Source organism: Mediterraneibacter flintii (genome assembly GCF_055387595.1).
On the sequence record NZ_AP031405.1, the window covers coordinates 2,880,855 to 2,996,197 of the forward strand.

Here is a 115,343-nt window from a genome sequence, read left to right on the forward strand (position 1 = left end):
CATATTACATGGCATTTTTAATTTTATAGAAAGAAGGAAAATAAAATGAGTACAATATCTTCTAAATACAATCCTTATGATAATGTGATTTCCACCGTAAACCATGCTGCATCCATCCTGGGATATACTCCCAGTGATTATGAAGCCGTCCTACATCCAGAACGGGAGTTAAAGGTTTCTATACCTGTCCGCATGGACGATGGCAGTGTACGTGTTTTTGAAGGCTATCGCATACAGCACTCTACTTCCAGAGGCCCCGCGAAAGGCGGAATCCGTTATCATCAAGATGTAAATATTGATGAAGTCAAGGCGCTGGCGGCATGGATGACCTTCAAATGTGCAGTCGTAAATATACCATACGGCGGAGGAAAAGGCGGAATTATTTGCAATCCCTCCGAATTATCCGATGCAGAAATCCGTCGCCTTACCCGTCGTTTCACAGCCATGATCGCTCCCATTATCGGCCCTGAGCAAGATATTCCCGCCCCAGATGTCGGCACAAACGCAAATGTCATGGGTTGGATAATGGATACATATAGCATGCTCAAAGGGCACTGCGTTCCCGGAGTTGTCACAGGAAAGCCTCTGGAACTAGGCGGAGCTTTGGGAAGAAGTGAGGCAACCGGCCGAGGGGTTATGATAACTTCCCTTAATGTCCTGCGCGCTTTACATATTCCGATAAATGGAACAACGGCAGTTGTGCAGGGAATGGGAAATGTAGGAAGTGTATCGGCAAAGCTCTTACATATGGCAGGTATGAAAATCATCGGCGTAAGCGATGTTTCCGGTGGCCTTTTCTGTGAAAGCGGTCTGGACATTCCAGAGATAATCCGTTATCTGTCTGCCGACAGAGGAAACCTTCTAAAAGACTATGAGAAAGAAAACGTAAAACATATCACAAATAAAGAGCTGCTGGAGCTTAACACCACCCTTCTTGTCCCCGCAGCTTTGGAAAACCAAATTAATGCTGACAATGCAGACAGAATCCATGCCAAAGTAATCGTAGAAGGCGCCAATGGCCCGACTTCAATAGAAGCGGATGAAATCCTGAAAAAGAGGGGAATTGTACTGGTTCCCGACATTCTGGCAAACGCTGGCGGTGTTGTTGTTTCTTACTTTGAGTGGGTACAAAATATCCAGTCCGTAAGCTGGAGCGAAGAGCATGTCAATGAACAGTTAAAAGCAATTATGGATCAAGCTTTTAAATCTGTATGGGATATATCTGAAGAAAAGCATACCACCTTACGTACTGGGGCTTATCTTATTGCCGTAAAACGGGTAGTAGACGCTAAAAACCTGCGTGGCATCTGGCCGTAAAAACCTACAGGAAGAGTCTCTTTATTCATTCGTAGTGATTTACCGGATTTCCTTTTACGTCCTCCCTGTAATGTGCTATACTTATAATTAAGCCAGTCGGCTTCACATATCTGAATGAACGCACCCTGGGAGGTTTTCCATGATTGCACTAAAGCTGAATCACACAAAAGAATTTATGAGCCAGCTGCTTTTATCTGATACATTTGATAATTTTCTTTTTATAGAAGGCAGAATTGTAACTTTCAATACATTTACCATTGATGGATACATTCAAAAAGCTTTTTTTGAATCTGCAGAAGAACTTCCGCAGTACTCTTCCTGGAAGCATGTACGTGAATATTGTTTTTCTCTCATTAAAGGGAAACGTACTCCACTTTCCTTCCACTTTATCCTCTGCCTGTCTCCGAAAAACACTGCCCTCCTGATTGAACAGAATCACCTGGACTTTCAGCCGGAATCGGTACAAGGACTGTATTTAAATTTAAAATACGACGGAAGTGCCCTGACCTGCATTACAGGTACGTCCCTTCATATTTTTACTATGGATAAATCTCTGGAACATGCCTGGGACTGCTATTTACAAAAATTTTTTTCGCAGAAGAATATTTCTTTTGACCTTGCCTGAAAAAGCAGTACCTTTTCTATGATATGCCTTCTTTTAGGTAGATAAGTAAACGAATAAACGTCTTGAATATTATCCATTTATTACAATACTTTATCGTTGAATAATTGAATGAGATGCGGTTACATGTCAATGAACCGCACCTTGTTCATATTAGTATAAAATTAGAAAATTGAAGCAAGAAATTTTTATGTCTGAAGCGAACAGTATACTTTTTGATTCACTGTATAATCTTATATTATATGTAATTTTGTCAGCATATACTTCTAATGATATTCACAATTTCTTCATCGAATTCGTCTTTATTGAACTCGGAAATTATTTTTGTTATAGTCAAATTTTCTCCATATATCGCTTTAAACCATTTAGATAATTCCTTTATAAATTTTTTCCCGCCAACCATACTTAATTTGCTCTTTAAATCCGTCCACTCCTTTTTCATATACTCTCTTGCCTGATTATTTGCAGTACTAACATCTATTTTTCTATATTTTAAAATGTGCTCCGCATATTGATCAAATACATTATCTTTAAATGTATCAACAAATGTTTCCAATTTTTGCATAAAAATATCATGTTTTTCTTCGTCTTGTTTTGATAAACGAAATAGCACCTCCGACTCTAATAAATAATTTTCGATTTCTTTACGATTCCAAATATGTAAATTTAAATGATTAGCTGATGCTTCATCATTCTTCTCTTCTATCATATCTTTAGGAAAATAATCACTATCCAACAAACATATACATTGAATCATTCCTCTTGTCTCTTCATAAAAAAGTTTTGATGCGCCAAAAGCTTCTTTTAAATTATTAAATCCATTCAATGAAACATGTGGTAATGTCTCTAAAGAAGGGATTTTTTCTTCTAAAACCACTTCAGCAATTTTAGTCAAAATTTTCAAATCTTTTCCTTCAACAAAAATACATTTTCTTGCATCTCCTAATCTCATTAAGCTTAAATTGCTTACAGTCCCTATTTCATCAATTACTTTTTGTACTGCTCGTAAATCTGTCGTATAATGCATCTTTCTACTTCTTTTATCTATAGTAACAATATTACCCGGATTAACTTCTGATATTATTTCTATAGAATGAGTAGCAATAATAATTTGTGAATATCTACTTTGTACTAATCTAATCAGTTTTCTCTGAAGATCCGGATGCATATATACATCTGGTTCATCTAGTATAATAGTTTCATCATTTTTTGTACGTGCTAAAAACCAGATAATCTGCAACCACATTTGTAAGCCACTTCCCATCAAGCCTATTTCCGCATAAAAATCGGTGTCTGTTATATATAAAGATAATATATCTGATATTGGATCGTAATCTATTTCATTAAGACGTAGTCCCTGCCAGGTACTTTCAGCCAGCAGGACAAAATCTTTCCAAAACATTTGTTTATAATTATAAATTTCATTTCTGAAATGTCTTGAAGATAAATATGTTTCTTTGTCTTTTTCAACAGTTTCTTCTGTAAGTCTTTTCTCATTCTCTTTTATTAATCCTATCTGAGGAAGAATAGAAATTTTAAAAGAAAACACTTCCATCGCTTTTGCTTTACTTTTAATGCATTTTCCACTCTTGTCGTATAATACGGCATAGACATACAATCCATTTGCAAAAATGCATATTTCCGCATCATTTACAAATTTCACTGAAACCCTTGCAATTAAATCTTCATATCTGTAAACAATACCTCTCAAGTCGATTTTTAATTTTTCAGATTCCAAACGAAATCCTTTATCTCGTATTGGAAGTTTAAACTCTTTAGGTAAATCTTTATATGTAGTACATTTACATTTTCTTACCGATAATGCTATCAATCTTAAGGCCTCAAGTAACGAAGATTTCCCCGCATTGTTTTTTCCTACAATAACAGATATATCTTTAAAATTTATTTTTGTATTTTCAAAGCAACGATAATTACTTAAATGTATGCTTTTTATCATTTGGGTACCTATTAATTCCTTTCATTTTTTTGTCTTATCTAAAAGCTGTTAATCCACTTATATCTACCACAACTTTTTCCTTATAGGATTTCTATGTTCTATATTTCTCTGCAATAATTTACTATTCTTATAATTATTTATAATACTTTGTGGGATTTCCCTATAAAACTACAAAAGACCCTTGAAAGCACCCGTTTTACGAGGTTTTCAAGGGTCTCAATACCTTCTAAGTTATAAGCTTATTTTCCCATCTGTGCAGCTACTTCTTCTGCAAAATTCTCCTGTTTCTTTTCCAGTCCTTCGCCTGTCTCAAAACGTACAAACTTCTTCACTGTCACATTCGCATTGTTTTCTTTTGCAACTTTCTCCACATATTTCGCAACAGTCAGATCACTATCCTGAACATATACCTGATCTAACAGGCAGATTTCCTTTAACTCTTTGTTCAGACGTCCAATGATCATTTTCTCAATGATATTGTCCGGCTTTGGTTTGCTGCTCTCTTCGTTTTCTTTCTTAGCAGCCGCAAGAAGAATCTCTTTCTCATGATCCATATATTCCTGAGATACTTCATCACGAGATACATATTTCGGATACATAGCCGCTACCTGCATAGCTACATTTTTCAGACAATTCTTGATTTCATCGTTCACAACATCTGTATCCGCCTCTACCAGAACACCGATGCGTCCGCCTCCATGAATGTAGGAAACCACACATCCATTATCCGCAACTACCTTTTCGAATCTTCTAATATTTAAGTTTTCACCGATTACGGCTACTTTTTCTACCAGTGCATCTTTTACCGTCTTAGATGGTTCTGCTGCCCATGCCTCTGCCATAAACGCATCCATATCGGCCGCATCAGAATCTGCCGCCTGATTGACAACTGCTTCTACAAAATTCTGGAATTCTTCATTTTTTGCAACAAAGTCTGTCTCTGAATTTACTTCTACAATTGCAGCTACTTTATCTTCTTTCACAACTGCTTTAACAATGCCTTCCGCTGCAATTCTTCCAGCTTTTTTCTCAGCCTTTGCCTGTCCGTTTTTTCTTAAGAATTCAACTGCCGCATCCATATCACCATTCGTTTCTGTAAGAGCTTTCTTACAGTCCATCATTCCTGCACCAGTCATTTCCCTTAATTCTTTTACCATTCCTGCTGTAATTGCCATTCTTATTTCCTCCGTTTCATCATTTTCTTGTCTCTTCAAAAAATGCTTCAACCTGTCTTCTCAGGCTGAAGCATCCCCGTTCAAAATTATTAAGCTTCCACAGTTTCTTCAGCTTCTTCTGTTTCTACTGCTACTTCTTCAGCTTCTTCGTAATACTCTTCTTCTGCACCGGCTTCTCCCTGGTTTGCCTCGATTACTGCATCTGCCATCTTAGAAACAATCAATTTCACGGCTCTGATAGCATCATCATTTCCAGGAATTACATAGTCCAGCTCTTCCGGATCGCAGTTTGTATCACAGATTCCAATCAACGGAATTCCCAGTGTGTGCGCTTCCTGAACACAGATTCTTTCTTTCTTCGGATCTACGATAAAGATAGCATCTGGAATTCTCTTCATCTCTTTGATTCCGCCGAGGTTTTTCTCAAGCTTCGCCCATTCTTTTTTCAGTGCAATAACTTCCTTCTTAGGAAGAACATCAAATGTTCCGTCCTCTGACATTCTCTCAATTTCTTTCAAACGCATCACTCTGCTCTGAATAGTTTTGAAGTTTGTCAGCATACCGCCTAACCATCTCTCATTTACATAGAACATTCCACAGCGCTCTGCTTCTGTTTTAATTGCATCCTGCGCCTGTTTCTTTGTTCCTACGAAAAGGATGGTTCCGCCTTCTGCCGCGATATCTGCTACCGCTTTATATGCGTCATCTACCATTCCCACAGATTTCTGCAGATCAATGATATAGATACCATTTCTTTCTGTGTAAATATATGGAGCCATCTTAGGGTTCCATCTTCTTGTCTGATGTCCAAAATGTACACCAGCTTCCAAAAGTTGTTTCATTGAAATAACGCTCATGTTTCTTTCCTCCATTGGTTTTTTACTTCCGCATGTTTTTTCACTTCTGAGACCGTACCATATCTATGCAAAAAGATTACTTTATTCTATAATCTCTTTTCATGTGTATGGTCTTAGGCACCTTCAAAAAGTATCCACACGCGTGTTTTTTTGCAACATTGGTAGTATATCATAGAAAAATAGCGAATGCAAGGGATTTTCCTTCATTTCTCCTCCTACTTTCGTTTTTCAATTATTTGTGTTATCCTGTAAGGGCAGCAATATTAATTCAACAATATGTATTGATTAAAACTCAAACAAATACATGTTAGAATTATAAAGTTTAGGATATATTCTTTGCCCCTTCACTGGATTTGCTGTAGAAATTATATGGAGGTAAAAAATGAAATTTACATTTGCACACAATAATTTGAATGTCTATGATCTTCAGAAATCTCTGGATTTTTACAAGGAAGCACTGGGACTTACCGTAACACATGAAAAAGAGGCAGATGACAACAGTTTTAAGCTCGTATACTTAGGAGATGGTGAAACACCGCATCTTCTCGAGCTTACCTGGCTTAGAGATATGAATCGCGCATATAATCTGGGAGATAATGAAATTCATCTTGCTTTTCGTACAGATGATTTTGATGCTGCATATAAAAAGCATAAAGAGATGGGCTGTATCTGCTTTGAAAACCCCAAGATGGGAATTTATTTTATATCCGATCCAGATGGATATTGGCTCGAAATCATTCCTTCCAATGAATAGCAGCATAAAAATTAATATAACAGGAACGTTAGCGTCAGTGTACAAGGGGCAATACGCCTCAAACCGCGTAATTTCGGCGATTTTCAGCGTTATCCTCAATCGGCGTACGTCCAGTACGCCTCAATCGTCTGCCTTGAAAAGCGCCGAAATTTCTGCGGTTGAGGTCTGAGAGTCGTGAAGAGACAAATTTAAGCCTCTTTTAGGCACTTGAACGACGCGTACAAAGACGTACGCGGAGTGAAAGTAACGACAAAGCGGCTTAAATTTGTCCTTCATCGACCGTATTGCCCCTTGTACACTGACGCTATATATGTTAAAAACCTCTGCGATACTTTCATATCACAGAGGTTCTTTCTTTTGTATTCTATATAAATTTATCTTTAGTACCGCACATAAATCATACCGCTTTGAACCGGTCCGATAATAACGCCAACTCCTTCAGTGGCTGCATGAATCATCTGTCCACCGCCTATGTATATTCCACAGTGATCTGCGTTTACACATACATCTCCTGGCTGCGGGTCGCTCACCTGCGGCCATCCCAAAAATGTATACGTAGTTCCCAGTCTCGTATAGCTTCCTGTCAAACAGTAACTTACAAATCCCGAACAGTCAAATGCACCCGGACGACATGCTCCCCATTCATAAGCTGCTCCAAGCTGGCTATAGGCACGATCTACAATAGCATTTCCAGTACTTGAGTCATACGATGGCGGCGTCCAACTGCTGTCACCGCCTCCGCCATTGTCTGTCGGCGTGTTCTGGCTTCCATTATTTCCGCCACCGTTATTATTTGCCGCTTCTTCCGCTGCCTGCTTTGCCGCTGCTTCTTCCGCTGCTTTCTTTGCCGCCTCCTGAATCATGGCATCTATGTTTTCTACTTCTGCACTTTTAGAAGAAATTGTTGTATTCAGTGCTTCCTGCTGCGCTTGGTAATCGCTTTCCATACTCTGCAGGTTCTCCATCTCTGTCTCTAATGTATCCTGCAATGTTTCTACTTCCTGTACTGTAGCCGCATACTCTTCGAGCTGATCTCGGTCATAAGAATGTACTTTTTCTGCATATTCTGCCTGTGTCAACAGCTCAGAAATACTTCCTGAAGAAAGTACCCTTTCAGCCGCCTGTCCGTCACCGGATTCATACATATATTTAATCCGGAGCTTCATGGCATCATACTGTTCCTGCTCTTTCTCCTGGGCAACCTCCAAGTCCTGCTCTGCCTGTGCAATCTCCTGCCCTTTTGAAATCAGATCTAACTCTAAATCATTCGCTTTTTGTATCAAAGTATTCAACTGTGACTGTAAATCACTTAATTCGCTTTCTGCCGCTGCTTTCTGGTTTTCTAAGCTCTCTGTGCTCTCAGGTTCTGCAAATACCGGCGTTACGACCAAAGAACAAGTCAAAGCTGTGGCAAGCGCCGCGCTATGTATCTTCTTCAATTTCATTCCTCACACCAATCCTTATATAGTATTATCTATGTCCCCACATATATGTTTCATCATACAACATTCAACAGCGTTTTTCAACATAGTTTGCGAAAAAAACATATTTTACCACATGAATCTTTTCTTGCTCTACTTTTTTATTATAGTTACTCTGTAGATTTTGTGGGAATATGGAAAAATAGTATATTACATACTATGCATTATAATAAACCCTGCTTATAATTGCAACACCTTTTTAACATTTTTGTAATATTTCGCGTATCAGTTCAGCCATACGATAAGCACGCAGTGCGGTTTTACGAATGGCACAGGCTGTTACTATTTCACCACACAGTTATTTCTTATAGACAGTTTCCTTCGCCGTATTCTACCGGAACATGTCCGGTGTAATTTTATTTTCTGTCGGAGGTTCCTTGGGTTCTGGTTTCTCTTCTATTTTCTGAATCAACACATATACAACAGATGCAAAGAATGCGCTGAGTATAACCGCACACGCCATGCTAAACGGCTCTGCTGCCAGCCAGTTGAACACCCCTGCCTCTGTAAAAATAAGCGATGCCGTATTCATAATAATGTGGAGAAATACCGGTGCTAATATAGAACCATATTTTTCACAGACATACGCAAGAAACATACCCGTCACAAATCCATATATTATTTGTATCGTATTATTGTGAATCAGTGCAAACAAAAGCGCTGAATAGATCGCTGCCCTCGAAAAGCTATTGTTCTCTCTATACCGTTTAAATAATACGCCTCTAAACATCATTTCTTCCGCAAGAGGCGCTAAGATGCCCAAACAAAGAATCTGTACCGGAAATCCCACCGCATACGCGATGGTCTGTGCTTCCTGATACTGCTCGCTGTAAAATGCAATCTCTGCCATTGCAGACAGGCAAGTAAATCCCACACTAAATGCTGCTCCAAGAATAAGCAATTGAGGGTATTTACTCATTCCGGCCTTTTTATTTACAGGTACCTGACAGGTCTGTTCTAATTTTCTGTCTTTTCGGAATAAAAAAATAGTCATCGGCAGCGTACACAACGCACATAAAGCTGCAATTTCTACCTGATGTTCTGCCATCACCGTAAGAACCTGATTTAACACTTCCGCGGCATCTTCTGTGGGAATAGACTGACTCCCCTCTTTCATACTGCTCGCCAGCAACTGCGCCATATATGGAATCATCACAATCATTTCCACAATTGTCTGTACGGCCATCTCAATACCCATAAAGATCAAAAATGGACCGCATACACTCCAAAACGGACTTTTCCTATAAACACGGTTCATGCTTTTACGTTCCTCGCTTTCTCTTGGATCCATTGCCGAAGTTCTGATGCTGTTCCTAAAACAGTACCCTGCACCATTTCTGGTCTGCCCCCGCCTTTTCCATCAAATTCTTCATGCATCTCTTTTGCAAGCTTACGAATATCAGAACACCTGCTTCCCATCACATAACGATAACCATCCCTGTCATTTCCCGTAAAAATCGCGCAGCATATTCTGTCCTGTTTTAGAATTAAATTCATCAAAAATCGAAGCGCATCTTGGTTTAAATCCTCTTCAAACAGACACACAACTTTTTCCTCTTCAGGAATCTCTTTTGCGCGATAAGCCAGCAGTTTTCTTTCAAGCCCCGCACATTTTAATTTTTCCAGTGCATACTCTTCCTTTAAACGCTCAACCGCCTCTACGATTGTATTCTCTTTTGCGCAGAGCGCCGCAGAAATTTCTCTTGCATATGATTCTTTCCTTCCATAATCTGCAAGTGCTCGAAATCCACACAACATTCTTACACGGACGCCGCCTTTATATCTCTGCACATTTGTTAGTTTTATCATCCCGATTTCTCCGGTTTTTTTCACGTGCGGAGCACAACAGGCACATACGTCATATCCAGGTACAGTCACAATTCTGACCTGTCCTTCAATCTCTATTTTGCTTCTATATGCAAGACTTTCCAGAGCCTCTTTCGACGGATAGCTTACTTCTATATTCAGATTCTGTACAACCGCACGATTTGCTTCTTTTTCAATCTCACACAGCTCTTCTCTTGTAATTGCTCCGTCAAAATCCATTGTGCAATCTTCACTGCCCAAATGGAACCCCACATTGTTATAACCAAATTTTGTATGAACCAGCCCCGATACAATATGTTCCCCCGTATGCTGCTGCATTTTTACAAACCGTTCTTCCCAGTCAATTTCTCCAAGTACACTGCTTCCTTTTAAAAGAGGGGTTTTTGTTATATGAAATATCTTTCCGTCCTTTTCCTTTACGTCCAACACAGTCACACCGTCCAATGTTCCGGTATCCGCATATTGGCCCCCACCCTCAGGAAAAAATGCCGTTCTGTCCAAGACGATCTTATACATTTCCCCGTCTTGTATACATTCTTGCACCTCTGCTGTAAATTCTTTTATATGGCTGTCGGTATAGAATAACTTTTCTGTCATTTTCTGTTTACATCCTTTCCGGCGCCTCAAACCCAAGCAGATCAATACTGGTTTCCAATATTTTTCTAGTAAGCATCAAAAGAGCGATATAACTTTCTCTAAGCTTTTCATTCTCCTCTGTCAAAATCTTCGTCTCATGGTAGAACTTGTTAAAAGCATTTGCCAGATCATAAATATAGGCACATATTTTATGTGGAGCTATCTCTTCATATACGGTTTCAATCACATCATTAAATTTTGCCGCTTCCAGCATCAAGCTCTTTTCGCACTCACTCTGTGCCGCGCTAATACTGATTCCTTCCAGTGTCTTTCCAGACTCTACATATTTATTCAAAATAGATTTGATACGTACGATCGTATATAAAATATAAGGTCCTGTATTTCCCTCAAAAGAAGTAAAGCGGTCTACGTCAAAGATATAATCTTTCCCGGCCTGATTTGATAAATCTCCATATTTAATTGCCGCCAGTCCTACTATCTGTGCGGTACGCTTTGCTTCCTCCTCCGGAACAGTACGATTATCCATGATCTTTTTATACATCTCCTCCTGGATCTCTCGTATCAGATTTTCCAGACGCATAACGCCGCCTTCTCTTGTCTTAAATGGCTTTCCGTCCTTACCATTCATTGTTCCAAAGCCTAAGAATTTGAGTTCTGTTTCTTCTCTTACAATTCCGGTCTTTTTTGCACAGCGGAATACCTGAACAAAATGCATTTCCTGTCGTTTGTCCACCACATAAATAACCTCGTCCGGCTGATAGAGCTTTTCTCGTTCCACTAAAGTCGCAAGATCGGTTGTGTCATAAAGTGCAGCTCCGTCTGATTTTAAAATCATGCAGGGAGGAATTTCCTTTTTATCACTCTCCTCCTGTACGTCTACCACAAGCGCTCCCTGATCATAGTGCGCATATCCGCCGTCTTTGAGCATTTCCACCATAGAAGGTATATATTTCTGAACGTCTGCCTCTCCTTTCCAGAGTTCAAATTCTACATTCAGATTCTTGTAATTCTTCTTCAGATCTGCCACTGATATGCGCATAATGTGTTCCCATATTGCGCGGTACCCTCTGTGCCCGTTCTGTAAAAGATATGTCGCCTTCAATGCTTCCTCGCGGTATGCTTCATGTTCTTTCGCATACGCACTTGCAAAAGGATAAATTTCCTCCAGCTCCGCGATCGTAAATGGTGCTTCTTTGGGATATTCCCCTTCATAAGATGTATCAAAATACGGAAGCTTAGGCTGCCGTTTTTTTAACTCTGTAATGATCAGGCCCATCTGATAGCCCCAGTCACCCAGATGAATATCTCCGATCACTTCATTTCCCTTGTACCTTATAATTCTTTTGATACTTTCTCCTATGATTGCAGAACGCAAATGTCCCACATGCAGCGGTTTTGCGACATTCGGGCCGCCATAATCAATCATTACCGTCCTCGCTTCTGCACACTTACTGACGCCAAGCATTTCATCCGAGGCCATTTTATTTAAGTAATCTGCTGCAAATCTCTTTTCAATTTTCAAATTGATAAACCCGGGATTTACCGCCTCCGCCATCTCAAAGCAGGTACTGTCTTTTAGAAACTCCACTACTTCTCCTGCTATCATTGCAGGAGCCTTTTTATAGGTTTTTGCCGCCGCCATCGCTCCATTGCACTGATATTCACACAAATCCGGACGATTGGACAGGGTGACTTTTGCAAATTTCTCATCATATCCTGCACGTTTAAATGCTTCCTGCATCTCTATCGTAATACATTCTAACAACGTTTTCACTTTTCTTCCACGCTCCGTTCTCTCTTACTTCCCGCAGGCGGTACTCATTTTTTGCCGCTGCTTATACCATGTTATTCTACCATGTCTCATTTGCAACGGCAAGACACAATCATTTTCAATATTGCCAATTTCATTTCTGCATTTTATAATGACATTATTATTTATAGAAGAAAGGATATACATTTATGAAAATAGGTTCTCATGTCGGAATGAGTGGAAAGGAAATGCTGCTTGGTTCTGCCAAGGAAGCCGTCTCCTACGGTGCAAACACCTTTATGTTCTATACCGGAGCCCCTCAAAATACGAGAAGAAAGGAAATCAGTGAATTAAATATAGAGCCTGCATGGGAGTATATGAAGGCTCACGGGATCGATGAAATCATCGTCCATGCTCCCTATATCATCAATCTCGGAAATGCTGTAAAACCAGAGACCTTTGAACTCGCAGTAGAATTTCTGGATAAGGAGATACAGCGAACTATCGCCTGTAAAAGTCATCTTCTCATCCTCCACCCCGGCGCTCATGTAGGAGAAGGTACTACTGTCGGAACAGCCCAGATCATCAAAGGACTCAATGAAGTATTAACCAGAGAAACCAACTGTTATATCGCACTGGAGACGATGGCAGGAAAGGGCTCTGAAATCGGGCGTTCTTTTGAAGAGCTTGCGGCGATTTACGAGGGAGTTACTTATAATGAAAAGCTCCGCGTCTGCTTCGACACCTGTCATACAAGCGACAGCGGTTATGATATTATTCATCATTTTGACGATGTGATTGCTGATTTCGATCGCATAATCGGAAAAGAACAGATTGCTGTCTTTCATATAAATGATAGTAAGAATATTCCGGGTGCCAAAAAAGACCGCCACGAAAATATTGGCTTCGGAGAAATTGGCTTTTCTGCTTTACATTATATCGTACACCATGAAGATTTCATGGAGGTTCCTAAAATTTTAGAAACTCCCTATATTCCATCAGAGGTAAATCCCAAAAAGTCTTACGCTCCTTATAAATACGAAATAGAAATGTTAAAAAGCGGTATTTTTGACCCACAGCTTAAGCAGCATATTTTATGCGACAATGAAAAGCCTTAAGAACATCCAAAAAATTTTGCAAATAATTGTTGACAGCCCCCCCCCTTCCATTGTATGATTGTATTATATAGATAGTACAAATATCGCACTGCCAAATATCTTATATTCTAAAAGGTACGCCGTAATTCATTCCTTTCGGGATGGCGGGTTTTTCCGATAAGATATACCTCAAAGGTTATACCGCAATGCATCCCCTGAGACAGCGGGTTTCACCCGCTAAGGTAATCCCTAAGATATTTGCTTCACACGGTTACTGCCGGATTCATGTTTTCTCTATATATCCGGTCTGTTGTCCACAGCAATTAAAGAAAACGAGGTGACTTAGATGCCATGGGATTTAGATAATGATCGCCCCATTTATCTACAACTGATGGAACGTATCCAACAGGATATTATCGCCGGAGTCTACAAGCCCGGAGATAAAATCCCTTCTGTCCGTGATTTAGCTTTAGATGCCGCTGTCAATCCCAATACAATGCAAAAAGCGCTGGCGGAGCTGGAACGGAATGGACTTGTATATTCTCAGCGAACAAGCGGAAGATTTATTACAGAGGACGAGGTTATGCTTAAAAAAATGAAAATGCAGCTGGCCAAAGAACATATCCAGCAATTTTTTGAAAAGATGCACCAGCTGGGATTCCGCGATGAGGAGACACTCGAAATGATACAGGATGCGTTAAAGGGGGAGAGACAATGAAACCGATTTTAGAGTGCCAGGGCCTGACAAAAAAATATGGAAATTTTTTCGCCCTTTCTAATCTGAATCTAACATTGGAAAGAGGACAGATTATAGGTTTGCTTGGTCCAAATGGAAGTGGAAAAACAACACTTATTAAACTAGCCAATGGGCTTTTGACTCCAACTGATGGACATATCATAATCAATAGTATGTCGCCGGGAGTAGAAACAAAGAAGATTATCTCTTATCTTCCGGAAAGAAGTTATCTGAACACCCACATGAGAGTAGAGGATATTCTGAAGTATTATGTCGATTTCTATGAAAATTTTAATCTTCCGCGTGCAACCGCCATGCTGAAAGACTTGGAAATCGACACACACGCAAGGCTGCGTTCCCTTTCAAAAGGTACGAAAGAAAAAGTGCAGCTTGTCCTGGTAATGAGCCGAGATGCTGATTTATATATACTGGACGAACCGATTGGAGGTGTAGATCCCGCTGCAAGGGATTATATCCTTCAAACTATTTTAACCAACTACACTGAAAATGCCACTGTACTTATTTCCACTCATCTTATTTCTGACATCGAGAATGTATTAGACAGCGTTGTCTTTTTGCAGTACGGCCAGCTTGTCTTAAACGCTACTGTTGATGAAATACGTTCACAGCGCGGCAAATCGGTCGATGCATTATTCAGGGAGGTATTTAGATGTTAGGGAAGCTTATAAAATATGATTTAAAATACGGCTATAAAATAATCCTCATTGTCCACGCTGTCCTTATGGTCGCCTGTATCATGGGGCGTTTTGTGCTGAATAAGGTAGACTTTCGCGCCCCCTCCGAAGCTCTGGGCGCCATGCTTGCTATCTTCATTGCACTTTTTGCCCTTTTAATCGCTGGGGTTTCTTTTGCTACCTGCGCAGTAATTGCTGTTCGTTTTTATAGGAATTTGTTTACAGATGAAGGGTATCTTACATGGACTTTGCCGGCAACCCCACTTGAACATCTGTGGAGCAAAATCATTTCTGGCGTCATCTGGTACACCTTCGATATTTTGCTGTGTTATCTAGGTCTTCTTATTCTTGTAACCGGCGATAACGTCGTGTCCCTTTATACACAGATTGCCCCTGAGATGACAGAAGCTCTCGGTATGTCACTTTCTTCATTTACCTTATACATTGTACTTTTTTCCTTATTCAGTACGCTCGCTTCTGTCATAATGATTTATGCATCGATTACAATCGGACAGCTTTTTCCAGGTCACAGAATTCTGGGTGCTATTATCTCCTATTTTGCACTTTCCTTTATCATACAGATATTTACACTTGTCTGCATGTTGCTGTTTAATCTCTTTCCATATGTTGGAGATACAATGACGGGAAGTACAGCATCCCATTACCTTTTCTCAAGCCTCGGACTTGGTGTCCTGCTTGTAACAATTACCGCTATACCAGAATACTTCATAACCCACTACATTATGAAAAAGAAAATCAACCTAATATAAATTTAACGAAGCAACAAGCAGTGCGAAAAGAACAGGCAAACCCTGTGTCATGCTTGCATGTAAACAGAAGTTTGTCTGCTTCTTTTCATTCGGCGACTACCGCTAGCGAAATGAAGCATATGCGGAATTGAGCTGGCACTGCGGAAAGCGACAAAAGCGACGTGTGAAAGAGATGCTTTGCATCGTTCGTCAGGGCTTCGCCGAAATTCCTCACTCACGCAAAGCATCTCTTTCACACTCATACTTTCGCCAGCTTAAGTTTATAATTCGTAACGGAAAAAATCGACTTCACGTTGTTATGGCCCTCCAATTAGAAGTATCTATACTACTTCTGATTGGAAATGCATAGCAGCGTGAAGCCGGTTCTGTTCTGTCTGAAATTGTAAATTTAATTGGGGAAGAACGTAAGCAGAAAGAGAAGACAGTGCATAAGCAGGGAATTTTAAGCGGAGCGTGGTAGATACAGATTGTTCTGTTTGTTAAGTGAGAAGCATGGAGTTCCAATGGACGATATGCTTCTTCACTGTTACAAACATTCAATCGGATTTACCACAGTGAAGCCCTGACCTGCGTTGCACTGCCTTCTCTTTTTGCGTACCATTCTTTCGTCAATTAATTTTATAATTCTGCTATTATTTTTTGAATGGTTTCTATATCTTCTTCCAGCATTTCTGCTATCTCTTCTGCTGCATAGCCTTTTTGTACTTTCTTTTCTACCTGTTCTTTTAATTTTTGTATTAAGCCTTCTCTTAATCCAGAAGCATGTCCTTCTTCACGTGCTTTCTCCTGCTCTAATATCTTTTCTTCCCATGCCTGCATGTACTTCACTCCAATCTTTTCACTGGATTTGATGGCGTGGATCCGTTTCTGGATATTATGTATCCTTTCACTGGTACAGGAGGCGCTTACCTCCTCTGTGGTATGCTCCATATACCTTAACAGTTCTATCAGTTCTTGTGGTACTCCTTCTGCGTGCTGTCCGCGGGTATTTAAAAATATCCGAACAGCACCGTCCTGTAATGACAATCCAGGAACTTCCTTACACTGCATCTGGAAGGTATATCGGTATAACCCATAGCCGAACAGATCAAAGGGACAGATAAGAATAATGTAGACGGGATTCAGCCTTTGGAATCCCACTTCTCCTGGCTTTAAAAGGTTGGAATCGATTAACGCCTGGTAAAACCGGCTCCGCTTCGGCAGATTTCCGGTGTCTTCTTTCTGCACCTCTGTATTGTATATGCGCTCCTCTTCGTCCATTGCCCAGACATCCAGACGGACATACCGGTTCAGCGGATGGGTGCGCTGCTCTTTTTCTGTCTGGGGCAGGAGTTTTAAGACAACCTCCCTTCCTAGAATAATCTCCAGCATGTCCCGCATTGTATCCGGGTCATCAGCAGCCTGTGAGAATAAAAAACGATCCAGCAGATTCAAATCCTTCAATGTTTTTTGTTTTTGTTCCATATTTACTTTTCCTCCTTTTATTATAGGGAAAAGCCTTACACTTTACAACACTTTCCCCTTAAGTCATGCAGCATTTACGGTAACTTGTCTGGTGTTTTTCGTAAATTCGACGCCAAACATAAAAATGTATAAATCACCGGTAACACACATAATAGAATAGCTGCTATTTACAATATTTTTTTTGCTTCATTGGGTAAAGATTCAGAATATCCAGGCAGCTAACTGCCGGAAAAACGATTGTCCATCAGATGGACATAATAGAATACCTGATTTATTTAAATTTTTAGACAGATAAAAACCGACGCACTCCTGCTGCAAACCTCTGACAGCAGTACCCATCTCTTTTCAATTGGGACATTACAGCAGGATAAGCCCGATCTTTTTTCTTCGAATTATAAGATTCATTCTTTAGAATATATATTTATCTCAAAAAACTGTCTGTATAAGTACCATATACAAGACAGTTCCTGCCCCTATACTCAGCAGATTATTTCTTTTCCATATATGCAGTACTGCCACAGTCAGTACCGCTATGCCTTCTGGAATACCATGCGGCGCTGTCAATACCCGGGTGTCTTTTAAACAGTACACAACCAGCATCCCAATCACAGCGGGAGTCAACACCTTTCCAAGGTACTCAATCACCGGCGGAATCTTCTTTCCTTTCGGAAATACAAGAAATGGAACAACTCTTGTACAGAATGTCGTCAACGCCACGACTAGAATAATCAAAAAAGAGAGTCCTGCATTTACCGGCATATGTCCACCTCCTCCGAGATCCGCTTTCTAGATGCAAAGAGCACCAGTACACAGAGTATCATTGTGGGAAATACGAAATTTGCACTCCCAAATATCTGCAGACATAGAAATGCCACCCCCACTCCGACCGCTGCCGGAATCCGGTTCTTCTTTTCCAGCCACTGTTCTATAAAAATAACAACAAACAGGGCAGTCATTGCGAATTCAATACCTTCAGCATTAAAAGGCAGTACATTTTTTAAGATTCCTCCAATCGCTGATCCAATAATCCAGTAGCATTGATCTAAAAGAGCAATTGCAAATAAAAATTTTTCCTCTTCGACATCCTTTGGTACCTTAACCGTACACAGAAGAGAATACGTCTCGTCTGTCAGAGAAAAAATCATATACCACCGCTTCTTCCCCATGCGGTGAAATTTATCCAGCAGAGATATGCCATAAAATACATGCCGTATATTTACCATCAAAGTCATAAATGCGACATGCAAAAATGAAACGCCCGGCACAAAAAAATTCACCGCCAGATACTGCCCTGATCCTGCATACACCATCACGCTCATCAGTACTGCCCACAAAGCTGAATAGCCTTTTTCCGCATACATAACGCCAAACGCAATCCCAATAAACAAATATCCTGTCAACACTGGAATTGTATAAGGAAATGCCCTTCGAAATGCCTTTTTATATCCTCTCATTCTCCTGCCCCTTTCCCCTGGCACATGCTTTTTTCCTTGTTTAAGGAGTCTCTCTTTTACAGGCATAAAAAATACACGTCTGGGCGGGATCGAACCGCCGCACATGCCTCCGGAGGGCATTGCTCTATCCACTGAGCTACAGACGTATAAATTCAGGCCCCGCCGAAATACGATTTTTCTATCTTCTTTCCAACGGAGTAACCTTAATTATCCTAGCATAATTCCAGCAGATTGTAAAGAGCAACCTTTTAGCTTTTTCTTTGTACGCTCGTAAATGTATGCGTGATTGCTTAATACTTCTTCATCCAAAACCTGTGTTTCATTAATTTCTTTTACCATTCTGTTCATTTCTTCTGGAACCAGGCCTTTAGATACAGGTACAATTATCACTTCATGTATGCTGCTTGGTAATATGTAATAATCCTCCTGCAAAATATCTCCTACCATCTCCAGTATTTGGGGATATATAATGCACGCAGCTCCCAGATTTCTTATCGTATTCGACAGTACATACATCGAATCATATTCTATATATCCACCCTGCAGCAGGTTCTTCTCCTCTCTGTCTCCCATACAAATTTCATCCGTCGTATCCGTTTCCAGGATGCTGCGCATAGTATAAAACTGCGCTGGAAGCAGCTGCATTACATTCCTCTGTGCATCTTTCCATATACGCTCCATGTTTACATTCCATCTGGTAAGATGCTCATTATATATGAGCATTGTTGCACTGCCGTCCCTGGTAACTCCTAAGAGCACATAAAATACAAGCGACAAATCCAATATGTCAATATGAGGTACTAGCGACAAAAGTTCTCTATTTTTTTCTGTGTTAATCAGTTTAAATACAACTTTTCTTCCTATACTCGCATAGTTTTCAATCTCCTTTGGATTCCAAGGCTTTTTACATTTTACTTTTTCATAAAAGTTTACTATCTCTATAATAATTTCCTTCAAGGGTTTCCCTGTTCTATACGCTTCATAAAATTCCTCCAGATAAATTGTCGGAGAAATGTTTATTCCCGATGTCTCTATAATAATCCCCTGTTTTTCTTTTCCATTATTTTTTACCGCTTTATAAATGCTTGCTTTTGCCCCTCCTCTTAGTTCTCTATTCATTTCTTCCTTCACTACGCGCACAAACTCCTGATATAGCATACTACTCCTTTCTATTTTGCGCGTTCATCTTTCCATGAGAAAACCGGCACGATCTGTGCCATCTGATAAATATGATATGTATTTATTGAATTGAATCTATTTGGGTAACTTTGATTATAGAAGAATATGACCCAAAACACAATCCCGTACCAGGCAATATTTTGTTGCTTTTATATCCTTTCTGAATATTATAAAAACGCCTTACAGACTTTCATCTATAAGACGTTCTTGCTCCTACTCCCACGTATGTTATACTCTGGACAAGTATTCTCCTGTACGCGTATCAATCTTCAGTATATCACCTGTCTCACAGAACAGCGGAACCATAACGGTTGCTCCTGTTTCCACTACAGCCGGCTTGGTAGCTCCCTGTGCTGTATCTCCTTTAAATCCTGGCTCCGTCTCTGTAATTGCCAGTTCTACAAACAACGGCGGTTCTACAGAGAATACATTTCCATTATGTGAACAAATTTTTACTGTTTCATTTTCCTTTACGAATTTCAGTGCATCTCCTACTACTTCTGAGTTCAGTGCAATCTGATCATAGGTCTCAACGTCCATGAAATTATACAGATCACCATCACTATATAAATACTGCATATCTTTTCTGTCAATATGCGCTTTCGGGAATTTTTCTGTTGGTCTGAATGTCTTCTCAACAACTCCGCCACTGATAATATTTTTTAATTTTGTTCTAACAAATGCTGCACCTTTGCCAGGTTTTACATGCTGGAATTCCAAAATCTGATAAATATTTCCGTCTATCTCAACGGTTACACCATTCTTAAATTCTCCTGCTGCAATCATTCGTAATCCTCCTTCAACCACGCATTATACGTGTTTTCCTAATATCGACTGTTTATAATTCTATAATAGTTTGCTTCTTTTTTCAAGCCTTTTTTATCTCCTAAACATTCTTCTTATTATAAAAATGCAACACTAATTTTTCAAGATACCTTTTTAAAACAATCTGTATCTCTTCCTTGGGATGAATTGGTTTTACTAGAATATTACGGATTCCCGCACGTTTCGCTCCCCATACATCGGTAAACAGTTGATCTCCGATAAATACTGTATTCGTCCGATCTGTTCCCATTATTCTCATCGCCTTTATATAATTCTTTACAGAAGGCTTGTGCGCATTGTAAATATAATTTGTTCCAATATCCTGGTTAAACAGCTTCACACGTGCCTCCTGATTATTCGATATCAGACAAGAGGAAAACCCTATCTGTTCCAAGCGCTTAAATAATACCTTGGCACGTTTGTCTGCAGGAGCCCCATGTGGAACCAGCGTATTGTCTATATCGAATATAACCCCTCTTACACCCTCTTCATACAATTTTTCAAATGGGATGACATATGTAGACTCCATATATGCATCCGGAAAAAAACGTTCAAACATTATTTTCCATTCAACTCCATCAATTTTGTAATTAACTCTTCACATATCTGCAATACTGTTTTATGATCTGTCTGAATTACCACATCTGCGGCCGCCTCATATTTCTCCCGCCGTTTTTCCATCATCTCTGCAATGACTTCTACATTATTGCGTCCATCCAGTATTGGACGGTCATCACAGTCTTTCACCCGTTCATACACCGTCTGAGGGCTTGCTGTGAGTAAAACTACACGCCCGTTTTTCTTCATCTCTTTTACATTCTCTTCCTTAAGAGCAGCCCCTCCGCCGCAGGAAATGACGCAATTATTTGTATTCTGCAGTTCTTTTAAAAGCTTTGTCTCCAAGTTACGAAAATATTCTTCTCCATAAGTCGCAAATATATCCGAAATACTCATTTCTTCGCGCTCTTCTATTACCTGATCCATCTCTATAAGCCGCATAGCAAACATCGTACTTAAATAATCGGATATGGTAGACTTCCCTGCTCCCATAAAACCAATTAATACAATGTTATAATGAAATAGCTTGCGTGCCTGGATCCTCTTGCTATTGCGCATAATTCTTTTAAAGACATCCTGTATCTCTTCCTGATATTTGTTTCCTGCAAGCTTTTCTTTTCTTCGCTTCTCCTGCTTTTCTTCCTGTGCCGGCTGTAGGACGGGCATCCCGTATGTTTCTTTATATGCCATAATTTTTTCAATTACAGCATTTCTTTCCATCAGAGCATCTATAATCTTGTCATCGCATATCGCAAGTTGCTCCCGGTACATCTCCAAATCGTTCATTTTCCTCTTCCTTTTCTATCACGGCAAATAAAAATATGCCTATTTCAAGCCATATTCGCCAGTGCTTCATAATCTACCATATTATAACAACTTTCCCGCGCGATAGCAAGAAAATATTCGACCGCTATTTTGCCTCCTCTTCTGACCTTTCCATAGCAGCTTTTACATCCCCTTTGAATAGTTCCCACTCCTTCTCATTTTCCACAAAATACTTGGGACAATCTTTTCCAGTCACATCATAGTGCCGAATCACTTCATTTTCTGTAAGTCCGAATTTCTCACACAGCCATGCCGTAAGCTGCACCAATGAACGATACGTCTTTTTTGTGAATTTTCCACTCTTATCTGGATGGCAGCATTCAATAGACACCGTATCATAATTTCTTTCATTTGATGCATATGCCACCTCCCATGTAGGAACGCACTGGATAATCTCTCCTTCCAATCCGATTACAAAATTGCTGCTTACAGAAGTTTCTCCGCTATCCTTCAGTCCATTAAAGTAATCTCTGTTCTCCTGCGCTGTTGACCCGGGATTTGCCGTATAGTGAATTACGATTCCCGTTATTCCATTCGTCTCTATGCCTGGCCTGGAATATTCATTGACCTCTAAAAGCTGCACGTCAATCTCTGGTTTTGACGCATCTACTCTGATGCCGGTATTCTCCCCATTCCTCTTGCACACACAAGAATAGAACAGAAAAACTATGGTCAGAATGAAAAGTATGACAAATCCTATTTTAATATACAGACGCTTTTTTTCTGCTCTTCCTTTATATCTTTTTCTATTGTATTTTTTTCTCTTCATTTGTACGCTCCGCAGTCACTTAATCTCCCCTTATTTTAGCATACTTTACTGCCCGCAATTTATAAGAATTTCTTAAAATCACTTTGCTTTTACGAGGCGTATGATATGGTAAATCAACGAACCAAACACAACCACCAAAAAGACAGGGAGAAAAAAGCCTGGAAGATTTTTCCCATTGACAGAATAAATCGTAAGAAATGAAAAGACACCTGCCATCTCAAGCTTCACTGTCCCCAATAAATCTTTTAAAATGCGATATACTCTTTCCTTATTTTCCTCCGTCACTTCTACCCCCGTATTCCAAATTTGAGGAAATTGCTCTATTACAGATATTCCAATATACAGCACCCATCCTACCAACAGCAGCACAAACAAGGAGCCCTTTCCTGTCATACTATCTATTTCTCCGGCAGCATTATAATGTCCCGGGATTTCCTGCGGAATCTTTCCCCATTTAGCAAACAAAAAAAATGTTGTCCCCGCCAGACACACAATACTTAAAATATTTATCACCTTGTCAAATTTACTTTTTGTCGGCCTCATCACTTATCCCTCCGTTGCTTCTGTCCAAATATGCTTACTTTATACCACAATTTTGCCTCAATTCCAAATCTATTTTCATATATGAGCTGTAGTAATTCAAATTTTTTTATTCTGCCAACCTCCTTTACATCTTAGAATTTTGATGTACTATCTCTTTAAAATGCGGTTTATCTGCATTTTGATTAAAAGGAGGGATTCTGTAAACATATATCATTCACAGAATCCCTCCTTTTATAATGTTTCTTATCCTTTTATTCTACTCATCTACGCTGTAATTCGGAGCCTCTTTTGTAATGTGTATATCATGCGGATGGCTTTCTTTCAGTGATGCTGCTGAAATCTTTATAAAGCTTCCATTCTCTTTGAGTTCTTCGATGGTATGCGCTCCGCAATAGCCCATACCAGAACGAATTCCTCCCATAAGCTGGAACACCGTATCTTCTACAGTTCCTTTATATGCCACACGGCCTTCTACACCTTCTGGCACTAATTTCTTTGCATTCTCCTGGAAATAACGATCTTTGCTTCCGTTCTCCATTGCTGCAATGGAGCCCATTCCGCGGTATACTTTATACTTTCTTCCCTGGAAAAGTTCAAAAGTTCCCGGACTTTCGTCACAGCCTGCGAAAATACTTCCCATCATGCAGACATTTGCCCCTGCGGCAATCGCCTTTGTCATGTCTCCTGAATATTTGATGCCCCCGTCTGCAATAATCGGAACTCCATATTCTTTCGCTGCTTCATAGCAATTCATAACCGCTGTAATCTGTGGTACACCGATCCCCGCCACTACACGGGTTGTACAAATAGAGCCAGGTCCGATTCCAACCTTCACTGCGTCTGCTCCTGCCTCAATCAATGCCTTCGTCGCTTCTCCTGTCGCCACATTTCCTGCAATCACCTGTAAATCTGGATATTTTTCTTTTACCATATGAACTGCGCGCAATACATTTGCAGAATGTCCATGTGCGGAATCCATAACGACAACGTCCACCTTTGCCTTTACCAGCTCTCCTACACGTTCCAGGCAATTCGCAGTAATACCAATCGCGGCACCGCAGAACAAACGCCCCTGAGAGTCTTTGGCGGACAGAGGATATTTTATTTGCTTCTCAATATCCTTTATTGTAATCAATCCTTTTAAATTTCCCTCTGCATCTACGATCGGAAGCTTTTCTTTCCTTGCCTTAGCCAGGATTTTTTTTGCCTCATCCAGAGTGATTCCTTCAGGCGCTGTAATCAGTCCTTCTGATGTCATGGATTCTTTGATTTTTTTAGAAAAATCTTCCTCAAACTTTAAATCACGGTTTGTAATAATTCCGACTAGTTTTCTTCCTTCTGTAATCGGAACTCCAGAAATTCTGAATTTTGCCATTAAGTTGTTCGCATCTTCTAATGTATGTTCCGGAGAAAGGAAAAATGGGTCTGTAATAACACCGTTTTCCGAACGTTTTACTTTATCTACTTCTTCTGCCTGCTGCTCTATACTCATATTTTTATGGATAATCCCGATTCCTCCCTGTCGTGCCATCGCGATTGCCATACGGTGCTCTGTAACTGTATCCATACCGGCACTCATCATCGGGATATTTAATCTTATTTTTTTTGTCAGGTTCGTAGATAAATCTACCTCGTTTGGAATTACTTCTGAGTATGCCGGTACCAGGAGCACATCATCAAATGTAATACCTTCTCCGATAATTTTTCCCATGTTTTCAATTCCTCTCTTTCTCATATATGTATACCAACGGTTTATCTGATATGGTACAAAAATTCAAGGTAATTGTCAATAGATTGTACAGCCGTATCTGTATTTGATATTGATAATTTTTAAATTCTATTATGAAGCTCTGCTTATAGAACTCCAAAACAGACATCATCGACCAGAGCTCTTTCACTCGGGAAAATCATTTTTTAAAAGAGCGAAGTTTCCTATACAAGAACAAAGTGGGCAGGCCCACTTCAACTCCCCTGCCCCTCAATCGAGGGGCTTGTCCACTTTGCGCGCCGCCGCAATACCGCAAAGCGGTAAAATTTCCTTATTGCGGCGTGTGCATCCCGCCCGGAGGGCTTTTTGTATAATAGGAAATTTATCGAAATTTCCTATTATATAAAAAGAGAAGCCCATCGGACTTCTCTTTTTATTTTCTATCGTTTTTAAGGAATGGATTACATCATTCCCATTCCGCCTGCACCGCCAGCCGGCATAGCAGGTGTCTCTTCTTTAATATTAGAAACTACAGATTCTGTTGTCAACAGTGTGGACGCAACGCTTGTCGCATTCTGCAGTGCGCTTCTTGTAACCTTAGCAGGATCCAGGATTCCTTCTTTTACCATATCTACATATTCTTCTTTATATGCGTCGAATCCTATTCCTGGCTCTTCCTCTCTAACCTTGTTGATAATTACAGAGCCTTCCAGTCCTGCATTTGTAACAATGTGATACAGAGGAGCTTCCAGAGCTTTCAGAATGATATTTGCTCCTGTCTTTTCATCTCCTTCAAGTTCTTCTGCCAGCTTTGCAACTTCTTTTGCCGCATGGATATAAGCAGAACCGCCTCCTGCAATAATTCCTTCTTCCACTGCTGCTCTTGTCGCATTCAGTGCATCTTCCATACGCAGCTTTGCCTCTTTCATCTCTGTCTCAGTAGCCGCACCTACACGGATAACAGCAACGCCGCCAGCCAGTTTCGCAAGTCTTTCCTGCAATTTTTCTTTATCAAAATCAGATGTTGTCTCTTCGATTGCCTTTTTAATCTGTGCAACACGATCTTCAATTGCCTGCTTGTCACCACATCCGTCTACAATTACAGTATTTTCTTTCTGTACCTTTACGGATTTTGCACGTCCAAGCTGATCCATTGTCGTCTCTTTCAAATCCAGTCCAAGTTCTTCTGAAATTACCTGTCCGCCTGTCAGGATTGCAATATCCTGCAGCATTTCTTTTCTTCTGTCTCCGTATCCGGGAGCTTTTACAGCTACTACGTTGAATGTTCCACGCAATTTATTTACAATCAGTGTAGTCAGCGCTTCTCCTTCGATATCCTCTGCAATAATCAGAAGTTTTGCACCAGATTGTACAACCTGTTCTAACAGCGGAAGCAAATCCTGGATGCTTGTAATCTTCTTATCTGTAATCAGGATATATGGATCTTCTAAGTTTGCTTCCATTTTTTCCATGTCTGTCGCCATATATGCGGAAATATATCCGCGGTCGAACTGCATACCTTCTACCAGATCCAGCTCTGTATGCATTGTCTTAGACTCTTCAATTGTGATAACTCCGTCGTTGGAAACCTTTTCCATCGCATCTGCTACCATCTGCCCTACAGAATCATCACCAGAAGAAACTGCCGCAACTCTTGCAATCTGTTCTTTATCTTTTACTTTGCTGCTCATTGCTGCGATTGCATCTACCGCTTTGTCAGTCGCTTTCTTCATACCTTTGCGCAGTACAATCGGATTGGCGCCTGCCGCCAGGTTTTTCATTCCCTCATTTACCATAGCCTGTGCCAGCACAGTCGCTGTTGTTGTACCGTCTCCGGCTACATCATTTGTCTTAGAAGCAACTTCTCTGATTAATTGTGCTCCCATATTTTCAAATCCATCTTCCAGCTCAATTTCCTTTGCAATTGTTACACCGTCATTTGTGATAAGCGGTGCACCAAAAGATTTGTCCAGTACGACGTTTCTTCCTTTTGGTCCCAATGTTACTCTAACTGTATCTGCCAGCTGATTTACACCTTTTTCTAACGCTGCTCTAGCTTCAGCTCCATATTTAATTTCCTTTGCCATTTCTAAGCATCTCCTTTTTCCTATATTCTTTGATTATAATGTTTATGCATTTATTCTACAATTGCGAGAATATCATTCTGTTTTACAATGATATATTCTTCTCCTTCAAGCTCTACTTCTGTCCCTGCATATTTGGAATAAATTACTTTATCCCCTTCTTTTACCTGCATTTTCACTTCTTTTCCATCTATAATTCCACCAGGTCCAACCGCAATAACTTCTGCTTCCTGTGGCTTTTCTTTCGCCTGGCCAGGTAAAACGATGCCTGATTTTGTTGTTTCTTCTGCTTCTAACTGCTTTAACACAATTTTGTCACCCAATGGTACTAACTTCATGGTAATTCCTCCTTAATTTTAGCTTTATAACTTTTTATTAGCACTCATTTATCTTGAGTGCTAACCCCATGAATATAAAATAGCACTCTGCCGACTATTTGTCAACAGAGTTTCTAAATTTTATAATTAGTTTATATTCCATCAACTTATTCCTGTTTCCCGTACATTATAGAATCCGTTTTCAATCCTGAATCTTAGTACATTCCTGTCTTCAGACTGATACCGTTCTTTTATTACCCCTGTACAGTAAAGTAATTCTGTCCTCGTCGAAATATAACATCTGTATTTTGCATCTAATGAAATCTTGGTCAGATCTTTTTCCCTGAGCTCCAACACTACTTCATCTTCTTCCAAATCATACCGTAAAACTCGGCACTGGTGAGTTACCTCATCAAATATCCCGTCCGCTGATATGACTTTCTCCATCTTTAAATCCACCGGATTGCCTTCGTACATCCCTGTTCCTCCTTCTGTCAGATAAGGGGTATCAGCTTACTGATACCCCTTCCTTCTCTTTATTACAAACGTTCTTTTTTTATTCTTTCTAATTCTGTAAATACATAATCATTGAGAACTTTAATATAAGTTCCTTTCATTCCTGAGGATCGGGACTCTATTACCCCTGCACTCTCGAATTTACGCAGTGCATTGACAATTACAGAACGAGTAATTCCTACGCGGTCAGCAACCTTACTTGCAACTAAAATCCCTTCTGTTCCATCTAATTCTTCAAAAATGTGTATAATCGCTTCCAATTCAGAGAATGACAAGGTACTGATTGCAGACTGGACAATGTGCTCCTTTCTAGTCTCCTCCGCACTTTCCTCGTTGACAGAGCGCAGCATCTCGAGTCCTACGACAGCCGTTCCATACTCACTTAAAATAATATCATCTATCGAATACATATCTGTCTGCTTGTAAATAAATAACGTTCCAAGACGCTCTCCGGCAATATCGATCGGAGTGACAATCGCCTGATATCCGGCAGATGCCTCCGGAGAGAAGCCCAGTGTTTCCAGATTCACATTTTCCTTTGTGGAAAGGATATTCAGCAGTCGTTCGTTGAGCATACCGTCAATATGCGCACCAACTGTCTCTGTAATCAATTCGTGGATTCCATCCACTGTGCTGCACTTACTTACACCGAGTATCTTCCCTTTCTTGCTCACAACAAGTACATTGGAATCCAAAATCTCTGTAAGGACGGCACATATATCATTAAACACGACCTTACTGGAATTATTGTTGTGTAATAGCTTATTAATTTTTCTCGTCTTATCTAATAACTGTACGCTCATCATTTCCTCCAAACTAATTGTATATACAAATCTTATCAATTCACCAGATAATCTTATGCTATCATATAGTTTCTGAATTTTCAACACAATTCATCAACTCTTTTTCAAATTTCGGACATATCCACATTTCTCATCTGAACAAACTAATTTATTTCCTTTTTCTACCATGTATTTCCCACATTCCGGACACTTCTCTTTAGATGGTTTCTGCCATGACATAAATTCACATTCTGGATTATTCTCGCAGCCAAAATACTTTCTTCCTTTCTTCGTCTTGCGGATAACCACTTCCTTCCCGCACACCGGACACGGCACTCCGATTTTTTCAAGATATGGCTTTGTATTGCGACATTCCGGAAAGCCAGGGCAGGCCAGGAATTTACCGTGAGGGCCATATTTAATTACCATATTTCTTCCACATTCCTCACAGATAACATCCGTCACTTCATCTTCAATTTTTACACTTTCCAACTCTTTTTCTGCCGTATTTACCGCTTCATTTAAATCTGGATAGAAATTGCGTATGACTTCTTTCCATTCCACCTTACCTTCTTCCACCATGTCCAAAAGCCCTTCCATATTTGCCGTAAAATTTACATCTACAATGCTCGGGAAGGAATGCTTCATAATGTTGTTTACAACTTCGCCAATTTCTGTAATATACAGATTTTTCGCTTCTTTTATGATGTACCGTCTACCCAAAATTGTAGAAATTGTCGGCGCATACGTACTCGGCCGTCCAATTCCAAGCTCCTCTAATGTTTTTACAAGCGTCGCCTCGGTATAATGTGCAGGCGGCTGTGTAAAATGCTGCTTGGAATCAAAGCTTTCTTTTTCAAGAACCGAATCTTCTTTTAATCCACCTACCAATACATTGCTCTCTTCTTTTTCCTCATCAGCTTCTGTATAAACCAGACGGAATCCCTGAAAGACAATTTTAGAAGTCGCTACTGTAAATATATATTCTCCGGCTCCGATTCGTACCGATGTTGTTTCATAACGCGCCGGCTGCATTCTGCTGGCCGCAAACCGCTTCCATATCAACTGATACAGCCGAAACTGGTCTCTTGTAAGAGAATCTTTCAAGGAGGCCGGTGTCCTTGCAATATCTGTAGGACGAATTGCCTCATGGGCATCCTGAATCTTTTTCTCTGCTTTTTTTGCTGACGCCTGTTCCGTTACATATTCTTTTCCATAGGTTTCTGCTATATATTCTCTTGCCGCTGCGTCTGCCTCTTCTGAAATTCTCGTAGAGTCTGTACGCAGGTACGTAATCACACCGACTGTTCCATTTCCTTTGATGTCGATTCCCTCATATAACTGCTGGGCAATCCGCATGGTCTTTTGCGTTCCAAAATTCAGTACCTTCGCTGCCTCCTGCTGCAATGTACTTGTGGTAAACGGAAGAGGTGCTTTTCTGATCCTTTCCCCTCTTTTAATATTTTTCACAGCAAATTTTTCTTTTTCTAACTGTGCAAGTATTTTATCCAGCTCTTCTTTCGATCCGATCGTGATTTTCTCTTTTTCTGTTCCGTAGAACTTTGCCGTCAACGGACGTTTCTCTCCCTCTATCTTTAAAATTACGTCCAGACTCCAGTATTCTTCTGGAATAAAGGCATTGATTTCTTCTTCCCTGTCCGCAATCAGACGAAGCGCTACAGACTGTACTCTTCCGGCGCTCAAGCCTCTTTTTACCTTTGCCCAAAGCAAAGGGCTTATCCGGTATCCTACCATCCGGTCTAATACACGGCGTGCCTGCTGTGCATCTACCAGGTTCATATCAATGTCACGCGGATGTTTCAAGGATGCTTTCACTGCGTTTTTTGTAATTTCATTAAATGTAATTCTGCGCATTTTCTTGGAATCTAACTTTAAAGCTGCCGCTAAATGCCATGAAATCGCCTCTCCTTCTCGATCAGGGTCAGTCGCCAGATATACTTTGTCTGCCTTCTTCGCTTCTTTCCTTAGTTTGGCCAGAATATCTCCCTTTCCTCTTATCGTAATGTACTTCGGTTCATAGTCCTGCTCCACATCCACGCCCAACTGGCTTTTCGGCAGATCCCGAACATGTCCCTGAGAAGCGTCCACCGTATAGCTTCCCCCTAAAAATTTTTTAATTGTTTTCACCTTCGCGGGCGACTCCACGATTACAAGATAATGTGCCATAAAACAATTTTCCTCCATCGGCAATTATGTCTACTTGATTTTTATATAATAATTCTTTGATATTTCTCTGATAAATCCCTGTAACTCCAAAGATACTAACCTCTGTAAAAGTTCTTCGCTCTCCAGTCTGGTTTCTTCCAGCAACTGACTGATACTCTTGGGATACAGACCGACACAACTATACACCATATTTTCGGGACTTTCAAGCATTTTTTTATTTTTGTCTGAATTTTTATTGCCTGGTACCGCATGAATCCCTATCTCTTCCAACAGTATTTCCGGTGACAGTAAAATCCCTGCACCCTGCCTGATAAGCTGGTTACACCCTTCGCTTAGCCCGCTATTTACAGGGCCTGGAAGGGCATAGATATCTCTGCCTTGTTCCAACGCCATATCTGCAGTAATCAAGGAGCCACTTCGCTTCCGCGCCTCTATCACAAGTACTGTGTCTGACATTCCACTGATGATCCGGTTACGCATAGGAAAATGAATGGACAGAGGTGGTGTCCCCGGAGGCTGTTCCGACAAAATCCCGCCTCCCTGTTCCAAAATATCCACATACAGCCCCATATGTTCTTTCGGATAGCAGACGTCTACGCCTGATCCAAGCACAGCAAATGTTTTTCCCTTCCCCAGCAGTGCGCCTCTTTGTCCCATTCCGTCGATTCCCCTCGCAAGTCCGCTTATAATTTCTACTCCGTATTCTGCCAGCATTTTTCCAAATTCCAGGGCGTATTTCTCACCATATGGTGTACACCTCCTGGCCCCTACGATTGCCGCATGCTTCTTCGTTTCATCCGGCAGGCTCCCCTTCACGTACAATGCATATGGAAAATCTGCTATTTCTTTCAATTTCGAAGGGTACGCATCCATAAAACAGGTTATAAAGTGAATCCCTTTTTCTTCCAGTTTTTCATAGGCAATTTTTATATTTTTCTCTTTTTGTGCCTGCATAATTGTATTTCGTTCCTTCTCATTTAAGAACGTCAGTTTTCTCATTTCTGTTTCTTCTATATAATAAACTCTCTCCGCGGATTTCATGTGCGTATGAAGAAGATATTTTTTCTGATTCGGCAAATGCCGGATGCGTGCCAGCCAATATTCATATTCCTTTTTTGTCTCTGTCATTTTCCATCACCTTCCCCAATATTTTTTATCCAGTGTCCTGTATCCTATTGCCTCTCTTAAATGCTTCGCATGGATATTCTCACTTTCATCCATGTCAGCTATCGTACGCGCGACTTTTAATATCTTGTGATAAGAGCGTGCTGTCAGCTTCATTGTCTCAAATGCCTGCTGCAAAATATGCTTCCCCTCATTGTCGAGGGGACAAAATCTCTCTGTCTCTTTGATTCCCATCATACTATTTGTGTAGATTTCCATACCACTTTCCAAAAATCTGTTTTTTTGTATCTTCCTTGTCCTTACAATTCTCTCTCTGATGTCTGCCGAACTTTCTGTTTTCTTTTTTGTTGTCAGTTCTTCATACGTCACTCTGGGAGCCTCCACACAAATATCTATGCGATCCAAAAAAGGCTGGCTGATTTTTCTAAGATAATTTTGAATCTGTGCCGGAGAACACACGCATCGCTCCATATCTGGATAGCAGCCGCAGGGGCATGGGTTCATCGCGGCTACTAAAATAAAATTTGCCGGAAAAATGTAACTGCCATGTACCCGATTGATCTCAATTTTCTTTTCCTCCAACGGCTGCCTGAGTACTTCAAGTACCGTTTTACGAAACTCCGGCAGTTCATCCAGAAACAAAACTCCGCTGTGCGCAAGGCTGATTTCTCCCGGCGACGGAACCAGGCCGCCTCCTGTAAGAGCTGCTTTTGTCGCTGTATGGTGCACACTGCGAAACGGACGTCGCTCAATCAACGGCTGTTTGGGGTCCACAAGTCCGGCTATACTGTATATTTTTGTCACCTCCATACTTTCTTCAAATGACATGGGCGGAAGTATCGTCGCCATTCTCTTTGCCGTCATAGATTTTCCACTGCCAGGCGGCCCTACCAGCAAAAAATTATGGCCGCCTGATACGGCAATCTCTGCCGCGCGCTTCACTGCCTCCTGTCCCTGTATATCCGCAAAGTCCAATGTTTCTTTCATTTGGTGCTTTTTTCTGTTTCTCCCGCTACATAGAGATGTGCTGCATATACTTTCTCCATTTAGATACATGCATACCTCCTTTAAGCTTTCTGCACCGATAATTTCCATCCCGCCTGCCAGCAAGCCTTCCGCCGCATTTTCTTTCGGCAGAATGCAGGTTTTCACCTGCATTTCTTTCGCTTCTATTACAATTGGCAGAATGCCTGGCACTTTCAATAGTCTCCCATCCAGCCCCAGCTCTCCGATAAAAAGCTTATCCTTTATTGCCTTCTTCGGTATTTTTCCAAGAGCAGTTAAGATTGCCACTGCAATGGGCAGATCAAAGGATGCTCCTTTCTTCTTTATCGTTGCAGGTGAAAGGTTTACAACGGTTCTCTTAGGGGGATATTCCAGACCCGTATTCTTGATTGCCGTTCGTACCCTTTCAGCCGCTTCTTTTACTTCCGACGAAAGGTATCCCACCATGTGAAATACCGGAAGACCATTGCTGATATCCGCTTCTACACGGATAAATTCCACTCCAATCCCACGCACTGCTGCCGTAAATACTGTACTTGTACTCATAAACTGCTCCTCTTGGCAGAAAACCTGACACATCAAAACACCACAAAATAAAAAACATGAAAAACTGAAAATTGACCGAATCGGTCAGATACCTTGTAAAAAGGCAAGACTGCCGGAAAGGATTCTCTCCGGAAATGTATACCCAAAAGGGCATACCGTAATACATTCCCTTCGGGAGGGCGGGCTTCGCCCTATAAGGTATGTATATGATAGCTTATGCAGCCAGAAGCTGTCAAGTAAATGCTCTGATTTTGTCCTTCTTTTCGTTGGAAAAGCACAAATTCTGCCACTTCCTCATAAACTATATCAAATGCGCTTAGAGGTGCTTCTCTTGAAATCATTTCCCAATCCCCTCACTCCTTCCGAAGAAAAATATTACATCCAGAAATATACAGAAGGAGACCTTCAGGCAAAGCACATCTTAATCGAACGAAACTTGCGCCTCGTCGCACATGTCATAAAAAAATACCAGTATCTGGATGAAGACCCTGAAGATCTCATCTCTATCGGAACGATCGGTCTTATCAAGGCTGTAGTCACCTTCAATCCCGACAAAGGAAACCGTCTCGCCGCTTACGCCTCCCGCTGTGTGGAAAATGAAATCTTAATGTATCTGCGGGCGAAAAAGAAAACAAACAAAGAAATCTCCCTCTATGAACCAATCGGCACTGACCGGGAGGGGAATGAAATTAAGCTATATGATATTATTGAGACTGGAGAATTTGATGTCCCCGAAAAAGTCTATCTCAAAGAAAATATTCAAAAGCTCTATGAGAAGGTAGAAAGTGAATTGTCAAATAGAGAAAAGCTTGTGTTAAAAATGAGATATGGACTCTACAATGGAGAAGAATATACACAGCGGGAAATTGCCAGACAACTCGGCATTTCCCGTTCCTACGTTTCCAGAATCGAAAAAAGCGCAATCGAAAAACTACGAAAATTCTTCACATAAAACAGAATCCTTCCTGTTATAAAAACAGAGTCCTCCTTTTGTGTTCAATATATACAAAAAGGTTTATATATACTGCATAACACAAAAAGGAACTCTGTTTTTCTGTCACTATTCTCTTTCAAGATTCACTGCTGTTTTCGATACAGACAGGCTTTATTTCTCGGCTCTTCTTAAAATATCATACTTTTCTGCTTCCCCGTCTAATTCTACGAACAGCGTCTGTTTCGGATGGGGAGCACTGTTTTGTTCTTCTCCGTCCACATTTATAATCCTCTTTACTGTCGTTTCTATGTTTCTCCCGTCAGGCTTCATAATTTCTATTTTTTCTCCGACAGAAAATTTGTTGCGCTGTTCAATCCGGACACGGCCCTCTCTTATTTCTTCTACAATCCCCAGATACGTATATTCTTTTACATACGTATTGCTGTCATAAATCTGTGTATTTTCATCCGGCTTTCCAAAGAAAAAGCCTGTTGTAAACTGCCGGTACGTACAGTTTGAGATCTGCTCTAAATACCAAGGCATATTTTGCTCATACAGCTTTGGATCCCTCTGGTAATCGTCAATCGCCTTCCGGTATGTCCTCGCCACCGTCGCTACATACAAGGCTGTTTTCATCCTTCCTTCCACCTTCAGACTGTCAATACCTGCACCAAGCAGTTCCGGAATATATTCTATCATACACAAATCTTTTGAATTAAAAATATACGTTCCCCGTTCATTTTCATAAACCGGCATGTATTCTCCCGGCCGCGTCTCCTCCACAACGGCATACTTCCAGCGGCACGGATGCGTGCAGGCGCCGCGGTTTGCATCCCTGCCTGTAAAATAATTACTCAAAAGACAGCGTCCGGAGTAGGATATGCACATCGCCCCGTGTACAAATGCTTCTATCTCTAAATCCTCCGGGATATTTTCTCTCAATTCTTTTATCTCTTTTAATGACAGTTCCCGCGCCGCAACGACACGGCTTGCACCTTGTTTATGCCAGAACTGATATGTCCTGTAATTTGTATTATTTGCCTGTGTACTGACATGCCGTTCGATTTCAGGACAGACTTCTTTTGCAATCTCAAAAACGCCTGGATCTGCGATAATCAAACCATCTGGCTTTATCGCCTTTAACTCTTCAAAATATGCTTTTACTCCAGGCAAATCCTCATTGTGGGCCAAAATATTCGCTGTCACATATACCTTTACGTCATGTGCATGTGCAAAAGCAATTCCCTCCTGCATCTCTTGCATCGTGAAATTCTTTGCCTTTGCCCGAAGTCCAAATGCCTCCCCTCCGATATACACTGCATCTGCTCCAAATACTACCGCGGTCTTCAGCACTTCTAAGCTGCTCGCGGGAATCAGTAATTCAGGATGTCTGCTCATACTTTTTTTCCTTTCTCTTTGATGTAACATCTCTTTAACAGAAGTAGGGCTTTTACTCAACCTGTCCTGCCAGAATTTTTCACACTGACTGCCACGCCGTCTCCTAGTGGAAGGATCGACGTAACCAGTTCTTTTGTATGTTTCAGTTCGTACAGATATTCTCTCATTCTGGCATGAATCGTACGATTTCGGCGTTCTACCGCAAATCTAGACTCGATAACTTCCCCGCCTTGCATAACATTATCCGATACCAAAACCCCGCCCTTGTCAAGAAGGCGAAGTACCTCCGGAAGATAATGAATGTACTGCCCCTTAGCCGCATCCATAAAAATAAAATCATACGATCCGTTTAACTCCTTTAAAACCCGGGCGGCATCTCCCTCTATTAAAACAATCTGCTCTTCCTTTCCGGCCCGCCGGAAATTTTCCCTTGCCAGAGGAATCCGTTTTTCATAGTTTTCAATTGTCGTTATCCGACAGTCTGCCGGAACACATTCACTCATCAGCAACGCAGAAAATCCTACCGCTGTCCCAACCTCTAAAATGTTCTCTGGTTCTTTCAGCGCCAGAAGCATTTTAAGGAAGCTCTGCATCTCCTTCCTTATGATTGGCACGTGAGACGCCAGAGCTTCCTTTTCTATTTTTTCTAATATTTCGCTATTCTGCGTTTCGAAAGAATTGATGAATGTAACGATACGTTCATCTACTATCATCCCTTACACATCCACATCCATAATAATCGGAATAACCATTGGTTTTCTCTTTGTCTTTTTCCAGATAAAGTCATTCATAGTATCCCGAATCACCAGTTTAATTTTATTCCAGTCTGTATTTCGTCCGGAAAGACATTTATCCAGGGCATCTGACACGACTTTTCTTGCCTCTTCCATAAGACCTTCTGACTCTCTTACATAGACAAAGCCTCTGGACACAATATCCGGCCCAGCCAAAAGACGATTCGTCCTGCGCTCCAGTGTCAGCACTACGATCATGATGCCGTCCTCCGCAAGGTGCTGTCTGTCACGCAGTACAATATTTCCTACATCTCCGACTCCAAGTCCGTCTACAAGAATTGCACCCGTATGCACCTTATCTACGACCTTCGCCTCTTCCTCACTGACCTCCAAAACATCTCCTGACTGTATAATAAACGTATTCTCTTTCGGAATTCCAAGTGACTTTGCAATCTCTGCATTTGCCTTTAAATGTCTGTATTCTCCATGCACCGGTATCGCATACTTAGGTTTTACAAGGGAATAAATCAATTTCAGCTCCTCCTGGCATGCGTGACCGGAGACATGCGCATCCTGGAAAATAACCTCCGCGCCTTTTGCTGACAGTTCATTGATCACGCGAGATACAGACTTTTCATTCCCTGGAATCGGATTGGAGCTAAAAATAATGGTGTCATTCGGCTGAATTGTCACCTTGCGGTGTACATCTGCCGCCATTCTCGACAATGCTGCCATAGATTCTCCCTGGCTTCCCGTTGTGATAAGCACCATCTTCTCCGGCGGGTAATTCTTCATCTGATCGATCTCAATCAGTGTATTGTCCGGCACATTTAAGTACCCTAATTCCGACGCCGTAGAAATAATATTCACCATGCTGCGCCCTTCCACAACGACCTTCCGCCCATATTTATATGCGGAGTTAATAATCTGCTGTACACGATCTACATTGGATGCAAAAGTAGCAATAATCAGGCGTGTATTCTGATGCTCCGCAAAAATGTGGTCAAACGTAATCCCCACCGTCCTCTCGGACTGTGTAAATCCCTTGCGCTCCGCGTTCGTACTGTCAGACATCAGCGCCAGCACACCCTTCTTTCCAAGCTCCGCGAAACGCTGTAAATCGATCGCGTCTCCAAATACCGGAGTATAGTCCACCTTAAAGTCTCCCGTATGCACTACAATGCCGGCAGGAGAATAAATTGCCAGAGCAGACGCATCCTGTATGCTGTGATTTGTCTTGATAAACTCAATCCTGAATTTCCCCAGATTAATCGACTGCCCGTGGCGTACCACCTTACGCTTTGTCCCTCTTACCAGGTTATGTTCTTTTAGTTTATTCTCAATGATTCCCATTGTCAGCTTTGTCGTATAAATCGGCAGATTGATCTCTTTTAATACATAAGGCAGCGCTCCTATATGGTCCTCATGTCCGTGAGTAATCACAAACCCTTTTACTTTCTCCGCATTATCCTTTAAATAGGTGACATCTGGTATTACCAAATCAATCCCCAGCATATCATCCTCCGGAAACGCAAGCCCGCAGTCTACCACAATAATGCTATCCTCAAATTCAAATGCCGTAATATTCATACCTATCTGCTCAAGACCGCCCAATGGTATAATACGCAATTTCCCTTTATTTTCTTTTTTCAAAAATTCAACACCTCCATCAGTTTTATGTAATCCCTTACATTTTCATAAAAAGGAGTGTCCATACTTTCTTGCACACGAAAAAAACAGCAGTTTATGTAAGCTGCTCATAAGCTTCGGCGTACAGAAGGATTATTTTTCCTTTTTCAAACACTCTTTACACTGTCCGTAAAACTTCAGCTCATGGTCCAGTACATGAAATCCGGTTGCCTCTTCAATGTGACTCTCCAACTCATCTAGGAGGTCGTCTCCAAAAGGAATTACCTTCTTACATGTCCGGCATATTAGATGATGGTGATTATGTTTCATCTCTCCTTCGAAGAGATGACCAATCTCATAACGCACACACCCATCATCCAGATTAATCCGATCCACCAGCTGCATATCCCACAGAAGCTGCAAAGCACGGTAAACTGTTGCCAGTCCAATCTCCGGATAGTTCTCTGACACCAGCTCATAAATATCTTCCGCAGTCATATGTCTGCCACTGTTTTCTGCCAGCACTGACAAAACGAGCAGCCTCTGATGTGTTACCTTCAGTCCTTTTTCTTTTAATTTCGCTTTCAGCAGTTCCTGCACCTTTTTTTGTTCCATCAGTGATACTCCATTTTATGCTGTAAGTAAATCTATTGTAAATATCCAAAAAGGATTTTACATTTCAATGTTTACGTCTTCTAACAGCTCCTCAAAAACTTTGGATACTGCCAGAAGCTCTGTATCTTCTTCCACAATCTCATAGACGCTTTCCGCCGTCCTGCCTTCCGTTACTTCCTTTAAAATCAGACATTCCGCGTCGTCCTTTTGTGAATCCGTTACGAGTATGTAGACAAAGCCTCCTATTTTCGTCTGTTCCAGCACGAAAAATTCAGCCTCCCCACTTCCATCTGCGAACGCAAACTTAATTTTTTCCATTTAAGAGCCCCTTATCTGGTTTTCACTTCTGCCCCGTCCTATGATTCCTTGTTTTTCATGTGCAAAGAATCTAAGTATCCCTGCAGAATGAATACCGCCGCAATCTTATCAATATATTTTTTACGATTTTCCCGCCTTACTTTACTCTCCATCAACACACGCTCTGCTGCTACTGTAGTCAGTCTTTCATCCCATAGTTCAACTTCCAAACCTGTCCTGCGCAAGAGCATATCACGAAATTCCATTGTCTTTTCTGCGCGTTCTCCGATATCATTATTCATGTGTTTTGGAAAACCAAGCACAATTTTCTCTACCCCGTATTCTTTCACCAGTTCTTCTATACGTGCCAGAGTACGGCGCAGCTTGTTCTCCTCTTTCCGTTCGATTGTCTCTACTCCCTGGGCAGTCAGACTAAGTCCGTCACTTACTGCGACTCCTACTGTCTTTGTGCCATAATCCAGTCCCATAATTCTCATATCCGATTATTCCCAAGAATGGTGCTCAATATACGCTTTTAATAATTCTTCTACCAGTTCATCCCTCTCTACTTTCATAATGAGGCTTCGCGCTCCATTATAACTGGTAATGTAAGTCGGGTCACCCGACATAATATATCCTACGATCTGGTTTACCGGATTATACCCCTTCTCTTTGAGCGCCTTGAACACAATTTCCAGTATATCTTTTGCTGAAATCTGCGGCCCTGGCTCTACCTGAAAAAACTGGGTATTGCTTAAATCGCTCATGTTTTCTCCTCCTTTTCATCTGCAAATCATTCTGACCGAAATGCCAAATATCCTATTTACAATTCTAATATAACCCTTTTTAAAATTCAATGAATAATTTGCAAATCGTTGTCAATTTGAACTTTTATGATACAATTTTGCAAATTTCTGTCGTCTTCTAGTGCAATTTTCATATATTCCTTTGTATGTCCCGTCCAGACTTTTTTTCCATTATATATTACCTGCTCTTCAATCAGCACTTCTGCTTCCCTGCCCTTGTATTCCTGGATATACTTTCTCCGGTTTTCTTCTCCTAAAGCTATCAGGACACTGCTCCTTTCGGCTTTTATGTGTTCCGGCACCTGGTTGTCCATTTCTGCCGCCTTCGTCCCTTCCCGCCTGGAATATTTAAAAATGTGGGTTTCATAAAATCCGACTTTTTCAATAAATTTCTTTGTTGTTTCAAACTCTTCTTCTGTCTCCTGCGGAAATCCAACGATAACGTCCGTAGTCAACGCGGGATTCTGAAAATACTTTCTTAGAATATTACATTTTTCGTAGTATTCTGCGCTTGTATATCTGCGGTTCATCCGCTTTAATGTCGCGTCACAGCCGCTTTGCATAGACAAGTGAAAATGCGGACAGATTTTAGGAAGCTTAGACAGTGTCTCTGCAAATTCTTCCGTCACAATCCGCGGTTCTAAAGAGCCGAGCCGGATTCGTTTGACTCCGTCTATCTCATGCACCGATAGAATCAGGGAAAGAAGATCTTCTTTTTTTTCTTTAAAATCGATCCCATAAGAGCTTAAATGAATCCCCGTCAACACGATTTCCTGATAACCGTTTCGCGAAAGTGTTTCTACTTCTCTTAACACATCTTCCTTGTCTCTGCTGCGCACTCTGCCTCTGGCATAGGGAATAATGCAATAGGAACAGAACTGATTACAGCCGTCTTGAACCTTGATATAAGCGCGGGTGTGCTCCTGGGGATTCGTAAGATACATTCTTTCATATTCCTGTGTATGCTGTATATCAGCCAACTCTTCTATTCCCGCACCTGTTCCTGTCTCTTGTTTTTCAAAAAATTCTTCGAGAACTGAAACCAAATCTTTTTTTCTGTTATTCCCAAGTACAATATCAATACAGGAATCCTTTTCGTCTTTCTTGTCCTGTGCCTGCACATAACACCCCGCTGCCACCACAACCGCATTTGGGTTCATTTTTCTGGCCCGGTGAAGCATCTGGCGCGATTTTCTGTCTGCTATATTTGTGACCGTACAGGTATTAATGACGTAAACGTCTGCCCCCTCCTGGAACGGAACGATTTCATATCCCGCCTTTTCCAGCATCTCCTGCATGGCTTCCGTTTCATAAGCGTTTACTTTACATCCTAAATTATGCAATGCTGCTTTTTTCATTGTTTATTTTCCTTCTTTGTTTCTTGACTTTTAAACTGTCATCCCGTAGAATATATGTAAGGTTCGTAAGAACCAGCAGTATGTATATCAAGGAGGGATGGTAACATGAAAACTGTACAGATTTCTTTAAATTCTATCGACAAAGTAAAGTCATTCGTCAACGAGATTACAAAGTATGACAACGACTTTGATTTAGTATCCGGAAGATATGTAATAGATGCCAAATCAATCATGGGTATTTTCAGCCTGGATCTTTCTAAGCCGATTGATTTAAATATCCATGCAGATGGAGATTTAGATAATATTATGAAAGCTCTGGAACCTTACATCATTAAATAAGAAAGCCAAAAGCTGTCTCCTTCGTGAGACAGCTTTTAACTGTCTTTCGTATTATTTCACCTGTACGATTTCCGCAGTTTCAACTGCCTCTCTAAAAAGACTTTCCATCTTCTCGTTTAAGTTTTCTTCTGATTTCTCTATTCGTTCTAAATTCGGCTTTGTCACCGGATGCTTTGCCACAAAAATCGTACAGCAGTCCTCATAAGGCTGAATGGACGTCTCATACGTGTCTATCTTCTCTGAAATTTCTACAATTTCTTTCTTGTCAAATCCGATTAAAGGGCGATACACCGGCATGGTACATACCGCATTTGTCACAGCCAGACTTTGCATTGTCTGACTTGCCACCTGTCCGATACTTTCTCCCGTTACCAGCCCCAGACATCCGTCCTTTTTTGCAAAATACTCTGCTATCTTCATCATATACCGCCGCATAATAATCGTCAGCTCTTCATGCGGGCACTGCTCATAAATGTATAGCTGTATATCTGTAAAATTCACCACATGCAGCTTTATCGGGCCGGCATATTTTGAGACAATTCTGGCAAGATCCACCACTTTTTCTTTTGCCCGTTCACTTGTGTACGGCGGTGCATGAAAATAAACTGCTTCCAGTTCCACTCCACGTTTCGCCACCATATAGCCGGCAACCGGACTGTCAATCCCGCCGGAAAGCAAAAGCATTGCACTTCCATTTGTTCCCACCGGCATTCCGCCTGGCCCCGGAATAATCTCTGAATACAGATAGATCTCTTCTCTGATTTCTACATTCAGACGAATATCTGGATGATGCACATCTACCTTCATCTCTGGGAAAGCATCTAAAATCGCGCCGCCCAGCTCGCAGTTTATCTCCATAGAGTTCATTGGATACTGTTTCTTTGCTCTTCGTGCCTCCACCTTGAACGTTTTCTTTTTATCCGGATACATTTCTTCAATAAAATGAATCACATCCTTTTGAAGCTCTTCAAATCCTTTATCCTCTATACGCACAACGGGACAAATTCCCACAATTCCAAATACACTTTTTAAACGCTCTACCGTCTCTTCATAATCATATCTGCCCTCACAGTCTACATAGACTCTCCCATGACACTTGTGGACAAAAAATTTCCCGTCCACTTCTTTTAAGGCAAATTTAATCTGGCGCATCAAAGCATCCTCAAATAAATATCTGTTTTTTCCTTTGATTCCTATCTCACCGTATTTTATTAAAAATGAATGAAATTCCATTTCGCTCTCCTTTGAAAACCTACCTTCACAAAACGCTCCTTTATCTTATTTAGTGTCGTATATATTTCCGAAGCACTGGTATACAATTATATAGTGTTTCCAGTGTATAGTCAATTTCTTCTTTTGTTGTAAACTCTGACATGCTGAACCGAAGGGTTGCGTCCAGGTACTCTCTTGCTGCTCCGATCCCCTTAAGCACTCCGCTGACGGATGGGTGATTGGAAGAACAGGCAGAACCAGACGAAACATAGATCCCTTTTTCCTCCAATGCATGGAGGAGCACTTCGCTTCGGATCCCTGCTACTCCTAAACTGATAATATGAGGTGCACTATTCTCGTCTGTCAGCCCGTGTACTGTTGTATCTTTTATTTTAGAAATTCCTTTAAGAAAATATTCTTTTAACTCTCTCATCAGAGCTACCTTCATATCCAAATCCTGGTATATCATCCAAGAGGCAAGTCCCAGCCCCGCGATTCCAGGAACATTTTCTGTACCGGAACGAATATTTTTCTGTTGTTCTCCTCCAAATACAATAGGCTGTATCTTTACCTTCTCGTTAATATAGAGAAACCCGATTCCTTTTGGCCCGTGTATCTTATGGCCGCTTGCCGTCAGAAGATCAATTCCTGTTCGTTTTGGATAAATGTGATATTTTCCAAACCCCTGCACAGCATCCGAATGAAAAAGAATCTTTGAATTATACTGCTTTACAATTTTCGCCGCCTCTTCGATGGGCTGTACAGAACCCACCTCATTGTTTACATACATGATGGAAACCAGTATCGTCTCTTCGCACAACTCCTCTTTTAATACATTCAGCTTAATTTTCCCATTTTCATCTACTGGCAGATACGTGACGCGAAACCCTTCTTCTTCCAGGTAATGCATTGTATTTAAGATCGCGGGATGCTCAATAGAAGAAGTAATCAAATGATTTCCTGCTCTTCTGTTCGCCCGCGCACAGCCAATCAACGCAAGATTATCACTCTCTGTACCACCGGAGGTGAAGAAAATCTCCTTCGGTGCAGCCTTCAAAATTTTGGCAATTCTTTCTTTTGCCTCTTTCACATAATGCTCTGCCTCTATTCCTTTTTTATGCATGGAGGATGGATTCCCATAATCCTGGCACATCACTTTATATACCAGCTCTCCTACTTCCGGATAGCATCTGGTTGTAGCAGAGTTATCTAAATAAACTTCCATGATATTGCTTCCTTTACTTTTTCTTACTATTAAATTATGACATCATCCTTCCAGATGATACATCAATATGGACAATACCGCAAGCCCTGCCGTCTCTGTGCGCAGAATACGCCTGCCTAGGGTTATCACAGATGCGCCTGCCTCCTCTGCCTGTTCTATCTCCCATTTTTCAAATCCGCCCTCCGGACCTATGAAGATTCCTACAGACTGTTCCGGCTGGATTCTTGAGAAGATTTCTTTTGTCTTTTCCATTCCTTCTGCCAGTTCGTAAGGAATCACAAGCATGTCCAACTCCTTTGCACAGGAAAGCGCTTCTTCCCATGATAAAACCTCTCTTACTTCTGGTATCCTGCCTCTGCCCGATTGCTCTGCCGCCCCCTTCGCGATCAAATTCCACCTTTCTTCCTTTCGCCGGCTTTTTTTCTCATCCAGTTTGACAACGCTTCGTTTTGTCTGTACGGGAATGATCTGATATGCTCCCAGTTCTACCGCTTTTTGCACAATCATCTCCATCTTGTCTCCTTTGGGAAGCCCTTGAAAGAGATACAGCTTTGCCGGCAGCTCTGTATCGTTTTCCTGTTTTTTTAATATGTCTAAAACCGCCTGATCCGTCTCGAATTTTTCCAGACAGCACAGATAGGTATTTCCTGCACTGTCGCTGATCGTTACATCCTCTCCGGCTTTCATGCGCAGGACATTTTTCATATGCTTGACGTCCCCGCCCTCTATATACACTTTATTTTCCCTGACGCAGGAAGGTTCTACAAAAAAATGATGCATAATAACTCCTTTAACTTTTTCTTGCAGTGACGCAGACCCATTCTCCCTGGTATGTCACATCCAGCACTTCCAGCCCTGCTTTTTTTACCGCCTCTACAACTGTCTGCTCTTTGTCATCTATAATTCCACTCGTAATGTAAATACCACCCGACTTTAACTGATGCACCACTACCGGAGTCAGCTGCGTCAACACATCTGCGAGAATATTCGCCACTACTATATCATAGCACTCGTAGCCTACCTTATCTTGGATTTCCTTATCATCAATGATATTTCCTATCATAACTTCATACTGATTTTTCGAAATTCCGTTTTCTTTCATATTTTCATATGTTGCTTCGATCGCACAGGGATCCAGATCTGTTCCTACACTGTAGGCAGCCCCGAATTTAAGCGCCAGCATTCCGAGGATTCCACTTCCGCAGCCTACATCCAGAATTTTTGTCTGCTCCTTTACGTACTTTCGGATCTGTCGGATACACAACTGTGTTGTCTCATGCATGCCTGTTCCAAACGCCGTGCCCGGATCGATGTGGATCACCAGTTTGTCGTTATCTTCCGGCTTTACTTTTTCCCAGGACGGAATAATCAATATATCATCCACATAAAACTGGTGAAAATATTGTTTCCAATTATTCACCCAGTCTACATCTTCTGTCTGGGACTCCTCAATCGTCAGTTCTCCTGCATCTACATACGTTCTGATTTCTTCCAGCTCTCTTGTGACCTGTGCAAGAATCGTTTCCTTTTCTTCTCCCTCCTCCAGATAGAAGCTTAAATATGCAACTCCGTCATCTTCCTGGGACTCTGGCAAAATGTCCACAAACATCTGCTCCTTGTCTGACTGGCTAAGCGGTATTTTATCTTCGATTTCCACTCCTTGAATCCCCAAATCCATCAACATACTGCTGACAATATCCTCTGCCTCTGTGGTTGTCTTTAACCGGAATTTATTCCATTTCATTTTTCTTCCTCCTGAAACCATACATTCAAATCTACCGCCCCTTCAATCCCCGGCACACTTCCTGACTCCGAATACTGCCATACAGAAAAATCATACGGACACTGGGGCGTATTTTCATAATCTGCATACCATATATCGTACCCGGTCAGCTCCTCCATGTAAAGTGTAAACGCCATCCATTTCATATTGGCATAAATCATTGTCTCATATCCTGCTTCCTCGATTCTATCGCAGAATATAATACAGTTATCCGTAAATTGTTCTCTGGTATTCTCGTCTGTACGCGCCGTATCTCCTTTTATTTCTTCTGTATCAAATACAACTGGCAGTTCTAGTTTGCGCCCTTCCAAAGTCTGGAGCACAAACTCTGCTTCTTCCTTTGCCTCTTTATCAGAGACAGCCTGCGAAAAGAAGTACACGCCTGTTTTTAATCCGGCAGCCTGTGCTCCCTTTATGTTCTGCTCGAACCTTTCATCTAAAACCAGCCTTCCTTCAGCTCCGTATCCGCGGTATCCCAGACGGATAATCGCAAATTCTATGCCGCTTTCTTTTACGACATTCCAGTCAATCTCCCCTTGAAATTCTGACACGTCGATTCCGATTGCAGAAGAAACGCCCTCCTCTTTTTCCTCATAGTATTTATAGCCATTCTCCTCTTTTAAATACCGGTAATCATAGGTACACTTCGGCACATCTGCAAGCAGCGCAGCCTCGTATTTCTGTCCATATACATCCACAAATGTATAGACCTGATTTTCTCTGTCTGGCTGCTTTTCTTTCTCCACCGCCTGCTCTGCCAATGTTTCCTTTCCTTTTTCCTGGCAAGAAGGAATCACAGCCATGCACAAACATATACCGCACAAAAAATAAATTTTCCTTTTCATTCTCCTCTTTTCCCGACATATATGGTATCCCCTGCTTCCATTCTGCCTCCGCAAAGCACCTTTGCAAAAATTCCTTCTCTTGGCATAATGCAGTCTCCCATTTTCTGATAAATTTCACATCCATGATGACATTCTTTTCCAATCTGCGTTATCTCAAGCACTACATCATTACAGACCAAACGCGTCCCTACCGGCAGTGTTCTAAGATCTATCCCCTGGACAATCAGATTTTCTCCAAATGCCCCCTCTGATACATCTGCTCCCTTTTTTCTGAATTCTTCTATCTTTTCATGGGACAAAAGGCTCACCTGCCTGTGCCACTTTCCGGCATGAGCATCTCCTTCAATTCCATAATCTTCAATAAACACCGCGCTTTTTATCTCTTTTTTCTGCGTCCCTTTCTGAGCGCTAATACAGATGGCCAGCACTTTTCCTATCTTATCCTCCAATTTCAGACATTCCCTTCCTTTCAATATTTTCTTCTTTCTTTGTAGATACATTTTTTCCAGTCTCTGTAAACTGGTGACAATACGGCTTTTTGGACACTGCTTTTCTAAATGCGTCTCTTACTTCCTCCTTAGAGGCGCCTGTCCGAAGAAGGTGTTTCAAATCCACTCCGGTGTCGTACTGCAGACAGGTCTTTAAATATCCTGCTGCCGTCAATCTAATCCGATTGCAGCTCGTACAGAAGGAATGTGACATCGCACTGATAAAACCAATTTCTCCGTTTCTTTTCTCAAACTGGTAATATACGGCAGGGCCATTTCCAAAGCACCCCTCCGCAATTCTGCTTCTCCCATATTCTTTTTCTAAAATCTTACGTATTTCCTCCTGGCTTCTTCCCTTATATTTTTTTCCAAGTCCCACCGGCATCATCTCAATGAAACGCACACGTATACCCTGCTCATACGCAAACTGTGCCAGCTTTAAATACTGTGCTTCCTTCACCTCCATAAGAGGAACACAGTTTATTTTCACTGTAAGTCCAGGACAGGAACACGCTCTTTTCATCCCTTCTATGACCTGTTTTAGATTGCCGCAGCGGGTAATCTTTTCATATTCTGTTTCGTCTAGTGTGTCGAGACTTATGTTGACTGCATCCAATCCGTTTTTTGCCAGCTCTTCCATCTGATGGGACAAAAGCACGCCGTTCGTTGTCATTGTCACCTGCTCAATACCCGGCACCGCTTTTAACATCCCTATAAGCGCGGCAATCCCTTTCCTTACAAGCGGTTCCCCTCCGGTGATCTTAATCCGGCTGATGCCTTCCTCAGCCCCTATCCCGACGATCTGCACAATCTCATCAAAGGTAAGAATTTCCCTATGTGCTGTCTGTGCGATCCCCTCTTGCGGCATACAGTACACACAACGCAGATTACAGCGATCTGTGACCGAAACACGCATGTATGTGATCTCTCTGCCATACCCGTCTTTAAGCATCCTTTCCACATTCTCCTTCACTGTCTGACAAAATGCCAATCCCATGGCTCAAGGCAGGCAGAATATACTCCAGATTTTCTCGGACTGCCTTTGGGCTTCCTGGAAGATTGATAATCAGTGTCCTCTTTCGTATTACAGATACGCCGCGGCTTAGCATCGCCCGAGGGGTAATCTGAAGAGATGCAAAGCGCATCGCCTCCGCAATCCCAGGGACATTCCGATCCGCTATAGCTAAGGTGGCCTCTGGTGTCCTGTCCCTCATTGAAAATCCTGTACCACCTGTTGTAAGAATCAAATCCACACTATATGCATCACACAGTCTACACAGGCACTTTTCTATTTCTTCTTGTTCATCTGGAAGCAGTATCTGCTCTGTCACTTTATACTCTTTTGCCTCCAGCATCTCCTTTATCAGCGGCCCGCTTCTGTCTTCTCTTTTCCCTGCATATCCTTTATCGCTCAAGGTAATAACCGCCGCTTTCCATCTTTTTTCCATTCTCTGCCTTCCCTTTCCTACATGATATCCAGTTCTCTTTTCTCTTCGCGTCTATTGATAATCTCTCCACTCTTTCCGCCGGATTTTCTCACCATGTAAATCTCTGTGATTTCCATGGTCTTATCCAACGCTTTACACATGTCATAAATCGTCAGCAGAGCGACACTTACCCCTGTCAGCGCTTCCATTTCCACCCCTGTCTTTTCTTCTGCCTTCACAGTACAGGTACAGTATACCGCGCATTCCTGATGTTCCAACTCAAACTGTATCTTACAGTTCGTAAGAGGAAGAATATGACACATCGGAATCAGTTCTGATGTCTTTTTTGCTCCCATAATTCCGGCAGTTGCCGCCACAGAAAGGACATCCCCTTTGCCGATAGTTCCCGCCTGAATCGCTGTAAAGACTTCACGGCTTACAAGAATTTTCCCCTGCGCCTGTGCCTCTCTTTGCGTTACAGTCTTTTCCGTCACATCAACCATAACTGCCCGTCCCTTCTCATCAAAATGTGTCAGTCCCACTTTTTTCTCCTTTTCCTGTTCTGATTCATTAATCTATCTGCTTCTTTTTCCAATACAAGCTTATGAGAGGTGTCTGCAGCACCTCATACCATCCATACAGGCATGGAACATTCTGTAAATGGATGATAGCGTCAGTAAACACTGACGCTATCTCTTATTATAGAGGAAACGATTTATAAAGTAAACATTCCCCTCCTTATTTCACATATCACTTCAACAAGCACGAGATACGGTTTTACGAATGGCGCGGGCTAAACTGCTTCTTACGCGACTTCCGTCGTTTTTTCAAACTGAGAATTATACAGCTCTGCATAGAAGCCTTTCTTTGCAATCAGCTCCTCATGCGTTCCCTGCTCTACAATGTCCCCCTCTTTCATAACAAGAATCAAATCCGCATCCCGAATAGTAGACAGCCTATGTGCTATGACAAAGCTTGTTCTGCCTTTCATCAGATTATCCATCGCCTTTTGAATCAGTACCTCTGTCCTCGTATCAACAGAGCTGGTCGCCTCGTCTAAGATAAGAATCTTCGGGTCTGCAAGAATCGCTCTGGCGATTGTCAAAAGCTGCTTCTGTCCCTGAGACACATTGCTTGCCTCTTCATTTAATTCCATATCATATCCGCCTGGAAGCGTCTGTACAAACCGATGGACATGCGCTGCCTTTGCCGCCTGGATAATTTCCTCCTCCGTCGCGTCCAGCTTTCCATACCGGATATTGTCCCGTATAGTACCGTGAAACAGCCATGTATCCTGGAGTACCATTCCAAACATCTCTCTAAGCTCATTTCTGTTAAAGTCCCGTATATCATGTCCGTCCACTTTAATTGCTCCGCTGTTTACATCATAAAACCGCATCAGCAGCTTAATCATCGTTGTCTTTCCTGCGCCGGTCGGCCCTACAATTGCTATTTTCTGTCCTTCTTTTATCTTTGCCGAAAAGTCGTTGATAATAATTTTCTCTGGATTATATCCAAAGTGCACATGCTCAAACTCCACATTTCCTTTCAGTCCCTCTACACTGACCGGATTTGGCACCGTCTGATCCTCTTCTTTTTCTTCCAGAAATTCAAATACTCTCTCTGAGGCTGCCGTCGTCATCTGCAGCATGTTTGATACCTGTGCAATCTGCTGGATAGGCTGTGTAAAATTCCTTACATACTGTATAAAGGACTGAATATCCCCAACCTCTATCGTCTTCTTAATCGTCAGGTATCCTCCTAAAATCGCAACAGCCACATACCCCAGATTTCCGATAAACTGCATAATCGGCATCATCATTCCGGAGAAGAACTGTGATTTCCATGCAGAATTATAAAGCTTTCCGTTTGTATCATTAAATGTGCGTATTACATCCTCTTCTTTATTAAATGCCTTTATGATATTGTGCCCACTGTATATCTCCTCTACCTGTCCGTTTACATTTCCAAGATATGCCTGCTGATCTCGGAAATATCTCTGGGAATGTTTCATAACAAATGACAAAAGCCCTGCGGAAATTGGAAGTATCAGCAATGCCACCACCGTCATCAAAGGACTGATAGACAGCATCATTACGAGTACTCCGATCATGGTTGTCACCGAAGTGATAAGTTGTGTTGCACTCTGGTTTAAGCTCTGTCCTAGTGTATCAATATCGTTTGTCACGCGGGAAAGAACTTCTCCTACCGGTTTTGTATCAAAATAATTCATCGGCATACGGTTGATCTTTTCCGAAATTTCCTTTCGCAGACGATATGTTGTCTTCTGGGAAACTCCCGTCATAATAATTCCCTGGATAAAGGTACACAGAGCGCTGATCATATACAGCCCCAAGGTCATGAAAAGAATCTGCCCGATCTTTCCAAAATCCATGCCGCTTCCGCCGGACACCTTACTGACAAGGCCGTTAAAAATCTCTGTGGTTGCCTTACCGAGTATCTTTGGGCCTACAATATTAAACATCGTTCCGCATATGGCAAAAATGAGGACAAACAGTACTTGTATTTTATATACGCTCATGTATTTTATCAGCTTTTTTAATGTACCTTTGAAGTCTTTTGCCTTTTCTCCCGGCATACCGCCTCGCATTTTTCCTGGTCCCATACCTTTACTCATAACTGTCCGCCTCCTTTCCTTGTGTTCCTGCCTTCAGTTCTTCTTCTGAAAGCTGTGAAGCCGCTATCTGCCTATATACTTCGCAGTTTTTCAGCAATTCTTGGTGGGTTCCCATTCCTGCGACTTTCCCTTCATCCAGAACAAGAATTTGTTCTGCATTTAAAATGGTACTGATACGCTGTGCGACAAGGATTACCGTACTTCCGGCCGTTTTCTGTTTCAGCGCCCTTCTAAGTGCTACATCTGTTTTATAGTCCAGAGCTGAAAAGCTGTCGTCAAAAATGAAAACCTCCGGATGCTTCGCAACCGCCCGCGCAATAGAAAGCCGCTGCTTCTGACCGCCGGAAACATTTCCTCCGCCCTGGGAAATTGGACTTTCATATTTGTCCGGCTTTTCTTCTATAAATTCCACCGCCTGGGCAATCTGCGCCGCCTCTTCCATCTCTTCCTTATTTCCGTCTGGATTTCCAAACAGAATGTTAGATGCGATATCCCCAGAGAACAATACGCCTTTCTGCGGTACATATCCAAGCCGTTCTCTTAGTTCATGCTGCTTTACCGTACGGATATCCTCTCCGTCCAGACGAATCGTCCCTTCCGTCACATCATAAAATCTGGGAATCAAATTAACCAGCGTCGATTTTCCGCTTCCGGTACTTCCGATAATCGCCGTCGTCTCGCCTGGTTTCGCCGTAAATGTAATATCATGCAGCACTTCCTCATCTGCTCCCGGATAGCAGAAGGATACATGCTCAAATTCCAGAACTCCCTTTTTCTTTCCAGAAAATGCTTTCGGCTGTTTTGGATCATGGATGACTGTCTTACTTGTCAGCACCTCTTCTACACGATCCGCTGCCACCGCTGCCCTTGGCAGCATAATGGAGAGCATACACAGCATTAAGAATCCCATAATAATCTGCATTGTATATTGGATAAATGCCATCATATCTCCAACCTGCATCTGCCCTTCATTGATGCCATGTGAACCTGCCCACATAATTAAAACAGAAATTCCATTCATAATCAGCATCATAACCGGCATCATAAACGTCATAGCGCGGTTTACAAACAGATTTGTTTTCGTCAGATCTATATTCGCCGCGTCAAACCGCTTTTCTTCATGTTTCTGTGTACTGAATGCCCGTATAACCGGAAGTCCTGTAAGAATCTCCCTCGTCACAAGATTCAGCTTATCTACAAGGCTTTGCAGCATTTTAAATTTGGGCATTGCGACAATAAATAAAACCAAAATAACCACCGCAATCAATACAACGGCAAGAGCGATAATCCATGACATGGACACATTTGTCTGAAACACCTGGTAAATTCCTCCTATTGCGAGGATTGGGGCGTAGAGCACAATACGCAGCAGCATGACTGTAAGAAGCTGGATCTGCTGTATATCATTAGTGCTTCTTGTAATCAACGACGCCGTAGAAAAATGATCAAATTCATTATTGGAGAATCCAACTACCTTCTGAAATACCTTGCTTCTCAGATCCCGTCCTGTGGACGCTCCTACCCGCGATGCCATAAACCCTACCAGGACACTCGCCGCCATTCCAAGGAATGCAAGTGCAATCATTTTTTCGCCTGTGGCAAGCAGATAATGGATCTGCATGGAATCTGTATCCATCCCTAACTTTTCATAGGCCGTCTTTGCAAAGCTGATTGCCGCCTGCTCTAAAATCGTATCCGGCATATCCTCCATCTGCTTAGCAGCTTCTTCAACAAACGCCTCTCTCTGTTCGGCAGGCATCACTTTCAGCATGTCAAAAATATCCATTTCTTCCGGCAATATTCCCTGTGCAGAATTTGCTTTCATCTGCTCTTCTAGTTCTTTTGTCATATCGCTGCCAGATTCTAATCCTGTCGTCATCATCATAGGAAGCGCCATTACATCCGAAAGCTCTTCTTTCTTTTCTTCGTCTTCCTTCACAGTATCCTTGAGTACATATGCTTCTACATCATAAGAGACATCGTCTTTCTCATAGGAATTGACAATTCTCTCCTGATCTTTGTCTGAAACAAACAGAAGTATTTTTTCCATATCCTCTGCTCCCACTGCTACAGGAACTTTATCCTCTATTCCGCCCTGCTGGATTCCCACATTTACAATATCGGAAGTATATGCGGGAAGCGACAAGTCGCAATATGCCTGAAGTATCAGTACAGCTATAATTACCAGCATTGCCTTCCAGTATGTACCTGCATACTTAAACAAATTTTTCATAATTATTGATCCTTTCTGCCTCCATTTTCAGTTACGAATCCATTAGTCCGCCCATCGGCTGAATTTCTCTTCCTCTGTTTTCAGATTCTCACATATCTGAAACATCATCCTTCTCATCAGAAGCTTCTCTTCCACACTCATTCCCTGGAATATCAGCTCATCTAACTGCTGTGCAACCATCTTTACATCCTCAATACAAGATTTCCCTTTTTCCGCCAGCTCTAGACGCATAATTCTCTGATCCTTTTCATCTGTTTTTCTGCTGATATATCCTGCTTTCTCCATCTTCTGTATTGCTGAAGTAATAGAAGGGGGGGTAACATCCATGCGCTTCGCCAGTTCCTTCTGTGAAAGAGAGCCACTCTGATGCAGAGAAAACAGAATCCCTGCATGAGTTTTGTTTAAATCATACTTTCCAAACATTTCCTTTGCCCTCTGTTCACATCTGTGCATCAACATTCCAATCAGCCCGATAGTGGGTATATGATTCATATCACACCTCATACCGTTCACCTCCCAAACAATCAATTAATTAGATAACTAACTGTTATATTAGTATTATCATACAAAAAAGTCAAGTTATTGATAATAAATTCACATTTATTTCATAATTTTAAACAATTTTTAATTAAACATCTAACTATTTTCCAAGTATCTATACGCTTCTTCACACAACGTTCTATTAAAATACATCTTTATATGAATATAATTTGTGGGGAAAATTCAAAGCCCCCGCTACAAACAACGGGGCATCAAATTTGACGCGTCCCAAGGGGCGGGGTATTTGACCCTCGCGTCGGTCGCCAAATGTGCGTGCAGACACGCCCGCATGGCTCGTCGCTCGCGGGAATAAAAGAAATCGGCCTTGGGCTGCTCTTTGCTCAGAAGTAAAAAATACTTCTGCCTAAAAGTGCACAGCAGCACAAAGCCGATTTTTCATTGAAATACTACTTACAATAAATACATGTACCTGTGAATTACAGATACAGGCTTCTTACCTTATCTCTTACAGGAAGTACAAAGGTTGGAGATACAGAAAGTTCATCCACTCCCATTTTCAAAAATGTCTCTGTCAGCTCTATATCTGCACCGAGCTCTCCACAGATTCCTACCCATGCACCACCTTTGTGTCCATTCTCGATCGTTTTCTGAATCATACGCAGCACTGCCGGATGATGCGGATCATAGAATGTGTCCAAATTTGGATTTTGTCTGTCAATTGCCAGTGTGTACTGAGTCAAATCATTCGTACCTATACTAAAGAAATCCACTTCTTCCGCCAGTTCTTCACTAATCATTACAGAAGCAGGCGTCTCAATCATAACACCGATTTCAATATCCTTATACGCAATCCCATCTGTTCTTAATTCTGCCTTTACCTCTTCCAGAATAGCTTTTGCGCGTTTTACTTCTTCCACAGAAATAATCATTGGGAACATTACAGAAATATTTCCAAATGCACTCGCCCTTAAAATCGCGCGCAGCTGTGTCTTAAATATTTCTTCTCTTGTAAGGCATATGCGGATTGCCCGGTATCCAAGAGCCGGATTTTCTTCCTTCTCTAAATTGAAGTATCCCACCTGTTTGTCCGCCCCAATATCCAGTGTACGAATAATTACCTTTTTCCCTGCCATATTTTCTGCCACTGTCTTATATGCAAGGAACTGTTCATTCTCTGTCGGATAATCTTCTGACTCCAGATATAAAAACTCGCTGCGGAACAGACCAATTCCTTCTGCGTCATTCATCAGTGCAGCCGCTGTATCAGAGACACTTCCTATATTCGCATAAAGATGGATCTTTCTTCCATCCTTAGTCACAGTCTCTTTTCCCTTCATTTCCTTGAGAAGCTCCTGTTTTTTCAGTTCCTCCTGCTGAACTGCCTTCGCCTGGTTTAAGTATGCTTCGTCTGGATCGATTGTCACAGTCCCTTCATATCCATCTATCACCGCCATTTTTCCGTTCCACTCTTTTTGAATGTCTACTTCAATCAGAGCTGGTATATTCATTGTTCTGGCTAAAATGGCTGTATGAGAGTTCGCAGACCCATATCTTGTGACAAATCCGAGCAGCTTCGACTTGTCCATCTGCACCGTTTCACTTGGAGCCAGATCGTCTGCCACCAAGATAACCGGCTCTTCCATCTCTGCCATATTCTGTCCGTTACCGCTAAGTACATTCACAATCCGTTCTGAAATATCCTTTACATCTGCGGCCCTTGCTTTCATATATTCATCATCCATAGCTGCAAACATAGCTGCAAAATTGTCCCCTGTAACAGCCGTCGCATATTCTGCACAGGTTTCCTGTGTCCGGATAATATTGTATACGGAATCCAAGTAATCCCCATCATCCAACATCATCATATGCACTTCAAAAATCGCTGCCTCTGTTTCCCCCACCTCGCGCTGTGCCTTTTCAAACAAATGCTGAAGTTGTTCTTTTGCTTTCTCACGCGCACTGTCAAAACGGGCTGCTTCTGCCTCTACATCTTCTACCTTTTCTCTTTTCACAGCAGTCTGATTCTTTTCATAATAAAAAATCTTACCGATTGCCATCTTCTTAAAAATTGATTTGCCTTTATACTGTTCCATAATCTTTTCCTCCCTTCAGGCTGTAAACTTTGTCGTTGATTGTCTGCATTCAATCCATCTCAAACGGCTTTTTCCTCTGTCCGCCGCTTTCATATCAAACCAATGCTGCCTCCTTTCTCTCTTTAACAAATAGGAATTTTCCTGTTTGATCTCTCTTTTATACAATTCGTATATCCCCGATTCTGATTTCTTCTCCACAGATACACTTTTCATATGAATCAAAACAAACCATTTCTTCTCTTTGCTCAGGCACAGAATATCTGATATAACATGCAGTGTACATTCCAGCCTTTTTTGCCCCGCTTATGTCTTTTTGCGGGTTATCCCCGACAAATAAACATTCATTCGGCCTCACTCCTGCCTTCTCTATACAAAGTTCAAACAGCTTTTGTCCTGGTTTGTCTTGTCCAACCTCCTCACTCGTTATAAAACAATCGAAATAAGCAGCAAGTCCTATCTTTTCCACTTTTTTATTTTGGATATAGGATGTCATATCTGAGCCTATTCCTGTATAAATATTCTTTTTCTTCAACAGAATCAGAAGTTTTTCTATTCCTGGCTCTGCACAAGCATTTTTCAATACATCTTCCCAATATATCTTATACATTTCATTTGCATAAGGATATACCGGCTTTTTTAATATCTCCAAGGTGTTTTGAAAACGTATCTGCCGGTTGTGAAAAGATGGATGGGAGAATCCAATCCTGCCGCCTATTCTCTCCTGTGCCTTTAAGATTGCTTCTCTTAAAGCCTCCGGTGATATTCCAAGCTGCTCCTCTATATAGTTCTCTACTTTTCGCATTGCATGGCTGCTGCACTTTGTAAACGCAAACAATGTGTCGTCTACATCGAAAAACACTGCTTTTATCATACTCTTCTTTTCCTTTATTCATACATCGCATCCATATAACACGGACTATATTTATTCTATCATATTTTTTTCTTCCTTTGTACAGAAATTTCTGAATATGAATGTAACAATTCAGCCATACAGTGTGCGGGAAGCATAAAACATGCTTGCATGTTTTTGCGAGCGTACATCTGTATGAGCTTAAGCGCCCATCAATGAGTAAAACGGTGGCGACAGCCATGATAAGCACGCAATGCGGTTTTCCACTTCAACTCCGTTGTCCTTCACTCTTGAAGGGCTTATACACTTTACGCGCCGCCGCAATACCACAAAGCAGTAAAATTTCCTTATTGCGGCGTGCGCATACTGCCCGAAGGGCTTTTCTATCATAGGTCAGTCCGAAGTACCTTCCTATGATAGAAAAAACATCAACGCCGCCTCTAAATCCTTGAACGGCATTGATGCTTCAACGTTTTAAAATTTTCCCAAAATTCCTCCCGGGGCCAGAAGAGTAAACGGAAATATTGGTATATTACGTACTACACCGTAGAGTAATACTGCAATCAAAATAATCACCAGCAGCCGTACAGATATTTTGGAATCTATGTGGTTTTTGCCCGTTATCATCCAATCCACACATCTAGCTGCAAGGTATAGCCCTAAAAATGGCAGCAAAAGGATCAAAAAAGGATTATAAGCAAACGCCTCATAAAGCCTTCCGTGAAGCAGAGCATAGCACGCCCTTCCGGCTCCACATCCCGGGCAATATATTCCTGTCAGAGTATGTATCACACACGGAACTGGATAAATCTTTGGATTATGATAAAACAGATATATGCATCCTGCAAGGAATACTGCAGCAATCGCTAAAACTGTCAGTACGCGATCCCGCCTGGATTTTCTAAACCTCTCTTTTATCGCAGTCACTATTCCTCTCCCGCCCTGCATTTTCCTCTGAAATTCTGCCATATAATTTTTCATCCTATTGCATTATTTTAGTAATAGTACACTGCGCTTACACCAATCATTACAATATAAATAATGAGTAAAATCCACATCAGAACGCCTACAGCCGCAGACACAATAATCCAGATCTTTGCTTTCTTTGCGGAATCCTTCGCTTCTGCCATATTTCCTGCTGTTACCGCGCTGTTGATTTTAGCCGCAAATACGATCGCAACAATACCAAATGGTGTACAGCATAAAATTGTGCTAAGAATAGACAATACCAGATACGGTACCCAATTCACCGGCGGCTCCTGACTGTATCCTGGCTGTACCGGCGGTATATCATAAACCGGCGGTGGAGTCTGCTGTGTAGGAGGTACCTGATACATATCATTTGGCTGGACTGGTTCTTGATAATAACCTGGATTTGGCTGCTGTGTTCCTTCCGGCTGTACATTTAACTGCTGTGCTTCCTCTGCCTGTACATTCGGCTGCTGTGCTTCCTCCGGCTGTGTATCCATCTGCTGCGTCTCCTCCGATACCGGATTTTCTGCCGGCGCCTCTGCCTGGACAGGTTTTGCCTGCTGTGCACCGCAGTATGGACAGAATTTTGTGTCGTCCGGTATCTCCTTATAACAATTAATGCAATTCATAACTTCTACCTCGCTCTCTCGTTTTTTAGAATTATATGTTTTTATCAATAATACCATTCTATCAAGAAAATGGTTACAAGGGAACCTCCATTTTGTGAAAATTCTTTTATATTTCTTTTTACTTCCAGCATTGTGTATTTTTTATTCCCAGCTTCTCAGCTTTAAAAATCGGGTCTTTACCTTCTCTTTTTTGCTTCTCATAATCTTTGAGTACCAATAGTGCCTTCCTTCCAAGTATCAGAATCGCTACAATATTCACCGACGCCATACAGCCCATTGTTATATCTGCAAAATTCCATACCACAGAAAAATCTGCCTGCGCTCCCAGAAATACTGCCAGAAGACAAGTGCACCGAAATATAAAAAGCGCTTTCTTATTATTTTTAATAAACAGTAAATTTGCTTCTGTATAATAATAGTTACCGACCAGGCTGCTGAATGCAAAAGCAAAAATAGAGATCGTAATAAAATGAATCCCCCAGCTTCCCACATTTGCAGAAATTGCTTTCTGCACAAACGGAATTCCATCCAGAACGCCTGGCACTCCCTCTATTCCAGAAAGCAAAAGCATCATCGCCGTTGCCGAACAAATCAAAAGCGTATCAATAAACACCGATAATACCTGCACCATACCTTGTTTGGCAGGGTGGCTGACAGAGGCGGCCGCAGCCGCATTCGGCGCGCTTCCCATACCTGCTTCATTGGAAAACAGCCCTCTTTTTATTCCAATCACGACTGCGCTTCCCGCCATACCTCCCAAAATTGCCTGCACATCAAACGCCTGTGAAAGTATCATGCTAATTACCTTAGGCAAAGCCGAGAGGTTCATACAAATTGTAAACAGTCCTATCAATAAATAAATGCCCGCCATTATCGGTACCATAACGGATGTAATAAACCCGATTCTATGTACACCTCCGAAAATTACAAAAGCGGTAGCCAGCGCTAAAAGAATACCTACAATCACTGGATATATCGATTCACTGTAGTTTGGAATATAATATTCTAGTGCAGACGACATGTTAAAAGACTGCAGTCCGTTAAATCCATAGGCAAAGCAGATAATCATAAGAATAGAAAATACAATACCAAGCCAGCGTTTTCCAAGTCCCTGTTCCATATAGTACGCCGGACCGCCTCTGTAGTCCGCGCCATCTTTTACTTTATAGACCTGTGCCAGTGTGCTTTCGATAAATGCAGAAGCACCTCCTATCACTGCCATCAGCCACATCCAAAACACCGCCCCTGCGCCTCCGGCTGCAATTGCCGTTGCGATTCCCGCGATATTTCCTGTCCCCACACGAGATGCCGTAGATATCATTAACGCCTGAAAAGAAGAAACTTGTTTCTTTCCATCTTCTTCTTTTCCTTTCTCTTTCAATATATGAATTGCTTCTCTTATCATTCTTACCTGTACAAATTTTGTACGTATAGTAAAGTAAAGCCCTGTCCCTATAAGCAGAAACAAAAGCAGATAGGTATACATAAAGTCATTGATTGTTCCTAAAATCTCATTTAGCATTGCTACTTTCCTCACTTCCTCCCAGTCTTATTTTTTCCACCGCTTCTGCAGCATCTTCTTTCAGAGCATGAAACAAATAGTTCCTCTCCACAGTATTTTTTCCCAGATACTCCTCTCTTATCTCTTTTTCTGCCAAGCTTATTTCTTCCTTAAGTCCTTCTGCTGACATTCTCTGCGCTCCCTCTCCCAAAATGATCACTTGTTCCAACGCATCCGATGTAGCGACCGTAACATCATGGTGCCTTCCCATACGCCGTACCGTTTTTTCAATGTACTGATCGGCGGTCTCCGCTTCTTTCGTATAAACTACATGGATATTATGATACTTTATTGTCTCTCCCTTATTTCCTTCCACTTTATAAGCATCAAATACAAGAATCAATGTACACTTCCTATAGCCTTGGTAATTACACAAAATATCCATCAGTTTATTGCGCGCTGCCTCCATACTAATTTCTGAAAGTTCTTTTAAATCCTTCCATGCGAAAATGATATTATAACCGTCAACCAAAAGATATTCTTCTCTATTTTGTTCTCTTTTGCGAAACTTCCTTCTTCCTTCGTTTTCCTGTTTTTCCTGCGCGCGAACAGTGACAGAGGTGGCATTATAGTTTCTTTTTATCGGATCTGGTGTTTTTACATAAATTGCATCCAGTTCCTCCTGTGTCAGTTCAATTCTGGAAACTGGCGGCGGACAAAATGTTCGTCTTTGTGCTTCTCTCTCTTCTTTCTTTGCAGTATAACAGCTCCCAATGTGCGCATATTCCTCCACCTGATACCAGGGAACTACAAATCCAGCACCATGGGAACAAAATACCGATCCAGTTGGATTTTCTATATCTGCTTCTGCATCATACCCCATGGCTTCTACTACTTCTTCCTGGTTCTGGCAGGCTCTATATCCCTTCGGTTCACAGAACAAGCGTCCTCTTCCCTTTGTGTAAGAGATAAATTCTCTCTGATACCCCCGCATCTGGGATACCGGAGCACTTCCCGTAAGGATGACAGACTCTTCTGACGTCAGCGGGGGCGCAAAGTCCCCTTTCATTTTCTGAATGTCCGTCATAGCTCTTCCAACCATTTCTGCCGGAAGCTCCATTTTAAACTCATAGTATGGTTCTAACAGTATACATTCTGCTTTTTTTAATCCCTGGCGCACCGCCCGATAAGTCGCCTGCCTGAAATCCCCGCCTTCTGTATGTTTTTGATGAGCCCGTCCCGCAAGCAAAGTAATTTTTATGTCTGTAACCCCAGCTCCAACCAGTACCCCTTTATGTTCTTTTTCCTCCAGATGTGTCAGAATCAGCCTCTGCCAATTTCTGTCCAGCACATCCTCGCTGCAGACAGACGAAAATTGCAGACCGCTTCCTCTCTCCCCCGGCTCTAATAAGAGGTGAACTTCCGCATAGTGCCGGAGAGGTTCAAAATGTCCAACTCCTTCTACAGGAAATTTTATTGTTTCTTTATACACAATATTCCCTTCTACAAATTCCACCCACACTCCAAACCGTTCTCGAATAATATGTCTTAGAACTTCTGTCTGTACTTCTCCCATCAACTGCGCATGAATTTCTCCCACTGCTTCTTCCCATACAATATGAAGCGCAGGCTCTTCCTCCTCCAATGCCCTTAAGTTCTCCAGCATTTTATGTATATCACATGCATCCGGAAGAGCGATACGGTAGGTCAGTACAGGTTCCAATACAGGTAAGTCTGATTCTGGTTCTGCGCCAATCCCTTCCCCTGGATATGTGTCTGAAAGTCCTGTCACTGTACACACTCGCCCTGCTGCCACCGCAGGAACTGCCGTATATTTTTCTCCGGAATAGATACGGATTTCATTGATTTTTTCCTCAGAATTTCCAATGCTGTCCCTGACCCTTAGCTCTCCGCCGGTTACTTTTAAATAGGTCAACCGGTTTCCCTGGGAATCTCTCCCGATTTTATATACCTTTGCCCCAAATTCTTCAGGGTACTTTAATGACTCTGTAAAATCTGCAATCCCATTTAAGAGCTCATCAACCCCGTCCATATAAAGTGCAGAGCCAAAATAGCAGGGGAACACATTTCTCTCTTTTACTGCTTTTTGAATCAGTTTCTTGTCTATTTTCCCAGATTCCAGATAAGACTCCATCATTTCTTCATCGCATAGCGCAAGGTTCTCCATGGCCATTTCATCTAAATAACTGAAATCAATACAATTTTCTCCAAACTGTCTTTCCAGCTCTGCCATAATTTTCCTTCGTTCTGTTCCCTCTTGATCCATCTTATTTACAAAGAGAAAAGTTGGGATGTTATATCTTTTCAAGAGCTTCCACAAGGTCATCGTATGTCCCTGTACACCATCTGATCCACTAATCACAAGCACCGCATAGTCCAGCACCTGCAGCGTTCGTTCCATTTCCGCCGAAAAATCCACATGGCCAGGTGTATCCAAAAGCGTAATCTTCATATCTTTCCATTCGAATACTGCCTGTTTAGAAAATATAGTAATTCCCCGTTCCCTCTCTAACTCATAGGTATCCAAAAATGCATCCTTGTGATCTACACGTCCGGCCTGGCGGATTTTTCCACTCAAAAATAAAAAGCTCTCTGACAGAGTCGTTTTTCCTGCATCGACATGGGCGAGAATTCCCAGACAGACATGCTTTTGAGACTTTTTCACTTCTCTGTTTTTCTTATTCCCGGATGTATTTTCCATGAAAATACTCCTTTCTAATCTAAAATTGCATATTTATAATCATATCATAAAACAGAAGGTTCCGTCGATAATAAATAATACCAATGCATGAATCGAAAGAATCTGTTATAATTTAAAAGAAACGCTTTAAAAACATAAAAAAGTAAGGAGACAACATATGGATTATAAAATCAGTGGATATAAGCCTGCACAATTATTTCACTTTTTTGAAGAAATCAGCGCAATTCCAAGAGGTTCAGGCAATGAGATGCAAATCAGCAATTATCTTGTAAGCTTTGCTAAAGAAAGAAATTTATGGTTTCATCAGGATTCCAGCTACAATGTCATCATTAAAAAAGAAGGAAGCAAAAATGCCGAATCTCTTCCCTCTGTCATGCTTCAAGGACACATTGACATGGTGTGTGAAAAACATAAAAGTATAGACCATGATTTCACACAGGACGGCCTGGAGCTTTTCATAAGAGATGGGGTTCTATTCGCAAACGGTACCACACTGGGGGCAGATAATGGAGTTGCTGTGGCACTTATGCTGATGGTATTAGATGACAAAGATATTGTCCATCCCCCATTAGAATGTGTATTTACCACCGCAGAAGAAGTCGGACTCTTAGGCGCAAAGGCTCTCGATAAGTCCCTTCTTACAGCACGTACAATGATTAATCTGGATTCCGAAGAAGAAGGAATCGCTACAGTAAGCTGTGCCGGCGGTGTTCGAATCGAATTGACCAAAGAAGTAAAACGGCAGTCTGTATCTGGTACACTGCTCCATATAAGTATAAAAGGACTCTTAGGCGGACACTCTGGAAGTGATATTCATAAAGAGCGCCACAACGCAAATCTTCTTATGGCACGAATGTGCTGCCGCCTGATGGAAGAAACAAACGGACAGCTGGTCAGTTTCATAGGCGGAAACAAGGATAATGCCATTCCTCGGGAATGTGAGGCGGCACTTGTTTATACAAATGCAGACGAAGCACATAAGGCAGAAGAAACTGCCCGTCAGCTTATCTGTCAATTCCAGGAAGAAATCTTATCAGAGGAACCGGACTTTTCCTGCACACTCACAGCCGAAAAAAACTGTCTTGTCTCTGCTTTAGATAAAAAGGATTCCCGTTCATTCCTTCTGGCTATGTATCTGGCTCCAAACGGAGTACAGAAACGAAATCTGAAAATGAATGGCTTTGTTGTCGCTTCTTCAAATCTAGGCGTAGTCAAAACACAAGACGATAAACTAACCATTGTATTTTCACCTCGTTCTTCTGTTCCCTCTTTGTTAGAGGAGCTAAAAGCACACTTTGGGATTCTCGCAGAGACCTTCGGTTTTAACACAGAATTTATTGGAGAATATCCCGGATGGAATTACAACGAAAATTCTGCTGTCCGAAAAGTTTTCCAGGAAAGCTATAAAGAGCTCTTCAAAAAACCTTTAAAAATAGAAGCTATCCACGCTGGATTGGAATGTGGATTATTCTGTGATGCAATTCCCGATCTGGATGCCATTGCAGTAGGCCCAACAATTCTTGATTGTCATACACCGCAGGAACACCTTCCTCTCGATTCCTTTGAACGTTTCTACCAATTTTTAAAGGATGTTTTAAGAAGGCTTGCAGCAGAATCTCACTCTCCTAACTGATGACTGCTTACTTCCTGAGGCGATACCACACCTTCCCGCCGTCCTCTTCTTCCATAATGATTCTCTGTCGTATCATATAAGGAAGAATAGAGTCCAAAAACGCCTTTGTATCTGTAACCTTTATTTTTTCTTTACTGAAGGGCTGGCCTGCGGTCAGTCCTTCTACTGCCTTTTCCAGATCCTGTACAGACATCCTTCCGTTTTTTTGTAATGCTTTTTTCACCTTCGCCACTCCTCTGGCACAAAGTAAATTCGAAAGCTCCTGCTGCTGCCGCATAGAACGCCACAGTCCCCACGCATAAATGATAGCTGCCGCAACAGCAAATAGCAGAATATATGGAATATACTGCAGCATTATTTTTTTCCTTCCTCTCTCCAAACAATCAGATGGTTATCTTTTAAAATCTCTATAAATTTAATCAGCCGCGCCAACGAATTTTCCATCTTTGGAAATTTTTTCTCAAACTCCTGTGAAAGCTCATGCACATCTTTTCTGCCATCTATCAATACCCAAACAAAACTGCCGTATTCATCCAATGCAATCTCGCTTACCCGCGGACGGTGAAAAAAACGCTGGGCAATTTTATGATAAAACCCTTTCCACTCAATCAATACCGTTACCTTCCCACTGTCATCAATGCGGTATTCTATCTCCGGATTTTTCGCCGGCACAAAGTCTAAATAATTCTTTTCTTCTTTTTTTCTCATTTTTTACCTCCCGGCAATATAACGCAAAAAGCCTGGCTTAGTGATTTTCATATAGAAAGAAACAGCCTGCTTAAAACAGGCTGCATCTCACACAGATTTTCTAGAAACCCAATACTATTTTTCTTTCTTTACACACAGCATATACAGTCCCGCCAGAAGCACAAAGAAAATAATCAAGCTTCCAACCTGAGGAAGTGCAAATGGCAGCACAATCTTATCGTCCAGCTCCAGAACAGCAAGCACCGCTAATACAATTCCAATGATTCCCTCTCCTGCAATCAGTCCAGAGGTAAACAGCACACCCTTCTCTGTACGCTTTTTCTTCTCTTCTTCACTTCCTTTGCGGCGCTCTACCAAATAACGCACAACACCACCTGCCATAATTCCTGCGCTTAAGCTAAATGGAAGATACATGCCTACCGCAAATGGAAGCACTGGAATCTTCACAATTTCTACCGCAATAGCAACACAAACGCCCATCAGAATCAATGCCCACGGAAGTTCTGCATTCATAATTCCTTCTACCAGCATTTTCATCATAGTTGCCTGCGGCGCGGGAATTTGGTCAGAGCCATACTTCCATGCCTCATTTAAAAGATACAAAACAAAACCAATTGTGACAGAAGAAGCCAATACGCCTACCATTTCCCCTATCTGCTGCTTCTTCGGCGTTGCACCAACAATAAAACCGGTCTTTAAGTCCTGAGAACAGTCTCCTGCTATTGCCGCAATTACACAAATAATACCGCCTATCGCAATTGCCCCTACCATACCTGTTGTCCCGTCTGTTCCCGTTGCTTTTAAAAGTAAGGTAGCAATAATCAATGTAGCAATTGCCATACCAGAAACCGGATTATTTGAAGAACCAATCAGTCCTACCATACGGGAAGAAACGGTTGCGAAGAAAAATCCAAACACAACTACAACAAGCGCGCCTATCGGACTTACCGGAAATGCCGGAACAAGCCAGATCGCAATTGCAATCATAAGAACAATCACCAGCAGAACCGGCATAGAAATATCCTGCTCTGTCCGCAGAGCATTTGACTTCACACGCCGATTAGACATACTTGCCATCGCCTGTTTAAAAGTACGGATAATCAGTGGAAAACTTTTTACAAGACTGATGATACCGCCCGCAGCGACTGCTCCTGCTCCAATGTACTTAATATAGTTATCCCACAGTTCGGCAGGCGCCAGTGTATTGATCGGATCCGCTGCCGGAAATATCGTCGCCCCTGCTCCAAATAGCGCCATCATTGGCATAAGAACAAACCAGCTTAATGTGCCTCCGGCAAGCATATAGCTTGAAATTTTGGGTCCGCAGATATATCCTACTCCGGCAAGGGCAGGAAGCACCTGAATTCCGATATGAGAACCTGTATATCCCTTAAAATCATATCCAATCTCACTTTGAAATACCTTCAACCCGTCTGCGACAAACTTATACGCCGCAGAAATTCCCAGACCGGCAAATACAGTTCCTGCCTTACTTCCTCCCTCTTCACCTGCCAGAAGGACTTCCGCACAGGCAGTTCCCTCCGGAAACGGAAGTGTGCCATGCTCTTCTACAATTAATGCCTGTCGAAGCGGCACCATAAAGCAAACTCCGAGAATTCCTCCTACAAAGGCAACCAGAAAAATTGTCACAATACTCGGAGCATCTATTTTTCCTTCCTCTGCCCACAAAAACAGAGCCGGTAAAGTAAAAATAGCACCGGCTGCCACAGATTCTCCCGCAGATCCAATCGTCTGTACCATGTTGTTCTCCAGAATAGATTCCCTGCGAAGAATTACACGTACAATTCCCATAGAAATAACCGCCGCTGGAATAGAGGCTGAAATTGTCATGCCGACGCGCAGTCCTAAATAAGCATTTGCCGCGCCAAACACAACCGCCAGAAGAATACCAATCAGAATAGAAGTGATTGTAAATTCAGGAACAACACGCTCTGCCGGAATATATGGCTTAAATTCCGTTTTATTTTTTTGCATAAATACTTTCCATTCCTTTCCTTTTATCGATTTTCCTTAAATTTTATCAATTTTTAATAAGTCTTGAAAAATTATATCATTTTACGTCGATAAAAGAAAGAAAAAAATTACTTTTGTAAAATTCTTATAAAATTATCCTCTGCTATCTATGAAACTTTATGAATCACCTATAACACATAACTACCATATTGCAGGAAACTCTATTTTATTTAATAGCCTGTTTATATGTCCCTGAAACACCTCTTATTGCATCATGCTTAGAGCTGTTTGAAGAATCTATGGAAATTTGCACACAGTCCCATTCATAAAACCTAAAAGAGTTGATGGTTTGTTCATTAATTCCGCAAAAACATCCGGTGATAAATCCTTATTATCCGTTTTATTATATTCTAATGAATATAGAAAAAAGGACACTTTAAATTGTATTTACTGGTTATTTCAAGTTGCAAAGCTAAAGGTAATTTAAAATTTTGTTTGCTTTTTAATTGCGTAGTATTATAACTAATCATTTATGAAGTCTCTAAATTGTCCTAACTCCCTCTGAAAGGGGCAAGTATATGTAATCTTTCTATATCATCCTCAGTCTGCTTTTTCATTGTTATTTGAGCCAGAGCAATAATGATTCTTTTCAGCTCAGAAAATGCCTCATTTTTATAAATATCATCATTATCCCTAATTCTATTTTTCCATCTGCGAGATTAACTTTTGGAATTTCTTTAAAATCAATTAAAGCCATGTTCCGCGCGTTTCATCAAATGAACTCCAAATATGTTTTTACTGCACCCACAAATTTCTCAGCTTTTTCATATTGTTCTAACGCATCATTTCTAGATACTAAAAAGAAATCTGCGTAATCACAGTTATTCCTAATCTGGAAAGCACTGCTTATGTATTTGGAATATTCTTTATCAAATTTTCCGGTTTTTACATATTCTTTCTGGAAATAGGCTATTACCCCTGTATGTTTAGAGAAGTCCACTTTATCTAATGCAAGTATAGCTCTAACTGCTGAAAACATGGCATAGTAGGAGCGCCCGATCGAATCTTTATATTCTCCTGCTTCAAGAAGTATTTTGGCAGAGTGAAGCTTTCCCTCGGCTGTTTGCAAACGATATTCAATAAGTTCCTTTTGATAATCAGGCACTCAATTTCACTCCCTCCTGTGCGATATTTCTGTAATAGGGGAGTATCTCTTTGTAAGTTTCAAATTCAGTATATGGAATTACTGTTGGAGAAATAATAACCTCATAGTCTAATTCCAAATCTGAAACAACATCCCATATTTTCTTTAACTGTTCTTGTAGTTCTTGTCTTTCACCCTTTACTATGGCCGCAATATCAATATCCGATTCTGTATTATAATCTCCACGAGCATACGAGCCATATAGATATATCTCACACAAATTCTGATTGTAAATATTACGATAAATTAAAACCATTTTCCTTAGTATATTTTTGAGATCACTCTGTGTACACATCTTGTCAGACCTCCTAAAAAATAAAAAAATTACAAATCTGCACTTTAAGTTTCCTATATATCATTATACCTATGTATTATATTTTTAACAATTATTTTCTATAATAGTAGTTGTTGTTACCTCAGAACAGAACAAAGTGGGCTTGTCCACTTTGCGCGCCACCGCAATACCGAAAAGCGGTAAATTTTTCTTATTGCGGTGTGCGTATCCCGCCCGGAGGGCTTTTTATATAATAGGAAATTTATCGAAATTTCCTATTATGATTCGGGTGTCAAAAGTTACCTTTTGACACCCGAATCCTATTATATAAAAAAAACTCCCACTTAAAAAATGGAAGTTTTTCAGTGCCATCTATTTTCAGATTTTGTGGCATCTCAATAAAAAAATCGGAGTGACGTGATTCGAACACGCGACCTCTACGTCCCGAACGTAGCGCTCTACCAAGCTGAGCCACACTCCGAAACCTTATTCTCTTTTCTCTTAAAGTGAAATTAAGAATCTGCTCTATGCAGATTCTTAACTACGGATAGAGGACTCGAACCTCTACTAACAGAGTCAGAGTCTGCTGTGCTGCCATTACACCAATCCGCAACACTGATGTCTCGTCCTTGTCAGACGCAACAACGTTATTATAGCAGACTCTCTGGAAAAATCAAGTAGTTTTTTTAATTTCTTTAAACTATTTTTGCCATCTGCATTTTTCTGAATATTCTGACTTTTACTCTTTCCACTCTCCGTCAAATACAACTTCCGCCGGTCCGGTCATATACACCTTATTTTTCTCTCTATCCCACTGCACAAGCAAGTCTCCTCCGAGCAGCTTTACGCATACTGTATCTTCTGTCTTACCGTTTAATATACATGCCACAGCAACTGCACAGGCGCCTGTTCCACAGGCCAGCGTTTCACCGGAGCCTCTTTCCCATACACGCATCTTTACCGTTTTTTCGTCCAGTACCTCGACAAATTCTGTATTCACTCGGTTCGGAAATCTTTCATGTTCTTCAAAAGAAGGGCCTATCTTCTCGATTTCCATACTGTCTATTCCATCCCAGAAGATAACCGCGTGCGGATTCCCCATAGATATACAGGTCATTTTGTACTCCGCCCCGCCTGCAATGATAGAATCGTCAACTACACTTCTGCCTTCTGCTTTGACCGGAATCAGCTCCGGCTCTAAAATAGGACTTCCCATGTCTACCTTCACAAGAACAGCCTTTCCATTCTCCACTGTCAAATCTAAATATTTTATTCCACCCAATGTCTCAACTGAAATCTGCTTTTTATCTGTCAATCCATAATCATATACATACTTTGCCACGCAGCGGATTCCATTTCCACACATTTCTCCTCTGGATCCATCTGCATTGTACATCTTCATCTCAAAATCTGCTTTGTCAGAAGGACAGATCAAAATCAGACCGTCTGAGCCCACTCCAAAATGACGGTCACTGATTTTCTTTGCCAGTTCTGAGGGATTCTCTATTTTTTCCTGAAAACAGTTCACATATACATAGTCATTGCCTATCCCCTGCATTTTAGTAAACTTCATCTTTTCTTTCCTTTCGCTTGTCCTCTATAATATATTTCTTTATCTACGTTCTATACGCAGTCAAAAACATTTCTTTTACTCGGCGCTGCTTTCTAGTAACTTCCATACCTCTTCCTTCTCCGGCATTGCCTTAATTGCCCCTTTTCTAGTCGTTACTAAAGCAGCGGCAGCATTTGCAAAAGTCAGCATCTTGCCGAGCTGCTCTTCTGTCAGATTTTCAAAATCTTGTTCCAGAATATAATTCAAACAACTTCCGCAGAATGTGTCGCCGGCGCCTGTGGTCTCGATTGTCTGCACAGAAAATCCCTTTCTCTCGACGCGCATCCCCTTATAATATGCTCGACTGCCTTCTTTTCCCATCGTCAAAAAAATCAGCGGTATCTTATATCTCTCCTGCAAATATGCGATTCCTTCATCGTAATCTTCTTTTCCAGACACAAATTGGATTTCATTATCTGAAATCTTCAGAATATCACAGAATTCAAATCCATATTCCATCTGTTCTTTTGCAAGTGCAAGTGAACTCCAAAGTGGAGGACGCAGATTCGGATCAAAAGAAATCAGTGCCCCGCTGCTTTTTGCAATATCTAATGCTTTCTTTGTAGCTTCCCGTACTCCTTCATGTGTCATAGAAAGCGTACCAAAGTGGAATATCTTTGTCTCTTTCAAAAATGCCGCATCGACTTCATCTTCCTTAAGCATCATATCCGCGCCCGGGTTCCTGTAAAAGGAAAACTCTCTGTCGCCGTCTGGAAAGGTATGTACAAACGCAAGTGTAGTATTTACCTTTTCCTCTTCCAGAAGATGAGAGGTATCAATTTTCACTTCATCCAATGTATTTCTAAGAAGCTTTCCAAACTGATCTTTACCCACCTTTCCGAAAAACGCTGTCCGTTTCCCCATTTTATTCAGAAGCGCAAGCACATTGCAGGGAGCTCCTCCCGGGCAGGCCTCGAACAATGCATTTCCCTGCCCACTCTGACCGTTCATTGTAAAGTCAATCAGCAGCTCCCCCATTGCGATAACGTCGTATTTCTTTGCCATATCATAAACCTCCTCTGTCTTTTTCCTTCTCTCCAATATTCCACTTTGATGTATAAGAAACTGTCTCTTTCATACTACAGGCTTAATTGAAATACACCAGCTCTTCAATCGGCTCTGCGTCTTCAATATGTTCTGCCTCCAGAACAGGGCCTTTGCCGTGATATACTGACACATTCGCAAACCCTACCTTCGCCCGAATCTTCACCCACTGCCCAGGCTTGAGTTTCGGCGCGTAAGCACTTTTACACACATATCCCAAAAAGGTTGTATCATCCGCACAGCAGGTCATTGCCATTCTCCCAGGAAGAAATACTTTTGAAGGAAACGTACGCGGTTTTAGTACCTTTGCTGTAAATTCAATTACTTTTTTATTATACCTGTCCGGATTTTCCATCATGTCCACATACCAGATTCCATAATCTTCTCTGCGGATTTCAATAACCGGCGCATCCAGATTGTAAGGAACGTCTCCTTCAAATATATTTTCAATCTCTCCTTCTTCCCCTTCAAATATTACTTCCGCCTGCGGGCTTACTACCTTTACACTCCTCCTGTATCCTGCCAGCGGCTTTATATCTGTACAGCGGTTAAATAAGACCAGCTCTGCTCCTCTGACCATTTCTACAAACAATGGCTTCAGATTCGTAAGGTACATCTGAAAGGTACTAGCATCCACAGTCGTAATCTTCTGTTCTATCTCCCAGCCTTCAGGAAGAGACAGGCTTTCAAAGTCACTGACTTTCCACATGCCGTTATACTCTATAATCACACGCTGCGGCCGATGCTTTTCTTTCATCCTGGAGAGCCATTCTTCTGTCAGCTCTTCCTGTTCTTCTACCCGTTCTATGACGACCCCGTATTTGAGCATTTCACCCGAATTATATTCTTCTTCCCCATCTTCGCACAGAATAAGAAGTGTTTTCCCATTAATCTGAAAATACTCCTGCTGTAAGGTAAATTTTAAGAACTGAGTTTTTCCGCTGTCCAAAAATCCTGTCATCAGATATACCAATGCTTCTGGTTCTTTCATCTGTTTTCTCTCCTCTCAAACAACCATTATACAAGCCCAAATACTTTCTCCAGCTTTTCCTCGTTCAATTTAGATCCGATTACGCAGATCCTTCCCGTATATTCTGGCGCGCCGTTTCGGACTTCATGCTCCTGCGGTACCATATCAAAGTAAATCCATTCCCCGTCTTTTCCTGCAACCATTCCTTTTGCACGCAGTACGGTACCGAATCCCGTATCCTGTTCTAATTCCTTTAATATACCTTCGATCTCATCCTTTGTATAAGCATGGATCGTCTCTCTTCCCCAACTTGTAAAAACTTCATCTGCATGATGATGTCCGTGATGATGTTCATGTCCACAGCCACATTCTGCATCATGGTGATGATGATGTTCATGCTCTCCATGTTCGTGATGGTGATGCTCATGCTCCTCGTGTTCATGGTGGTGATGCTCATACTCCCCGTGTTCATGGTGGTGATGCTCATGCTCCTCGTGCTCGTGATGGTGATGCTCGTGATGATGATGTTCCCCGCACACCGGGCATGTCACTTCCGAAAGCAACTCTTCTTCTAAGGATTTGCCTGCCTCCATCACCTCAAGAAGCTTACTGCCGGACAGTTCATCAATCGGCGTTGTGATAATCGGAGCCTTTTCGTTTAGTTCTCGCAGCAATGCGACGCTCTCTTCTATTTTATCCGGTTTTGCCTTGTCTGTACGGCTTAAAATAACAGCCCCCGCATAGGCGATCTGATTGCTGAAAAATTCCCCAAAATTCTTCCGGTAAATTTTGCACTTTGTCACATCCACAACCGTAGTAAAACTGTTTAACTGCGCATCGATACTTTCCTGTACATCCCGCACTGCCTTGATAACATCTGACAGCTTCCCTACACCGGACGGCTCAATCAGAATTCTCTCCGGGTGGTACGTGTCCACCACCTCTTTTAAAGATTTTCCAAAGTCTCCTACAAGAGAACAGCAGATACATCCAGAATTCATCTCCCTGATTTCGATACCGGAATCCTTTAAAAATCCACCGTCAATTCCGATTTCTCCGAATTCGTTTTCTATCAGAACTACCTGTTCCCCTGTAAATGCCTCCTTCAGCATTTTTTTAATAAATGTCGTCTTTCCGGCTCCTAAAAATCCAGAAATAATATCAATCTTTGTCATATAAACCGTCTCCTTCTTTTAAATCTAATTCTACCGGACAGTGATCTGACCCCATCACATCTGTCAATATCTTCGCGTCTTCCAGTCTGTCTTTTAAGCTCTCTGACACACAAAAATAATCAATCCGCCACCCCGCATTTTTCGCGCGCGCGCTGAACCGATATGACCACCATGAATAGATTCCTTCCTGATCTGGATAAAAATATCTATATGTGTCAATAAATCCCGCCTCCAAAAGCTCTGTGAACTGCTGCCGTTCTTCATCCGTAAATCCCGCATTTTTCCGGTTTGTCTTTGGATTTTTCAAGTCAATCTCTTTGTGTGCCACATTCATATCCCCAGTCACAATCACAGGTTTTTCTTCTTCCAAACGCTTTAAATAAGCCCGAAAGTCCTCTTCCCACTTCATTCGGTAATCAAGCCGTTTCAGCTCATTTTGAGAATTTGGTGTATATACTGTCACAAAATAGAAATCCGTAAATTCACAGGTTATAACCCTGCCCTCCTGGTCATGCTCTTCTATCCCGATTCCATAGGTTACTGACATGGGCTCTTTCTTCGTAAAAACCGCGGTTCCTGAATATCCCTTTCTCACCGCATAATTCCAATACTGATGATACCCTTTTAAATCAAGACTTAACTGCCCTTCCTGCATTTTTGTCTCCTGGATACAGAAAATATCTGCATCCGCCTTTTCAAAAAACTCTAAGAATCCTTTCTGTACACACGCACGGATCCCATTTACATTCCACGAAATAAGTTTCATATTCGCCTCCTTCGTTCTGTCTGATAATACACAAGGACAGATATTCCCATACCTGCCCCTTTTAATAATATACTTCTTTTAAAAACAGGCCCTTTGCCGGAGCTGTAAAACCTGCTTTCTCTCTTCTGCCGGTTTCAAGTGCACTGTATATGTCTTCCATTGAAAGCTTACCCGTACCGGCATCAAGCAAAGTTCCTGTCAGAATCCGCACCATATGATATAAAAATCCATTTCCGCGATACTCAATCCGAACTTCGCCGCCTTGTCCGGCTATCATTATATCATAAATTGTCCGTCTTGTGGACTTTTCCTCTTTTTTATCTGTAAATGCCCCAAAATCATGTGTCCCTGTCAGAATTTCCGCCGCTTTTTTCATGCTGGTCTGGTCCAGGTACTTTGGGTAATGAAACGAATACCGCCGCCCAAACACCCCTTGCTTCTCTTTCGTATCAATATGATACTCATAACACTTGCCGGAAGCGCTGTAACGTGCGTGAAACCCATTTTTCATAAGTTCTGTGCGAAGGATCCGAATATCTTCGGGGAGCTTAAGATTGAGAGACTCCTGAAACTTTGTTTCTGAGACCTTGCCGCTTAAACAGATGGATGCCGTCTGTCCTTTTGCATGTACGCCTGCGTCCGTACGTCCGGAGCCGTTTACTTCCACCGGATAGCCCGCTGTTTTTTCTATTGCTTTTTCCAGTATTCCCTGAATTGTATTATCGGTACTTGGCTGCTTCTGCCACCCCTGATACCGGGTGCCGTCATAGCTTACCGTCAGTTTATAGGTTCTCATACTCGGTCACTTTCCTGTCTTTTAAGAATAACACCCGACTGCAGAGCATACTTATTACATCCAAATCATGGGAAACAAACAGATACGCTATCCGTTCTTTTTCCTGCAGCTCTCTTAACAGCCGGATCATCTGTGCCTGTACAGTCACATCCAATGCAGAAAGCGGCTCATCGGCAAGGATAAGCTTTGTCCCCGTAAGCAGTGCAAGAGCAATACTGATGCGTTGTCTCTGCCCTCCACTCAATTCTCTTGGATATTTATCATAAAATTCCTCTGGAAGATGCACCTTGCTTAACATTTCTTCTACTGCCTCACGTCGTTGTGTCTTTGTATATTTCCTTTCCAGCTTCAATGGTTCTTCCAGAATCCAGCCCACTTTTTTTCTTGGATTGAGCGATTTATAGGGATCTTGAAAAATCATCTGCGGACGTTTTGTATAATGCAGAATCTCGCCGTCATACTCCTTTAAAAGTCCAAGCGCACATTTACACAGCGTCGATTTTCCACTCCCACTCTCTCCTGCCAGACCTACAATTTCACCCTCGTAAACTGAAAAGGAGATATCCTCTAAGACTTGCTTTTTCTTCCGTCCCTCCCGATAATAAGCATTCACGTGTTTTAACTCCATGACCTTATTCTCCATGAACTCCACCTGCCTTTTCTTTAAACAGCCCATAATAGGCACTGTTCGTCTGCCTTGGAGGAATCGCCTCAACCAGTTCTTTTGTATACCTTGTTTTTGGACTGGCAAAAAGACCTTCCGCCGTCCCCTCTTCCAAAATCTCGCCGTCTTTCATAACAAGCACTCGGCTGCACAATTCCTTGACTACCCGCAAATTATGGGAAATAAATAAAATTCCCATTCCATACTTTCTGTTCAGCTTCTTTAAGAGCTTTAAAATTTCTTCCTGTGTATATACGTCCAGGGCTGTCGTCGGTTCGTCTGCAATCAGAAGCTTTGGACGGCATATCACTGCCGCCGCGATCATTACCCTCTGACGCATTCCTCCGGAAAGTTCATGCGGATATTTCTTGTAAACTGTCTCCACATTCTCCAATTCTACGTCTTTTAACGCCTCCAGTGCTTTCTCTTTTCTCTCCTTGCGCGTCATTTTTTCATGTAACAGGAGCGCCTCTTCCACCTGCCTTCCAATCTGCATTGTCGGATTAAGCGCTGTCATTGGCTCCTGAAAAATCATACTGATTTCCTTTCCCTGGAGCTTGCGCATTTGCTGTCCTGTCATAGAAAGCAGTTCCTTTTCTTCTATCTCTATCCTCCCGCTTTCTAAAACCGCGTTTTTCTTTAAAATTCCTGCGATTGCCAGGGCTGTCATCGTCTTTCCGGAACCGGATTCTCCGACAATTCCCAGAATCTCCCCTTTCTCCATAGAAAATGAGATTCCCTTTACCGCCTGCTCCATGCTCCCCCTGTCGTCAAACCAGATAGACAGATTCTCTACTTTCAGCATTATCTTCCACCTCCAAATCTGTCCAGAATCCCTTCTCCTAACATTCCCACACCCAGAACCAGAAGCACCAGAAAAACACCTGGAAAAATTGCACACCATGGGCCTCCCGCCAGATAGGTCTGCGCCTCTGACAACATTCTCCCGAGACTTGCATCTGGAGGTTGTACGCCGATTCCCAGATAGCTCATCCCCGCTTCTGCCAGAACCGCATTATTAAATCCGATAGTAAGCGACGACAAAAGTGCCGGCAAAATATTGGGAAGTATATGCACAAATAAAATTCGCCAGGCAGGTACGCCAATCAATTTCGCACTGATGACATAATCCTCTTTTACGCACCGCATAAACTCTCCCCGTACAACCCTTGCAAAGCTGGGAATAAACGCGATTCCAAGCGCTGCCATCACCTTATATTTTCCAGGGCCTGAAATACTTATGATAACCAATGCCAGAAGAACACTTGGAAACGCTGCCAGTGCATCATTGATTCTCATAAGCCCTTCATCCAGCCAGCCGCCAAAATATCCGGTCAGTGCCCCGATTATAATTCCTGCTGTTCCTCCAATTACAATCGTCCCCGCCGCAACCACAAATGTACTGCCAGCTCCGGTCAACACGCGGCTTAATACATCCCGCCCAAACTGATCTGTTCCAAACAGGTGCGCAAAGGAAGGCCCCTGTAACTTCAAGGTACCTGCCATTGCTTCCGGATCATAGGGAGTCCAGAAGAATCCCAGCACAATCAATACCGCCATAACACCTGTCACCGCAGCTCCTGCTGTAAAATAAAAAGAATCTGGTTTCTTATGTTTTCTCATATTTCAATCCTCTTGTCTAATTTACGGTACAACAAATCTACTACGGCATTTGTCACCAGAATCACAATCGCAATCAGCACGATCACTGCCTCTACAACAGGATAGTCTCTTTTCGATATAGAAGAGATCAGGGTTCTTCCAAGTCCTGGGATCCCAAACACCTGCTCTATCACAATACTGTTGGCAATCACATCCGCTATCATTACACCTAAAAAAGTAATCACCGGCAAAAATCCGTTTTTAAATACATGGACAAACAGGACTCTCCACGGGCCATTCCCTCGGCTTTTGGCTGTACGCACATAATCTTGCCCTAATTGATCTAACATGGAGCTTCTTAACATCTTCATTGTCATTGCCGCCTTTGGGAGCGCAATGGCAAGAGACGGCAATAGTAAGTATCCTAAAAAGCCCGCCAGGTTTTCTGTATAGGAAATATAGCCTCCCGGTGTAAAAAAATGAAAGACCAACCCGAACAAAACGGTCAGAAGCATACCGATAAAAAAAGGCGGCACTGACATGAGCACCTGATTCAGTGCCAGAAAAATTCTGTCCAACATATGGTTTTCATAGTAAACACACAAAACTCCCAATGGAATAGACAATAGGACAATAAACAAAAATGACATCACCGTCATAGTGACTGTGATCGGGATTTTGTCCGCGATCAGTTCCTTAACTGGAATCTGATACGAATAGGATGTTCCCATATCACCTGATACGAAATTTTTTACCCATTCCCCATAACGGACTGTCAGGGGGCGGTTCAGCCCCATCTCGTCACGCAGCGCTTCCACCTTTGCTTCCGTCGCTTCTGTGCCCAGAATCGTCCGAGCCGGATCCCCTGGTATAATCTCAAATGCCAGGAAAGCAAGGATACTGACAATTAATAATGCGATTATAAGACCTGTTATTTTTTTTATAATAAACTTCATGCTTTCCTCCAAAGGCTTTCTGCTTTTGCAGTTTCCTACTCAACCATATAAATCGTAGACATGTCCTGCACATACAAAGGATAAAACTCATATCCATCATATTTGTCACTGACTGCCACTAAGTTTGCAAGATCCTGAATATATACATTTGCGGCTTTCTCTGCAAGAATTCCTTCCAGCTCTTTATATAATTCTGTCTGCTTTTCTTCATCCACTGTAGAGATTGCCTCTTTAAATATTTCGTCGTACTTCTCGTCTTTAAAATTGATAAAGTTTCCCTCTGCATCTGACACAAACCGTTCCAACATAGCTCGCGCGGACAGGTTAGAAGCATCCACTCCCACTACAGTAGACTGAAAATTGCGCCCTGCATAGACATCCTCCAGCCAGGCTTCCCACTCGATCGGTTTAATTGTCACGTTCACTCCGATATTTTTCAGCTCCTCTGCTATCACCTGCGCTGTATCTACATGCGGCTGATCCGCCGAGCTTACTGTGATTTCTAAATCAAATCCATCCGGATACCCTGCTTCTTTTAACAGTTCTTTCGCCTTCTCGTAGTCCTGCTCATAATAGTTTGTATAGGATTCATCAAAATATTTCTTCAATCCCGGATACATGCTTGTCCCTACACGCACCCCTTTTCCGTCTGCTATCATCGCCATAATCTCATCTGGATTGACAGCATAGCACAACGCCTGACGCACCTTCTCATTATTTAACGGCTCTGCGTCATTATTCAGGTACAATGCCTGTACCAGGTTCATTGTGCCTTCCTCAATATGAAATCCTTCTGTAAGCTCGGCTGCCTGTGCAGATGTCAGACGCATATACATATCAATTGAGCCACCCTTTAAATTCGTGACTACCATATCTGCGTCTGCCACAATCTTAAATTCGACTTCATCCAGATGTGCCTTCTCTCCCCAATAGCTCTCATTTTTCTTTAAAACAATATTTTCCTGCGGGGAACGGGACTCAAATACAAACGGCCCTGTGCCCACCGGAGCTGTCTCCAGTTCTTCGTAACCTTCAGGAATAATTGCGGTCGTCATATAGGCAAGAAATTCCGTATTCGGCTCTGTCAGACGTATCTCTATTGTTTTCTCATCCAGGATATTGACGCTCTCAATAATAGAATACGCCGATACAAACGGTTCTCCGTCTGACGTATCGGCGCATCTGTCAATTGAATATTTTACATCTTCTGCCGTAACGTCCTTCCCATTGTGGAACTTAACCCCATCACGCAAAGTAAAGGTATATACTTTTGCATCTTCTGAAATTTCATAACTGCTCGCTACGGCTTCTACTAAATTTCCATCCTTGTCTGGCTTCACCAGACCTTCATAAATGTTAAACAAAACCTCTTTTGTTCCTGCCGCAACTGCTTTGTGTGGGTCAAGACTGTCCAAATCCTGGGAAATACCAACACGGATACTTCCACCTTCGACCGGTTTTCCTGAAAGTTCATTTTCGGTTGCAGACGCTGTTTGATTCTTATCACCTGAACACCCGTTCAGTGCAACAGACAAAACAACTGTCAACACCAAAAGAATCGCTGTACCTCTTCTTTTCATGTCTGTCTCCTCCTTCAAATAACCTTCATTATTAAATTGTCGAACTCATTGTAAGGGATTTTTCTATATTTTGCAAGTGTTTCCTTTGCAAAAAGCAAAGGGATTGTGTATACTGAAGTCAGAATGTAAGTAACACCAGAAATAGCAAGAAAGGCAGGTTCTCATATGAAGTGTCCATATTGTGGTCATCCAGATACAAGAGTCATTGATTCCAGGCCGGCAGAAGATAAAAATTCTATCCGCAGGAGGCGTTCCTGCGATGAATGTGGCAAACGATTTACCACATATGAAAAGGTAGAGACGATTCCCTTGATTGTAATAAAAAAGGACAACAATCGGGAACAATATAACCGTTCCAAAATTGAGCATGGTATTTTAAGCGCGTGCTATAAGCGCCCTGTCTCAGCGGTTGAGATCCAGAAGACAATCGACTCCGTTGAACTGGAGATCTTCAACCGAGAAGAAAAAGAAATTCCAAGCAGCCTCATCGGAGAGATTGTAATGGATAAATTAAAAGCGCTGGATCCTGTCGCTTATGTAAGATTCGCTTCTGTTTACCGAGAATTCAAGGACGTCAATACCTTTATGGATGAGCTGAAAAAATTTCTTCAATAGAAAAAATGTACTCTGTTAAAAAAGTGAGAGAAAGCGGAATACATTGTTCCGCTTTCTCTCACCTTATGCTCTTTCTTGTATTTTGGACTGGATCCAGTCACAGATCTTGTCCGTATGCTTTACGGCAAGTTTTCTTTGTATTCCCCTGTTTTGCCATTTTGTCTTCAGATCTATATAAGCATAGTTAAAATGATTTTCTATAAATCCATGCAGAGCATCTCTTTCATAGCAGAATTCCACATATGTCCCCGCCTTTCTCAGCAATTTTCCATAGCTTTTTCCACCTTGATTCAGATTATCTCTGCCACATAACAGCAAATATGTATCCGGCATACCTTCCAGCATTTCTACTTTCATTAACTCTGGTGATACCATCGGTTTTTTTAAATTCTGCTCTTCCGTATAATAATAGGCAAATGTGTCCATAAGCTTTCCTTTTACAGAGAGACGGATCCTCTGTCTTTCTTTCGACTTCCTATAGACATCCATATATGGATAGTCCAGAATCTGACTTCCAATAGCATGTACACCACTTTGTTTGTCCATAAATGCAGCCCCTGCTGCCAGATTTGCCCCCGCACTGTGTCCCCATATAAGCACATGTCCCTGTTTCAGTCCATACTCCTTATATACGTGTTTCACACATGCAAAGACATCCTCCACACCTGTTGGATATTTATATTGCGGAGCTCTCCGGTAGTCACACGCAACAACCGGAATTTTCAAACGCTCATGGATATAGGCACATAAATCATCATCATCTCGGGCCGTATTATACATAAAACCACCGCCATGTACTTCTACAATCACATAGTCCCTGCGAGTACTCTTCTTATCATAATATAAGGCCTCAAAGCCGCACTCTCCTGGAAATGCTCTGACTTCCCCACGAAGCTTGCGCTGCCCTCTTTTTTGCATATACTCCTGGCTTTGAACGATCTGCTTCATCGTATAATACTTCATCACATTCTTCCTCTCCTGCCAATCTGCCGCGTAGTCTGCCGGACGATTATCTCTCCTTCGAAAATCTTTTTGGTTTTTTCTTTCGCGCCCTTTCTTATCTGTTCTATCAGCATTTCCGCTGCTATTTTCCCCATCTCTCTCGTAGGCTGGGCAATGGTAGTCAGAGCCGGACAAGTCAACTCTCCCAATGAAATATTGTCATACCCAATCACACTGATGTCTTCCGGCACATGTATCCCTGTATTGCACAGCGCAGTCACACAGCCAATCGCTAATAAATCTATCGCCGTCATAAGTGCATCCGGCCGTTCCCCTTTAAGAGACGCAAAATACGTTCCCGCCTGAATTCCTGCTTTCATATAATCCGTATTCTGTTCTGCAGGACACTGATAAACAAACTGAGGCAAATAGGGCAGGCCGCACTCTTTCAGCCCATCTTTAAACCCTTCAAAACGTGACTCTGTCGCCTGGATACTATCCATATTACGAATATATCCAATCTTTTTACAGCCTGTCTTTTTCAGAAAATGTACCCCTTGCATCGTAGATAAATATCCGTCCGTATATACGCAGGATACATTTTCTTTTTTCCCTATTACTTCATCCATGAAGATAATAGGAATCTCCTCTGAAATCTGCTTTAAATAACGCATCATAGCAGGCTTCACACCGTATGTATTATATATAATTCCATCTATATTGCGCTTCAGAAGTTCATTTACATATTCCTTTTCCGATATGGCGTTTCCTGTATTGCAGACCATTACCATATAGCCCTCACGCACAGCCATATCTTCTACTCCGTTGAACATCTCTCCATAAAACATATTCGTATATTCTGGCACGAGAAAAGCAATTGTTTTCGTCTGCCCTGTCCGAATTCCTTTTGCAAAATAACTCGGCGAATACTGAAGCTGGGCGATTGCATCTTCCACCGCCCTTTTTGTCTCCGGCTTCACTCTGGGATCCCCATTTATCACTCTGGAAACTGTTGATTTAGAGACATGTGCTATTTTAGCCACATCAAAAATCGTTGCCATGCCGTTCCTCCGTTTTATTTACTATGGCTCTATTATAGCAGTCCCGCCACTTTTAATGCAATATATTTTACAGTCTATCAAAAGCCATACGTCCTGCCATGACGGATTATAAATATAGTCTCCGGTAGACGAATAAACCAGGCTGTTCACTGCTTTTATATAGCTGCATATCTCTCCGTTTGTGGCATACCAAACGTCTGCTTTTCCTGACGCGTTTCTTAAAAATTGTTCTATCATTCCCCATTGTTCATATGCGTCAAACTCATAAGCATGCCCCCACAAATAAAACAACATTAATGCATTATAATCCTCATTGCTTACTGGCTGTAAAAATTTCTCCAGTAGTTCAAATACACATGTTTCTGTGTGATGACAGGTAGGATTCCATTCCAAGAAATCTTCAGGCAGGAAAAAGGAGCCTGTACTTTGTATCGTCCTGGCATATGTGATTCCACAATTTTTCGCAGCATCTTTTACTCTCTGATTGTATGTTCCAAATGGATATGCCATTCCTGTAACAGGCGTATGCGTTATTTCTTCTAATACCTTTCTGCAATGTGCTATTTCATATGCGGCCATACCCTCTGGAACTCTGGCAAGATCAGGATGGGTCATCGTATGTACGGCAATTTCTTGCCCTTCATATACACTGTGTATCTTTTCTTTTTCCCATTTATAATGACTGACGTCGATTCCTGGCTGTTTTAGCCAATCCCTATCTCCCATCAATCCTGCGTTTATATTGAATGTTCCTTTTACTTTATACTGATTCATTATGTCAATCAGTCTCTCATCCTGCGTTACGCCGTCATCATAACTCAATGTCAGCGCCTTTTTCTTTCCACCTGGAAATAATGGAATGTCCTGTCTCAACCTTAACATAAAATCTTTTTTCCTTTACCTGCCAAACTTTTTAATAAATATCTTTCCATTCATCAATATTGGAAGAATCGAATTTAAACGGAGGTCCAAGAATAACCTCTGTACCGCCATCTTCACATTTTGTAATTGTATAAGGACTATTTTCCATATCCCCAGCTTCAAAGGTCTCACCTTCGGCGCCGGTAATTTCACCTTTTACCAATGCAATAGACACATATGCGGATAATCTGCCTACATCTTCTGGATTCCACAGGAACATATAGGGACAGGAATGTTTATCGTCATCCCCAATATATTCTGACATTTCTGATGGAAGCCCCAGTCCTGTAAGTTTTACAGAAGATTTTTCATCCTGCAGTACCTTTGCCGCAGCACTGATGCCAACTGTCGTAGGAGAACAAATCACTTTCAAGTCAGGATATTTCTGAAGCAAAGCCTGCGTCTGATCTGTTGACTTTTGCGGCTCATCATCTCCATAAGCTACTTCTACCAGTTCCAGCTTTGCATACTTTTCATCTTTCATAATTTCTTCCATAGATGCGATCCATGCATTTTGATTCGCTGCCTGGCTGCTCGCTGATAAAATTGCAAACTGTCCTTCCCCTCCGGAAATATCTAATACGGCGTCTGCAAGGGCCTGTCCGATTTCTTCTGTTCCTGCTTGATTGACAAACGTCTGCCGCACGTCCGGCGCTACGTTAGAATCTAAAGAAGACACTTTAATCCCCGCATCCATCGCTTCTTCCAGAGCCGCTGACAGAGCATTCACATCATTACTTGCAATCGCAATAGAATCTACTTCTTGTGAAATCAAAGATTGAATGAGTGATACCTGTGCATCCGCTGTCGCTGCTTCGGGCGCTTTTACAATACATTCTCCCCCTTCAGCCTCGATCACTTTTTGGAAGCCTTCTGCTTCTTTCTCCGCATAGGGATTTCCTGCATTTCTTATAATAATCGCAAACTTTTTACCTGAGATGTCATCTACGGAAGTTGTCTCCTGGTCTGTTTTTGCATCATCTTCTTTCTCTGTGCTGCTTCCGCATCCACCTAATAAAACAGCTGCCATAGACAGAGAAAGAAGCCCTGCCACTAATCTTTTTTTCATACTTTTTCTCCTTTCTTAAGGTAACGTTCCCTCAAATTTTATTATATTTTTCATAATATATACTATTTTATATATTCTTTTTATGAGAACGTTCCCATTTATGATTCTGTTATATATTATCTGCATACTTTTTTCAAGTCTTTTTTTCTTACTTTTATATTTTTGACATTTTCACCAAATATGTTCTCACTTTTTTATACAATTTAACCGGTCTAAAATTTTTGCAAAAACTTCTCTTCTTGAATCTCCACAAGTATAATATCCGGCCCTATCTTTTTGATGCAGGAAAAAGGAATGACATACTCGCTGTCGGTTCCTAAAAAACCACAAATTTTTCCCGGCCCTGGAATGATAATTGCTTCTACGCAGCCATCACAGATATTCATCTCAATATCCACCACACACCCCAGTCTTTTACAATTACATATATTAATCACTTCTTTTTCCCTTAACTCACAGATTCTCATAGTACAGCATCTCCCCAGCCGGCAGCATATCCTTAATATTATTGTATGCTACCTTTTTTCATGTGGTTACTGTACATCTGATAAATTTCATACCGAATTTTTTATATTTCTTTTGTTTTCATTGTCTTTACATTGATTCCATTTACTTCAATATGATCATCTACGGCTATAACGAGACACTGTCTGCCGTCTATCACCCTGGTTTCAATCAGATCCGAGCGTTCTGGATTGACTTTGATAATTACATCCGGCGTCTCAATATTGAATTTCCTTGTTTCCGTGATATTTGCCGCCAGAAGCGATGCTTTCTCTCCCACATTCTCTTCAAAATTTCTTTCAAAATGTTCCATCTTTTCATTTGGAACTCCGCTTTTTTCAAAAATCTTCTTCACATCTGTTTTATCCAAGGTAAGTGGCTCTGGCTCTTCTTTGTGTTCCTCTATCATCTCATGCAGAGTCTCGTGAATGCTGCGTACAGTCTCATAGTCTCCGTCCTCCCCCAATGTGTCCTCGATAATCATCTGAAAGGTTTCTTTCTGTGTATCTGCAGACATAGGCATAGAGGCACCCAGAACATGCTCTATCATTTCTGGCTGTAAATCTTCTGATTTTTTCGTATAATACAGTACTCCATGAAGATCTGTGCTACGGTCTGTAAAAGCGGGGAACAAAAACCCTTTATCCGGCATATCCACGACCCAATCTCTAACTCTTTCTTCAATACGGTTGTCCTGCGCATTATAAGAAAGGCCCGCTTTCGAAAGGGACACCGGGCAAATACTACACATCAAATATTCATATACTTCGTCTGATGCATCGAACATCTCTATTCCATCTGAAGATTTTCCCGGTATGTCGTACATTGCATGAATCAGTATAATATAATAATTTTCTTCATATATGTAGCTTGCGATTACTTTATCATAAAACTCTTCTAAGAGCATATTATCTTCCAATTTGCTGTTCTTTAGCTTCAGCAAAAATTCCTGTGCCCCTCCTGGCATTTCCGCATCCAGGGGGAATGTCATATCCAACATATTTTTTCCCATTGTTCCAGACAATGTCTTTTTAAATATATCAAAATATTTAAAGGCTTCTTCTTCTGGAAGAGACAAAAACGCCTCCTTCGATTCCAGTTTTTTATTTTTTTCATGATCTACATAACATCCGCAGATTCTTGTAATAGCGCAGTTTGCCGGTGTAAATTGTTTACGGATTTCCAGTACTTCTTTTTTATTCATATTCGTTTCCTTCCTTCGTAGTCATACTATGTTTCTGCAGTCTTTTCTCCACCTGCATCAACCCTCTCTCATATTTTTCAATTTTTTTATCCAGCCTCTCCAGGGATGCCTGCATCTGTGCAATCCTTTCCTGAAGCTGATTCCTCTGTTCTATCAGAAGCTCTTTGCGCGCGTCGATGGTTGCATCCCCTTTCTGGAACAGGGCAACATACTCAATCAAAGCTTCAATCTGCACTCCTGCGGCCCGAAAACATTTCATCATTTCCACCCATCCTAAGGACACCTCATCATAGTCCCGAATCCCACTCTTATTTCGCGGAACCGGAGGAATCAGCCCGATTCTTTCATAGTACCTGAGTGTATCTGGTGATATATCATATTTTCTACTCACTTCCGCAATTGTCATCCTACTCTTCCTTTCTATCTCTGAACTCTATATCCATGCTTCCTGAACGAAATCCTTCCATATCTACTGTAATATAAGCAAATCCCAGCTTTTTTAGATATGTCACAATTTCTGTTCTTTTTTCCAACAGCGCTGACAGACCTGCCTGCTCTGTCTCGATTCTGACAAGACTGCCATGAACGCGCAGTCTTACCGTTTCAAGTCCCAGTGATTTCAAAAAATGTTCTCCTAGTTCTGCCTGCTCAATTTTTTCATATGTCAGCCTTGTTCCGTACGGAAAGCGTGTGGCAAGACAGGGCCCTGCAGGACGTGCTGCCACAGAGATTTCATACTCTTTTGCCAACTGTCTTACTTCTTTCTTCGTCATCCCACATTCTGCCAAAGGGCTTATAATTCCAAGCTCCTGTATCGCCCGTATTCCTGGTCTGTATACATGCAGGTCATCTTCATTGGTTCCCTCCAAAATCCTTCTGGCTCCTACTTCGGATGCTATCCCTGCAATTTTTTGAAACAAATACTTCTTACACAGATAGCACCGTTCTTTGGGGTTATTTGAAATCCCTGCTTCCTTCAATTCATCTGTAAAAATAATTTTATGTACGGCTTTCATTTCCTCTGCTACCCGCACCGCCGTCTCTAAATCCTCCGTCGGATGCAGTCTGGAATGTGCTGTGACAGCATAGACGGTCTGTCCTGTATCAGATGCAGCCTTACAGGCAAGCTTCAACAAAAGGCTGCTGTCCACGCCGCCGGAAAATGCAATAACTACGCTCTCCTGTGCGTACGCATACATTCGCTCATGCAAAATCTTGCATTTTTCACGATAGCTTTTCATTATATTCCCTCTCAATCAGCTGATACACTTCCTGATAAGATTTCCCATGCTCCCTGCTTAAAGCAACCACACTCTCGTATTCTGGATAAGCGCGGATATATTCTCCTGTATAACACATTTTTATTTTCGCCTTTCCAAGAGAAGTACGAATTGTCTGGATTTCCCTTTTGAGTACGGTACGTTCCATTTTCTGACGCCGGATACCGATCGTTGTCGTCTCCGCGAAAATAATCTCCTCCATGCATGAAACGGTATCTTCCGTACAGATAACATTCAACTGATATGCCGGTCTGTTTTTCTTCATAAACACCGGAATATAGTGTACATCCCTTGCTCCTGCCTCAAGCAGCCGTTCCATCACATAGCCGAGCGCTTCGCCTGTACAGTCATCAATGTTTGTCTCCAATTTATAAATTATGTCCTTTTCCTCTTCACAGTCCTCTTCCTCAATCAGCATAGCACGCAGTAAGCTGGGATGGGTATACTCTCTTTTTCCTGCTCCAATCCCTGTCTTTTTTACAATAAACCTGTCCGGCAGCTTTTCCGCCGTCCTTATAGCCGCCGCTATCGCTGCTCCGGTAGGGGTTACTAATTCCGCAGCCTGTTCCGTAATATGAAGAGGCAGGCTATATGCCTTTACTATCTCCATCACTGCCGGCACCGGTACTGCCATTCTTCCATGCTGGCAGTGAATAAATCCGGTTCCCTCATAGAGTACAGGAATGATCGTATCCTCGACCCCCAGGTTATCCAGGCAGACTGCCGCCGCCACAACGTCCACAATCGAATCGACTGCTCCCACTTCGTGGAAATGTACATGCTCTTTATCTGTCCCGTGCGCCTTCGCTTCTGCTTCGGCAAGGACATCAAAAATACGCTCTGCCCTTCTCCTTGCTCCTTCTGTCATTTCCGCCTGTTCTATAATTTCGAGTACATCCTTCAAACCTCTATGCACATGGGTATGCCCTTCCTGTTCATTTCCCGCATGTTTATGAGTATGAACTTTCTGTTCTCCATGTAGAAATCCCATATCATGGTCGTGGTTTTCATATTGTTCCTCCAAAAGCACCGCAAAGTCACAGGCGTCTATTCCTGCTTTCTTCACTCTGCGAATACAGACAGAGAACCCATCTACAGCAAGGCTGGACAGTGCTTTCTTCAAAACCTCTTCATCTGCGCCCAGATCCAAAAGCGCTGCTACTGTCATATCCCCGCTGATTCCTGCATAACATTCCAAATACAATTTTTGCTTCATCTTTTCACCCCCAGCCTGTTAATTTGCGTCGCGATATAGCCTGCTCCATATCCATTGTCAATGTTGACTACTGCAATTCCGTTTGCACAAGAATTAATCATCGTAAGAAGCGCCGAAAGTCCGTTTAAGTTCGCGCCATATCCCACCGAAGTCGGCACTGCAATTACCGGCTTGTCCACCAGTCCTCCCAGGACACTTGCAAGCGCTCCCTCCATGCCTGCTACAGCAACTACACAGTTGGCGCTCTGTATAATATCCAGCCTGGACATAAGACGGTGGATTCCACTGACACCCACATCATAAATCCGTTCTACATTGCTCCCAAAGTATTCTGCTGTCTGCGCCGCTTCCTCTGCCACCGGAATATCCGCCGTTCCTGCTGTACAGACCGCTATTTTCCCAATCCGTTTTTTTTCTTTTTTTTCTGATTTTAGGATGCGGGAAATCGCATCATACTCAATTTGAGGCAGCACCGTCCTTATCAGTTCATATTGTTCTTTCGAAGCGCGGGTTCCGAAAACCTCCCCCTCCTCCTCATATAATTTCTGATAAATATGCAGCAGGTGTTCATCTGCCTTTCCGCTGCAAAACACCACCTCCGCGAATCCGGATCGCAGCTTTCTGTGTACATCCAGCTTTGCATATCCCATCTCTTCAAAAGGCTCTCTGCGCAGATACTGTTCTGCTTCTTTTACTGACATTTCTCCTGTTTTTACCTGTTTTAAAATTTCACGTATTTCCATATGCCGTCCTTTCTTTTTTACTATACCACCTGAAGTAAACTCTAAGTCAACCTCTACGGACTCCATTTTCCACTCGCGGCAATAAAAATCGTCACACAAAAGCTTTCCTCATTGTACTGGATACTCATCGTCCCTTTATACCGTTCTACTGCGGCGCGTACGTTTTCCAGCCCATACCCGTGAGATTCCTTCTGTTCCTTCGTTGTAAGAAATTTTCCCTTTCTCTCCTTTGTTTCCCCGATTTTTGTATTTGTTATTTCATAACTGAAATATCCATTCTCTGTACACCTTGCTTTTACAGAAATTTTCCTTTTTTCCTTGTTTTCTATCTTTTGACATGCCTCAACCGCGTTATCTAAAGTATTTGCCAAAATGGTGCAGATGTCTAAGCTGTCCACAAATAAAAGTGAATCTATATCCACCTGGTATTGACAGTCAATGTCTAATCTTGCTGCTTCTTCATACTTCGTATTCAAAACCGCATTCACGACGCTGTCTTTACAGAAATTCCGTCCTTTCGTCTCAAACTGCCTGGACAGCTTCGCAAAGTATTCTTTTGCTTCTTCTGTTTTTCCTTCCTCTAAAAGTCCGGATACGACAAGAAAATGATTGTTCATATCGTGTTTGAATTTACGTAGTTTCAACTGGTTTTCTTCTAGTTGCCCGTAATAATCTCTCTGTAGTTTCAGATTTTTTCCTTCCATATCCGCACGGATACTCTTCGCCATATAAAATACAAGCCAGATACTGCCGATATTCGTAAGAATACATGCCGCCATCCCAATCCACACTTTATATGTCTGTGCCGGTGTATAATACACGAAACTTATAACTGCACAAAGAGACGCCAGGCACACCATGTCCAACAGATACCATGCTTTATTATATAACGTCCTTACAATCCCCTCTGCCCTGTTTTTTAAAATTTTCTGGAATCCATACCAAAATCCCAGCGGCAGCAGGTTCATTAAGTTGGAAAGAATGATATTCAGTGTTTCATTCCCTGCTGTAACAGGTGCAATCACCATGCTTCCTACCATATCTACGACCAGAAAATTCACTGCAATGATAATGGGAAAGAACATCAAAATAATAGAAATTCTGACGAGCATCTTCTCTCGGAATCCAAGAACCAGCATAAGAAAAAACAAGGGCAGATTGAGCGTAATGTTCACTGGATCCTGCGGAAAAATCACAATTGTACAAACCATTGAACCAAATATATAAGCGCTCAGCCTTAAGATTCTGTTCTCCCTCTGTTCTAAAAAACCGCCGATTACGCGGTAGAAAAAGTACCCTTCTATAAAATAAGAAATTGTACCGAATGTATTCCAAACTGTCTCTATCATACGAATCCTCTTGCACTTCTCTTTCTCGCTGATACATGCAAATTCATGCTCCTATTAAGCCTATCATATATAACGTTTATTTTGCAATACTTTACAAAATCTCTTCCAAACTTGACATTTCCCTGTATTTTTTTCTTCCCCTGTATTTTTTATAATAAACCTGACAAAACAAACAAGGAGGACTACTTATGCTTCAAGTCAATCATTTAAACAAAAGCTACCGGACAGGTAACAATATATATCCTGTATTAAAAGATGTTTCCTTCCATGTACAAAAAAAGGAATTTGTCGCTGTCATGGGGCCTTCCGGCAGTGGAAAAACTACACTTTTAAATTGTATTTCCTGCTTTATCCCGCATGATGACGGACAGATTCTGCTGCATGGAAAGGATTTGTCAGGACTGCGTGAGGAAACACTTGCTTCCATTCGAAATAAAAAACTAGGATTTGTTTTTCAAGATTTTATGTTGCTCGACGGGCTCACTGTATTTGAAAATATCTGTCTTCCGCAGATCATTGCGAAGCTGCCTGTCCCGCAGATGGAAGCAAAGGCACGCCATCTCTGCAGTTCTTTCGGTATAGAAAAAATCATGCAGAAATATCCCGCAGAAATATCTGGCGGAGAAAAGCAACGTACCGCTGTGGCAAGAGCTCTTATGAATCAGCCTTATATCATTCTTGCTGACGAGCCTACCGGAAATCTGGACAGCAAGTCCTGCCGCGCAGTAATCGATGCTTTCTTACAGGCGAAAGAAGAGATGGATGCAACTATCTTTATGGTAACCCATGACAGTTATGCCGCATCTTTCTGTGATCGGGTCATTGTCTTAAAGGACGGACAGGTATACAAAGAACTGCGCCGTACTTCTTCCCGTCAGGAATTTATGGACGAATTATTGAATGTATTGAAACTACTCGGAGGTGACAATGAAGATGACCTTGCATAAATTATTTTCCAAACTTCGCAGGCAAAACAAAGGACAATATCTCATGCTTGGTTTTTGTATTTTTCTGTCCGTACTTCTTCTTACTGCTTTTGCTTTGATGTATTTCGGCCCAACTGTCCAGGATTTCCTCCCAGAAGGCGGAGATACAAGAAAACTTGCTGTACTTCTAATTGGTGTTACAGCGGTAGGCTGTACTATTTTTACCTTATATGCATCCAGTCTGTTTTTCCGCTTTAAAAGCCGAGAATACGGGATATTCCTCGCTCTTGGCACTTCCAAAAAACAGTTGAATCCTATTTTGTTTAGAGAGCTGGGATATATCACTGTTTTTTCAGCTATCATGGGGCTTGTACTCGCAATACCCGCCTCTTATTTCATCTGGAAGCTCTTTGAATTTTTCATTGTATCCACAGAGGAAATGCACTACCAGTTTGGTTTCCAGGGATTTTTATTCGGTATCTTCTTTTCTTTGATTTTGGCGCTGCTTCTATTTTTCTATGGAGCCCGCTTTGTCAAAAAAAGTAATATCATGGACATTTTGCGAACACAGCACAAAACAGAGTTGGTAAAATTGATTCCGTCCTGGACAGGGAAGCTTGGTATTTTTCTTACCGCTGCCGGGCTTTTTACTGCCATGGTAATTCCCTTCTTTTCTGCTCGTGTGTGGAATCAGAAAATGCCTGCTTTTTTCAATGTTTTTTATCTCTTTGCGCTTATCGGTATCTATCTTTTGATGCTTAGCATTGTCGCGCAGGGCAAAGCAGGACGCCGGAAAGAAAAATACTACAAAAATCTGGTCTTTATCAGTATGATGCGATTTAAAGCCAAATCAACAACCCGGAATATGTGTGTCATCACCTTGCTTTTATTCACCAGCCTGTTTGCTGCTTTTTACGGTATGCTATACAGTGATACAAGCTCCTTAAAAAATTTAAGCAACCAGAGGGCTTTTACTTTACATTTTCCAGCCAGAGAAAACCAGGTTTCTTCTGACGATATACGTATGCTCGCCGACAAATATCAAATGGATTTACAACATTTTTCCAAAGCAGAGGTGTCCAATCTGGTTATCTCATGGAAACACCGCGATTTGTCGGATAATGGGGAATATTTTATGGAAGATACACCTAATGGTAAGCTTGCTTTGTTCTTCCCTGCATCTTTGTACGAAGAGATTACAGGACAAACCATTGACGTCCCGAAAGGAAATTACAAGGTGATAGTTTCTGGGAACAGTTCGTCTTTCTGGGAACCGGAGGACGGACTTTACGCAGCCTTCAATCCCAGCACAGAAACCTCGTATTCTCTTCAATACGCAGGTACTTTGGAGTTTGATTCGCTGGCAAATATTTCTTCTCCATATACGTATGTCATTTCGGATGAAGATTATTCTATAATGACCGCTTCTCTCGACCGCACATATAAGGAAACACTCTATACTTTTGATGTGGCCGATTATGAAGCCTCCTATCCCTTTGCAGAGGCTTTGGCGAAAGAATATATCTCTCATGCGACAGAGTTGTCAGATTATATGGGGCTTTACGATTTCTGGGAAGACAAGACGGCTTCTGAAAACAATGAAGAATACGGTTATGCAGGAAAGGGCAACATACCAGAGCCAGATCGCCTTATGATGGCAGATTGGAAATATGCTCCGTCTTTCAACATACTGACTCAGCAAGATTTCTTACAGGGAATCTCGGTCTATGTCATGCTCTGTCTGTATATTTTTATCATCGCTCTGTCCGCTGTAACAATCATCGCATATGTAAGAAGTATTTCCGCTGCGGAAGATAATAAAGAGTTGTTCCAAAATCTGGAAAAGCTCGGTGGTTCCAAAAACTACCGTAAAAATATTTTGAGAAAACAGCTCGCCCGGCTCTTCCAATATCCGATTGCCGCCGGTTGCCTGCTTGCTATCTTCTATGCCCTTCTTATGTCTATTACCAACGATGGGCAGATCGCTGCAAGTGAAATATATAATCTTCTGCGCCTGGCTGCACTTTCACTTTTTTTAGCCGCTTTTCTCTATCTTATCTACAGAAAAGCTTTGAAAAAAGCATGCAAAATAGTCAAAATTAAACCATAGAAACAAAAGAAGCAAAATGTAATTTGCACATTCTCGTGCCAAAGCGCGGCTGTGTCAGCAGCCATTTTCCACTTGCGCACTGTGTGAGCTTCGACATCTTCTGTACATCCGTCCGGCTTACACAGTGCTGCCTTTTCTTAATCTGCTTTTTGTTTTATGATTCGGGTGTCAAAAGGTAACTTTTGCAAATGCTTCCGGCAATTTTCACAAAAAGATAACTTGCCAGACGACTTTATGCGCGATGGAGATGAAACTCAAAAATCACGGAAGCCTTTGCTGACGTGATTTTCGTATTAAGAGGTTCAGCGGAATGCTCCGCGCACCGGAGTCTGAAAAGTTACTTTTAGTGAAAATTAACAAGAGAATTTAAATAAGTTACCTTTTGACACCCGAATCATTTTACTCTATAAAGCCTAAAATCAGTTCCACTGTCTTATCTATTCCGCGTCTGGATACATTGACGCATAAATCATAATTCGAAGCCGCACCCCACTCCTGGTCTGTATTAAAATTATAGTATGATCGCCTCGCTTTATTCATCCGGCGAATTTTTTCTTTTGCAGCCTGCACAGCAATGTTTTCCCGTCTGCTGACTCTTTGTATCTGATCTGCTTCATCTGCGCAAATAAAGAGCTTTGTCAAATTTTCTTCTCTGCGAAGAAAATAGTCTGCACATCTTCCAACTATCACACAGCTTCCTCTTAAAGCTGCTTCCCTGACGGCATCCCTTTGCGCCTGCATGGCGATCGTTTCCACCGTACGCCCTGCCTGATAATTTACAAGCAACGGCATAGAACCAAGTACTAAAGAATGTAGAAATGAATTTGCTTCTTTTTCGTCTATGTTTTCCAGATATTCGGCAGACATACCGCTTGCCTTTGCCTCCATTGCCAAAAGTTCTTTGTCATAATATGTAATCCCTAACGCTTCTGCTATTCTTTTTCCTATTTCTCTCCCTCCGCTTCCAAACTGCCTGCCTATTGTAATAACCCTTTTCATTTTCTTTCTCCTTTTTAATTTCTCGCTCTATTTTTAGTCTATTTTCGTACTTTTATGATATATTTTTCTATGTGATAAGTCAACAAAAATCTTAAATTACCTTATTGACATGTTTCTTTTTCTTATGTTATTATTAGTCCGTAAATAGACTAAATGGAGGTGTATTATCTATGTATCATACAGAAAATCCTACACAGCTCTATACGGAACTTTGGCGCGAAACAAATGCTCTTTATGAAGATTGGGCAAGAAAACACGGCCTGTCTTACTATGAACTTTTAGTTATATTAAGCCTGTCTGAAAAAGATATGGTACACACACAAAAAAATATCTGCCGGCGATGGCAGCTTCCAAAGCAAACTGTAAATTCTATTTTAAAAAATTTTATTGGCAGAGACTGGGTTGTTCTTGTTCCTTCTGCAGAAGACAAACGCAATAAGGTCATTGTTCCTACAAAAGAGGGTAAATCCGTCATCCACAAAGTTTCCTCCCAACTGGCGCAGGATGAAAAAAACGCCTGGAAAGCTCTGGGGAAAAAGCATGCGGATGCGCTGCTTACAGGAATCACATTATATAATCGCTTTTTCCAGGAGGTACTCACCCGTGAAGATACATAAAGAATTTTTCCGTTACGTTATTCCTTCTATGCTTTCTTTTGCACTGTCCGGAGTCTATGCAATCGCAGACGGATTTTTTGTCGGCAACGCATTGGGCGATAACGCACTTGCCGCTGTAAACATGGCATTTCCTCTTACTGCATTTCTACAAGCAGTAGGAACTGGCATTGGAATGGGCGGGGCTATTTTATATTCCATTAGTATAGGAAACAATGACGAAGAAAAAAGCCGGCAGTATTTTGGAATGTCCTCCCTTGCACTGGTTGCTCTTGGTATCCTATTTACTGTATTATTTTTAATTGCTGCTCCTGCTGTACTCCACCTCTTCGGAGCTGTCGGAGAAATCCAGCTGCTCGGAGAAGAGTATCTTAAATATATTGCATTCGGAGCTATATTTCAGGTCTTGGGCACTGGATTAGTTCCTTTTATACGAAATATGGACAGTGCGGTCATTGCTATGGTTGCTATGATCACTGGTTTTATCACCAATATTTTTCTGGATTATCTCTTTGTATGGGTGCTTCCATGGGGTATGATGGGGGCGGCCGTTGCAACCGATATTGGACAGGCGATGACGTTTCTTGTCTGCCTTATTTTTTTCCTGGTAAAAAAGAAAAAGCCTTCTTTCCAGTTTAAAGAAAATGCACTCCACATTTTCTTTCGTATCTGTAAAGTAGGACTTTCTCCTTTCGGGCTTACTTACTCACCAAATATTACTCTAATTCTGGTAAATAAAAGCGCTGCTATATTCGGCGGAGCTGTCGCTGTAACTTGTTATGCACCGATCAGTTATATCTCCGCTGTTGTTATGCTTCTTCTGCAAGGTGTCAGCGACGGAAGCCAACCTCTATTGAGCCTTTCCTATGGTCGCCGAGAACTTGCCCAAGTCAAGGTACTAAGAGGACTTGCATATCGTTTCGCCTTTATAGTTTCTGTCTTTTGCGCCATTTTCCTGTTCCTTGTACGCGAACAGGCAGCCTCTCTGTTCGGCGCATCTGCGCAAATTACAAAAAATGTCGCCTCGATTCTTCCTATCTTTATCGCAGGGTTTATATTTGTCAGTATATCTAGAGTTACGACAGCCTATTTTTATGCAACCAGTAAGAATTTACTGGCATATGTCTTAATCTACGGCGAGCCTTTATTTCTCCTTATATTGCAGCTTTGCCTCCCCCTTATGTTTGGCATTACAGGAACATGGGCGGCTGTTCCCCTTTCTCAGATACTCGCCATGCTGATCAGCATTATTTACCTTGCGCGGGAAAATAGAAATTTAACGAAGCAATAAGCAGTGCGAAAAGAGTAGGAAGACTCTGTGTCATGCTTGCATGTAAACAGAGGGCTTTCTGCTTCTTTTCATTCGGCGACTGCCGATAGCGAAATGGAGCGTATGCGAAATGGAGCTGGCACTGCGGAAGCTGACGGAAATGATTCGCGCAAGAGGGAGTGTATTGCAACGTTCGTCAGGGCTTCGCCGGAATTCCTCACTCACGCAAAGCATCTCTTTCACACTCACACTTTCGCCAGCTTAAGTTTATAATTCGTAACGGAAAAAATCGGCTTCACGCTGCTATGCATTTCTAATCAGAAGTAGTATAGATACTTCTAATTGGAGGTCTATAACAACGTGAAGCCGATTCTGTTCTGTCTGAAATTATGAATTTAATTGGGGAAGAACGTAAGCATAAAGAGAAGGCAGTGCATAAGCAGGGAATTTTAAGCGGAGCGTGGTAGATACAGATTGTTCTGTTTGTTAAGTGAGAAGCATAGAGTTCCAATGGACGATATGCTTCTACACTGTTACAAACATTCAATCGGATTTACCACAGTGGAGCCCTGACCTGCGTTGCACTGCCTTCTCTTTTTGCGTACCATTCTTTCGTCAATTAAATTTATAATTCTGCTATTATTTTTTGAATGGTTTCTATATCTTCTTCCAGCATTTCTGCTATCTCTTCTGCTGCATATCCTTTTTGTACTTTCTTTTCTACCAGTTCTTTTAATTTTTGTGTTAAACCTTCTCTTAATCCAGAAGCATGTCCTTCCTGACGCCCTTCTTCACGTGCTTTCTCCTGCTCTAATATCTTTTCTTCCCATGCCTGCATGTATTTCACCCCGATCTTTTCACTGGATTTGATGGCGTGGATCCGTTTCTGGATATTATGTATTCTCTCACTGGTACAGGAGGCGCTTACCTCCTCTGTGGTATGCTCCATATACCTTAACAGCTCTATCAGTTCTTGTGGTACTCCTTCGGTATGCTGTCCACGGGTATTTAAAAATATCCGAACAGCACCATCCTGTAATGACAATCCAGGAACTTCCTTACACTGCATCTGGAAGGTATATCGGTATAACCCATAGCCGAACAGATCAAAGGGACAGATAAGAATAATGTAGACGGGATTCAGCCTTTGAAATCCCACTTCTCCTGGCTTTAAGAGGTTGGAATCGATTAGCGCCTGGTAAAACCGGCTCCGCTTCGGCAGATTTCCGGTATCCTCTCTCTGCACTTCTGTGTTGAATATGCGTTCCTCTTCATCCATTGCCCAAACATCCAGACGGACATACCGGTTCAAGGGATAGGTACGCTGCTCTTTTTCTGTCTGGGGCAGGAGCTTTAATACAACCTCCCTTCCCAGAATAATCTCCAGCATGTCCCGCATTGTATCCGGATCATCGGCAGCCTGTGAGAATAAAAAACGATCCAGCAAATTCAAATCCTTCAATGTTTTTTGTTTTTGTTCCATATTTACTTTTCCTCCTTTTATTATAGGGAAAAGCCTTACAGTTTACAACACTTTCCCCTTAAGTTACACAGCATTTGCCGCAAACGATATGGTACTCTCTGTGAATTAGCCCTTAAACATAGAAATGCATAAATCACCAGCAATACACATAATAAGCTAGCTGCTATCTACAATCGTTTTTCTGCTTCATTGGGTAAAAATTCAGAATATCCAAGCAGTTAACTGCTGGAAAACCGATTGTCCATCAGATGAACATAAATAGAATGATACATGTAAATTTTTAGAATATAGATTCCTTATATAAGAAATTAAGATACTTCCCTTTTCCTAATATAGATAGATGTTAGAAAAGGTACTCTTACCTTAACACATCAGAAAACAAACTACAAGAAAAATAAATATAAAGTTAATTGACGAAATATAAAATTTAAGCGACAAAAAGGACGTGTGAAAGAGAGGCTTTGCATCGTTTGTCAGGGCTTCGCCGAAATTCCTCACTCACGCAAAGCCTCTCTTTCACACTCACACTTTCGCAGCTTAAGTTTATAGTTCCAGGCGGAAAAAATCGGCTTCACGTTGCTATGCATTTCCAATCGGAAGTAGTATAGATACTTCTAATTGAAGGGCTATAACAACGTGAAGCCGTTCTCTTTTTTATGAATTTCAGTTAGGGCGCCACCTTCCTATAGACGAAGGAAAAACTTCTGACAGGGAGTCTGTAGCAGCGTGAAGCCGATTCTGTTCTGTCTGAAATTATAAACTTAAACTGGCGAAAGTGTAAGCGAGGGAGGGTGTGTGTTGCAAAAGTGAGGAATTTCGGCGAAACCCTGACGAACGTTGCAATACACGCCCTCTTGCGCGGAACATTTCGTCAGCTTCCGCAGTGCCAGCTCAATTCCGCATACGCTCCATTTCGCTATCGGCAGTCGCCAAATGAAAAGAAGCAGACAAACTTCTGTTTACATGCAAGCATGACACAGAGTTTGCCTGTTCTTTTCGCACTGCTTGTTGCTTCGTTAAATTTCTATTTTTCAGTTTTTAGTATCCTGTTTGCATTTTCAATTCGTTCTTTTGTCGGAGGTTCGATCCCTTCCAAAGGGTATTCCATTCCAAGCTCTTTCCACTTGAAAGCTCCCAATGTATGGTACGGAAGTACTTCTACTCTCTTTACATTGTCTAGTTTTTCGATAAATGCAGACAGTTTTTCCAGATATACGTCATTATCACTGCGCTCCGGCACAAGTACATGGCGTATCCATACTGGTTTCCCAATCTCAGAAAGATATTCTGCCATATCCAGGATATTTTTGTTTGTACAGCCTGTAAGCACTCTATGCTGCACATCGTCAATATGCTTTAGATCCAACAATACCAGATCGGTTACATCCATCAGCTTTCTAAACTTTCCAAAAAATGGTTCTTCTCTTGTAAATGGATTTCCACTTGTATCCAGGGTAGTGTGCACCCCTTCTGCCTTTGCCCTCCGAAATAACTCTGTCAGGAAGTCAATCTGCAGGAGAGGTTCTCCCCCGCTGACTGTAATTCCTCCTTCTTTTCCCCAGTATGTGCGGTATTTCAAGGCAGTTTTTAAAAGTGCGTCCACTGTATAGAGCTCCCCATTTTTCATGTTCCATGTATCTGCATTATGACAGAACTGGCACCGCATAGCACAACCTGCGAAGAAGATGACAAAACGCACTCCAGGTCCATCTACCGATCCAAAACTTTCCAGTGAATGTACATACCCCTGTTCCATGATTACATTCTATCGTGGCATGTTCTGGAAATAACATCCATCTGCTGTTCACGTGTCAAATCAATAAACTTCACAGCATATCCTGATACACGGATTGTAAAGTTTGCATATTCTTCTTTCTCTGGGTGTTCCATTGCATCAATCAGTTTCTCTGTACCAAATACATTGACATTTAAGTGATGCGCTCCCTGATCAAAGTATCCATCCAGCACATGGAACAGATTATTCTTGCGTTCATCATCATCGTGTCCAAGCGCTCCAGGGCTTATTGTCTGTGTATTAGAGATTCCATCAAGTGCCTGCTCATACGGCAACTTTGCAACAGAGTTTAAGGAAGCCAAAAGTCCGTTTTTCTCTGCTCCGTAAGATGGGTTTGCCCCTGGTGCAAGAGGTTCTCCCGCTTTTCTTCCATCTGGAAGTGATCCTGTGGCTTTTCCATAAACGACATTGGAGGTAATGGTCAAAATGGATGTTGTAGGCTCAGAGTTTCTGTATGTGTGGCATTTTTTCAGCTTGCTCATAAATGTTCTCAAAAGCCATACTGCGATCTCGTCTGCGCGGTCGTCGTCATTTCCGTATCTTGGGAAATCTCCCTCTGTCTCATAATCCACTGCGATTCCATCCTCGTCGCGGATTACTTTTACTTTCGCATACTTGATTGCACTTAAGGAATCAACTACATGTGAGAATCCCGCAATACCTGTCGCAAATGTACGCCTTACGTCTGTATCGATCAATGCCATCTCCGCAGCTTCATAGTAATATTTATCATGCATATAATGAATCATATTTAAAGTATCTACATACAGTTTTGACAGCCATTCCATCATAGCGTCGTAACGCTCCATTACTTCATCGTAATCCAGATATTCAGAAGTAATTGGTCTGTATGCCGGTCCTACCTGTTCTCTTGTCTTTACATCTATTCCGCCGTTGATTGCATAAAGCAGGCATTTTGCAAGATTTGCACGCGCTCCGAAAAACTGGATCTCTTTTCCGGTCTGTGTCGCAGATACACAACAGCAGATAGAATAGTCATCTCCCCAAACCGGACGCATAACATCATCATTTTCATACTGGATAGAACTTGTTTTTACAGAAATATACGCCGCATATTTCTTAAAGTTCTCCGGCAGATGGGAAGAATACAGAACCGTCAGGTTCGGCTCTGGAGATGGCCCCATATTTTCCAGTGTATGCAAGAAACGATAGTCATTCTTTGTTACCATATGGCGTCCATCCATTCCGATTCCTGCCATCTCCAGAGTTGCCCATACTGGATCTCCAGAGAACAGTTCATTGTAAGACGGAATTCGTGCAAATTTTACCATTCTGAATTTCATTACAATATGGTCGATCAATTCTTGTGCTTGTGTTTCTGTTAATATTCCTTTTTCCATATCTCTCTGGATATAAATATCAAGGAATGTAGAAATACGCCCAACGCTCATTGCAGCACCGTTCTGGGTCTTAATTGCAGCAAGGTATCCAAAATACAGCCATTGTACTGCTTCCTTTGCGTTTTTGGCAGGCTGTGAAATATCAAATCCATATACCGCAGCCATCTCTTTCATGCCTTTCAGAGCACGAATCTGATCAGAAATCTCTTCACGAAGTCTAAAATCTGTCCCTTTCATTCCATGTCTTTCTGATTCTACGAAATCCGCTTCCTTCTGCTGAATCAGATAATCAATTCCATACAGCGCCACACGACGGTAGTCGCCTACAATACGACCTCTTCCATAGGTGTCCGGCAGCCCTGTAATGATTTTATTATGCCGTGCTTTTTTCATCTCTGGCGTATAAATATCAAACACGCCCTGGTTGTGTGTCTTATGATATTTTGTAAAAATGTCATGCAGTTCTTTGCTCGGTGTATATCCATATGTGGTGCATGCCTGCTCTGCCATTTTGATACCGCCGTAGGGCATAAACGCTCTCTTTAAGGGTTTATCTGTCTGAAGTCCTACAACCTGTTCCAGATCTTTCATCTCTTCATTGATATAACCAGGTCCGTATGCTGTAAGACCGGAAACAACTTCTGTCTCCATATCCAGAACGCCGCCCTTTGCTCTTTCTTCCTTTTGCAGCTTCTGCAATTCTCCCCAAAGTTTGTTTGTCGCTTCTGTAGGAGCTTCCAGGAAAGCTTCGTCTCCTTCATACTGTGTATAATTATTCTGGATAAAATCTCGTACATTGACTTCTTCTTTCCAGAGTTTTCCATGAAATCCAGTCCACTGTTCAAACTGTGCCATTCTGATAAAACCTCCTTATATAATCTTTCATTTCTTTCGTTTACGTCGCCTAGTATAACATCATGTTAAAAAAAAGACAACAGATATTTTGATAATCCTTCTCAAAAACGCCCTTGTATCTAATTTTATACAAGGGCGTTTGTTTTTCTTCTTATTTACATGTTGTCAGGCAAAGCCTGCCAGCCTAAATAGACTAAATTGCGGGATACTCTTTATTGCACCTCATTTTTGGTAATACTGTTCCCATTCTTCATCTGACAGTCTCGGGACATAATCTGGAATCTGGTTTTCACCGGACGGCTCGATCTGGTTTGACAAATATAGAAAGGTTCCGTCTGCCTGAGGATATATCTGTACTTTATGCGTAAATGCCCTGTCTGTATTTTTCTTTTTCCACACTGCATCTACTGTTAGTGTCACTGTACCGTCCCCATTTTCTATACATTCCACTACTTCTGGATATGGGGTATCTGGATTTCCCCCAATGTCATACTGTCCTCTCTGACGGTATTTATAATATCCATTTTCTGTATCGTACCCTTCTTCCATACGGAGAATTTGTATATCTACAGGAAGAAATGTCTGGATAACAGATTCAAATTCTCCTTCTGGAATGGCATATTCTTTAGTCCCTACTTTTGCGTCAAATATTTTTTCTTCTCCGTTTTTCATTTTATAAAATGGTTCAAACAAATCATATAGACAAAGCTGTCCCCAGTCTTCACTGCTCCAATCTGTAATAAACAGATTATTTCCTGCGTATCCTACTGGAATCAAGCACTTTTTCGTCCACTGTCTTAAATTTTCATCCAATGGCTTTATGCGTAGTGCAGTATGGCCGCTTGGCCCGTCAAAACCAGCGGGACGTTCTAATTCCAGGAACAAATACCCTTTCTCTGTATATTTCCACTCCTTTGCCGTATAAGAATCTACTTGTTCTGCACAGGGATTTCCTTCTTCATTCCAAGTCAGATTACTTCTGTCTACTTCCATTTTCCCTTCTTCACAGCTTAGATCATAGCGCACAACCCCTCCATTATCTGCCACAATAAAAAGAGAAATTTCTGCCTTTTCTCCTTTTGATGCCTTCTCACAAAATTGTTCTGCACTTTTTTCATTTGTCATATTTATCTGATTTTCAGAATCTACAGCACAGTATCCTTCTGCTCCCAAAGCAGCAATAATGTTTTTCTGTGTTTCTTCTGTTCCCAGCGTTTCCATTTGTTCTGCTTCTTCATATACCTCTCTGTATTTTTCTGCCAGGCGTTCTGATTCTTTCAATACGTTACTGTCCTTCTCCACTTCTGCACCTTCCATATCGTCTTTCTCTGCAGGCGCACACCCTGTAAAAAAACATAACAGTATGATTGACAGAAACACGATACTTCGTCTTTTGAGCTTCATATTTTATCCTCCTGACTTTGGACTTTGTTTTTATAAACCTTACACTCATAGGTTTTAAATGTCAACTTTCTTTTTTCTTGCTATTTTTCTATCAGATGCTTTACAATAATATAGTATTGTCCATTGTACGCCGACGCTGTCAACTCTTCTATTTTTTTAGCTCTAAATTTTAGAAATCCACCTGCATATTTTGTCGCATGCTATGTATTTTTTGTAGAATTGTGAGGTATTATGTCGATTATGAAAATCAGGAAATCTACTATGAAGGATTTAGCTTCCATCCAGAAGCTCTATGAAAAAGCCAGACTGTTCATGGCAGAAAACGGGAATCCCTCCCAATGGGGTACTTCCTATCCAGAGCCGGAATTGATCCGGACAGATATTCAGTCCCGCAACAGTTTTGTCTGCGAATCAGACGGAAAGGTAGTTGCTGTCTTTTATTATAAAATGGGTCTCGATGTTACTTATCAGCATATATATGAAGGCGAATGGCTGAATTCTTCTCCTTATGGAGTCGTACACCGTATCACCTCCGATGGTACACGTAAGGGTGCTGCTTCCTTTTGCCTAGACTGGGCATTTAAGCAGTGCGGAAATCTAAAAATAGATACACATAAAGATAACTTTATCATGCAGCATCTTCTAGAAAAAAATGGCTTTGTCTACTGTGGAATTATCTATACAGGCAATGGCTCCCCACGGCTTGCTTATCAAAAAGCCTAAATTTCTCTTAAAAGAAAAAAGAGAAGCGCGCCGCGATCTGATATGCTCCCTTCCAGGGAGACAATCTGGCTCGTTTCTCTTTTCTTTCACAATATATTAGCGTCGGTGTAATTCTTTCCTGTATATATCCTTACGCCTTGCATTTAACAGGGGCAGCTCTCTGCGCACCTTATCTACATATTTTAAATCAATCTCATGTATCATATACCCTTCTTTTTCATCCATTTCATCGATAATATTCCCCCATGGCGAAACTAAAAGGCTGTGTCCCCACGAAACATATTCTGCCTTTTCATCTCTGGCATCTGATGTTCCCACAACAAAACACTGATTATCCAACGCTCTGCTGCGAAACAGAAGCTCCCAGTGTGCCGGCCCTGTCGTCATATTAAACGCTGCCGGCACAAAAATAACTCTTGCGCCTTGTTCTACCATCATCCTGCTTAATTCCGGGAAACGGAGATCGTAGCAAATGCACAGTCCCATCTTTCCAAACTCTGTTTCAAAAACGGTGCAGGAATCTCCTGCTGTCAGTGTATCTGATTCTTTGAAATACTGACCGCCTTCTATGTCTATATCAAAAAGATGTGCTTTCCTGTGTTTCGCTATCTGTCTTCCCTTCCGGTCAAATATGTATGCAGTATTATAGATTCTCCCAGCTTCATCCTTCTCCGGCATAGAACCCGCAGACAGATATACATGATATTGCTTTGCCAGACCGCTGCAGATCTCCCAGCTTTCTGTCCCTTCTTTCTCTGCATAGACAGGAAATTTCTGTGTCATATAGGGGCAGTTAAACATTTCTCCCAAAGCGATCATATCCACCTGCTCTTGTTCTATCCGCTTCATATATTCTTCTAACTGCCTGAGATTCTTTTTCTTTTCTTCATAGACATACATCTGAAATTGTGCGATTTTCATAGTGGTTCTCCCTTTACTGCATATGTCGCTTTTCTTGCATTTTCCAATACACTTTCTCTGCTGTAATCGGAAGTTCCCGTTCTATTACTCCGACTGCATTCTGAATCGCATTTGAAATCGCCGGCGAGGGAGTATTGATTACAATTTCTCCAATGGATTTTGCCCCGAACGGGCCTGTCGGTTCATAACTACTTTCAAACTCTACCCGAATGGTTCCGACATCCAGACGGCTTGGAATTTTATATTGCATAAAGGAATTACTGTAATTCTTTCCTTTTTCACTGTACACGACATCCTCATACAATGCCATGCCAATTCCCTGGGATATTCCCCCTTCTACCTGAACGCGCGCCAAGTTTGGATTTACGACTGTTCCACAATCCACAACCGCCACATAATCAATCGGCTCTACAACGCCGGTTTCTCTGTCAATCTCTACCTCTGCCATACCAACCATGAACGGCGGCGGTGAAATAGGAGAAGAAAATGCTTCACTTGCTGACAGCGCCTCTTCGTTGCTGCACATAACACGGTTTCCGATTTCTGCGCGTGTAATTGATTCTCCTGTTCCTAAATTTGTCACCTTTTGTCCGTCAAACTCTACCTCTTCCACAGAACAGCCTAAATACTGTGCTCCACGCGCACATATCTTCTGACGCAGCATTTCACATGTCTTTACAACCGCCATTCCCGTTACATAGGTTGTACTCGAGGCATAAGAACCACAATCATAGGGGGAAGAATCTGTGTCTACTCCGTGTACTATAATTTCCTGCATATCACATTCCAGGCACTCTGCTGCCATCTGTGCCAGAATCGTGTCACATCCGGTTCCCATATCTGTCGCACCGATCATCAAGCTGTAAAACCCATCATCGTTTACTTTGATTGCCACAGATGCTGTGTCTACTCCAGAGATTCCTGAGCCCTGCATCGCCATGGCGACGCCTACGCCCCGCACTTTTCCATTGCCCATATCTCTGCACGGATATTTCTCCTTCCATCCAATCATCTCTTTCGCACGTGCCATGCACCTGTCCAGCGCGCAGCTATTCGCTGTCTCTCCATAATACGCCGGCATTTTCTGTCCTTCCCGCACCATATTCTTCTCACGCAATACAGTAGGATCCATGCCAAGCATCTCCGCCAGCTCATTCACCGCAGATTCCACAGCAAAGATTCCCTGTGTAGCGCCATATCCTCTGTATGCCCCCGCAGACATAACATGCGTGTAGACGACATCATAAACGAAACGAAATGCCTCTGTTTTCCCATACAGTGGTATGGATTTATGTCCGGATAATCCCACTGTCGTCGGTCCATGTTCTCCAAACGCACCTGTATTCGACAGCGTATATAAATCAATTCCCCTGATCGTCCCGTCTTTGTCTGCGCCCAGACGGACATGCATTTCCATCTCATGCCGCGGAGAAGACGCTGTCAGCGATTCTTCTCTTGTATAGACAATCTTCGCAGGCTTTCCCGTCTTCCATGTCACAAGTGCCGGATATACCTCTGATACAGATGTCTGCTTCGCACCGAATCCGCCGCCGATACGCGGTTTTATCACACGTACTTTGGACTTCGGTATATCCAAAGCATTTGCGAGTATCCTCCGGATATGAAACGGAACCTGCGTAGAAGAGACGATATTGAGTCTTCCATAGGCATCCATATATGTATACGTGCGGAATGTCTCCATCATTGCTTGTTGATTTGCCTTTGTATGATACACCCGATCTACTACATAATCGCAAGATTTTAACACTGCTTCGATATTTCCTTCTGCACTCACCTCATGGGCGCACAGATTACGAGTGTTATCTGCTCCCACCGGACACAGACTCCTCCAGTTTTCTTCTGGATGTACTAGTATCGGGTTATCCTTTGCCTTCCGGAAATCCAAAACAGGCTCAAGCACTTCGTATTTTACCTTTACCAGCTTCATAGCCTTGACAACCGCTTCTTCGCTTGTCCCTGCCACGATAGCCACTGCATCCCCTACAAAGCGGACTCTCTCATCCAGAATCAACCGATCATAAGGGCTTGGCTCCGGATATGTCTGCCCTGCCATCGTAAATCGTTTGTCTGGACAGTCCTTATAAGTTAAAATACATTCAATTCCCTGTACTGCCAACGCTCGGTTTATATTTATCTCTTTGATCAAGGCATGTGCATGGGGACTTCTGATAACTTTTACAACCAGGCAGTCCGACGGAGCCAGATCATTCGTATATACCGCCTTTCCCGTCACCAACGCCTTATAATCTACCTTTCTTACCGGCTGGTTTACTGTTCTCATGCGCTCACCTCCATGCTGCCTTCCTTGTCCTCCAGCATTTTTGCTGCCTGACCGCTTTGCATATATTTCTGTATTGCGCGGAGCTGCCCCATATATCCGGTACATCTGCACAGATTGCCGGAAAGGTATTCTTTGATTTCGTCAACAGATGGATTTTTTAATTCCCGAAACATAGCAAGTACATTCATAATAAAGCCTGGTGAGCAAAACCCACACTGCTCTGCTCCTTCATCTGCAAGAAAAGCGCCGAATGCGGCGGCCTCTTTTTCCACGCCTTCCAGTGTTGTAATCTCACATCCTTCTACTGACGCTGCAAGAACCGAACAAGAAAGCCGAGATTTTCCGTCTATCCAGACTGTACACAATCCACAGTTTGTCGTCTCACACCCACATTTTACGCTACGGCAGCCCAGATTCCTTAAAACATTCAAGAGAATTGTATCACCGCCCGCTTCCACCGTTACATGCTTCCCATTCAATCTAAACTGTACTTCCATCTGTTAATCCTCCGATAAAACCGCACGCATTGCGCGCCGGATTAGTACTTCTGCCAAGTGCCTGCGGTAGGCGGCACTTCCCCTCATATTAGAGCCATAGTCAAATTCTTCCGCCGCCTGTCTGGCAAACTGTTCCAGCTGTTCATCATCTGCATCCTTTGGTACTTTCCATTGTTTTTCAAGCAGCGCCGCCTTCATCGGCCGCGCCCCAACAGAAAAATACCAGGATTCCTGTCCATTTACGATACCAGTCACTACTGCACAGGCCAGAACTGGAAAATCTGTCTTTGTCTGTCTTACCGATTCATAGTGAAATTTTCTCTTGCTCTTTCTGATAATAATAGAAACCAGAATATCTTTGTCCTTTTTTCGGTTTACGAATTCTGAAAGCCGAATTGTTCCGCCGTCATATAGCTCTACAAAAGTATCCAGGGCAAGCAGCGCCGTCAACACATCTGAAAAGCCATACCTGCCATAGATGCTGCCTCCGACAGTCGCCTGATTGCGGAACTGCACTCCGACAATGTGGCGGACAGACTCTGCAATTCCCTCCCCATACATTTCTTTTAATCCTTCACATTCCTCCAACTGGCGCAGTGTACACATCGCCCCGATTCGGAACACATGAGTTGTTTCCTCAATCTGATCCAGACCCAGTCCTGACAAATCTATAATTGTCTTTACTCTCGCATTTCCAAGTCGCAGCCACATCATTCCTCCCATTATACGGCTGTTTCTGGCCTGGTTGAGTTCATATGCTTCCTCCAGCGTTTTCGGTTTTACATAATTACTAATGGTAAGCAAAACACTTCTCCTTTCCTAACTGTGGTCTCTCAATCATTTCTGTCCTGATAGCATTCCAAAAAAAAGGTGCAAATGCAATCTCCGTCATTCGCACCTTGTAAGCGTAGCCATTCTAACACAGTTCGAAAAAAATGTCAAAACATTTCGCCTATTCATTATGAACCATTTTGCCTATTCATCTTTCCTATTTAGCTTCCAGGCTTCCACTTCTTCTTTATAGGGGATAGAAGGAGCCGCGCCTTTCCTGGATACTGCGATTGCTGATGCTTTGGCACACCGCAGTAACGTATCCGGAATAGATTTTCCTTCTAAAAGCCCGGCCACAAAATATCCGGTAAAAGTATCTCCTGCGGCAGTCGTATCCACCGCCTTTACTTTGATAATCTCCTGGACATAGCGTTCCTCTTTGTACTGGTAAACAGAGCCGTCACTCCCCAGGGTCAGAACAACCTGCGCTTCCGGATATGTTTTTTTCATACAGGAGAGAATCCTTTCCGGTTCCCTCTCCCCAGTCATCTGCTCTCCTTCCACCTCATTCATAAGAAAAATGGAAATTTTCGACATATCGCAAACAGATAATGCATCGTCAAATGGAGACGGATTTAAAATAATCGTCATTCCCTTCTCATATGCTCGGTTAATGATGACATTCAGCAGGTTAATTTCATTTTGCAAAAGAAGAATATCCCCTTTGTCAAAATCCGACAGAACGGTGTCGATAAACTCCTCTGTCATTTCCCTGTTTGTCCCGCCGTAGAGAAGGATACAATTTTGCGCTGTCTTATCCACCTGGATGATAGTGTGTCCACTCTTTCCTGGCAGCATACGGATATAGGAGGTATCCACATGGTTTCTGCGGCACAGATCCAGAAATGCCTCTCCATCCTCTCCGATCTGCCCTGCATGGTACACCGGTACTCCTGCTTTTGCCAGGGCAATAGACTGATTTAACCCTTTTCCTCCAAAGAAACGCTCCATCCCTGCAGAGGCAAGTGTCTCTCCGGCGCGCACCATATGCTCCACCTGGTAAACATAATCATAATTCAAAGAGCCAAAATTCAATACTTTCACCGTCTACATTCCTTTCTGTTTTACAAAACTAAACGCCTGCTTTTTGTACCGGTTAAGCCTTCTTATATCTCAAGTGCCACTTTTATCATATCATTGAAAGAAGTCTGTCGCTCCTGAGCAGTACATTTCTCCCCTGTCACCAGATGGTCACTGACTGTCAGCATCGTCAGTGCCTCTACATGATGTTTTGCTGCCAATGTATACAATTCACATGTCTCCATATCCACCGCCGCAATCCCGTAGGAGGCCAGCAGGCTGTTCTTCTGCTGTGCATTGTCATCATAAAACTTATCACTTGTGAAAATGTTACTCACAATGGCAGGCACTTTTTTCTCCATGGCAATCTCATATGCCCGCTTTAACAGGCCAAAACTCGCTGTGGGAGCAAATGAAATACTCCCGAAGCGGTCTTTATTCATGTTGGAGTCTGTAGTGGAGCCAATAGCAATGACAACGTCCTTTAAGTATACATCCTCGCGCAGACTTCCACAAGTCCCAACGCGAATAAGTTTTTTTACCTTATATACTTCCATCAGCTCATTTGCATAAATGTGCATGGACGGCATCCCCATCCCTGTTCCCTGAACCGACACTTTTTCTCCTTTATAAGTCCCCGTATATCCGTACATCCCTCGGACATCATTATAGCAGACTGCATTCTCAAGAAAATTCTCCGCGATAAATTTCGCGCGCAGCGGGTCTCCCGGAAGCAGTATCTTCTCCGCAATATCGCCGATCTCGGCGCGGTTGTGTGGTGTTCCCATCTTCCTTCCTCCTTCTTTAAAACAGTTCCGTCTGTTCTCGCTTATTGGGCAATACTGTCTGAAAACAAACTTTCTATTTTCCTTCTAAATCTTTCGCTACCTGCTGTATGATTTTCTCAAACTCTCCCTCGAAAATCTTCATGGAACAGGAAAACATCAAATTGCAAGGATAGTTAAAATTCTCTACGTTGCTGCCTGTATGCTCCCTGAACTCTCTTTCTTCTCCAAGGTGGGGAATCCTCTCAACAAGCGGGGAGGTATCTTTCATATATCCGTACAGCTTCTTACCAAGTTGGAAGCCCATGCCGCACTCGAATCCAACATCGTTATTGACCTCATATCCACGATAATCATTTAGATCTGCGATAATGACGTCACAGTTTCGCACATGCTGCTGGTAGTTGTCAAAGACATTGGAGGCCCAGATATAGGGATTGTCCGTCTCTATCTTCTCCACTCCCGGCGCCTGATCCATCGGAGTTACCACATTCAGTCCGTATTTTTTACAGATTTCCTTTCTCTTTGCGAAAACATCTTCTGCATCATCACGATAACGTCCCACACCCGCCAAGTAGATAAGAGGTGCCTCCTCTTCCTTCACTGTACGAGTCTTAGAATAATCCACATAGTAGCCTCTGTCCGCTTTACGCTTGTACTCTTCCTCCACATCACGCACCATCATTTTTAGGCAATCGTCAAAATCTCCTTCGATGATCTTCGTAGAACCGATAATGGACGGTGCAAACGGCAAAGCCAGATACATGCCCTTGTTCCCCAGTTCATCCTCCGCTTCTTTTCCATTCAAGAAAGCATTGACATTCTTTGTGGCAAAGCTCCTCTTATCTCTGGTATATCCATAACACTTTGCTCCCTTGGCATATGCCATCCCAATCTCATAGACAGTGCCGCTGTCCGGCTCTGCACCCCTGTATGCCTCCAGATCAGCAATGATTGCCGTCGTATCCAGCATTACCTTTTCAAGATTTGCAAAGATACTGTCTGCCCGTTTCTGAAGGTCCGGATTTTCCATATCCAACGGGTCACTGTTCGGCAAAGTCACCGAACAGCCAACTGCCTCTGCTCTTGCCTTCATCGCTCCCAGAGTATCATAACCATAGGTGTAAAAGCACTCCGGACCGGCGATATAAATTGCTTCTTTCTCCATCATTTTATGCTGATATCTGTACATTATCCACCTCTATCTTTATCTTAGCACTAAGTCAAGCAGCAGCTTTAAAAATCTGCCGCAGTCTGCTTTCTTCCCTACATTTATAAGCGGAAGCTGCTCCCATACAAAGTGGTGCCTTCTGTCAATTACTGTCATGCCAAGTGTCAGACCATCTTTCGTCTCCACGCCCACATGCGCCTTGAGTGTCTCCACAAGAGTCGGATCTATGGCATAGGCAACTGCCATACAGTCGATAACTGTGCAATACGCGCCGAACCCTCTGCCTCTTACAAAGTGGATGGCATTTGCCAGAAACGCCGCCTCTTTTTTGTCACTCTTTTCTAATTTCTGAATCTCTTCCTCTGTAAAATCTACATCAAAATATGTCGCTACATCCAGTCCCAGGGCCGTCAGCTTCACGCCGGATTCATAGACCACCTTCGCCGCTTCCGGATCCACATACACGTTCCATTCACTCTGGGGAGTATCCCCTGTCGCATTCATAAATGCATAATCATTGAGTCCAAACATGCCGGAAATAGCAATGATTTCCGGTATCATCTCTTTGATTTCCGGAGCTTTGCGCATTGCCATAGCAATATTGCTCATAGGCCCTGTTGCAATGAGGGTCACTTCCTTCGGATGTTCCTTTACCTCTCTGATAATAAAATCCACTGCGTCCAACTCAGACAGTGCCATCTTTGGCTCCGGAAGATTTGCTTCCGCCTGCCCGTCCTTTCCATGCGTGAAAGGATCGCCTGGTGAATTACGTATAATAGGATTTGCCATTCCTCTGGCAACCGGTATCTCCGTCTTGCCTAAAAGCTCCAGTACCTTTCTTGCATTCTTCTGTGTCACGTCAACCGGATAGTTTCCGTTTACCGTTGTAATTCCAAGGACATCCAGCTCTGGAGATTTCACTGCCATGACAATCGCCATAGAGTCATCCATGCCGGGATCGCAGTCTAATATGATTTTCTTCATTTCCTTCTCCTCCTTTAGTCACTCTGTATCTTTACATAAAATTCCCGATTCCTAGGTCCATCAAATTCCAGGAAGTAAATATGTTGGGAGCCGCCCAGCAAAAGCTTTCCACCCGTTACGATAAAGCTTAAGGACACGCCAAACATCGCGCATTTGATATGTCCTGCCGCATCCTGTGGAGTGTCGTGCTGGTGTTTGAAATCCACTCTAGTCGGCACCAGTCTGCGGATCTCATCGTCTAAGTCTAGAAAACCGTCCGGATCCCATGGGGAAAATACCGTCAGTCCCGCCGTAGAATGGGTATTGTACACGATACAGGTTCCTTCCTTCACTTTGCTTTCCTCCACAGTCTTAAGAACCTGCTCTGTAATGTCGTACACGTCATTATACTTGGTCTCTATTTTAAAATTCTTCAGCATCCTTCTACTCCTTTATTTCCTTAATCCAAGATAATCTCACTGTTAGTGACTCCTGCGCCTCCCTGAGCGAAAGACCAATCTCCTTCACAGCCTCTGCCGTATTTCTCCCCGATAAGTTCAGAAATATAAGCAGCAATGAGGCATACCGGCGCAAAGTGTGTAAGCGGCATGAGAATCTGTGCCTCCGGTTTTGGCACTTTGATATAGATAGCTTCCTCACCGTTAAAATCTAAGGCTCCCCCATCGGTAATGACCACCAGCGGACGATGCAGAACGTTCGCATATTTCACCAGTTCTTTAGAACGACTATGCGCCGGGTTAGTAGTGTTGGCAACCACAACCGTCCCCGTATGCTTTGCATCTCTTGCAAAGAAGTTTAAGTGGAACCACTCTTCTGTATTAATATGCATGACAAACTTTCCGGTCGCTTCCAGAATTTTCGCCTGTCCGAACCATGCAGTGGCATAGTCAAAGCCTCCACCCACAAAATCATAGCACGGAAAATCTTTCCACTCTTCTGCCACCTTGAAGCACACTTCATCCATCTCAGGAAGCAGTTTTTTTAGTTCTTCTCCCTGCCGTTTCATTTCTTCTCTGTACTGCATCGCTGTGTCCATAGTATAGTTCATCCGTACCTCTCCGAAACGAATGGCAAGGAGTAGAAGCGACATGACACTCACCATGTAACTCCTCGTTCCCGGCGCTCCCTCGAAAGGCGGGATATTCAGCTTTAATATTTTATCGGAGTTTTTCCCTAACGGGGACTCTTCATTTCCTGTCACACCCAACACAAAGCAGCCATGCTTCCTGGCTCTCTCTACTGCCTCGGCTACCCGCGCTCCGGTTCCTGAATTGCTGACTGCGATGACAAGAGGATTTCTGCAATCTACCCCCATGTGTCTCTTACAGTAATATCTTCCAAGCTCCAATGCAGTCACAACCTCTGTAGGAATTCCAGTCAGCATCTCAAAGGCATGCTTCGTCGCCATCGCCGCAGCATAGGAATCTCCGCATCCGGTCAGAACAATCCTCTGGATGTTAAAGATTTCTTGAAAAGAAAGCACAGTTCTTGTCTTTGGCTCCAAATCTTCATATTGTTCCTCTATCAGCTTTGGCAGGCTCATTACCTGTCTACTCATGGGATTACTCTTTTTCTCCATATATCTACTCCTTTTCCATGTCGGGATACCAATAGCGTTTCCCCCTATTCTTTTTTTGTTTATCCATTTCATTTAAGACTGCACAGCCTTCCAGTGCAATATCAATAGCAGAGCCATGACCACTTCCCGCCTGGAACCTTTCCCCAGTGCATAAGTTGTCCGCCACCGAGCAGACAGAGCCGCCTCTCCTTCCAAAAAGTGCCGAGAGTGTCACAATCGCCGCAGACTCTCTATCTCCGTTTAGAACTCCCGCCCGATTATAAATACCTGCAAATTCTATGTTCCATGGCTGTAAATATCCACCCACGCCAGGGCGTCCTCCTCCGATAAAATCACTGTCCACCGACACAGTAAGCCCTACATGGTAAGAGGCCTCTAGTTGTTCCGCCGCCTGCACCATGGCGCTTACTACTTCATAGCTACTTACTGCCGGATACACTGCCGGAACGTACGCTTTTGTCATTCCTTCCTCACGCACCACACCGCTAGAGATAACAATGTCTCCTGGTTTCACTTCATCTCCGATTCCGCCGGAGCCTCCGACCCTTAAAAAGGTATGCGCGTCCGTATATTCCATATAATCGTAGAGAAGAAGTTCTACCTCCGGAGAACCACTGCCCCCACTCACCACACTGATCTTTGCCCCTTTATACATCCCTGTATAGCTGGTAAACATTCCAGACTGTCCAATGAGTTCGGCATTTTCCAGCTTGTCCGCAATCATGCGTGCCGGATCTTTGTCGTAGGCACATAAGGGATCCCGCACTGTTACCAATACAAAATCTCCCGCTTTCTCTGGGTCTATCTGTGTCATAGCAGGTTTCCCATCGATCACCAGGCCCCTCTCCGGCACATTCTGATAATATTCATATATTTCGTGCATTTTCTGAATAGATTTTTTTGCACGGATTTTATCACTCAGCATATCTTACACCTCAATTCCTGCTTTTCTACACGCTTCTCTGCGCATTTCTTCGGTTATCTCTTCCGGTACTCCATGCTGGGAGATACACATTGCCGCGGAGATACTTCCCATTTTTCCGCAGGTCTTCGGACTGTATCCGTTCACTAACCCGCACAAAACTCCACCGGTGGAGCTG

110 protein-coding genes and 3 tRNA genes (1 of these 113 only partly in view) are annotated in these 115,343 nt (G+C 42.1%); 16 read left to right on the forward strand and 97 right to left on the reverse strand.

What is annotated here, in order from left to right:
• Positions 1-54 precede the first annotated feature (54 nt).
• Together ACZ5C4_RS13830 and ACZ5C4_RS13835 are read left to right on the forward strand one after the other, a co-directional pair.
• Positions 55-1,317 (forward strand): Glu/Leu/Phe/Val family dehydrogenase, encoded by a 1,263-nt coding sequence (locus ACZ5C4_RS13830; RefSeq protein ID WP_464522353.1) that lies wholly within the window; start codon positions 55-57, stop codon positions 1,315-1,317.
• Between the two features lie 139 nt (positions 1,318-1,456).
• Positions 1,457-1,942, forward strand: a complete 486-nt coding sequence (locus tag ACZ5C4_RS13835; protein WP_464521524.1) for a DUF5721 family protein — start codon at positions 1,457-1,459, stop codon at positions 1,940-1,942.
• A 250-nt stretch (positions 1,943-2,192) separates the two neighbouring features.
• Here the strand turns inward: ACZ5C4_RS13835 and ACZ5C4_RS13840 are convergent, their stop codons facing one another.
• From ACZ5C4_RS13840 to rpsB, 3 genes are all read right to left on the reverse strand, one after another.
• The gene (locus ACZ5C4_RS13840) at positions 2,193-3,896 is read right to left on the reverse strand and encodes an ATP-dependent nuclease (RefSeq protein WP_464521525.1); all 1,704 of its coding nucleotides are present in this window, start codon (positions 3,894-3,896) and stop codon (positions 2,193-2,195) included.
• A gap of 239 nt (positions 3,897-4,135) precedes the next feature.
• Complete coding sequence (gene tsf, locus ACZ5C4_RS13845; RefSeq protein WP_186876877.1) at positions 4,136-5,071, reverse strand: translation elongation factor Ts; 936 nt, start codon at positions 5,069-5,071, stop codon at positions 4,136-4,138.
• 89 nt (positions 5,072-5,160) lie between these two features.
• Positions 5,161-5,928: a 30S ribosomal protein S2 gene (rpsB, locus tag ACZ5C4_RS13850; RefSeq protein WP_186876878.1), complete on the reverse strand. Its 768-nt coding sequence runs from the start codon at positions 5,926-5,928 to the stop codon at positions 5,161-5,163.
• 382 nt (positions 5,929-6,310) lie between these two features.
• Between rpsB and ACZ5C4_RS13855 the strand changes: the two genes are divergently transcribed.
• A complete protein-coding gene (locus ACZ5C4_RS13855; protein WP_464521526.1) occupies positions 6,311-6,682 on the forward strand; it encodes a VOC family protein in 372 nt (123 codons plus the stop codon).
• Between the two features lie 380 nt (positions 6,683-7,062).
• Here the strand turns inward: ACZ5C4_RS13855 and ACZ5C4_RS13860 are convergent, their stop codons facing one another.
• The 4 genes from ACZ5C4_RS13860 to argS all read right to left on the reverse strand — a co-directional run bounded on the left by ACZ5C4_RS13860 (position 7,063) and on the right by argS (position 12,361).
• The gene (locus ACZ5C4_RS13860) at positions 7,063-8,127 is read right to left on the reverse strand and encodes a coiled-coil domain-containing protein (RefSeq protein WP_464521527.1); all 1,065 of its coding nucleotides are present in this window, start codon (positions 8,125-8,127) and stop codon (positions 7,063-7,065) included.
• Positions 8,128-8,494: 367 nt separating this feature from the next.
• On the reverse strand, positions 8,495-9,421 hold the full coding sequence (locus tag ACZ5C4_RS13865; RefSeq protein ID WP_464521528.1) for a lysostaphin resistance A-like protein: 927 nt from the start codon (positions 9,419-9,421) through the stop codon (positions 8,495-8,497).
• Entirely contained in the window at positions 9,418-10,587 is a 1,170-nt protein-coding gene (locus ACZ5C4_RS13870) for an alanyl-tRNA editing protein (protein ID WP_464521529.1), read from the reverse strand. Before ACZ5C4_RS13870 ends, ACZ5C4_RS13865 begins: the two co-directional genes overlap by 4 nt.
• Positions 10,588-10,594: 7 nt before the next feature.
• Positions 10,595-12,361, reverse strand: coding sequence for an arginine--tRNA ligase (gene argS / locus ACZ5C4_RS13875; RefSeq protein WP_464521530.1), 1,767 nt, complete (start codon positions 12,359-12,361; stop codon positions 10,595-10,597).
• A 185-nt stretch (positions 12,362-12,546) separates the two neighbouring features.
• Between argS and ACZ5C4_RS13880 the strand changes: the two genes are divergently transcribed.
• The 4 genes from ACZ5C4_RS13880 to ACZ5C4_RS13895 all read left to right on the forward strand — a co-directional run bounded on the left by ACZ5C4_RS13880 (position 12,547) and on the right by ACZ5C4_RS13895 (position 15,635).
• Complete coding sequence (locus tag ACZ5C4_RS13880; RefSeq protein WP_464521531.1) at positions 12,547-13,455, forward strand: deoxyribonuclease IV; 909 nt, start codon at positions 12,547-12,549, stop codon at positions 13,453-13,455.
• A gap of 325 nt (positions 13,456-13,780) precedes the next feature.
• A complete protein-coding gene (locus tag ACZ5C4_RS13885; protein ID WP_186876885.1) occupies positions 13,781-14,152 on the forward strand; it encodes a GntR family transcriptional regulator in 372 nt (123 codons plus the stop codon).
• Complete coding sequence (locus tag ACZ5C4_RS13890) at positions 14,149-14,847, forward strand: ABC transporter ATP-binding protein (RefSeq protein ID WP_464521532.1); 699 nt, start codon at positions 14,149-14,151, stop codon at positions 14,845-14,847. The genes ACZ5C4_RS13885 and ACZ5C4_RS13890 overlap by 4 nt, the downstream gene beginning before the upstream one ends.
• A complete protein-coding gene (locus ACZ5C4_RS13895) occupies positions 14,841-15,635 on the forward strand; it encodes a hypothetical protein (RefSeq protein ID WP_464521533.1) in 795 nt (264 codons plus the stop codon). Before ACZ5C4_RS13890 ends, ACZ5C4_RS13895 begins: the two co-directional genes overlap by 7 nt.
• Before the next feature lie 618 nt (positions 15,636-16,253).
• On the opposite strand, the gene ACZ5C4_RS13900 is transcribed toward ACZ5C4_RS13895, so the two are convergent.
• From ACZ5C4_RS13900 to ACZ5C4_RS13985, 18 genes are all read right to left on the reverse strand, one after another.
• Positions 16,254-17,099, reverse strand: coding sequence for an Rpn family recombination-promoting nuclease/putative transposase (locus ACZ5C4_RS13900; RefSeq protein WP_464521534.1), 846 nt, complete (start codon positions 17,097-17,099; stop codon positions 16,254-16,256).
• A gap of 426 nt (positions 17,100-17,525) precedes the next feature.
• The gene (locus tag ACZ5C4_RS13905; protein ID WP_464521535.1) at positions 17,526-17,858 is read right to left on the reverse strand and encodes a branched-chain amino acid transporter permease; all 333 of its coding nucleotides are present in this window, start codon (positions 17,856-17,858) and stop codon (positions 17,526-17,528) included.
• Positions 17,849-18,553 (reverse strand): AzlC family ABC transporter permease, encoded by a 705-nt coding sequence (locus tag ACZ5C4_RS13910; RefSeq protein ID WP_464521536.1) that lies wholly within the window; start codon positions 18,551-18,553, stop codon positions 17,849-17,851. Before ACZ5C4_RS13910 ends, ACZ5C4_RS13905 begins: the two co-directional genes overlap by 10 nt.
• Positions 18,554-18,627: 74 nt before the next feature.
• Positions 18,628-18,699, reverse strand: a tRNA-Arg gene (locus tag ACZ5C4_RS13915).
• Between the two features lie 61 nt (positions 18,700-18,760).
• Positions 18,761-19,711: a DUF5688 family protein gene (locus ACZ5C4_RS13920; RefSeq protein WP_464521537.1), complete on the reverse strand. Its 951-nt coding sequence runs from the start codon at positions 19,709-19,711 to the stop codon at positions 18,761-18,763.
• 249 nt (positions 19,712-19,960) lie between these two features.
• Positions 19,961-20,518, reverse strand: a complete 558-nt coding sequence (efp, locus tag ACZ5C4_RS13925) for an elongation factor P (RefSeq protein WP_464521538.1) — start codon at positions 20,516-20,518, stop codon at positions 19,961-19,963.
• Between the two features lie 100 nt (positions 20,519-20,618).
• Complete coding sequence (locus ACZ5C4_RS13930; protein ID WP_464521539.1) at positions 20,619-21,116, reverse strand: YqeG family HAD IIIA-type phosphatase; 498 nt, start codon at positions 21,114-21,116, stop codon at positions 20,619-20,621.
• Positions 21,116-21,901 carry a shikimate kinase gene (locus tag ACZ5C4_RS13935; RefSeq protein ID WP_464521540.1) on the reverse strand — a complete coding sequence of 262 codons (786 nt, stop codon included), beginning with the start codon at positions 21,899-21,901 and terminating at the stop codon, positions 21,116-21,118. Before ACZ5C4_RS13935 ends, ACZ5C4_RS13930 begins: the two co-directional genes overlap by 1 nt.
• A 124-nt stretch (positions 21,902-22,025) precedes the next feature.
• Complete coding sequence (locus ACZ5C4_RS13940; protein WP_464521541.1) at positions 22,026-22,709, reverse strand: peptidoglycan recognition protein family protein; 684 nt, start codon at positions 22,707-22,709, stop codon at positions 22,026-22,028.
• A gap of 78 nt (positions 22,710-22,787) precedes the next feature.
• Complete coding sequence (locus ACZ5C4_RS13945) at positions 22,788-23,252, reverse strand: DUF1648 domain-containing protein (protein ID WP_464521542.1); 465 nt, start codon at positions 23,250-23,252, stop codon at positions 22,788-22,790.
• Positions 23,253-23,508: 256 nt separating this feature from the next.
• A complete protein-coding gene (guaB, locus tag ACZ5C4_RS13950; RefSeq protein ID WP_464521543.1) occupies positions 23,509-24,963 on the reverse strand; it encodes an IMP dehydrogenase in 1,455 nt (484 codons plus the stop codon).
• 458 nt (positions 24,964-25,421) lie between these two features.
• Positions 25,422-27,047 (reverse strand): chaperonin GroEL, encoded by a 1,626-nt coding sequence (gene groL, locus ACZ5C4_RS13955; RefSeq protein WP_464521544.1) that lies wholly within the window; start codon positions 27,045-27,047, stop codon positions 25,422-25,424.
• 50 nt (positions 27,048-27,097) lie between these two features.
• Positions 27,098-27,382 (reverse strand): co-chaperone GroES, encoded by a 285-nt coding sequence (gene groES / locus ACZ5C4_RS13960; RefSeq protein ID WP_186876900.1) that lies wholly within the window; start codon positions 27,380-27,382, stop codon positions 27,098-27,100.
• Between the two features lie 141 nt (positions 27,383-27,523).
• On the reverse strand, positions 27,524-27,838 hold the full coding sequence (locus ACZ5C4_RS13965) for a hypothetical protein (protein WP_464521545.1): 315 nt from the start codon (positions 27,836-27,838) through the stop codon (positions 27,524-27,526).
• Between the two features lie 62 nt (positions 27,839-27,900).
• The gene (gene codY, locus ACZ5C4_RS13970; protein ID WP_464521546.1) at positions 27,901-28,680 is read right to left on the reverse strand and encodes a GTP-sensing pleiotropic transcriptional regulator CodY; all 780 of its coding nucleotides are present in this window, start codon (positions 28,678-28,680) and stop codon (positions 27,901-27,903) included.
• 93 nt (positions 28,681-28,773) lie between these two features.
• Positions 28,774-30,846 (reverse strand): type I DNA topoisomerase, encoded by a 2,073-nt coding sequence (gene topA / locus ACZ5C4_RS13975; RefSeq protein WP_464521547.1) that lies wholly within the window; start codon positions 30,844-30,846, stop codon positions 28,774-28,776.
• 30 nt (positions 30,847-30,876) lie between these two features.
• A complete protein-coding gene (gene dprA, locus ACZ5C4_RS13980) occupies positions 30,877-31,974 on the reverse strand; it encodes a DNA-processing protein DprA (RefSeq protein ID WP_464521548.1) in 1,098 nt (365 codons plus the stop codon).
• A gap of 6 nt (positions 31,975-31,980) precedes the next feature.
• Positions 31,981-33,522 (reverse strand): YifB family Mg chelatase-like AAA ATPase, encoded by a 1,542-nt coding sequence (locus ACZ5C4_RS13985; RefSeq protein ID WP_464521549.1) that lies wholly within the window; start codon positions 33,520-33,522, stop codon positions 31,981-31,983.
• A gap of 331 nt (positions 33,523-33,853) precedes the next feature.
• Between ACZ5C4_RS13985 and sigK the strand changes: the two genes are divergently transcribed.
• Complete coding sequence (gene sigK, locus ACZ5C4_RS13990; RefSeq protein ID WP_186876905.1) at positions 33,854-34,474, forward strand: RNA polymerase sporulation sigma factor SigK; 621 nt, start codon at positions 33,854-33,856, stop codon at positions 34,472-34,474.
• Positions 34,475-34,627: 153 nt separating this feature from the next.
• Here sigK and ACZ5C4_RS13995 read toward each other — a convergent pair whose 3' ends face one another.
• The 8 genes from ACZ5C4_RS13995 to mtaB form a co-directional block, all read right to left on the reverse strand.
• Positions 34,628-35,854 carry a peptidase U32 family protein gene (locus ACZ5C4_RS13995; protein ID WP_464521550.1) on the reverse strand — a complete coding sequence of 409 codons (1,227 nt, stop codon included), beginning with the start codon at positions 35,852-35,854 and terminating at the stop codon, positions 34,628-34,630.
• Positions 35,855-35,910: 56 nt separating this feature from the next.
• Positions 35,911-36,567 (reverse strand): O-methyltransferase, encoded by a 657-nt coding sequence (locus tag ACZ5C4_RS14000; protein ID WP_464521551.1) that lies wholly within the window; start codon positions 36,565-36,567, stop codon positions 35,911-35,913.
• A 3-nt stretch (positions 36,568-36,570) separates the two neighbouring features.
• Positions 36,571-38,241 carry a ribonuclease J gene (locus tag ACZ5C4_RS14005; RefSeq protein WP_464521552.1) on the reverse strand — a complete coding sequence of 557 codons (1,671 nt, stop codon included), beginning with the start codon at positions 38,239-38,241 and terminating at the stop codon, positions 36,571-36,573.
• A gap of 129 nt (positions 38,242-38,370) precedes the next feature.
• Positions 38,371-38,832, reverse strand: a complete 462-nt coding sequence (locus ACZ5C4_RS14010) for a Fur family transcriptional regulator (protein ID WP_186876909.1) — start codon at positions 38,830-38,832, stop codon at positions 38,371-38,373.
• Between the two features lie 57 nt (positions 38,833-38,889).
• Positions 38,890-39,150 carry a DUF1292 domain-containing protein gene (locus tag ACZ5C4_RS14015; RefSeq protein WP_186876910.1) on the reverse strand — a complete coding sequence of 87 codons (261 nt, stop codon included), beginning with the start codon at positions 39,148-39,150 and terminating at the stop codon, positions 38,890-38,892.
• A 38-nt stretch (positions 39,151-39,188) separates the two neighbouring features.
• Positions 39,189-39,626 (reverse strand): Holliday junction resolvase RuvX, encoded by a 438-nt coding sequence (gene ruvX / locus ACZ5C4_RS14020; RefSeq protein WP_464521553.1) that lies wholly within the window; start codon positions 39,624-39,626, stop codon positions 39,189-39,191.
• Between the two features lie 6 nt (positions 39,627-39,632).
• Positions 39,633-39,896, reverse strand: coding sequence for an IreB family regulatory phosphoprotein (locus ACZ5C4_RS14025; RefSeq protein WP_186876912.1), 264 nt, complete (start codon positions 39,894-39,896; stop codon positions 39,633-39,635).
• Between the two features lie 86 nt (positions 39,897-39,982).
• Positions 39,983-41,293, reverse strand: coding sequence for a tRNA (N(6)-L-threonylcarbamoyladenosine(37)-C(2))-methylthiotransferase MtaB (mtaB, locus tag ACZ5C4_RS14030; protein ID WP_464521554.1), 1,311 nt, complete (start codon positions 41,291-41,293; stop codon positions 39,983-39,985).
• A 105-nt stretch (positions 41,294-41,398) separates the two neighbouring features.
• Between mtaB and ACZ5C4_RS14035 the strand changes: the two genes are divergently transcribed.
• Positions 41,399-41,632 (forward strand): HPr family phosphocarrier protein, encoded by a 234-nt coding sequence (locus ACZ5C4_RS14035; RefSeq protein WP_059068210.1) that lies wholly within the window; start codon positions 41,399-41,401, stop codon positions 41,630-41,632.
• A gap of 51 nt (positions 41,633-41,683) precedes the next feature.
• On the opposite strand, the gene thiI is transcribed toward ACZ5C4_RS14035, so the two are convergent.
• The 18 genes from thiI to ACZ5C4_RS14125 all read right to left on the reverse strand — a co-directional run bounded on the left by thiI (position 41,684) and on the right by ACZ5C4_RS14125 (position 62,751).
• Complete coding sequence (thiI, locus tag ACZ5C4_RS14040; RefSeq protein ID WP_464521555.1) at positions 41,684-42,865, reverse strand: tRNA uracil 4-sulfurtransferase ThiI; 1,182 nt, start codon at positions 42,863-42,865, stop codon at positions 41,684-41,686.
• 49 nt (positions 42,866-42,914) lie between these two features.
• Positions 42,915-44,069: a cysteine desulfurase family protein gene (locus tag ACZ5C4_RS14045; RefSeq protein WP_464521556.1), complete on the reverse strand. Its 1,155-nt coding sequence runs from the start codon at positions 44,067-44,069 to the stop codon at positions 42,915-42,917.
• Between the two features lie 42 nt (positions 44,070-44,111).
• Positions 44,112-44,849, reverse strand: coding sequence for a 16S rRNA (uracil(1498)-N(3))-methyltransferase (locus ACZ5C4_RS14050; RefSeq protein WP_464521557.1), 738 nt, complete (start codon positions 44,847-44,849; stop codon positions 44,112-44,114).
• 10 nt (positions 44,850-44,859) lie between these two features.
• Complete coding sequence (prmA, locus tag ACZ5C4_RS14055; RefSeq protein ID WP_464521558.1) at positions 44,860-45,813, reverse strand: 50S ribosomal protein L11 methyltransferase; 954 nt, start codon at positions 45,811-45,813, stop codon at positions 44,860-44,862.
• Entirely contained in the window at positions 45,810-46,697 is an 888-nt protein-coding gene (locus tag ACZ5C4_RS14060; protein ID WP_464521559.1) for a glycoside hydrolase family 25 protein, read from the reverse strand. The genes prmA and ACZ5C4_RS14060 overlap by 4 nt, the downstream gene beginning before the upstream one ends.
• The gene (locus ACZ5C4_RS14065; RefSeq protein WP_464522354.1) at positions 46,694-47,134 is read right to left on the reverse strand and encodes an MOSC domain-containing protein; all 441 of its coding nucleotides are present in this window, start codon (positions 47,132-47,134) and stop codon (positions 46,694-46,696) included. Before ACZ5C4_RS14065 ends, ACZ5C4_RS14060 begins: the two co-directional genes overlap by 4 nt.
• Before the next feature lies 1 nt (position 47,135).
• Positions 47,136-48,137: a GTP 3',8-cyclase MoaA gene (gene moaA, locus ACZ5C4_RS14070; protein WP_464521560.1), complete on the reverse strand. Its 1,002-nt coding sequence runs from the start codon at positions 48,135-48,137 to the stop codon at positions 47,136-47,138.
• A complete protein-coding gene (locus ACZ5C4_RS14075; RefSeq protein ID WP_464521561.1) occupies positions 48,130-48,633 on the reverse strand; it encodes a MogA/MoaB family molybdenum cofactor biosynthesis protein in 504 nt (167 codons plus the stop codon). The genes moaA and ACZ5C4_RS14075 overlap by 8 nt, the downstream gene beginning before the upstream one ends.
• Before the next feature lie 17 nt (positions 48,634-48,650).
• Positions 48,651-49,154, reverse strand: a complete 504-nt coding sequence (gene moaC, locus ACZ5C4_RS14080) for a cyclic pyranopterin monophosphate synthase MoaC (protein ID WP_186876921.1) — start codon at positions 49,152-49,154, stop codon at positions 48,651-48,653.
• A gap of 263 nt (positions 49,155-49,417) precedes the next feature.
• Entirely contained in the window at positions 49,418-51,250 is a 1,833-nt protein-coding gene (locus ACZ5C4_RS14085) for an ABC transporter ATP-binding protein (RefSeq protein ID WP_464521562.1), read from the reverse strand.
• On the reverse strand, positions 51,243-53,483 hold the full coding sequence (locus ACZ5C4_RS14090) for an ABC transporter ATP-binding protein (RefSeq protein ID WP_464521563.1): 2,241 nt from the start codon (positions 53,481-53,483) through the stop codon (positions 51,243-51,245). The genes ACZ5C4_RS14085 and ACZ5C4_RS14090 overlap by 8 nt, the downstream gene beginning before the upstream one ends.
• A 42-nt stretch (positions 53,484-53,525) precedes the next feature.
• Positions 53,526-53,987, reverse strand: a complete 462-nt coding sequence (locus tag ACZ5C4_RS14095; RefSeq protein ID WP_464521564.1) for a MarR family winged helix-turn-helix transcriptional regulator — start codon at positions 53,985-53,987, stop codon at positions 53,526-53,528.
• Between the two features lie 473 nt (positions 53,988-54,460).
• Complete coding sequence (gene ptsP, locus ACZ5C4_RS14100; protein WP_464521565.1) at positions 54,461-56,077, reverse strand: phosphoenolpyruvate--protein phosphotransferase; 1,617 nt, start codon at positions 56,075-56,077, stop codon at positions 54,461-54,463.
• 157 nt (positions 56,078-56,234) lie between these two features.
• Positions 56,235-56,948 (reverse strand): HAD-IA family hydrolase, encoded by a 714-nt coding sequence (locus ACZ5C4_RS14105; protein ID WP_464521566.1) that lies wholly within the window; start codon positions 56,946-56,948, stop codon positions 56,235-56,237.
• A 453-nt stretch (positions 56,949-57,401) separates the two neighbouring features.
• Positions 57,402-57,896 (reverse strand): DUF2752 domain-containing protein, encoded by a 495-nt coding sequence (locus tag ACZ5C4_RS14110; protein ID WP_464521567.1) that lies wholly within the window; start codon positions 57,894-57,896, stop codon positions 57,402-57,404.
• 26 nt (positions 57,897-57,922) lie between these two features.
• A complete protein-coding gene (locus tag ACZ5C4_RS14115) occupies positions 57,923-58,528 on the reverse strand; it encodes a CD225/dispanin family protein (RefSeq protein ID WP_464521568.1) in 606 nt (201 codons plus the stop codon).
• A gap of 118 nt (positions 58,529-58,646) precedes the next feature.
• The gene (locus ACZ5C4_RS14120; RefSeq protein WP_464521569.1) at positions 58,647-60,050 is read right to left on the reverse strand and encodes an alanine/glycine:cation symporter family protein; all 1,404 of its coding nucleotides are present in this window, start codon (positions 60,048-60,050) and stop codon (positions 58,647-58,649) included.
• Entirely contained in the window at positions 60,040-62,751 is a 2,712-nt protein-coding gene (locus ACZ5C4_RS14125) for an NYN domain-containing protein (RefSeq protein WP_464521570.1), read from the reverse strand. Before ACZ5C4_RS14125 ends, ACZ5C4_RS14120 begins: the two co-directional genes overlap by 11 nt.
• A gap of 157 nt (positions 62,752-62,908) precedes the next feature.
• On the opposite strand from ACZ5C4_RS14125, the gene ACZ5C4_RS14130 reads away from it, so the two are divergent.
• A complete protein-coding gene (locus tag ACZ5C4_RS14130) occupies positions 62,909-64,384 on the forward strand; it encodes an aminoacyl-histidine dipeptidase (RefSeq protein WP_464521571.1) in 1,476 nt (491 codons plus the stop codon).
• 7 nt (positions 64,385-64,391) lie between these two features.
• Here ACZ5C4_RS14130 and ACZ5C4_RS14135 read toward each other — a convergent pair whose 3' ends face one another.
• The 18 genes from ACZ5C4_RS14135 to ACZ5C4_RS14220 all read right to left on the reverse strand — a co-directional run bounded on the left by ACZ5C4_RS14135 (position 64,392) and on the right by ACZ5C4_RS14220 (position 79,709).
• Complete coding sequence (locus tag ACZ5C4_RS14135; protein ID WP_464521572.1) at positions 64,392-64,739, reverse strand: hypothetical protein; 348 nt, start codon at positions 64,737-64,739, stop codon at positions 64,392-64,394.
• The gene (locus ACZ5C4_RS14140) at positions 64,739-65,092 is read right to left on the reverse strand and encodes a PqqD family protein (RefSeq protein ID WP_464521573.1); all 354 of its coding nucleotides are present in this window, start codon (positions 65,090-65,092) and stop codon (positions 64,739-64,741) included. The genes ACZ5C4_RS14135 and ACZ5C4_RS14140 overlap by 1 nt, the downstream gene beginning before the upstream one ends.
• 114 nt (positions 65,093-65,206) lie before the next feature.
• Entirely contained in the window at positions 65,207-67,087 is a 1,881-nt protein-coding gene (locus tag ACZ5C4_RS14145) for an OPT family oligopeptide transporter (protein WP_464521574.1), read from the reverse strand.
• Between the two features lie 751 nt (positions 67,088-67,838).
• Entirely contained in the window at positions 67,839-68,231 is a 393-nt protein-coding gene (locus tag ACZ5C4_RS14150) for a HEPN domain-containing protein (RefSeq protein WP_464521575.1), read from the reverse strand.
• Positions 68,224-68,565, reverse strand: a complete 342-nt coding sequence (locus ACZ5C4_RS14155) for a nucleotidyltransferase domain-containing protein (RefSeq protein ID WP_464521576.1) — start codon at positions 68,563-68,565, stop codon at positions 68,224-68,226. The genes ACZ5C4_RS14150 and ACZ5C4_RS14155 overlap by 8 nt, the downstream gene beginning before the upstream one ends.
• A 386-nt stretch (positions 68,566-68,951) precedes the next feature.
• Positions 68,952-69,025 (reverse strand) — tRNA-Pro (locus ACZ5C4_RS14160).
• Between the two features lie 60 nt (positions 69,026-69,085).
• Positions 69,086-69,156: transfer RNA gene (locus tag ACZ5C4_RS14165), tRNA-Gln, on the reverse strand.
• A 127-nt stretch (positions 69,157-69,283) separates the two neighbouring features.
• Entirely contained in the window at positions 69,284-70,117 is an 834-nt protein-coding gene (dapF, locus tag ACZ5C4_RS14170) for a diaminopimelate epimerase (protein WP_464521577.1), read from the reverse strand.
• A 75-nt stretch (positions 70,118-70,192) separates the two neighbouring features.
• Positions 70,193-71,161, reverse strand: coding sequence for a carbohydrate kinase family protein (locus tag ACZ5C4_RS14175; protein ID WP_464521578.1), 969 nt, complete (start codon positions 71,159-71,161; stop codon positions 70,193-70,195).
• Positions 71,162-71,243: 82 nt separating this feature from the next.
• Positions 71,244-72,191 (reverse strand): TIGR03943 family putative permease subunit, encoded by a 948-nt coding sequence (locus tag ACZ5C4_RS14180; RefSeq protein WP_464521579.1) that lies wholly within the window; start codon positions 72,189-72,191, stop codon positions 71,244-71,246.
• Between the two features lie 26 nt (positions 72,192-72,217).
• Complete coding sequence (locus ACZ5C4_RS14185; RefSeq protein WP_464521580.1) at positions 72,218-73,345, reverse strand: GTP-binding protein; 1,128 nt, start codon at positions 73,343-73,345, stop codon at positions 72,218-72,220.
• On the reverse strand, positions 73,332-74,111 hold the full coding sequence (locus ACZ5C4_RS14190; RefSeq protein WP_464521581.1) for an exodeoxyribonuclease III: 780 nt from the start codon (positions 74,109-74,111) through the stop codon (positions 73,332-73,334). Before ACZ5C4_RS14190 ends, ACZ5C4_RS14185 begins: the two co-directional genes overlap by 14 nt.
• A 61-nt stretch (positions 74,112-74,172) precedes the next feature.
• Positions 74,173-74,907, reverse strand: a complete 735-nt coding sequence (truA, locus tag ACZ5C4_RS14195) for a tRNA pseudouridine(38-40) synthase TruA (protein ID WP_464521582.1) — start codon at positions 74,905-74,907, stop codon at positions 74,173-74,175.
• Complete coding sequence (locus ACZ5C4_RS14200; RefSeq protein WP_464521583.1) at positions 74,894-75,550, reverse strand: ABC transporter ATP-binding protein; 657 nt, start codon at positions 75,548-75,550, stop codon at positions 74,894-74,896. Before ACZ5C4_RS14200 ends, truA begins: the two co-directional genes overlap by 14 nt.
• On the reverse strand, positions 75,540-76,376 hold the full coding sequence (locus ACZ5C4_RS14205; RefSeq protein ID WP_464521584.1) for an ABC transporter ATP-binding protein: 837 nt from the start codon (positions 76,374-76,376) through the stop codon (positions 75,540-75,542). The genes ACZ5C4_RS14200 and ACZ5C4_RS14205 overlap by 11 nt, the downstream gene beginning before the upstream one ends.
• Positions 76,376-77,194 carry an ABC transporter permease gene (locus tag ACZ5C4_RS14210; RefSeq protein ID WP_464521585.1) on the reverse strand — a complete coding sequence of 273 codons (819 nt, stop codon included), beginning with the start codon at positions 77,192-77,194 and terminating at the stop codon, positions 76,376-76,378. Before ACZ5C4_RS14210 ends, ACZ5C4_RS14205 begins: the two co-directional genes overlap by 1 nt.
• The gene (locus ACZ5C4_RS14215) at positions 77,191-78,129 is read right to left on the reverse strand and encodes an ABC transporter permease (RefSeq protein ID WP_186876943.1); all 939 of its coding nucleotides are present in this window, start codon (positions 78,127-78,129) and stop codon (positions 77,191-77,193) included. Before ACZ5C4_RS14215 ends, ACZ5C4_RS14210 begins: the two co-directional genes overlap by 4 nt.
• Before the next feature lie 35 nt (positions 78,130-78,164).
• Positions 78,165-79,709: an ABC transporter substrate-binding protein gene (locus ACZ5C4_RS14220; protein WP_464521586.1), complete on the reverse strand. Its 1,545-nt coding sequence runs from the start codon at positions 79,707-79,709 to the stop codon at positions 78,165-78,167.
• Between the two features lie 165 nt (positions 79,710-79,874).
• Between ACZ5C4_RS14220 and nrdR the strand changes: the two genes are divergently transcribed.
• Positions 79,875-80,324, forward strand: coding sequence for a transcriptional regulator NrdR (gene nrdR, locus ACZ5C4_RS14225; protein WP_186876945.1), 450 nt, complete (start codon positions 79,875-79,877; stop codon positions 80,322-80,324).
• 63 nt (positions 80,325-80,387) lie between these two features.
• On the opposite strand, the gene ACZ5C4_RS14230 is transcribed toward nrdR, so the two are convergent.
• The 11 genes from ACZ5C4_RS14230 to ACZ5C4_RS14280 all read right to left on the reverse strand — a co-directional run bounded on the left by ACZ5C4_RS14230 (position 80,388) and on the right by ACZ5C4_RS14280 (position 90,613).
• Complete coding sequence (locus tag ACZ5C4_RS14230; RefSeq protein ID WP_464522355.1) at positions 80,388-81,287, reverse strand: alpha/beta hydrolase; 900 nt, start codon at positions 81,285-81,287, stop codon at positions 80,388-80,390.
• Complete coding sequence (locus tag ACZ5C4_RS14235; RefSeq protein WP_464521587.1) at positions 81,287-82,327, reverse strand: LacI family DNA-binding transcriptional regulator; 1,041 nt, start codon at positions 82,325-82,327, stop codon at positions 81,287-81,289. Before ACZ5C4_RS14235 ends, ACZ5C4_RS14230 begins: the two co-directional genes overlap by 1 nt.
• 21 nt (positions 82,328-82,348) lie before the next feature.
• Complete coding sequence (locus ACZ5C4_RS14240; protein WP_464521588.1) at positions 82,349-83,209, reverse strand: polysaccharide deacetylase family protein; 861 nt, start codon at positions 83,207-83,209, stop codon at positions 82,349-82,351.
• A gap of 31 nt (positions 83,210-83,240) precedes the next feature.
• Positions 83,241-84,317 carry a rhamnose ABC transporter substrate-binding protein gene (locus ACZ5C4_RS14245; RefSeq protein WP_464521589.1) on the reverse strand — a complete coding sequence of 359 codons (1,077 nt, stop codon included), beginning with the start codon at positions 84,315-84,317 and terminating at the stop codon, positions 83,241-83,243.
• A 212-nt stretch (positions 84,318-84,529) separates the two neighbouring features.
• Positions 84,530-84,784, reverse strand: a complete 255-nt coding sequence (locus tag ACZ5C4_RS14250) for a PRC-barrel domain-containing protein (protein ID WP_186876950.1) — start codon at positions 84,782-84,784, stop codon at positions 84,530-84,532.
• A gap of 101 nt (positions 84,785-84,885) precedes the next feature.
• Positions 84,886-86,025 carry a DUF4317 domain-containing protein gene (locus ACZ5C4_RS14255; protein ID WP_464521590.1) on the reverse strand — a complete coding sequence of 380 codons (1,140 nt, stop codon included), beginning with the start codon at positions 86,023-86,025 and terminating at the stop codon, positions 84,886-84,888.
• Positions 86,018-86,431, reverse strand: coding sequence for a MerR family transcriptional regulator (locus tag ACZ5C4_RS14260; RefSeq protein WP_464521591.1), 414 nt, complete (start codon positions 86,429-86,431; stop codon positions 86,018-86,020). The genes ACZ5C4_RS14255 and ACZ5C4_RS14260 overlap by 8 nt, the downstream gene beginning before the upstream one ends.
• Position 86,432: 1 nt before the next feature.
• Complete coding sequence (larE, locus tag ACZ5C4_RS14265) at positions 86,433-87,266, reverse strand: ATP-dependent sacrificial sulfur transferase LarE (RefSeq protein WP_464521592.1); 834 nt, start codon at positions 87,264-87,266, stop codon at positions 86,433-86,435.
• A complete protein-coding gene (larC, locus tag ACZ5C4_RS14270) occupies positions 87,250-88,521 on the reverse strand; it encodes a nickel pincer cofactor biosynthesis protein LarC (protein WP_464521593.1) in 1,272 nt (423 codons plus the stop codon). The genes larE and larC overlap by 17 nt, the downstream gene beginning before the upstream one ends.
• Entirely contained in the window at positions 88,518-89,264 is a 747-nt protein-coding gene (larB, locus tag ACZ5C4_RS14275) for a nickel pincer cofactor biosynthesis protein LarB (protein ID WP_464521594.1), read from the reverse strand. The genes larC and larB overlap by 4 nt, the downstream gene beginning before the upstream one ends.
• A 53-nt stretch (positions 89,265-89,317) precedes the next feature.
• Positions 89,318-90,613 (reverse strand): sensor histidine kinase, encoded by a 1,296-nt coding sequence (locus ACZ5C4_RS14280; protein WP_464521595.1) that lies wholly within the window; start codon positions 90,611-90,613, stop codon positions 89,318-89,320.
• A 188-nt stretch (positions 90,614-90,801) separates the two neighbouring features.
• Here ACZ5C4_RS14280 and ACZ5C4_RS14285 point away from each other — a divergent pair, with 188 nt between their 5' ends.
• A complete protein-coding gene (locus ACZ5C4_RS14285) occupies positions 90,802-91,560 on the forward strand; it encodes an ABC transporter ATP-binding protein (RefSeq protein ID WP_464521596.1) in 759 nt (252 codons plus the stop codon).
• On the forward strand, positions 91,541-93,649 hold the full coding sequence (locus ACZ5C4_RS14290; RefSeq protein WP_464521597.1) for an ABC transporter permease: 2,109 nt from the start codon (positions 91,541-91,543) through the stop codon (positions 93,647-93,649). Before ACZ5C4_RS14285 ends, ACZ5C4_RS14290 begins: the two co-directional genes overlap by 20 nt.
• Positions 93,650-94,048: 399 nt before the next feature.
• On the opposite strand, the gene ACZ5C4_RS14295 is transcribed toward ACZ5C4_RS14290, so the two are convergent.
• The gene (locus ACZ5C4_RS14295) at positions 94,049-94,648 is read right to left on the reverse strand and encodes a cytidylate kinase-like family protein (protein WP_464521598.1); all 600 of its coding nucleotides are present in this window, start codon (positions 94,646-94,648) and stop codon (positions 94,049-94,051) included.
• Between the two features lie 170 nt (positions 94,649-94,818).
• On the opposite strand from ACZ5C4_RS14295, the gene ACZ5C4_RS14300 reads away from it, so the two are divergent.
• Together ACZ5C4_RS14300 and ACZ5C4_RS14305 are read left to right on the forward strand one after the other, a co-directional pair.
• Positions 94,819-95,265 carry a MarR family winged helix-turn-helix transcriptional regulator gene (locus tag ACZ5C4_RS14300; RefSeq protein ID WP_464521599.1) on the forward strand — a complete coding sequence of 149 codons (447 nt, stop codon included), beginning with the start codon at positions 94,819-94,821 and terminating at the stop codon, positions 95,263-95,265.
• On the forward strand, positions 95,252-96,553 hold the full coding sequence (locus ACZ5C4_RS14305; RefSeq protein ID WP_464521600.1) for an MATE family efflux transporter: 1,302 nt from the start codon (positions 95,252-95,254) through the stop codon (positions 96,551-96,553). Before ACZ5C4_RS14300 ends, ACZ5C4_RS14305 begins: the two co-directional genes overlap by 14 nt.
• 604 nt (positions 96,554-97,157) lie before the next feature.
• On the opposite strand, the gene ACZ5C4_RS14310 is transcribed toward ACZ5C4_RS14305, so the two are convergent.
• The 4 genes from ACZ5C4_RS14310 to ACZ5C4_RS14325 all read right to left on the reverse strand — a co-directional run bounded on the left by ACZ5C4_RS14310 (position 97,158) and on the right by ACZ5C4_RS14325 (position 103,430).
• The gene (locus ACZ5C4_RS14310) at positions 97,158-98,015 is read right to left on the reverse strand and encodes an Rpn family recombination-promoting nuclease/putative transposase (RefSeq protein WP_464521601.1); all 858 of its coding nucleotides are present in this window, start codon (positions 98,013-98,015) and stop codon (positions 97,158-97,160) included.
• A 1,024-nt stretch (positions 98,016-99,039) separates the two neighbouring features.
• A complete protein-coding gene (pflA, locus tag ACZ5C4_RS14315) occupies positions 99,040-99,771 on the reverse strand; it encodes a pyruvate formate-lyase-activating protein (protein WP_464521602.1) in 732 nt (243 codons plus the stop codon).
• A gap of 2 nt (positions 99,772-99,773) precedes the next feature.
• The gene (gene pflB, locus ACZ5C4_RS14320) at positions 99,774-102,026 is read right to left on the reverse strand and encodes a formate C-acetyltransferase (RefSeq protein WP_464521603.1); all 2,253 of its coding nucleotides are present in this window, start codon (positions 102,024-102,026) and stop codon (positions 99,774-99,776) included.
• Between the two features lie 222 nt (positions 102,027-102,248).
• Complete coding sequence (locus ACZ5C4_RS14325; protein ID WP_464521604.1) at positions 102,249-103,430, reverse strand: DUF6070 family protein; 1,182 nt, start codon at positions 103,428-103,430, stop codon at positions 102,249-102,251.
• A gap of 240 nt (positions 103,431-103,670) precedes the next feature.
• Between ACZ5C4_RS14325 and ACZ5C4_RS14330 the strand changes: the two genes are divergently transcribed.
• On the forward strand, positions 103,671-104,153 hold the full coding sequence (locus ACZ5C4_RS14330; protein WP_464522356.1) for an N-acetyltransferase family protein: 483 nt from the start codon (positions 103,671-103,673) through the stop codon (positions 104,151-104,153).
• 96 nt (positions 104,154-104,249) lie between these two features.
• On the opposite strand, the gene ACZ5C4_RS14335 is transcribed toward ACZ5C4_RS14330, so the two are convergent.
• From ACZ5C4_RS14335 to ACZ5C4_RS14390, 12 genes are all read right to left on the reverse strand, one after another.
• A complete protein-coding gene (locus tag ACZ5C4_RS14335; RefSeq protein ID WP_464521605.1) occupies positions 104,250-105,074 on the reverse strand; it encodes a carbon-nitrogen hydrolase family protein in 825 nt (274 codons plus the stop codon).
• A gap of 13 nt (positions 105,075-105,087) precedes the next feature.
• Positions 105,088-107,376 (reverse strand): xanthine dehydrogenase family protein molybdopterin-binding subunit, encoded by a 2,289-nt coding sequence (locus ACZ5C4_RS14340; protein WP_464521606.1) that lies wholly within the window; start codon positions 107,374-107,376, stop codon positions 105,088-105,090.
• Positions 107,373-107,873 (reverse strand): (2Fe-2S)-binding protein, encoded by a 501-nt coding sequence (locus tag ACZ5C4_RS14345; RefSeq protein ID WP_464521607.1) that lies wholly within the window; start codon positions 107,871-107,873, stop codon positions 107,373-107,375. The genes ACZ5C4_RS14340 and ACZ5C4_RS14345 overlap by 4 nt, the downstream gene beginning before the upstream one ends.
• Before the next feature lie 3 nt (positions 107,874-107,876).
• Entirely contained in the window at positions 107,877-108,677 is an 801-nt protein-coding gene (locus ACZ5C4_RS14350) for an FAD binding domain-containing protein (protein WP_464521608.1), read from the reverse strand.
• 171 nt (positions 108,678-108,848) lie between these two features.
• Positions 108,849-109,748 (reverse strand): ribokinase, encoded by a 900-nt coding sequence (locus ACZ5C4_RS14355; RefSeq protein WP_464521609.1) that lies wholly within the window; start codon positions 109,746-109,748, stop codon positions 108,849-108,851.
• A gap of 62 nt (positions 109,749-109,810) precedes the next feature.
• Positions 109,811-110,512 (reverse strand): purine-nucleoside phosphorylase, encoded by a 702-nt coding sequence (deoD, locus tag ACZ5C4_RS14360; RefSeq protein ID WP_464521610.1) that lies wholly within the window; start codon positions 110,510-110,512, stop codon positions 109,811-109,813.
• 73 nt (positions 110,513-110,585) lie between these two features.
• A complete protein-coding gene (locus tag ACZ5C4_RS14365) occupies positions 110,586-111,701 on the reverse strand; it encodes a nucleoside 2-deoxyribosyltransferase (protein WP_464521611.1) in 1,116 nt (371 codons plus the stop codon).
• Between the two features lie 15 nt (positions 111,702-111,716).
• The gene (locus tag ACZ5C4_RS14370) at positions 111,717-112,664 is read right to left on the reverse strand and encodes a nucleoside hydrolase (RefSeq protein ID WP_464521612.1); all 948 of its coding nucleotides are present in this window, start codon (positions 112,662-112,664) and stop codon (positions 111,717-111,719) included.
• A 14-nt stretch (positions 112,665-112,678) separates the two neighbouring features.
• Entirely contained in the window at positions 112,679-113,083 is a 405-nt protein-coding gene (locus ACZ5C4_RS14375) for a secondary thiamine-phosphate synthase enzyme YjbQ (protein ID WP_464521613.1), read from the reverse strand.
• Between the two features lie 20 nt (positions 113,084-113,103).
• A complete protein-coding gene (locus ACZ5C4_RS14380) occupies positions 113,104-114,243 on the reverse strand; it encodes an SIS domain-containing protein (RefSeq protein ID WP_464521614.1) in 1,140 nt (379 codons plus the stop codon).
• Between the two features lie 4 nt (positions 114,244-114,247).
• Complete coding sequence (locus tag ACZ5C4_RS14385; protein WP_464521615.1) at positions 114,248-115,168, reverse strand: nucleoside phosphorylase; 921 nt, start codon at positions 115,166-115,168, stop codon at positions 114,248-114,250.
• Between the two features lie 3 nt (positions 115,169-115,171).
• Positions 115,172-115,343: the 3' portion of a carbohydrate kinase family protein gene (locus ACZ5C4_RS14390; protein ID WP_464521616.1), read on the reverse strand. Its footprint extends 722 nt past the window's final position; 172 of the gene's 894 nt are visible here — the last part of the coding sequence; its start codon lies off the right edge, out of view; it ends in the stop codon at positions 115,172-115,174.

What these genes read in the sequence shown, in the direction of transcription:
- ACZ5C4_RS13840 (WP_464521525.1), bottom strand. Translation starts at nt 3,896, where the DNA reads ATGATAAAAAGCATACATTTAAGTAATTATCGTTGCTTTGAAAATACA.
- ACZ5C4_RS14240 (WP_464521588.1), bottom strand. Translation starts at nt 83,209, where the DNA reads ATGTTAAGGTTGAGACAGGACATTCCATTATTTCCAGGTGGAAAGAAA.
- ACZ5C4_RS14050 (WP_464521557.1), bottom strand. Translation starts at nt 44,849, where the DNA reads ATGCATCATTTTTTTGTAGAACCTTCCTGCGTCAGGGAAAATAAAGTG.
- ACZ5C4_RS14325 (WP_464521604.1), bottom strand. Translation starts at nt 103,430, where the DNA reads ATGAAGCTCAAAAGACGAAGTATCGTGTTTCTGTCAATCATACTGTTA.
- ACZ5C4_RS14300 (WP_464521599.1), top strand. Translation starts at nt 94,819, where the DNA reads ATGTATCATACAGAAAATCCTACACAGCTCTATACGGAACTTTGGCGC.
- ACZ5C4_RS14210 (WP_464521585.1), bottom strand. Translation starts at nt 77,194, where the DNA reads ATGAGAAAACATAAGAAACCAGATTCTTTTTATTTTACAGCAGGAGCT.
- ACZ5C4_RS14250 (WP_186876950.1), bottom strand. Translation starts at nt 84,784, where the DNA reads ATGAGAATCTGTGAGTTAAGGGAAAAAGAAGTGATTAATATATGTAAT.
- ACZ5C4_RS13930 (WP_464521539.1), bottom strand. Translation starts at nt 21,116, where the DNA reads ATGTTTGAACGTTTTTTTCCGGATGCATATATGGAGTCTACATATGTC.
- ACZ5C4_RS14230 (WP_464522355.1), bottom strand. Translation starts at nt 81,287, where the DNA reads ATGAAGTATTATACGATGAAGCAGATCGTTCAAAGCCAGGAGTATATG.
- moaA (WP_464521560.1), bottom strand. Translation starts at nt 48,137, where the DNA reads ATGCTTAAAGACGGGTATGGCAGAGAGATCACATACATGCGTGTTTCG.
- ACZ5C4_RS14220 (WP_464521586.1), bottom strand. Translation starts at nt 79,709, where the DNA reads ATGAAAAGAAGAGGTACAGCGATTCTTTTGGTGTTGACAGTTGTTTTG.
- ACZ5C4_RS14345 (WP_464521607.1), bottom strand. Translation starts at nt 107,873, where the DNA reads ATGGAAGTACAGTTTAGATTGAATGGGAAGCATGTAACGGTGGAAGCG.
- larE (WP_464521592.1), bottom strand. Translation starts at nt 87,266, where the DNA reads ATGAAAAGCTATCGTGAAAAATGCAAGATTTTGCATGAGCGAATGTAT.
- ruvX (WP_464521553.1), bottom strand. Translation starts at nt 39,626, where the DNA reads ATGAGAATTATGGGACTGGATTATGGCACAAAGACAGTAGGAGTCGCA.
- ACZ5C4_RS13920 (WP_464521537.1), bottom strand. Translation starts at nt 19,711, where the DNA reads ATGCTATATCAGGAGTTTGTGCGCGTAGTGAAGGAAGAAATGAATAGA.
- ACZ5C4_RS13995 (WP_464521550.1), bottom strand. Translation starts at nt 35,854, where the DNA reads ATGAGCAGACATCCTGAATTACTGATTCCCGCGAGCAGCTTAGAAGTG.
- ACZ5C4_RS13935 (WP_464521540.1), bottom strand. Translation starts at nt 21,901, where the DNA reads ATGAACGATTTGGAGATGTACCGGGAGCAACTTGCGATATGCGATGAC.
- ACZ5C4_RS14075 (WP_464521561.1), bottom strand. Translation starts at nt 48,633, where the DNA reads ATGGAAAAAAGATGGAAAGCGGCGGTTATTACCTTGAGCGATAAAGGA.
- ACZ5C4_RS14095 (WP_464521564.1), bottom strand. Translation starts at nt 53,987, where the DNA reads ATGAGGTGTGATATGAATCATATACCCACTATCGGGCTGATTGGAATG.
- rpsB (WP_186876878.1), bottom strand. Translation starts at nt 5,928, where the DNA reads ATGAGCGTTATTTCAATGAAACAACTTTTGGAAGCTGGTGTACATTTT.
- ACZ5C4_RS14115 (WP_464521568.1), bottom strand. Translation starts at nt 58,528, where the DNA reads ATGAATTGCATTAATTGTTATAAGGAGATACCGGACGACACAAAATTC.
- larB (WP_464521594.1), bottom strand. Translation starts at nt 89,264, where the DNA reads ATGGAAATACGTGAAATTTTAAAACAGGTAAAAACAGGAGAAATGTCA.
- ACZ5C4_RS14205 (WP_464521584.1), bottom strand. Translation starts at nt 76,376, where the DNA reads ATGCTGAAAGTAGAGAATCTGTCTATCTGGTTTGACGACAGGGGGAGC.
- mtaB (WP_464521554.1), bottom strand. Translation starts at nt 41,293, where the DNA reads ATGAAAAAAGCAGCATTGCATAATTTAGGATGTAAAGTAAACGCTTAT.
- ACZ5C4_RS14375 (WP_464521613.1), bottom strand. Translation starts at nt 113,083, where the DNA reads ATGCTGAAGAATTTTAAAATAGAGACCAAGTATAATGACGTGTACGAC.
- thiI (WP_464521555.1), bottom strand. Translation starts at nt 42,865, where the DNA reads ATGGAATTTCATTCATTTTTAATAAAATACGGTGAGATAGGAATCAAA.
- ACZ5C4_RS14045 (WP_464521556.1), bottom strand. Translation starts at nt 44,069, where the DNA reads ATGGAAGTTTATTTAGATAACTCTGCTACAACCAGATGCTATCCGGAA.
- topA (WP_464521547.1), bottom strand. Translation starts at nt 30,846, where the DNA reads ATGGCACATTATCTTGTAATCGTGGAGTCGCCCGCGAAGGTGAAAACA.
- ACZ5C4_RS14260 (WP_464521591.1), bottom strand. Translation starts at nt 86,431, where the DNA reads ATGACAATTGCGGAAGTGAGTAGAAAATATGATATATCACCAGATACA.
- ACZ5C4_RS14060 (WP_464521559.1), bottom strand. Translation starts at nt 46,697, where the DNA reads ATGAAAAGGAAAATTTATTTTTTGTGCGGTATATGTTTGTGCATGGCT.
- ACZ5C4_RS14295 (WP_464521598.1), bottom strand. Translation starts at nt 94,648, where the DNA reads ATGAAAAGGGTTATTACAATAGGCAGGCAGTTTGGAAGCGGAGGGAGA.
- ACZ5C4_RS13945 (WP_464521542.1), bottom strand. Translation starts at nt 23,252, where the DNA reads ATGAGGCCGACAAAAAGTAAATTTGACAAGGTGATAAATATTTTAAGT.
- ACZ5C4_RS13860 (WP_464521527.1), bottom strand. Translation starts at nt 8,127, where the DNA reads ATGAAATTGAAGAAGATACATAGCGCGGCGCTTGCCACAGCTTTGACT.
- ACZ5C4_RS13880 (WP_464521531.1), top strand. Translation starts at nt 12,547, where the DNA reads ATGAAAATAGGTTCTCATGTCGGAATGAGTGGAAAGGAAATGCTGCTT.
- ACZ5C4_RS13985 (WP_464521549.1), bottom strand. Translation starts at nt 33,522, where the DNA reads ATGAGTACAAGTACAGTATTTACGGCAGCAGTGCGTGGGATTGGAGTG.
- ACZ5C4_RS14120 (WP_464521569.1), bottom strand. Translation starts at nt 60,050, where the DNA reads ATGCTAAATGAGATTTTAGGAACAATCAATGACTTTATGTATACCTAT.
- ACZ5C4_RS14245 (WP_464521589.1), bottom strand. Translation starts at nt 84,317, where the DNA reads ATGAAAAAAAGATTAGTGGCAGGGCTTCTTTCTCTGTCTATGGCAGCT.
- ACZ5C4_RS13965 (WP_464521545.1), bottom strand. Translation starts at nt 27,838, where the DNA reads ATGTACGAAGGCAATCCGGTGGATTTAAAGATGGAGAAAGTCATATCA.
- ACZ5C4_RS14010 (WP_186876909.1), bottom strand. Translation starts at nt 38,832, where the DNA reads ATGGAACAAAAAAAGGTGCAGGAACTGCTGAAAGCGAAATTAAAAGAA.
- ACZ5C4_RS14140 (WP_464521573.1), bottom strand. Translation starts at nt 65,092, where the DNA reads ATGAGAAAAAAAGAAGAAAAGAATTATTTAGACTTTGTGCCGGCGAAA.
- ACZ5C4_RS13865 (WP_464521528.1), bottom strand. Translation starts at nt 9,421, where the DNA reads ATGAACCGTGTTTATAGGAAAAGTCCGTTTTGGAGTGTATGCGGTCCA.
- ACZ5C4_RS14340 (WP_464521606.1), bottom strand. Translation starts at nt 107,376, where the DNA reads ATGAGAACAGTAAACCAGCCGGTAAGAAAGGTAGATTATAAGGCGTTG.
- nrdR (WP_186876945.1), top strand. Translation starts at nt 79,875, where the DNA reads ATGAAGTGTCCATATTGTGGTCATCCAGATACAAGAGTCATTGATTCC.
- ACZ5C4_RS14185 (WP_464521580.1), bottom strand. Translation starts at nt 73,345, where the DNA reads ATGACAAAGATTGATATTATTTCTGGATTTTTAGGAGCCGGAAAGACG.
- ACZ5C4_RS14105 (WP_464521566.1), bottom strand. Translation starts at nt 56,948, where the DNA reads ATGATAAAAGCAGTGTTTTTCGATGTAGACGACACATTGTTTGCGTTT.
- ACZ5C4_RS13835 (WP_464521524.1), top strand. Translation starts at nt 1,457, where the DNA reads ATGATTGCACTAAAGCTGAATCACACAAAAGAATTTATGAGCCAGCTG.
- ACZ5C4_RS13905 (WP_464521535.1), bottom strand. Translation starts at nt 17,858, where the DNA reads ATGCCGGTAAATGCAGGACTCTCTTTTTTGATTATTCTAGTCGTGGCG.
- ACZ5C4_RS13885 (WP_186876885.1), top strand. Translation starts at nt 13,781, where the DNA reads ATGCCATGGGATTTAGATAATGATCGCCCCATTTATCTACAACTGATG.
- ACZ5C4_RS14290 (WP_464521597.1), top strand. Translation starts at nt 91,541, where the DNA reads ATGAAGATGACCTTGCATAAATTATTTTCCAAACTTCGCAGGCAAAAC.
- ACZ5C4_RS14110 (WP_464521567.1), bottom strand. Translation starts at nt 57,896, where the DNA reads ATGGCAGAATTTCAGAGGAAAATGCAGGGCGGGAGAGGAATAGTGACT.
- ACZ5C4_RS14175 (WP_464521578.1), bottom strand. Translation starts at nt 71,161, where the DNA reads ATGGCAAAGAAATACGACGTTATCGCAATGGGGGAGCTGCTGATTGAC.
- ACZ5C4_RS14125 (WP_464521570.1), bottom strand. Translation starts at nt 62,751, where the DNA reads ATGGAAAATACATCCGGGAATAAGAAAAACAGAGAAGTGAAAAAGTCT.
- larC (WP_464521593.1), bottom strand. Translation starts at nt 88,521, where the DNA reads ATGAAGCAAAAATTGTATTTGGAATGTTATGCAGGAATCAGCGGGGAT.
- ACZ5C4_RS13895 (WP_464521533.1), top strand. Translation starts at nt 14,841, where the DNA reads ATGTTAGGGAAGCTTATAAAATATGATTTAAAATACGGCTATAAAATA.
- prmA (WP_464521558.1), bottom strand. Translation starts at nt 45,813, where the DNA reads ATGAAATGGAATAAATTCCGGTTAAAGACAACCACAGAGGCAGAGGAT.
- ACZ5C4_RS14365 (WP_464521611.1), bottom strand. Translation starts at nt 111,701, where the DNA reads ATGTACAGATATCAGCATAAAATGATGGAGAAAGAAGCAATTTATATC.
- ACZ5C4_RS13910 (WP_464521536.1), bottom strand. Translation starts at nt 18,553, where the DNA reads ATGAGAGGATATAAAAAGGCATTTCGAAGGGCATTTCCTTATACAATT.
- tsf (WP_186876877.1), bottom strand. Translation starts at nt 5,071, where the DNA reads ATGGCAATTACAGCAGGAATGGTAAAAGAATTAAGGGAAATGACTGGT.
- dprA (WP_464521548.1), bottom strand. Translation starts at nt 31,974, where the DNA reads ATGACAGAGACAAAAAAGGAATATGAATATTGGCTGGCACGCATCCGG.
- ACZ5C4_RS14280 (WP_464521595.1), bottom strand. Translation starts at nt 90,613, where the DNA reads ATGATAGAGACAGTTTGGAATACATTCGGTACAATTTCTTATTTTATA.
- ACZ5C4_RS14085 (WP_464521562.1), bottom strand. Translation starts at nt 51,250, where the DNA reads ATGAGTAAAGGTATGGGACCAGGAAAAATGCGAGGCGGTATGCCGGGA.
- ACZ5C4_RS14145 (WP_464521574.1), bottom strand. Translation starts at nt 67,087, where the DNA reads ATGCAAAAAAATAAAACGGAATTTAAGCCATATATTCCGGCAGAGCGT.
- truA (WP_464521582.1), bottom strand. Translation starts at nt 74,907, where the DNA reads ATGAGAACCTATAAACTGACGGTAAGCTATGACGGCACCCGGTATCAG.
- ACZ5C4_RS14380 (WP_464521614.1), bottom strand. Translation starts at nt 114,243, where the DNA reads ATGGAGAAAAAGAGTAATCCCATGAGTAGACAGGTAATGAGCCTGCCA.
- ACZ5C4_RS14035 (WP_059068210.1), top strand. Translation starts at nt 41,399, where the DNA reads ATGAAAACTGTACAGATTTCTTTAAATTCTATCGACAAAGTAAAGTCA.
- ACZ5C4_RS14335 (WP_464521605.1), bottom strand. Translation starts at nt 105,074, where the DNA reads ATGAAAATCGCACAATTTCAGATGTATGTCTATGAAGAAAAGAAAAAG.
- ACZ5C4_RS14330 (WP_464522356.1), top strand. Translation starts at nt 103,671, where the DNA reads ATGAAAATCAGGAAATCTACTATGAAGGATTTAGCTTCCATCCAGAAG.
- ACZ5C4_RS14025 (WP_186876912.1), bottom strand. Translation starts at nt 39,896, where the DNA reads ATGAGCGATTTAAGCAATACCCAGTTTTTTCAGGTAGAGCCAGGGCCG.
- ACZ5C4_RS14235 (WP_464521587.1), bottom strand. Translation starts at nt 82,327, where the DNA reads ATGGCAACGATTTTTGATGTGGCTAAAATAGCACATGTCTCTAAATCA.
- ACZ5C4_RS14000 (WP_464521551.1), bottom strand. Translation starts at nt 36,567, where the DNA reads ATGATAGTAGATGAACGTATCGTTACATTCATCAATTCTTTCGAAACG.
- groES (WP_186876900.1), bottom strand. Translation starts at nt 27,382, where the DNA reads ATGAAGTTAGTACCATTGGGTGACAAAATTGTGTTAAAGCAGTTAGAA.
- ACZ5C4_RS13940 (WP_464521541.1), bottom strand. Translation starts at nt 22,709, where the DNA reads ATGAAGAGAAAAAAATACAATAGAAAAAGATATAAAGGAAGAGCAGAA.
- ACZ5C4_RS14015 (WP_186876910.1), bottom strand. Translation starts at nt 39,150, where the DNA reads ATGGAAAAAATTAAGTTTGCGTTCGCAGATGGAAGTGGGGAGGCTGAA.
- groL (WP_464521544.1), bottom strand. Translation starts at nt 27,047, where the DNA reads ATGGCAAAGGAAATTAAATATGGAGCTGAAGCTAGAGCAGCGTTAGAA.
- ACZ5C4_RS14285 (WP_464521596.1), top strand. Translation starts at nt 90,802, where the DNA reads ATGCTTCAAGTCAATCATTTAAACAAAAGCTACCGGACAGGTAACAAT.
- efp (WP_464521538.1), bottom strand. Translation starts at nt 20,518, where the DNA reads ATGATTGCAGCAGGAGAATTTAAGAATGGTGTAACCGTTGAGATAGAC.
- dapF (WP_464521577.1), bottom strand. Translation starts at nt 70,117, where the DNA reads ATGAAGTTTACTAAAATGCAGGGGATAGGCAATGACTATGTATATGTG.
- ACZ5C4_RS13900 (WP_464521534.1), bottom strand. Translation starts at nt 17,099, where the DNA reads ATGGAACAAAAACAAAAAACATTGAAGGATTTGAATCTGCTGGATCGT.
- ACZ5C4_RS14190 (WP_464521581.1), bottom strand. Translation starts at nt 74,111, where the DNA reads ATGAAACTTATTTCGTGGAATGTAAATGGGATCCGTGCGTGTGTACAG.
- codY (WP_464521546.1), bottom strand. Translation starts at nt 28,680, where the DNA reads ATGAGCGTACAGTTATTAGATAAGACGAGAAAAATTAATAAGCTATTA.
- ACZ5C4_RS14090 (WP_464521563.1), bottom strand. Translation starts at nt 53,483, where the DNA reads ATGAAAAATTTGTTTAAGTATGCAGGTACATACTGGAAGGCAATGCTG.
- ACZ5C4_RS14180 (WP_464521579.1), bottom strand. Translation starts at nt 72,191, where the DNA reads ATGAAAGAACCAGAAGCATTGGTATATCTGATGACAGGATTTTTGGAC.
- pflB (WP_464521603.1), bottom strand. Translation starts at nt 102,026, where the DNA reads ATGGCACAGTTTGAACAGTGGACTGGATTTCATGGAAAACTCTGGAAA.
- ACZ5C4_RS14255 (WP_464521590.1), bottom strand. Translation starts at nt 86,025, where the DNA reads ATGAATAAAAAAGAAGTACTGGAAATCCGTAAACAATTTACACCGGCA.
- ACZ5C4_RS14215 (WP_186876943.1), bottom strand. Translation starts at nt 78,129, where the DNA reads ATGAAGTTTATTATAAAAAAAATAACAGGTCTTATAATCGCATTATTA.
- pflA (WP_464521602.1), bottom strand. Translation starts at nt 99,771, where the DNA reads ATGGAACAGGGGTATGTACATTCACTGGAAAGTTTTGGATCGGTAGAT.
- ACZ5C4_RS14310 (WP_464521601.1), bottom strand. Translation starts at nt 98,015, where the DNA reads ATGGAACAAAAACAAAAAACATTGAAGGATTTGAATTTGCTGGATCGT.
- ACZ5C4_RS14130 (WP_464521571.1), top strand. Translation starts at nt 62,909, where the DNA reads ATGGATTATAAAATCAGTGGATATAAGCCTGCACAATTATTTCACTTT.
- ACZ5C4_RS14370 (WP_464521612.1), bottom strand. Translation starts at nt 112,664, where the DNA reads ATGAAGAAAATCATATTAGACTGCGATCCCGGCATGGATGACTCTATG.
- ACZ5C4_RS14385 (WP_464521615.1), bottom strand. Translation starts at nt 115,168, where the DNA reads ATGCTGAGTGATAAAATCCGTGCAAAAAAATCTATTCAGAAAATGCAC.
- ACZ5C4_RS14200 (WP_464521583.1), bottom strand. Translation starts at nt 75,550, where the DNA reads ATGGAGAATAAGGTCATGGAGTTAAAACACGTGAATGCTTATTATCGG.
- deoD (WP_464521610.1), bottom strand. Translation starts at nt 110,512, where the DNA reads ATGGGAACACCACACAACCGCGCCGAGATCGGCGATATTGCGGAGAAG.
- ACZ5C4_RS13855 (WP_464521526.1), top strand. Translation starts at nt 6,311, where the DNA reads ATGAAATTTACATTTGCACACAATAATTTGAATGTCTATGATCTTCAG.
- ACZ5C4_RS14155 (WP_464521576.1), bottom strand. Translation starts at nt 68,565, where the DNA reads ATGTGTACACAGAGTGATCTCAAAAATATACTAAGGAAAATGGTTTTA.
- ptsP (WP_464521565.1), bottom strand. Translation starts at nt 56,077, where the DNA reads ATGGAACAGTATAAAGGCAAATCAATTTTTAAGAAGATGGCAATCGGT.
- ACZ5C4_RS13890 (WP_464521532.1), top strand. Translation starts at nt 14,149, where the DNA reads ATGAAACCGATTTTAGAGTGCCAGGGCCTGACAAAAAAATATGGAAAT.
- ACZ5C4_RS14135 (WP_464521572.1), bottom strand. Translation starts at nt 64,739, where the DNA reads ATGCTGCAGTATATTCCATATATTCTGCTATTTGCTGTTGCGGCAGCT.
- guaB (WP_464521543.1), bottom strand. Translation starts at nt 24,963, where the DNA reads ATGGGAAAAATTATCGGAGAAGGTATTACATTTGATGATGTGCTCCTG.
- ACZ5C4_RS13870 (WP_464521529.1), bottom strand. Translation starts at nt 10,587, where the DNA reads ATGACAGAAAAGTTATTCTATACCGACAGCCATATAAAAGAATTTACA.